Origin of the sequence: Micromonospora globosa, from assembly GCF_000717585.1 — a bacterium.
Lineage (GTDB): Bacteria > Actinomycetota > Actinomycetes > Mycobacteriales > Micromonosporaceae > Micromonospora > Micromonospora aurantiaca.
In genome coordinates this window covers 1-112,703 of the sequence record NZ_JNZR01000020.1, presented here as the reverse complement: position 1 = coordinate 112,703, position 112,703 = coordinate 1, and the positions used below count along the sequence as shown (strand labels likewise).

The window sequence follows — 112,703 nt, the reverse complement described above, 5'->3', positions numbered from 1 at the left end:
ACCCGCCGCTCGTGGACGTCTTCTCGCCGGTGCTGACCGAGGTCGAGCCGACCGAGCGTCTCTACGTGAAGCTCTCGGAGCTGACCAACCGGATGCCGATCGGCCGGCTCTACTGCGCCGACGACACGGTGTGGGCCTCGATCCCGGTGTTCGGCCGCAACTTCCAGCCCACCCATCTGATGCTCGCGGTGCAGGTGATGACCGGTCTCGCCGACGAGCTGGACGACCGCCTGCACGGCGAGTTCGGCGGCAAGCGCTTCTTCGGCGAGGGCGACAAGCCGGCCCGGGCCGAGGAGCACCGCACCGGCATGTACCTCTGAGCGCTGCTCAGCGTACGTCGAGCAGCGTCTTGCCCACCGTCCGACGGGCCTCGATCGCGGCGTGCGCGGCGGCGGCCCGGTCCAGCGGGAAGCGCTGCCCGATCAGCGGCCGCAGCCGCCCGGCCGCGCCCTCGGCGAGTGCCGCCTCGGTGAGGGCGCGCAGCTCGTCCGGGCCGGGCCGGGGGCTCAGCAGCGTCACCCCGCGTGCGGCTGCCGACTCGGCCGGGATGTCCGCCCAGGTGCCGCCGGCCAGCCCGAAGCTGAGCATCCGTCCGCCGGGGTCCAGCAGGTCGAACGCCTCCCGGGCGAGCGGCCCGCCGACGCCGTCGAACACCACGTCGACGGCGCCCACGGCGTCCCGGACCCGGTCGGTCCAGCCCGCCTGCCGGTAGTCGACCACGACGTCGAGCCCGGCGGCACGGAGCACGGCCACCTTGCGGGAGCCGCCGACGGCGGCCACCACCGTGGCGCCGGCCCGTGCGGCGAGTTGGACCAGCAGCGATCCGACCCCGCCGGCCGCCGCCTCCACCAGGACGCGGTCACCGCGCCGCAGCCCGGCCGCCCGGGCCAGCATCAGGGCGGTCCGGCCGTCGGCCATCAGCGCCACCGCCGCGTCCAGCGGCAACCCCGGGGGTACGGGGACAGGCGCGCCCTGGTCGACCACGACGCGCTCGGCGTACCCGCCGGTGCCGCCGGTGGCGGTGACCACGACGCGGCCGGCGAGCGCCGGGTCGGCGTCCGGTCCCAGCGCGGTGATCGTGCCGCCGACCCCGTTACCGGGGATCACCGGCAGTTCGGTGCCGAACGGCCCGAAGCCGCTGGCCCGGAACATCGTCTCGACGAACGTGATGTTCGCGTGTGCCACGTCGACGAGCACCTGGCCCGGTCCGGGTGCCGGGTCGGGCGCCGTCCCCGGCACGAGCACCTCCGGTCCGCCGAACTCCCGCAGCCACACCGCACGCATACCGCCCCCTCGCGTCCCGCCGGTCATCGGTGTCAGTGCACGACATGAAGCGAGGTTGAGGTCAAGGCGTGGACGGTCCGACGCCGGGGGACTCGACCAGCCGGGAGAGCACGATGGTGCTGCGGGACGACGTGACGAACGACTCGGCGCGCAGGCGTTCCAGTGCCTCCTCCAGGTGGGAGATGTCCGCGGCGCGCAGGTGCACGAGCGCGTCCGCCTCGCCGGAGACCGTGTACGCGCCGACCACCTCGGGGTGCCGGCGGGCGGCGGCGCCGATCTGCGCCGGCGTGGTCCGGCCCGCGCAGAACAGCTCGACGAACGCCTCGGTGGTCCAGCCGACCGCGGCCGGGTCGACGACGGCGGTGAATCCCCGGATCACCCCGGCGGATCGGAGGCGGTCGACGCGTCGCTTGACGGCGGGGGCGGAGAGTGACACCCGGCTGCCGATGTCCGCGTACGAGGCGCGAGCATCCGCGACGAGTAACGCAATGATTCGCTGGTCAACCGCGTCTATCTGCAACGTTCTGCTCCCGGGAAGCAATGCTTGTGGCTGTTACCAAAGTTGTACCGTACCTACTCTTGGTGACCGTGAACCAGCAGCGAGTCTCGCGAAAGCGGACATATCTCATGTGCTCGCCCGAGCACTTCACGGTCGAGTACGCGATCAACCCGTGGATGGACGTGACCACGCCGGTCGACGCCGACCTGGCGGTCAAGCAGTGGGACCGGCTGCGCGAGACGCTCGTCGGGCTGGGCCACGAGGTGCACCTGCTCACCCCCGAGGCGGGTCTGCCGGACATGGTCTACGCGGCCAACGGTGCCTTCGTGGTCGACGGCAGCGTCTACGGCGCCCGGTTCAAGCACGAGCAGCGGTCCGCCGAGGCCGCCGCGCACCGGGCGTTCTACGAGCAGCAGGGCTGGCGGTTCATCGCGCCGAGCGAGACGAACGAGGGTGAGGGCGACTTCGCGTACCTGCCGGAGGCGCACGGCGGCCTGATCCTGGCCGGGTACGGCTTCCGGACGGAGCCGGCCGCGCACGCCGAGGCGCAGGAGGCGCTCGGGCGGCCGGTGGTCTCGCTGCACCTGGTCGACCCGCGCTTCTACCACCTGGACGTCGCGCTGGCCTCGATCGACGACGAGAACGTCGTCTACTACCCGGGGGCCTTCTCGGCCGCGAGCCAGAAGGTGCTGGCCCAGCTCTTCCCGGACGCGATCGTCGCGGACGACGAGGACGCGCTGGCGTTCGGCCTGAACCTGGTCAGCGACGGACTCAACGTGGTGCTGAACAACGAGGCGACCCGGCTCGCCGGCAAGCTGAAGGCGGCCGGCTACCACCCGGTCCCGGTGGAGCTGGCCGAGCTGAAGAAGGGCGGTGGCAGCGTGAAGTGCTGCATCGCCGAGCTGCGGCACTGAGCCAAGGCTCGACGCCACGCCACGCCTCGGCGCGAAAGGGCGGCCTCCCGGTGGGGAGACCGCCCTTTCGCGTGTACGAGGGCTTGTCAGCCCAGCGTCGCCAGCTCGTTGATCACGACGTTGGAGAGCAGCCGGCCGTCGGTCTGCACCCGGCGCAGGTACCACTTCTGCTGCGGGGTACGGGTCTGGTTGAACTGCCAGGTGCCGCGCGGGCTGTCCACCTGGCCGACCTTGCCGAGCGCCAGGTTGACCTGCTGCGGCGAGGGGTTCGACCCGGCCAGCCGGATCGCCTTGTCCAGCACCAGCGCGGCGTCGTAGGAGGCCATCGCGTACGTGGTGGGCGCCGAGTTGAACGTCTTCCGGTACGCCGAGGCGAAGATCCGGTTCGCGGTGTTGTTGAGGTCGGCCGAGTAGTTGAGCGCGGTCTCGATGCCGTACGTCTGGATCAGCTTGCGCTCGCGGCCCTTCTCCCCGTCGTCGAGCTGGTCGAGCGCGGTGCCCTCGGTGAGGAAACCGGGGGCGTAGATCGGTCCCCGGTAGCCCTGGGCGTAGAGCTGCTTGACGAACTGCACGGCCTGCGCGCCGGAGTAGTGGCAGAAGACCGCGTCCGGGTTGCGCCCGAGCGCCTTGCGGATCGGCCCGGAGTAGAGCGACCGGGAGGGGTTGGGGTCGTCGTCGGTGAAGATCGGATCCTCGGTGAGCCGGCGGCCCCGCTCGTACGCGCGCCGCAGCCCTTCGATGACGTCCTGGCTGCCCGGGCCGCGGGTGCCGAAGATGGCGATCCGGCTCGACGCGTCCAGCTTCTGGCGCAGGTACTCGCCGAGCGCCTCACCGGGCTCGGTCAGCACGTACGACGTGCGCCAGATGTAGACGACGCCCTGGAGCGTCGACGGGGAGGCGTTGGAGCCCAGCAGGGGCACCCGGGCCTCCTCGACCGCGTCCTTGATGCCGGTCATCACGGTGGGGCTGACCACGCCGGTGAGCGCGAGCACGCCCTCCTTGAGCAGCCGGTCGACGGCGGCCTTTCCGGTGGCGGCGGTGTCGCCCTCCTCGGCGGTCACGACCGTGACCGGGTGACCGGCGATCTGCTGGCCGCGCATGCTGAGGAAGAGCTGGAAACCGTTGGTGATCTCGTCACCGATGGCCTTGTTCGCCCCGCTGCCGGGCACGATCAGCCCGACTTTGATCGGGCTGCCGGATCCGGCCTCGTCCCCGGTGTCGTCCCCGGATCCGCAACCCGCCGCCAGTCCGGTGGTACCCAGCGCGGCCAGCAGTTGCAGCGCCCGCCTGCGGTTCATCTGTGCCACCGAATTTCCTTCCCGACGGGGCGGCCATGGTGCACACCCCTTCGGCGTTCTACCTGGTCGACGACGCTGCGTCAATGCCCGGAAGATCATCGTGAAGCGACCGCAACGCCTCCACCACCTGGGGCCATGCGGTGGAGCCCGGTGCGATCAGCCCGAAATGCTCGCATTCGGGCAGCTCAACGAGCGTGGCGGAGCCTCCGGTGGCCCGATCTGCCGCCACCCAGGATCGGCTGATCGCGATCGGGACCTGGACATCTTGATCACCGTGGATGACTACTGTGCGTGTTCGGATGGGCACCAATGCCGATGGATCCGCTGCGGCGTACCGGTCCGGCACGTCGTCCGGGCCGCCGCCGAGCAGCGCGGCCACCGCACCCTCGTCCAGGTCCAGCCGGTACGCCTGCGCGAGGTCGGCCACCGGCGCCAGCGCGAGCACCCCGCCGACCGTCTCCGGGGCGTGCGCGGCCACGTACAGGGCCAGGTGCCCGCCCGCGGAGTGACCGACCAGGATCGGCGGCACGGGCGCCACCCGGCCGGGCAGCGCGGCGGCGGCGAGTTCCGGCAGCGCGGCGATCCCGGCGCGGACGTCGGTCAGCGTGTGCGGCCAGCCTCCGTCCGGCCGGCCGGTCCGGCGGTACTCGATCTGCGCGACCGGGTGGCCGAGCGCGGCGAGCGCCGCCGCCATCGGGCCGGTGTGGGCCCTGTCGTACTCCGCCCGCCAGAAGCCGCCGTGCACCACGACCACCAGCGGCCGGGGCGGCCCGTCGCCGGCCGGGAGGCGCAGGTCGGCGCACTGGTCCGGATGGTCGCCGTAGGAGACCGTGGCATCCGGGGGCGGGGACGGGCGGGTCAGCACCTCGCGCGGGTCGGAGAGCATGCGGCGACCGTAGCGTCCCCCGGACCGGCCGCGTGCACATGGTCGGCGTGGGTAAAGATGGGTGCCATGACCGAAGCGCACTCCGCCGGACACGACGACGAACAGGGCAACGATGGCATCCCCGGCACCGTGGTGGTGGTCGGGCCGGACGGCCGCCCGGTCGGCACGGTGCAGACCGACGAGGGCAAGGGCGAGGACCCGACCCGTCTGGTCGAGCAGCCGGCCAAGGTGATGCGGATCGGCAGCATGATCAAGCAGCTGCTGGAGGAGGTGAAGGCGGCGCCGCTCGACGACGCGAGCCGGCACCGGATGCGGGAGATCCACGAGCGCTCGATCGTCGAGTTGAAGGAGGGCCTCGCCCCCGAGCTGCGCGAGGAGCTGGAGCGGATCTCGCTGCCGTTCACCGAGCAGCAGGCGCCGAGCGAGAGCGAGCTGCGGATCGCGCACGCCCAGCTGGTGGGCTGGCTGGAAGGGCTGTTCCACGGCATCCAGGCCGCACTGGTGGCCCAGCAGATGGCCGCCCGCGTCCAGCTGGAGCAGATGCGTTCCGGCCGCCAGGCGCTGCCCAGCGGCCCGGGCGGCGTGATGCCGGGCATGCCCGGGATGCCCGGCGGCGGCGAGGGCCACGCGCCCGGCCAGTACCTGTGACCCGTCGGCCGGGGCGTGTCATGCGCCCCGGCCGGTCAGTCCAGCTCGAAGACCTTCTCCAGGTACGCGGCCACGCCGTCCTCGGTGTTCGGCCCGGTGACCTCGTGTGCGATCTCCCGTACGGCCGGATGGGCGTTGGCGACGGCCACCGCCCGTCCGGCCCAGGCCAGCATCGGCACGTCGTTGGGCATGTCGCCGAAGGCCACCACGTCCCGCTCGTCGACGCCCAGCCGCTCCGCGTACCAGGCCAGGCCCGCCGCCTTGGTCACACCGGCGGCCGAGATCTCGATCAGTCCGCTGTACGACGAGTGGGTCGCCTCGGCCAGCCCCTCCAGGGCGCCCGCCACCACCCGCACGAAGACGTCCGGATCCTGCTCACCGGCCCGTGCCAGCAGCTTCACCGCGGGCGCGGCCAGCAGTTCCTCCGGCGACTCGACGGCCCGGATGGCGTCGAGGTCGGCGTCCCAGCGCAGCGGGTAGTGCACCTCGTGCCGCATCTGGCGGCTGTCCACGATCTCCACGGCGAGGCTCACGCCGGGCACCTCGGCGCGCAGCCTCCGGGCCACCTCGGCCAGCAGTTCCGGGGCGAGCGGGTCGGCCCGGAGCACCTGGTCGGTGGCCGGGTCGTACACCACCGCGCCGTTGGCGCAGATGGCCGGCAGCGGCGCGGCGAGCTGCTCGTACACCATCGGGAGCCAGCGGATCGGACGGCCGGTGACCAGGACCACCGGGGTGCCGGCGGCGGCGATGCGGGCCAGCACCGCGGCGGTACGCGGGCTGAGCGACCGGTCGTCGCGCAGCAGCGTGCCGTCGATGTCGGAGGCGACGAGCCGAGGTGGATCTTCCATCACCGGGAGAGTAGCCGGTCCAGGTAGACCGCGACCCCGTCGTCGTCGTTGCGCAGGGTGATCTCGTCCGCCGCGGCGCGCACCTCCGGGTGGGCGTTCGCCACAGCCACCCGTGCCCATCCCGCCCAGTCGAACATCGGCAGGTCGTTCGGCTGGTCGCCGAAGACCAGCACGTCGGCCGGGTCCACACCGAGCCGCTCGGCGATGACGCTGAGCCCGCTGGCCTTGTCGGTGCGGGGCGGGCAGATCTCGATGAAGCCGAGCCCGGCCTGGGTGAGCGTGGCCACGTCCGGCGGCACGATCGCCCGCGCGGCCGTCAGCAGCTCGTCCACGTGGTGGTCGGCGGTCCGGGCGAACGCCTTGATCACGTCGCAGGACAGGCATTCGACCCGGCTGCGCGCCTCGAACCGGTCCGGGTAGGGCCAGCTCGGGTGGTAGTCGCCCCACAGCGGCGCGTCGTGCTCGTCCGACGCCTCGACCATCACGGTGAGCGGGCCGACCGCCGCCTCCAGGTCGGTGAGGATGCGGGCCAGCACCTCGCCGGGCAGCCGCTCGTCCCGCAACACCAGGGGCCCTTCCGGGTCGCTCTGGTCCACCACCCGGCCGCCGCCGGCCATCACCAGGAAGTCGGCGGCCCGGATGTCGTTACGGGTGAGTTCGGTGAGGCGCGGTCCACGACCGGTCGCGCCGACCACCGGGATCCCGGCGGACCGCACCCGGTCCAGCACCCGATGGGTGTACGCGGAGACGGTCTCGTCGCTGCGGACGAGCGTGCCGTCGAGGTCGGTGGCGATCAGCTTGGGCAGTCCCGGGCGGGTCATGGTTCCTCCTTCGCCCGCCGCCGTCACGCCGGCCGACCAGGTCCTCGGTGCCGCGACCATGGGACGGCGGGCAGCAACCGTATCTCGCGGAACGGGCGGCAACCACGGCTTTCCGGCGAATCGGCGGCGAAGCTCCGGTGGCCGCCGGAGGCGCTGCCGGACCTGGTTCAGTACGACCGTTCGGGGCCCGCGAACGGCACCGTGGGCTGCACCGTCAGATCCGCCGGGGCCGGGGGCACGTCGTCCTCGTCCGCCCGGCGGCGGCGCTCGGGCCGGTCTTCGTCCGGCTCCCCGTCGGTGGGCGTCCCGCCGGCCGCCCGGCCGGCCAGGTGCAGCGCGGCCGCCAGCAGTGCGACAGCGACGAACGCGCTGACCAGGCCGCGTCCGTGCTCGACCTGAAGGCGCTGCTCGCCGACGAAGAACAGGATGCGCCGGGCCAGCTGTTCGAGGGAGGAGGCGGTCGCGACGAGCACCCCGAGCACGCCCGCCGCGAGACCCAGCCCGGCCAGCCGGGCGTGCTGCCGCACCGCCGGGGCGCCGCGCAGCGCCAGCCCCACCGCGACCGACAGCCCGAGCAGGCCCACCAGGTACGCCGTACCGAACCCGCCGATCTCGGAGATGCCGCTGGTCAGCCGGGCGGGTGCGTCGTCGCCCCGGGTCTCGGCCGGCACCGTGATCGCCAGCCACTCGCCGATCAGCGAGGCGATCGCGGCCACCGCGCCGAGCCCGGTGAGCACGGGCGGCAGACGGCGGTCCCGGCCCAGCGCGGCGAGCGAGCGCGCGGCCCGGCCGGACGACTCCGGCTCGGTGTCGCCCCACTCGACGATCGTGGTGTCGTCGGACCTGTTGTCCTGCATGGGGATTCGCTTGTCCTGCCGGGGAACGGGGAGATCCTGCGACATGGCCACCCTTCCCGTGCGCGGGCCTGCGTCGAATCATGGCACAGCCCGCTTCCGCCGGCCGGGATCACGACCCGGGGTCCGGTGCGGGGCGGCGCGCTTTCGGTTAGCGTCGGTGCCATGCCTATCCGTACCGCATCCGCTCGCTGGCAGGGCAACCTCACCGAGGGGTCCGGCACCGTCCGCACCGGCAAGGGCGGCCTGTCCGGCAACTACTCCTTCAAGTCGCGCTTCGAGGAGGGCGAGGGCACCAACCCCGAGGAGCTGATCGGCGCCGCGCACGCCGGCTGCTTCTCGATGGCTCTCTCCAAGCAGCTCGCCGACGCCGGCGCCCAGGAGACGGCGGTGGAGACCACCGCCAAGGTGCACTTCGACAAGACCGACGCCGGCATGACCGTGACCCGCATCGACCTGGAGACCGTGGGCCAGGTTCCGGGCATCGACCAGGCCGAGTTCACCAAGCTCGCCGAGGCGGCCAAGGAGAACTGCCCGATCTCCCGGCTGCTGTCGCCGGGCGCGCAGATCACGCTGAACGCCCGTCTGGCCTGACATCGCGTACGGCACCGCGGGGGTGTCCTGCGGGACGCCCTCGCCGTGCGGTGTGCCCGATCCGGAGGGAGTGACCGGGCCGCGTGGCCGTGGAGATGAGCCGGGACCGGTTCGAGGAACTGGTCGGTGAGGCGCTCGACGAGGTACCCGAGGAACTGCTCGGGTTGATGAGCAACGTGGTCATTCTGGTGGAGGACGACCCGCCGCCGGGTGAGGACCTGCTCGGCCTGTACGAGGGGCACGCGCTCACCTCTCGCGGCTGGGACTACTCCGGCGTGCTGCCCGACCGCATCCTGATCTACCGCAACCCGATCCTGGCGATCTGCGACACCGACGACGACGTCGTCGACGAGGTGGCGGTGACAGTGGTGCACGAGATCGCCCACCACTTCGGCATCGACGACGAGCGCCTGCACGCCCTTGGCTGGGGCTGACCGGCCTCCGGCGCGTCCCCGCCCGGCTGATTCCGGCGGTTGCGCCGGTCCCCTAACCTGCGGGTCAGGCAGATCCTGATGCAGGAGGAAAACCCATGCGCAGCGCGCTGTTCTCCGCGGAGAACCTTGAGAAGGAGTCCCAGCAGCCCGGCATGCGGTTGCAGAACTCCAAGATGCTGAAGATCGAGCTGAACGGCGAGGCGATGGCCCGGGTCGGGTCGATGGTCGCCTACCAGGGGCAGGTGCAGTTCCAGGCCCTCGGTTCCGGCGGCATCGGCAAGTTCATCAAGCAGCGGCTCACCGGTGAGGGAGTGCCGCTGATGAAGCTCTCCGGCCGCGGCGACGTCTTCCTCGCCGACTTCGCCAAGGACGTGCACGTCATCGACCTGGAGCCGGGCGACGCGCTGTCCATCAACGGCTCCAGCGTGCTGGCGTTCGACTCGACGCTCCAGTACGACATCAAGATGGTCGGCGGCGCCGGTTTCGCGTCCTCGTCCGGCCTGTTCAACTGCGTCTTCACCGGCCACGGCCGGATCGCCGTCACCACCAAGGGCACCCCGGTGGTGCTCAACGTGGACGCGCCGACGTACGTCGACCCGCAGGCGGCGGTCTGCTGGTCGGCGAACCTCCAGACCGGCTACCACCGCGCCGAGCAGCTCGGCCTGGGCACGTTGCTCGGCCGCAGCACCGGTGAGGCGTTCACGATGAGCTTCGCCGGTCAGGGCTTCGTCGTGGTCCAGCCCTCGGAGGAACCTCCGGTGGCCGGCAGCGGCTCCCAGCAGCAGGGCGGCGTGCTCGGCGGCCTGCTTCAATGACGGCCGGTGCCCGGGGCGTCCGCCGAGGTCGCCCCGGGCCGGTCAGCTCAGCTCGCCGGCCCGCAGCCGGGACACCCAGGCCGCCGCGTCGGCGTAGTCGGCGTCGGTGAGCCCGGCCGGCACCGGCGTCTGCTGGTCACCCGCCGCCGTGCTCCAGCGGTGCCGGGGGTACGACCCCAGGAAGCGCACGTCGGCGCAGACCCGGCGCAGCCCCTGCAACGCCTCGCCGAGGCGTACGTCGGCGACGTGTCCGGCGCAGTCCAGGAAGAACACGTAGCGGCCGAGCGCCTCGCCGGTCGGGCGGGACTCGATCCGGGTCATGTTCACGCCGCGCACCGCCAGCTCCATCAGCACCGCCAGCAGCGCACCCACCCGGTCGTGCGCGAGGCACACCGCGAGCGAGGTCAGGTCGTCGCCGGTGGGCGGCGGGGGCGGACCGGGGCGGGACACCAGCGCGAAGCGGGTGACCGCGTCCGGGTGGTCGGCGATCTTGTCAGCCAGCACCGCCAGCCGGTGCCGGGTCGCGCCGATCGGGGCGCAGATGGCGGCGTCGTACTCGCCGCTCGCCGCACCGGCCGCCGCGGCGCCGTTGGAGAGCACGTCGACCACTGTGGCGTCGGGCAGGTGCTCCCGCAGCCACCCCCGGCACTGGGTGGACGCCTGCGGGTGGGCCGCGACGGAGCGGACGTCGGACAGCGTGGTGCCGGTGCGGGCGGCCAGCACGAACTCCACCGGCAGGACCACCTCGCGGGTGATCACCAGCGGGTCGCCCTCGACCAGTTCGTCGAGCGTCACCCCGACCGCGCCGCCGATGGAGTTCTCCAGCGGCACCAGCGCCGCGTCCGCCTCCCCGGCGCGTACCGCGTCGAGCGCCTCGCCGACGCTGCGGGCGGGTGTGCGGTCCCCGCGCTCGGCGGCGGGCACCGTTCGCAGGGCCTGCTCGGCGAAGGTGCCCTCGGGGCCCAGGTAGACGAAGCGGGTCGGCGGTGTTCCCGGCATGCCGACCAGCCTACGCACCCGGCGTGCCGTCGCAGGCCAGGGTACGGATGCCGGCCGGCGCCACGGTCCGTACCTCGACGCCGCACACGTCCGTGCCGGCGGTGACGAGGCGCGGCGTGCCGCTCTCGCCGCGCGTGACCACCTGCAACTCCTCGTGCCCGGTGACCGTCAGCACGGTGTACTGCCAGCCCTCGGCGCAGAGCGGACCGGTCGCCACGGTGACCCGGACGTCGCGGGGCAGTACGCCGGCGGATCCGCGCAGCAGCGCGACGATCCGGTCGCCGGAGGGCCGCCCCCGGCAGGGCGCCGCGGACGCCGGTACGGACGGGGAGAGCGTGGGCGGGAGGACGGGCGTCGGTGGGGCCGATGTCGCGCTCGGGCTGGGCGTGGCGGACGCCGACGGGACCGGGACGGGCGTGGCGGCGGCGGGTGGCGCACGCAGCTCGGGCGGGGTGCCGCAGGCAGCGAGGGCGAGCAGCGTCAGCAGCGCCAGCGGACGGTGGCGGCGTCGGGGGCGTGGGGTGCGGGGCACGGGGGCGTCCTCGGGCATCGAGGGATGTCGTCGTGTGGTGGGGCCGAGGCCATCGTAGGAGGATGACCGGCCCGGGGTGAAGGGCGCCGGGTCTCGTCGCGGGTCAGACCGCGGAGAGGAAGGTGAGCGAGCCGGCCACCGCGCCGTCGGTGAGCACCGGCGTGGAGATGGCGTCGACCGTCCGGCCGGCGTCGGAGCCGGGCCCCTGAACCCGCAGCAGGCCGCGGGCGAGCCGCCCGGAGTGCAGCGCGAGCAGCGGCGGGATCTTGTCGGTCTCCTGCTCGGTCAGCTCGCTCGGGCTCGCCGTGAAGTCGACCAGGCGCAGGCCGCCCTCCAGCAGCGGCAGACCGATCACGTCCTCCGGGGCGCCCAGGCAGAGCAGGTCGCAGCCGGACGAGGAGATCGCCACGACAGTGGTGCCGGCGTCGATCAGCAGGCACGGCTCGGCGGCCCGGGAGACCATGCCGGACCACTGCCCGAAGTTGTCGGACTCCTGCTCGGTGGATGCCGCGGGCGCGAACACTTCCGAGAGTGAGAGTTCGACGTGGGCCACCGCGCCTCCTATGTACACCGACGGTCTGTCCACGCTAGCCGGTCGGTGCGGCGGAAGCATCGGCTGCCGGGCGGCCGGCGACGGCGCGGACCGACGGAACCAGTCGGGGCGGTGCCGTGGGCCGCGTGGCGTCGCCGGAGACGTTACCGGCGGGCGGCCTGCTTGTCAGCGGCCGTTCGGCCCTCGTCATACCACCGGTAGTCGGCGGTTGGACGGTACGTGCCGTTGAACCACGTCGCCGGCGCCTGCGCGACGCGGGAGAGCTTCTCGGCGGTGGCCGGGCTGATCCGGTTCCCACCGGCCACGAGCAGGCGGTCCAGCTCGCGGTGGGTGGCCATGAGGCAGTCCTTCGGCAGGCCGTAGACGCTGATCACCCCGGAGCCGACGAACGTCAGCACCGGGGTCACCGGGATCGGCAGGCCGACCGCGTCGGAGAGGGCCTTGCTGGCCCGCTTGGCGTCCCGGCGCGCCTCCGCCACGTACGGCGGGCGCTTGCCGTTGATCTGGACCACGTCTCCGGCCACGAGCACGCGGGCCCGGCCGTGGTCGGCGATGGTGACAGCGAACAGACCGCTCGGACCGATGGCCAGGAACCCGGCCCGATCGTCGCGACCGCGGTCGAGCAGCATGTCCGCCGGGTCCGTCCGGGGCCACTCGATGACGTGCCACGCGGGACCGAGATGGTCGAGCTGGCCCAGGGCGCGGGCCCCTGCCGCTTCCAACCGGCGGGCCCCCCGCTCCGCCCGGCGACGCCGGGCCCACTCCAATGGAGTCGGTCGGGCCGGCTCGAGCACCGAGGTGGGCTCGACCCGGGAGTGCGGCACCGTGCGGGGCGGCAGTGCCCTGCTCGGTACGGCTCGACGAGCGGGAAAGACAGTCATCGCGACCTCCGGCAAAAGGTCTCTCGAAGTTATGTCTCCACTACCCTACGTTGCACACCCGGGGGCTCGGCAAGTTGGACCGCCGGAGTGAGTGCGGATGAATGCCATATTCATCCACACTTCTTTTCCGGATGGTGCGCAAGCCTGCCCTAGGCTGCGGGAGTGACCCACTATGTGGACAGCGAAGTCGCCCGCCTCGGGACGGTGCTGCTGCACCGCCCGGGACCGGAACTGGCCCGCCTCACCCCGCGGAACAACGACAGTCTCCTCTTCGACGCTATCCCATGGGTGGGACGCGCGCAGGAGGAGCACGACGCGTTCGCGGCGGCGCTGCGGTCCCGCGGGGTCGAGGTGCTCTACCTGGCCGACCTGCTGGTCGAGACGCTCGCCGTGGCGGACGCCCGGGCCGAGCTGACCGACCGGGTGCTGCGGTCCCGCCGGCTCGGCCACACGCTGCGACGCCGGGTCGCCGACCATCTGGCGTACCTCGACCCGGCCGGACTGGCCGACGTGCTCACCGCCGGGCTCGCCCACGAGGAACTGCGGATCGGCGCCGACCGCCCCGGCGGTCTGGTCTGGACGCTCATGGACCGGCACGACTTCGTCATCGATCCGCTGCCCAACCTGCTGTTCACCCGCGACTCGTCGGTCTGGATCGGCGACCGGGTCGGTGTGACCAGCCTGGCCATGCCGGCCCGGCGGCGGGAGACCACGCTCACCGACGCGATCTACCGCTACCACCCGCGTTTCGTCGGCACCGAGTTCGTCTACCACCCCCGGCTGGAGCACCTGGAGGGCGGCGACGTGCTGCTGCTCGCGCCGGGCGTGCTCGCCGTCGGCGTCGGCGAACGCACCACCCCGGCCGGCGCGGAACGGCTGGCCCGGCAGGTGTTCGCGGCCGGGCTGGCGCACACGATCCTGGTGGTGCCGATCGCGCAGGAACGCGCCACCATGCACCTGGACACGATCTGCACCATGGTCGACGTCGACGCCGTGCTGATGTACGCGAACGTCGCCGACCAGATGTCCGCGTACACGGTCATCGCCGGCGCGGACGGCGACGACCTGCGGGTCGACGGGCCGGCGCCGTTCCTGCGGGCCGCCGCCGACGCGATGGACCTCGACCAGCTCCGGGTGATCGACACCGGCCTCGACCCGGTCACCGCCGAACGCGAGCAGTGGGACGACGGCAACAACACGCTCGCGATCGCGCCCCGGCTGTGCGTCGGCTACGAGCGCAACGTGGAGACCAACGCGCAACTGGAACGGGCCGGCATCGAGGTGATCGCCATCGCCGGGTCGGAGCTGGGCTCCGGGCGGGGCGGCCCGCGCTGCATGTCCTGCCCGCTGGTGCGGGAGAAGGGCGGGGCCGCCTGACCCGGAGACGTCAGCGCAGCGTCAGCTGCCGGCCGAGCAGGCCCTGGCGGGCCCGGCGGCCGGCCGCGTCGAGCGGTTCCCGCTCCGCGACCGCCTCGGCGTAGCGCTTGGCGAACTCCGCCACCGGCGCCTCCCACTCGGCGGCCGGGGTGTCCTCCGGCAGGTCCCAGACCGGCGCGAGGCGCCCGTGCGCCCGGAACATGCCCGCGAACTTCGTGTCGTCGCCGAGCGTCAGCGCGCCCGCCGCGGCGAGCCGGGACAGCGCGTCCAGCGCGGCGTCCTCGTCCTCCGGCAGGACCAGGCGCACGTGGGCCTTCTCCGGCACCTGACACCAGTACGCGGCCGGCGCGGCGGCCAGCTTGACGGTCGGGTAGATCGCCGAGTTGGCCCGCTCCAGGGACGCCTGGACGTTCGGGTCGTCGGCGGCGCCCGGGTCGAGCCAGAAGTCGAACCCGTCGTGCATGGTGATCTCCAGCGGGCCGTCCACCAGGATGTCCTGGAGGCGGGGGCCCGGCCCGGGCAGCGGCGGCACGCTCACCTGGCCGCCCGGCTCGGTGCGCAGCGCGGAGATCAGCGCGTCGGCCAGGTCACGGGAGACGTCGCCGGACTGCTGGTGCCGTTGCAGGCCGATGAAGACCCGCCCGTCGGGCTTGGTCATCGCCGGGGCGGCCATCGGCAGCACGGTGGCCAGCGTGACCGGCCGGTCGCCGTACTCCTCGATCAGTTCCGGGGTCAGCCGCAGCGGCGCGGACGCGGCCGGGACCAGCTCGCGCAGGGCGATCCACTCCGGCTCGTCCGCCAGGCCCTCGAACGGCCGGGGCACGAAGACGTCGCGCACCTTCTCCCGCTTCGGGGTGGCCTCGCCGGCCCGCTGGTTCTTCCGACGCTTGCTCATGCGCCCGCTCCGCTCCGCTCGCTCATGGCGAGACAGCCTAGATGCCGGGTCTCGGCGGCGAGGGCCGGACCCGCCCGCCGCGTCGGTCAGCCGGCCGCGACCAGGTCGGTCCGCTGCGTCGGGACCGGGTCGAACCGCGCCCACACGCTCTGGCCCAGGCCGTCGCGCTCCACGCCCCAGCCGCTGGCGAGCCCGGCGACGATGTGCAGCCCTCGCCCGTCCGCCGCGTCCGGCGAGGCGGTACGCATGCACGGGCCGGCGCCTGATCCTCCGTCGGTGACCCGGAGTTCGACGCTCGGCCCCTGCTCGGTCGGGCGCAGCCGCCAGGCGACCCGCACGACGCCGCCGGGCAGCGCGTCGGCGTGCCGGACCGCGTTGCCGACCAGTTCGGCGAGGACCGCGACCAGGTCGGCCACCAGGACCGGGGGTACGACACCGGTCAGCTCGTCGGCGAGCCGGTGCCGGGCCAGGCGCGCGCCGGTGGGGTCGTGGGGCACCACCACGCACCACGACCGTTCGGCCGGACCAGTCGACACGTCGTTCCTTCCCCGCCCGTGAGCGCCCCGGTCAACCCCGGGGCAGCCGCACCTCTGCGACCGTACCGCCACCGGCTCTGGGCCGGAGGGATACCCATCCATTCTGCTGTTCAACGATCTGGCGGACGAGATAGAGACCGAGCCCGGCGCCGGGATACCGGCGGCGGTCGCCCGACTCCCCCTGCCAGAACCGGTCGAAGGCCCGCTCCACGTGTTCCGGCCGGATGCCGATGCCCCGGTCGGCCACCCGGAACGAGACGGTCCGCTCGTTCGCCTCGGCGGTGATCTCGATCGGCGTGTCCGGCAGCGAGTACTTCCCGGCGTTGGTGCCCAGTTCGGTGAGCACCGTGGCGAGGCTGTGCCGGTCGCCGAGCGCCTTGGGCAGGTCGGCGGGCAGGTCGAGCACGACCCGGTGCCGGACGTCCGCCGGCAGGTCCACCACCGCCGCGCGCAACGCGTCGACCAGGTCGAACGGCGCGGCCGGTTCGCCACCGGGACGGTTCTCGGTGGCGGCGGTCAGCAGCCGGTCGACCAGGCGGGCCAGTTCGTTGGCGCGCTGGCCGATGATCCGGGCGGCCTGCCTGCGGTCGCCGTCGCTCAGCGAGTCCCAGTGGTCGGTGAGCGTGTCCGCGTACCCCTTGATGACGGTGACCGGCGTCCGCAGCTCGTGGCTGGTCACCGCGACGAACAGGTCCCGGTCGTGGTCGCGCCGCTGCTGGTCGGTGGTGTCGCGGAAGCTGACCACGCGCAGCGCGTTCGGGCCGGGCAGTTCGCCGGAGGTGATCCGCAGCCAGCGGCCGTCCGGCAGCCGGTGGTCGAGCACCTGGCCGGGCGGCGGCAGCGGGAACGGCAGCGGCCGGCTCAACGCCTCGTCCGCCGGCCGGCCGGTCACCTCGACCGCGGCCGGGTTCCAGAGCCGGACACGTCCGTCCCGGTCCACCACCGCGAGGCCGTCGGCGAGCGCCGCCACGACCGGGCCGTCCCCGTGTACGGGCAGGCCGGTCTGGTCGCCGTACATGTGGGCGATGCACGCGGCGATGTAGCCGATGACGGCACGTTGCGAGGGTTGCAGCGGCTCGCCCAGCGGGTAGAGCGCGTGCAGGCTGCCGACTGTCAGCCCGCCGACCTCGGCACGTGCCACGATCATCCGGCAGAGGCCCCGGCCGGCGACCTCGACGGCGAGCGCGCCCGGGATCGCGTCGACCCGGACCTCCCGCACCGGCGGGCCGGCGAGCAGGCAGACGGTGGCGGGGTCGGTGGCGGGCAGCGGGCGGCCGAGGACGAACTCGGCGCTGCCGGTCGCCGCGATCACCCGTCCCCCGGCCGGGGTGAACTCCACGAAGACCAGTCCGGCGGCGCCGACCGCCGGTTCGACCTCGCGGAGCAGGCGGGTGAGCACGGCGAGACCTGACTCGCCCGAGTTGATCATGTTGATCACTGCGGTGTGGCCGGCGATGAAGGCGGGGTAGTCGGTTCGCTCCGGCATGTCCCGAGTGTGCCGCGCCGCCCGCGTCCGTGACACCCCCGGCCGGTCGACCGTCCCCGGTACCGATCGACGGGACTCACCGGCCCAACCGGGCCAGCGCGTGGGCCGGCCGGTCCGTGATCACCCCGTCCACGCCCGCTTCCAGCACGAGTTCCAGGTCCTCCGGCTCGTTGACGGTCCAGACGTACACCGAGTTGCCGGCGGCGCGCAGCGCGGGCACCAGCCGCGGGCGGGCCCGGACGAGGTCCACACCCGGGCCGGCGATCCGGCTGCCGAACGGCAGCCGGCCCAGCGGCAGCAGACGCGGCAGCATCTCCAGCAGCAGCACGGTGGGCAGCGCCGGGGCGAGTTCCCGGACCCGGCGTACGGCGAGCGGCGAGAACGACATCACCGTCACCTGGACGGGATGGTCCGGGCGGGGCTCGGCCAGCCCGTACCGGCGCAGCATCTCGACCAGGCGGCGCTCGACCTCGCCCCGGTAGCGGGACGGATGCTTGGTCTCGATCAGCAGCCGGACCGGCCGCCCGGCGGCCAGCACCGCGTCGAGCAGCCGCTCCAGCGTGAGCAGCCGGGTGTGCGACTCGTCCAGCGGCGCGTCGTCCTCGGCGAGCGTCGCGGCCCGGTGCCAGGAGCCGAAGTCCAGCGCCTCCAGTTCGGCGAGCGTCCGCGCGCTGACCAGCCCGCGGCCGTTGCTGGTGCGGTCCAGCCGGCGGTCGTGCACGCAGACCAGATGCCCGTCACGGGTCAGCCGGACGTCGCACTCCAGCCCGTCCGCGCCCTCGTCGAGAGCGCGCAGGTAGGCGGCGAGCGTGTGTTCCGGCAGGTCGTACGAGGCGCCGCGATGGGCGAAGACCAGGGGGACGGTCATGGCCGCGTCACCGACTCAGGCGACCCGGCCCGGCTGTCCGTCGTCGGTGACCACCGGACGGCCGGCGGCGGCCCAGTCGCCCATCCCGCCGTCGACGTTGCGCACCTGGTCCCAGCCGTTGCGCATGAGGTAGCCGACCACCTGGGCGGACCGGCCGCCCGAGCGGCAGATCACCGCCACGTCGCGGTCCTGCGGGATCTCGGCGATCCGGGCGGGCAGCTCGGTCATCGGCAGGTGGTGGGCGGCCGGCGCGTGGCCGGCGGCCCACTCGTCGTCCTCGCGGACGTCGAGCAGGTAGACGTCGTCGGGCACGGCCGACGCGGGCACGCTGGGTAGTGAGGCTCCGAACACGGTAACCAAGCCTAGTCGCCCACGGCGCTCACAGCCGGTTGACCCAGCGCGGGTTGGCGCCGGCCCATTCCGGTACGCGCGTGTCGCGCAGCGCGGTGAACAGCCCGCCGCCGCCGTTGTCCAGCACCACGTACGAGACGCCGTCGATGGTCTGCGGGTAGGAGGGCACCTGGACCCCGCGCAGGGCGTCCGCGGGCAGGCCGCGCAGCGCGAACAACAGCTCGTCCAGGGGTACGCCGTTGGTGTCCACGGTCAGCGCCCCGCCGGCCGCGCGCAGCACGCGGTCCAGCTTGACCGGGTCGCTGCGCAGCCGCGTCTCGCCCGCCCGGTCGAGCACCGCCCGCAGCATCTGCTGCTGGTGCCGCTGCCGGTCGTAGTCGCCGCCGGGCAGGTCGTAGCGCTGCCGCACGTAGTCGAGCGTCCGCGCGCCGTCCATCTGCTGGCAGCCGGCGTCGAACTGGTGCCGGGTGTGGATCGAGCGCACCGGCGTGTCCACGCACATCCGGATGCCGCCGAGCTGGTCGATCACCTGCTTGAAGCCGGAGAAGTCGACGAGTGCGGCGCCGTCGAAGCGGATCCCGGTGAGCCGGCTCAGGGTGGTGCTGAGCAGCCGCGCGCCGCCCTCACCGCCGCCGCCGTGCTCGTACGCGGCGTTGACCTTGTCCTGGCCGCCGGGGAAGCCTGGTGCCGCGGGGAGCGCCACCAGCAGGTCGCGCGGCACCGAGATCAGGTACGCCTGCCGCATCCCGGCCGGTACGTGCACGATCAGGATGCTGTCGGAGCGCTGGTCCTCCGGGTTCGCGCCGGGCCGGTGGTCGGAGCCGATCAGCAGGTAGTTGAGCGCGCCGTCCAGGTCCGTCCGCTTGTTGCGGGCGGCCGGGTCGAGCAGTTGCTCCTTGGCCACGGTGCGGTCGTAGCGCGAGGTGAGCCAGTGCAGCCCGGCGACGCCGAGCGTGGCGAGCAGGACCAGGACGAGTCCGGTGCCGAGCAGAAACCGGGCCCAGCGGGCGGGTCCACCCCGCCCGCGTCGGTTCCGTGCTGGCCTGGACGTGACGATCCCCCCGTAGCCGCGACATGAGACCCGCTCACGTCAGGCTACGGGGGGATCGGCCGACCGGTATCGCTTTCGCGCAGGTCAGCGGGTCATTTACGGGTGGAGAGGACGTCCGGGTTGTTCACCACGAAGTCGGCCAGCTTGTCGTTCTTGACCGCCTGGAACATGTCCATGGTCGCCTCGTTGAACGTCTCCCGGCCGTTGCCGTTGCCGGCGAAGGTGCCGCCGTTGGTCCGCAGGGTGACCAGGTCGTTCCCGTTGAGGTTCTTGAGCGTGAAGATGAAGTCGGCGATCGGCACGCCGCCGGTGTCCAGGACGAACGCCTTGCCGGCCGCCTTCATCAGCGAGTTCAGCTTGATCGGGTTGGTGAGCATGCCGCCCTCGGTGGCCTTCTTGGCCATCGCCTTGATCAGCTGCTGCTGGTTCTGCTGCCGGTCGTAATCGCTGTTCGGCAGGCCGTAGCGCTGGCGGGAGTAGTCGAGCGCCTCCCAGCCCTCCATCTCCCGGCAGCCCTTCTTGTGCACCACTGCCTTATACGGCTTGCCGGTCTTCTTCGCGTCGGCGTTCCACATCGGCTTGCCGTCGACGTACGACATGTGGTGCGACTTGACCTCGTGGCTGACGCAGATCCGCACCGAGCCGAGCGCGTCGATCACGCTCTTGAAGCCGCCGAAGTTGATGATCGCGGCGCCGTCGAAGCCGATGCCGGTCATCGACTTGATCGTCTTGGCCATCAACTGGGCGCCGCCCTCCCAGCCGCCGCCGTTCTGGGCGCCGTGGAAGAAGGCCGCGTTGATCTTGTCGGTGCCGCCCTTGTAGCCGCTCTTCTCGAAGGCCGGGATACGCGCCTCGGTGTCCCGGGGAATCGAGATCAGGTACGCCTGGTCGTGGCTGGCCGGGATGTGCAGGATGATGATCGTGTCCGACCGGACGTCGTCGGCGGCCCAGCGGGCCCGTGCGTCCACGCCGAGCAGCAGCATGTCGATCGGGCCTTCGAGGCTGCTGCCGCCCTCTGCGTCGGACTTGCCGGCCTCACCGAGCAGGTTGCGCTGGGCGATGTTGTTGGTGGCCTGACCGATGACCGCCTTGCTGCCGACGATCGCGACGCCGCTGGTCACCATCAGCACCGCGCCCAGCACCAGCGTGAGCTTCGCCCAGAGCGGGTCCTTGCGCTTGGTGCGCTTCTTCTTGCCACCGCCGGGACCGCGACCGCCGGAACCGGGCTGTGTGGGGATGACCGGAGGGACCCGCCCGGATGATCCGGGTGCCGGTGACTGCGGGCGACGGCTGGTCTGGACCGACATGCGTGCTCCAGCTCGGTGATCGGGGGCGGGACCACTTTACGTATCTGTTCCCGTTCTCGCGACCTCGTCGGGTCGCAATTCCCGTCAATACCGGCCGACATCTTCGGGTTGTGGCCGAACGGGCAGGGGTAAGGAGCCGGTCGGCGGTTGGCCTCCGTGGTGGCGAGGTCCTAACGCGCGAGACCGGTCATGTCGTGCCGGCGTCAGCCGCCCGCGTTGTCGCCCGAACCCTTCTGGTTGGCCTGCATCCACTCGGCCATCCGGTCGGCGGCGATGGCCTTGTACATCGCCAGCGCCTTCTCCCGGTCGGAGACCACCACCGACTGGCCGTCGATGGTCTGGCCGCCCAGGTGCGGGCTGGTGACGAACGTCAGGTTCTCGCCCCGCAGGCTGCGGAACTGCACTGCCATGTCGGTCAACGAGAATCCCTGGTCGACCGTGACGGCGGCGGTCACCGCCTTGAGGAAGTCGTTCAACTTCTTCGGGTTGGTGAGCGTCCCTGTGCTGGCCGCCTTGTCCATCAGCGCCTTCAGGAACTCCTGCTGGTGCCGCATCCGGGCGAAGTCGCCGTCCGGGAACTGCTTGCGCTGCCGGACCCAGTCCAGCGCCTCGGCGCCGTTCATGTGGTTCACACCCTTGGTGAACGTCCGGTACGGCTTGTGGATCGAGGTGATGGTCCGCTCCACCTTGAGGTCGACCCCGCCCAGGGCGTCGGTGACCTCCTTGAAACCGCCGAAGTCGATGGCCATCACGTGGTCGATCCGTACGTCGGTGAAGCACTCCACGGTCTTCACCGCGAGCGGCAGGCCGCCGAACGCGAACGCCGCGTTGATCTTGTTGCGCGAGCCGGAGTCGCAGGACGCGCCGGCGCTCTCCGGGATCGGCACGTACAGGTCACGCGGCACCGAGACCAGGTAGGCGCTCTTGTGGTCGGCGGGGATGTGCATGACGATCACGGTGTCCGCGCGCCACTTGCCGGAGCCGTCGACCGGGGCGTCCGGATCCCGCGAGTCGCTGCCCACGAGCAGGATGTTGAACGCGCCCTCGACCTGCTTGGCCGGCCGCCCGCCGGTGATCCCGGCGAACGGATCGGTGCGCGCCAGGTCGTCGTCAAGGTTGCGGGCGTAGAACCAGGCGCCGAGGCCGCCGAGCAGCGCCAGCACCAGCACCGCGACACCCGCCACCAGACCGATGCGCCCCCAGCGCGGCCGGGGACCACGCCGGCCGGACCCACCCGGACCGCCGCCGCCCGGACCACCGGGACCGGTCGGCCCGGCCGGGCCGCCGGGACCGCCGGAGCGGGGCGCCTCGTCGTGTGCGGGGTACCACGTGGCTTCCGAGGGGCGGGCGCGCCCGGTGGCGCCGCGGCCGGAGCCGGGAACCGCGGCGCGGCCCGCGCCCCGGTTCAGGTGTCGGGGGAGCGGGGCGCCGGCAGACGAGGTCGCTGACATGTAACCGAGGGTAGGTCGGCCCGGCCACCGACGCCCTCGTACGCGCCCCGATGTCAGCCGCGTCCCCGGCGGGTTCAGTACCCGAGACGCCCGCGGAAGTACTCGATCGTGCGTCGGAGGCCGTCTTCGGGCGTGACGCTCGGCTCGTATCCGAGCAGTTCGCGGGCGAGGGTCAGGTCCGGGCGGCGCATCTCCGGGTCGTCCGAGGCGCGAGTGATGTAGCTCACCTCGGACGTGCTTCCGGTGAGTGACACGATCGTCTCGGCCAGTTGCCGCATCGACATCTCGTGCTCGGTGCCGCAGTTGATCGGCCCGGTCTCGGTCGAGTCGAGCAGCAGCAGGATGCCGCGCACCAGGTCGTCGACGTAACAGATCGAACGGGTCTGGTTGCCGGTGCCGTGCACAGTGATCGGCTCGCCGCGCAGCGCCTGGGAGATGAACGTCGGGATGGCCCGGCCGTCGTCCGGGCGCATCCGCGGGCCGTACGTGTTGAAGATCCGCACGATCGCGGTGTCGGTGCCCCGGCTCCGGTGGTAGGCCATGGTGGCCGCCTCGGAGAAGCGCTTCGCCTCGTCGTAGACGCTCCGGATGCCGATCGGGTTGACGTTGCCCCAGTACGTCTCCCGCTGCGGGTGCTCCTTCGGGTCGCCGTACGCCTCGGAGGTGGAGGCCATCAGGAACCGCGCGCCGTCGTCGGTGGCCCGCTCCAGCAGAGCCAGCGTGGCCACCGAGCCGACCCGGAGGATCTCCACCGGCAGCTTCTCGAAGTCGGTGGGGCTGGCCGGGGACGCCATGTGCAGGATCGCGTCGAACCGCTCGGCCATCGCCGGGTGCTGCGGCAGGCCGTCGGAGATGTCCGCCTCGACGAGCGTGAAGGTCGGCTTGTCCAGCAGATGGGCCACGTTGTCCTTGGACCCGGTGACGAAGTTGTCCAGCACCACGACGTCGCAGCCGCGCTCGACGAGCCGGTCGACCAGGTGGGACGGGACGAAACCGGCGCCGCCGGTGACGAGGATGCGGTGTCCGGTACCGAAGCGGGGAGCGACCTTCATGGCGGTCAGCCTATACACGCGAGGCGGGGCCCCCGCGTAAGGCAGGGGCCCCGCTCGACCGTGGTGATCAGTGCGCGCCGGCTCCGGTGAGCGAGCGCACCTCCAGCTCCGCGTACTTCTCCTCGTCGCTCTCCTTGGACAGGATCGTGCCGAGCCAGCCGCACAGGAAGCCGAACGGGATCGAGATGATGCCCGGGTTCGACAGCGGGAACCACTGCCAGTCGTGGTCGGGGAACATCGCCGTCGGCGCGCCGGAGACGACCGGCGAGAAGAAGACGAGCACCACGGCGGCGAGCAGGCCGCCGTAGATGGCCCAGACCGCGCCCGAGGTGTTGAACCGCTTCCAGAACAGGCTGTAGAGGATCGCCGGCAGGTTGCCCGACGCGGCGACCGCGAACGCCAGCGCGACCAGGAACGCCACGTTCAGGTTCTGCGCGTAGATCGACAGGACGATCGAGACCGCGCCGATCACCAGCGCGGAGATGCGGGCGACGGTCACCTCCTGCCGTTCCGACGCCTGCCCGTTCTTCACCACGTTGGCGTAGAAGTCGTGCGCCAGGCTGGACGACGACGCCAGTGTGAGCCCGGCGACCACCGCGAGGATCGTGGCGAACGCGACCGCTGCGATGATCGCCAGCAGTGTCGCGCCGCCCAGGTCCCCGCCGAGGAACTGCTCCCCCAGCTTCTCGGCGAGCTGTGGCGCCGCGGTGTTGCCCGCCTTGTCCTGTGCGGTGATCTCCGACCCGCCGACGATCGCCGCCGCGCCGAAGCCGAGCGCCAGGGTGAGCAGGTAGAACGTGCCGATGATGCCGATCGCCCAGAGCACGCTCTTCCGGGCCGCCCGCGCGGTCGGCACGGTGTAGAAGCGGATCAGGATGTGCGGCAGGCCGGCCGTGCCGAGGACCAGCGCGATGCCCAGCGAGAGCAGGTCCATCTTGCTGTAGAACGTCTTCAGCGCGTCGCCGGGTGTCTCCACGCCGTAGCGCAACCCGGGTTCGAGGAACGCCGCTCCCTTGCCCGAGGCGCTGGCCGCGTCGCCGAGCAGCGAGGACAGGTTGAACTTGTACTTGGCGAGCACCAGCAGCGTCATCGCCAGCGCGCCGCCCATCAGCAGGAACGCCTTGACGATCTGGACGTACGTGGTGCCCTTCATGCCGCCGACGGTCACGTAGATGATCATCAGGGCGCCGACCATGATGATGGTGGCGACCTTGGCGGTGTCGGCGTCCATGCCGAGGAACGTGGTGCCCGGCTTGATGCCGAGCAGCAGGGCGACGAGCGCGCCGGCGCCGACCATCTGGGCCAGCAGGTAGAAGATCGACACCGTGATGGTGGAGACCGCCGCGGCGGTCCGGACCGGCCGCTGCCGCATCCGGAACGCCAGGACGTCCGCCATCGTGTACCGGCCGGAGTTGCGCAGCAGCTCGGCCACGAGCAGCAGCGCCACCAGCCAGGCGACCAGGAAGCCGATCGAGTAAAGGAAGCCGTCGTAGCCGTAGAGCGCGATGATTCCGGCGATGCCCAGGAAGGACGCCGCCGACATGTAGTCGCCGCCGATCGCCATGCCGTTCTGGAAGCCGGAGAACGACCGGCCGCCGGCGTAGAAGTCGGTGGCGGTCTTGGTCTGCCGGCTGGCCCAGACGGTGATCGCCAGCGTGATCGCCACGAAGACCAGGAACAGCGTGATGGTGAGGTTCCGGGCGGTGGTGCTGCCCGCCTCAGCCGCGAGGACCGTGTTCATGGGTCACCTCCCCCATCTCGTCGCGGATCCGGTCGGCGACCGGGTCGATCCGGCGGCTGGCGAACCGCGAGTAGAACCAGGCGATGAGGAACGTGGAGACGAACTGGAGCAGGCCGAAGACCAGGGCGACGTTGATGTTGCCGATCAGCTTCGTGCCCATGAATCCCCGCGCGTACGCGGAGAGGATGACGTAGAGCGCGTACCACAGGAAGAACGCGACGGTCATCGGGAAGACGAAGCCGCGCAGCGTGCGCCGCAACCCGGCGAACTCGTCCGACCGCTGGACGGCGAGGTACCGTTCCGCCGCCGACTCGGCGGGTGCGGACGCGGGTGTGTCCGTGGACATCTGTGGATCACCACCTTCGCAAGGCGTGGGGGAGTTTCGCGCACGGTAGAGAGCGCGCTCCCGGCCCGGGAAGGCTCCGCCGCCGGGCGGCGAACGGCTGCGCCGAACGGCACCCCCACTGCGCCCAGTGACCCACGTCACTCCGCTAACCGGTCACCCCCCACCCGGTCGATCATGAGGTTGACGGCGACAAATCGGACGCGGAGCGCGGCCAACCTCATGATCGACGGAGGAGAGGGGTCAGCCGGGGAGGTCGTGGTAGCGGCCCCGGTAGTGCAGCAACGGGGGTGTGTCCCGGGGCAGGTCCACGGACTCGATCGTGGCCTCGACCAGCAGGCCCCAGCCGTACTCGCGGGCGGTGTCCAGGCGGCAGCCCGCCCACCCGCCGGCGTCGGCGGGCACCGGGCCGTACGGCGTCTCGGTCCAGGCGTCGAGCGCGAACAGGCCGCCGGGCGACGGGAACAGCCCGGCGAAGCGGTCGGCGAGCTGCCGATGCTGCGGACCCAGCGGGGCCACCGCGAACCGTCCCGCCTCCTCGATCGCCGCCCACAGGTCCGACTCCGGGTCGACCAGGCCGAGCAGCCGGTCCGGTTCGCCCTCGGCCACCAGCGTGGAGGAGACGGTCAGCCCGGCCGGACCGGGCGCGGTCCAGAGCGTCACCGGGGCGGCCAGCCGCCCGCGCAGCCGGCGTACCGGCGAGCGTTGCGCGGCCGGCGCCGCGAACGGATCGGTGGAGTGGATCTGCGCGCCCGGCTCTGGATTCACGTGAAACATTGTGCCGCCCGCCACCGGGCGAGGCTCGACGGAACGCCCTACCCTGCCGGGCATGGCTCTCGTCCCACCGCAGAAGCTCGCCCAGGACCGGATGGTCAGCGCCGACGCCGTTCTCGGTGGTCAGGTCGATCTCCGTGCCTACCCGTACCGGCACCTGATGGTCATCGCCCGGCACAAGTGGGGCAGCAGTGGGTTCCCGCCGCTCATGGCGGCGGTCGAGCACCTGTCGAACTACGGCTGGGACCTGGTGAACGTGCTCAGCGTCGGCGACGGCCACCACGTCTACGCGGCGATGCGCCGCACCGCCTGACGGCAGCCCGAGACGCGCGGATCAGTCGTCGTCGAGCAACCGGCGGGCGGCGGCCAGCACCTCCGGGTCGGCGCAGCCGGCCGCGTACCCGGCGATCCGGCGCCGGATGTCGCGCCCGAGCAACCGCTCCCCGATCCGCTCGGCGACCGGGCGCAGGAACGCGGGCCGGCAGCGGAAGTTGTACCGCCACGTCGCGATCGTGGTGCCGGGATCCGGGCCGGGCGCGAACCGCCAGCCGCCGCCGAACCGCTCGAAGAACCACGGTCCGCGCACCATCTTCATGCCGACGTTCGTCGGCGGTGACCAGGACACGTACTCGCTGACCATCACCAGGCCGTGCCGGGAGCGGGTGAATGTCTGCACGCCCCGCCCGGGCCGCGTCGCGCCGTCGACGAAGTGCTGCTCGCGGACGAACGGATCCCAGCGGTACCGCACCGGGGCGGTGGTCTGGGAGACGGCGAACGCCAGCTCCGGAGGGACCGGGACGGTGACGACCGCTTCGACGACAGGCATCAGCGCCTCGGGGTGACATTCGCCAGCAGCTCCGGCTGCCGGTGATCGAGTGTGTCCCCGGCCATGTACGCGCCGAGCAGCGCCGCGCCCCCGCCGTACGCCAGCCCGACCGGCAGCGCGAGCCAGAGCCACACGTCGCCGAGCAGCGCGGCGGCCACCACGAACGGCACCGCCACCACCGCGGAGCCGACCATGGAGACCAGGGTGAGCAGGCCCTTTGTGAAGCCCGCGCCGCTGTTCAGGGCGAACGGGTTGCTCGACTCGGGCAACGAGTACGCGCCGAGCACTGAGACGAACGCGTTGATCGCGAGCCCGCAGCCGTACGCGGCGAACAACGCGCCACCCATCACGCCGAGCCATTCGGGCCGGCCGAGGACGACGGCCAGCGCGACCGCGATCACGAGGAGCATCGGCACCACGTAGATCGAGAACGCGGCCATCCGGGCCCGCAGCTCCACCCGCCCCGGCACACCGGCGACCACGTTCGCCGCGAACGAGCTGCCGTCGAAGCCGAACTGGTTGGCGAGCGTCAACGACGCGAGCGCCCCCACGAAGACCATGGTGAGGCTGACCATCGCCGGTGAGGAATCGGCTGTCGCCTGGTCGAACGCGGCGCCGCCCTCGGACAGGAACGCGGGGCCGCCCAGGTTGACCATCAGCGGCACGAACACGCCGACCACTGCGACGGTGATCAGGTTGGCCCGGCGGCGGGCGTCCCGCCACCAGTAGCGGCACTCCCGGGCGACGATCGCGCCGAACCGGTCCCGCCGGGCCCAGCCCACCGCGCGGGGGAAGAGCTGCGCGACCGCGCCGCCGGCCACAGCGCGCGGCGTCCGCGCGGGGCCGCTGCTCGCGGTGCCCACCATCGCCGACTCCAGCGACCGCGACCACCAGAACAGGAGTACGCCGAGCGTCGCGACCGCGATCAGCAGCTTCACCACCGCCGCACCGGTCCGCCCCTGGGCCACGTCCACGCCGGCGGTCCACGGTGCGCCGAACGGCGTCCAGCCGACCACCCGGGCCACACCGTCCAGCCGGTCCCAGTCGGTCTGCCGTACCGCCGCGAGCACCAGCAACTGCAACGGCCCGAGCAGCGCGGCCAGCACCGCGAGCAGCACGGCGGCCAGGTCGCGTACCCGGCGGGAGCGCAGCATCGTCGCGAACGCACTGGTCAGCGCGCGGGCACCGGCCAGGCAGACGAGCAGCCCGACGACCACGCCGAGCGCGCCGACCAGGGCGGCCGCCCATCCACCGAGCGCGCCGGCGGTGACCACCAGCCCGGCCGCCGTGATCGCCGTCGCCAGGGCCGGCACGCTGACCAGGGCGGCGGCGAGCAGACCGGTGACCAGGGTGCGGCGGGACAGCGGCAGCAGCGCGAACCGGGCCGGGTCGAGCGTCTCGTCCACGCCGAAGAAGACGAGCGGCAGGAGCAGCCAGCCCAGCGTCAGAACGCCACCGCCGAACGCGGCGATCATCAGCGCGTACCGGGACTCGCCGGCCAGCCCCGGCGCGGCGAGCAGGAAGAACCCGACGGCGGCGAACCAGAGCCCGAACAGCAGGCCGAGGACGAACAGCGCGACCCGCCAGGTCTGACCCCGGAAGTTGTTGCCGAGCACCCGCAGCTTGAGCCGGACGAAGTGCCAGGGCGACACGCGCCGGGCCGGACGCTCGGGGACGGTCACCGGGACAGCCACGACAGCTCCTCGCCGGTCGCGGTCCGGCCGCCGACCACCTCCACGAAGACGTCCTCCAGCGACCGGTCGCCGCGCACCTCGGCCAGCGTGCCCACCCGCTTGATCCGGCCCTCGGCCAGGATCGCCACGTGGGAGCAGAGCCGCTCGACCACCTCCATCACGTGGCTGGAGAAGATCACCGTTCCGCCGCCGCCGACGTACCGGTGCAGGATGTCGCGGATCAGCGCCGCCGAGACCGGGTCGACGGCCTCGAACGGCTCGTCCAGCACCAGCAGGCGCGGACCGTGCAGCAGCGCGCAGGCCAGCCCGATCTTCTTCTTCATGCCCGCCGAGTAGTCGACCACCAGCGTGCGGCCGGCGTCGGAGAGCGCCAGCACGTCGAGCAGCTCCGCCGCCCGCTGGTCGACCACCGCCGGGTCCATGCCGCGCAGCAGACCGTGGTACGCCAGCAGCTCCGCCCCGCTCAGCCGGTCGAAGAGGCGTACGCCGTCGGGCATCACACCGAGCAGGCTCTTGGCTCGGACCGGGTCGGCCCAGACGTCGTACCCGAGCACCCTCGCCTCACCGGCGTCGGGCCGCAGCAGGCCGACGGCCATGGAGAGGGTGGTGGTCTTGCCCGCTCCGTTCGGGCCGAGCAGGCCGTAGAACGAGCCGGTCGGCACGGCGAGGTCGACGCCCGCCACCGCGACCTTGGTGTCGAAGCGCTTGGCCAGACCACGAAGGGAGAGCGCGGGGTGCTGATCGGTCATGGTCCGACCGTATCGGGCTCCGGCCAGCGGCTGCTCGGGCGGCAGGGTGATCTTCTGCTCCTACCTGGGGAGTAGCGCCTACAGGCGCAGCGACTCCGGGGTGTGCAGGCGGAGCATGGTGGCGCCGACGTCGCGGGGAAGCCGACGCCGGCTCGCCATCGACACCACCACCATGACGGTGAACGCCAGCGGCACCGTCCACGCGGCCGGCTGCGTGGTGAGCGTCGCCGGCCACCCGGTCAGCGGCGGGCCGAGCACGGTGAGCAGCACCGCACCGACGGCCGCGCCGCCGCCGACCAGCACACCGGCGGCGGCGCCCAGGTCGGTCAGGCCGCGCCACCAGATGCCGAGCACCAGCAGCGGGCAGAAGCTCGACGCGGCCACCGCGAACGCCAGCCCCACCACCTGTGACACGTCCAGCCCGGAGACGTTCAGCGAGAGCACCGCCGGCACCCCGCCGGCGATCACCGTGGCGAGCCGGAAGCCGCGTACCGAGCCGCGCCCCAGCACGTCCGTGGAGATCACCCCGGCCACGCTGGTGAGCAGGCCGGACGAGGTGGACAGGAACGCCGCGAACGCGCCGGCCGCGACGAGCGCGGCGAGCAGCCGGCCGGTGGTGCCGTCGCCGAGCGCGGCACCGGGCAGCAGCACCACCACCGCGTCGGTCTGGCCGCTCACCAGCAGTTGCGGGGTGTAGATGCGGCCCAGCACGCCGTACACGGTGGGCAGCAGGTAGAAGACGCCGACGAGCGCCAGCACCACGAGCGTGGTGCGGCGGGCGGCGGCGCCGTCGGGGTTGGTGTAGAAGCGGACCAGCACGTGCGGCAGGCCCATGGTGCCGAGGAACGTGGCCAGGATCAGCGAGTACGTGGCGAACAGCCCTCGGTCGTCCTCGCCGGCGGTGTCCGGCAGCAGCCATTCGGTGGCGCCGGTCGCCGCGCCGGACACCTCCGGCACCGGGTCACCGGCGGCGAACTCCAGGCGGTCGCCGGGGCGTACCTCCCGGATGTCGCCGTCGGGCAGGGTGAGCGTCGCGCGGTGCTCGACCACGACTGTGGTCGCGGTCCGGAACGTCGGTCCGTCGGGCGGGGTCACCGCCGGGCGGGCGTCGGCCTGCCACTGCAACGCCAGGAAGATGGCGGGTACGGCGAGTGCGGTGAGCTTGAGCCAGTACTGGAACGCCTGCACGAAGGTGATCGCCCGCATGCCGCCCAGCGCCACGTTCGCGGTCACCACCACGGCGACGAGCAGCGCGCCGAGCGGGTACGGCGAGCCGGTGAGCGTGGCGAGCGTCAGCCCGGCGCCCTGCAACTGCGGCACCAGGTACAGCCAGCCGATGAAGATCACGAAGACGGTGGCGAGCGTCCGCAGCCGGCGGGAACCGAGCCGCACCTCGCAGAAGTCGGGCAGCGTGAACGCGCCGGAGCGGCGCAGCGGCGCGGCCACGAACAGCAGCAGCGCCAGGTATCCGGCGGCGAAGCCGACCGGGTACCAGAGCACGTCCACGCCGTACTTGAGGATCAGCCCGGCGACGCCGAGGAAGCTCGCCGCCGACAGGTACTCCCCGCCGATCGCGGCGGCGTTCCAGGTCGGGCTGACCGACCGGGACGCGACCAGGAAGTCCGAGGTGGTGCGGGCCAGCCGCAGCCCGTAGAAGCCGATGCCGACGGTGACCAGGGTGACGGCGACGATCGCCGGGACCACGTAGCCGTTGGACATCAGTGTTCCGGCCGTCGGATCAGGTCGACGAAGTCCTGCTCGTTGCGTTCGGCCAGGCGCACGTACGCCCAGCCGACGACGATCAGGAACGGGAAGGACACGACGCCGAGCAGCAGCCACGGCAGGTTGACCCCGAGCACCGTGACCCGGCCGACAGTGGGCGCGATGGCGAACAGCCAGGGCAGGCCGCCGAGCCCGACCAGCACCAGCAGGCTGAGCCGCAGCGCGAGGGAGAGCTGGGCGCGCATCAGCCCCTGCACGAGCGTCTCGCCGACAGGGGTCTGCTGGGTCAGCTCGGAACGGGTGCGGTCGGCCGGGTCGCCGGTCCGGGAGACCTCGGCCAGCACGATCCGGGTCCGCTTCGGCGCGGCGGCCGGCGCCGGCCCGCTGCCCGGCTCGCGGAGCGGTGTGGACGCGCGCGGGCCGGGAACCGGGGCGGCCTCGGCGGGCCGCCCCGAAGGATGCTGTTCCGCGGCTCCGGTCACCCCCGGCAGTCTCGCCCGCTCAGCGGGAATGTCAAGAGCACGGTTCCGAGCCCTGTGCACAACCTGTGGATAACGCTTCACGGTTGTGGATAACCCGGTGGATGGCGTGGAGTCGTTGTGGACAGCGTCAGCTCAGCCCCACCCGTACCGGGTTCGCGGTCGCCGAGCCGAGCCAGGTGTGCGGGTTGCCGAACCAGCACCACCCGAGCTTCGGCGCGCCCTGGCTGATCCACAGCGCCGGCACCCGCCGGTCGCCGCAGCGCGACCCCACGAGCGAGAAGCACCTGTTGCTCGCCAGCGCCTGCGGGTGCAACGTGACGAACGCCAGCCCTTCGTCGATCGTGATCGGCAGCCGGTCCTTCGCGGTCATGTCCTCGAGCGCGGCCGACGGCGGCACGTTGCGGTACTCCTCGCCCCGGTCCACGTCGAAGAGCAGGTACGCGGGACCGGACGGCACCTCCAGCTCCTTGATCGGGTGGAAGGTGGGCAGGTCGTCGGCGGGGAAGTTGCGGTCGAGGACGCCGGCCTTGCGCTTGCCGGCCAGCGTGGTGAGCGCGATGCGTTCCGGCACCGGCACCAGCTCCCGCGTGGTCACCAGCAGGAACGGCACCCGTGCGTCGGTGGGCCCGGCCAGTCCGGCGGCACCGGTGACCGCCGCGTCGCGCAGCGGGGTGAGCAGCGCCCGGAACTCATTCTCGGTCTGCCCGGCCAGCGCCGGGTAGCCGAGCTGCACGAGGCGGTCGAGCTGGCGGTCGAATTCGGTAGCGGCGTCGAAGCGGTCGTCGGACATGCGGTCCCCCACCCTGTCGTACGGTCTGCCGTACATTGTACGTCAGCGCTCCCGACGCCCCCGTCCCTCAGCGGCTCCAGTCCTGTTTCGCGGCGCGTACCAGCTTGTCCTTCAGCTCCCGGGTGTGCCGGCGGCTCACCGGCAGCTCGGATCCGTCGATCACCACCACGTAGCCGGAGTTGACCAGCCGCAGCTCGGCGATGAGCCGCAGCTGCACCAGATACGACCGGTGGATCCGGACGAACCCGGCATCGGCCCAGCGCTCGGCCAGCGTCGCCAGCGACACCCGGACCAGGTGCGACCCCTCCGCCGTGTGCAGCCGCGCGTAGTCGCCCTGCGCCTCCACCCACCGCACCGCCGAGCGGGGCAGCATCCGCGTGGTGCCGGCCAGCTCGATCGGGATGGTCGGATCCTCCTCCGCCCGGGCCAGCGCGGCCGGATGCGACGGCACCACCCGGGAGCCGATCACCCGGCGCAGCGACTCGGCCAGCCGCTCGGCGCGTACCGGCTTGCGCACGTAGTCGGTGGCGCCCAGGTCGAACGCGTCCACCGCGCCGTCGTCGTACGCGGTGACGAACACGATCGCCGGCGGCCGCGCGAACCGGCGCAGCACCCGGGCCAGCTCCATGCCGTCCAGCCCCGGCATCCGGATGTCGAGGAACACCACGTCCACGTCGTCGTCGCGCAGCACGCGCAGCGCCTCGGTCGCGTCCCCGGCCGTGTGCAGCCGGGCCACCCGGGGGTCGGCGCGCAGGTGGTACGCCAGCTCGTCGAGCGCGGGCGGCTCGTCGTCCACCGCCAGCACCCGGAGGAAACCGGTGCCGGTGACGGTCACGACGACGCCCGGACGCCGGGGTGGAACTTCGGCACACGCATGCTGACCTTCGTACCCGAACCCAGGCCGGTCTCCACCACCAGGCCGAAGCCGTCCCCGAAGACCGACCGGAGCCGTTCGTCGACGTTCGAGAGGCCGACGTGCTGCCCCGGGTCGTCGGCCGGGTCGCCGGCCGCGCCCGACACCTCGGCGATGCCGGCGGTAAGCGTCGTCGGATCCATCCCCACCCCGTCGTCCTCCACCGTGATGTGACACTCCGCGCCCGCGTCCCGGGCCTCGATGCTCACCATGCCGGTGCCCGGCTTGCGGGACAACCCGTGCCGGACCGCGTTCTCCACGAGCGGCTGGAGGCAGAGGAACGGCAGCGTCACCGGCAGCACCTCCGGCGCGATCTGGAGGCGCACCTGGAGCCGCTCGCCGAAACGCGCCCGCTCGATGGTCAGGTAGCGGTCGATCGAACGCAGCTCCTCGGCCAGCGTGGTGAACTCGCCGTGCGCCCGGAACGAGTAGCGGGTGAACTCGGCGAACTCCAGGATCAGCTCCCGCGCCCGCTCCGGGTCGGTGCGCACGAACGAGCCGATCGCGGTGAGCGCGTTGTAGATGAAGTGCGGGCTGATCTGAGCGCGCAGCGCGCGTACCTCGGCCCGCGCCAGCCGCTCCCGCGACGACTCCAGCTCGGCCAGCGCGAGCTGGTCACCCGCCCAGTGCGCGGTCTCCAGCGTCGCCTGCACCAGACCCGGGGCCGGGCGCTCGTCGGCCACCGCCACCAGCGCCCCGACCACCCGCCCGTCCGCGCGCAGCGGCGCGACCACCGCGCCGCGTACCGGGCAGTCGACCAGGTCGCAACGCAGCTCCGACTCGCCCAGCACTGTGGAGCGCCCGCTGTCGGCCGCCCGCCGGGCCGCCGCGACCAGCTGGTCGCCGTGGTGCGCGCCCTGCCCGTCGACCGCGAGCAACGCGTCGCGGTCCGTCAGCGCCAGCCCGGCCGCGCCCACGAGTGCCCGCAGATGGCGTACGGCCTTCGCCGCGTCCGCCGCGGTCAGGCCGGCGCGCAGCGGCTCGGCGGCGAGCCCCGCGGTGTGCAGCACCTCGTACGTGGCCCGCTGCGTGGCGGTGGCGATGCCCCGCCGGCCGCGCAGCCGCAGCACCGCCCAGAGCGCCGCGGCCAACGCGGTGACCAGCGAGACGACGGCGAAGACGGCGGAGAGGTTGCCACCCACGCAGCGATCCTGCCGGGTGCCGGCCCGGTAGCGCTAGTACGCGCCCTTGCGGGCCAGCACCACGCCCACGGTCCGCCACAGGATGCTCAGGTCGTACGCCAGCGACCAGTTGTCGACGTAGTAGAGGTCGAGCCGGACCGCCTCGTCCCAGGACAGGTCGGAGCGGCCGGAGACCTGCCACAGACCGGTCATGCCCGGCCGGACCAGCAGCCGGCGCCGGACGTCGCCGAGGAAGTCGCCGTCGTCGGCGGGCAGCGGGCGCGGGCCGACGAGCGACATCTCGCCCCAGAGCACGTTGATCAGCTGGGGCAGCTCGTCCAGCGACGTGGCACGCAGGAAGCGGCCCACCGGGAAGACCCGGGGGTCCTGCTTCATCTTGAACAGCATGCCGTCGGTCTCGTTCTGGTCGACCAGGCCGGCCAGCCGCTCCTCGGCGTCGACGTACATGGTCCGGAACTTCCAGACCCGGAACGTCCGCCCCTCGTGCCCCACCCGGGGCTGACGGAAGAAGACCGGCCCGGGGTCGGAGATCCGGATGGCGACGGCGATGGCGAGGAAGAGCGGGGCCAGCAGCAGCAGGCCCAGCCCGGCGGCGACCCGGTCCATCAGGTTCTTGACCAGCAGCGCCGGCCCGGACAGGGTCGGCTCCTCGACGTGCAGCAGCGGCAGGCCCTCGATCGGGCGGATGTGCACCCGGGGACCGGCGATGTCGGTGAGCTGGGGCGCAACCACCAGATCGACGCCGGAGCCCTCCAACTGCCAGGCCAGCCGGCGCAGCTCGCCCGGCTCGGCGCTGGCCGAGCCGCAGACCGCGATCGTGTCGCCGCCGACCTCACGCACCAGGGCCAGTACGTCCCGGCCCGCGTACACCGGCACCGGGGTCTCCAGGCCGCGCGCGGCGGCGTACCCGTCGGTGAGGTGGATGGCCACCGGCACGAGGCCGACGGACGGGTTCCGGGTGACTGTGGTGTAGACCTCCAGGCACTCCGGAAGCGTGCCGACGAGCACCATCCGGTGCCCGGCGTGGCCGGCGCGGCGGCGCAGAGCGTGCAGGCAGGCCCGGGCGATCATGCGGCCGAGCAGGATCAGCAGCAGGGCGCCGAGCAGCGCGAAGCCGACCGTCCAGCGGGACAGGGTGGTCTTCGTGGCGAAGGCGAGGAACGAGACCGTCGCGGCGACCGCGACGCCGCCGCGGATCACCCGCTTGAACTCGTCCGGGCCGAGGCCAAGGTAGCGCCGGTCGTAGGCCCGGTTGCCCCAGAGGATGAGCACCCAGCCGAGCGGCAGGAGCGCGAAGGCCACGGTGTAGAACCACGCCTCGGGCGCGTTCCGGAAGCCGGAGGCGGCCTGCTCGAAGATCTGCACGGCCAGGAAGCTGGCCAGGGCGGCCGCGCCGAAGTCGAGCAGCAGCAGGAATGCGATGTAGGGCCGGTGCCACCGGGACACCCGGCGCCGGGCTCGGGCCCACGCCGACCGGGGTACGCCGTTGTGCGACGGCGGAGTCGGCGGCTGGATCTCAAAGCTGTCGACGTGCCGCACGCTCTTGCTCCGGCCTCTGTCGGTTACCGGGCGCTGGAGGCTTGTCGTCACCTCAACCCATGTCCTCCCGCATGACCCGCGTCCTCACTCGGCGTGAGGGCCCGGGTCGCTCACCGTCCCAGTCTCCCACGCGGGCCCGGCCCGGACCGGCCCCCGCGAGGAAGCCGTTCCGCTGGTGCTCGGTGAGATCTGGCCGGCTCCGAATCAGTTGTGAAGCCGGGGACCGAGCCACTATACCGATGGATGACGGCTCGGGTAGAGGGGCGGACCGGGAGCATCGGCGATCCCGGGTCGATTCCACTCGGTAACCGGCGAATGCCATTACTCACCGTACGAGGCGGGACAACCTTCGGTCAGCCAGCGGCTTGCCACCGGTCTGACAGGTGGGGCAGTACTGGAGGCTCGAATCGGCGAACGAGACCTCCCGCACCGTGTCGCCGCAGACCGGACACGGCAGCCCCTTGCGGGCGTGCACCTTGAGGCCCGAACGTTTCTCGCCCTTCAGCTCCGCGGCCCGCTGCCCCATCGACCGGCGTACCGCGTCGCCGAGGACCGTCCGCGTCGCCGCGTGCAGACCGGCGAGCTGGTCGTCGGTGAGCCGGTCGGTGATCGCGAACGGGGAGAGCCGCGCCGCGTGCAGGATCTCGTCCGAGTACGCGTTCCCCACCCCGGCGAGCACCGACTGGTCGGTCAGCACGCCCTTCACCTGACCCCGGCGGCTGCGCAGCCGCTCGGCGAAGGTCGGCAGGTCCGCCTCCAGCGCGTCCGGCCCGAGCTTCGCCACGCCCGGTACCTGCGCCGGGTCGGTGACCAGGTAGGCGGCCAGCTTCTTCTGGGTGCCGGCCTCGGTCAGGTCGAAGCCGGAGCCGTCGTCGAGGCGTACCCGCACCGCGATCGGGCCCTTGCCGGGCCGCAGCGGGGTCGTCGCCGGGAACGCCTCCCGGTAGTGCAGCCAGCCCGCCCGGGCCAGGTGGACCACCAGGTGCAGACCCTCGTCGAACCGCACGTCCAGGAACTTGCCGTACCGGCCGGCGCCGGTGACCGCACGGCCGGCGACCGCGCTCGGCGGCGGATCGTACGTCTTCAGCGCGCTGATCGCGGCGACCTCGAACCGCTCGACGCGGCGGCCCACCGCACGCTCGCGCAGGTAACCGGCGAGCGCTTCCACCTCCGGAAGTTCGGGCACGGTACAACGGTAGCCTTCTTTCCCGTGAGCGCGAGGAATGAGCTTGCGAGTCTCATGCGCGAGCGCGAGGAGTGAGCTTGCGAGCCCCGCAGCCGCGAGCAGAGATCGGCACAGTCGCGAACGAAAGGCGAGCTCTGTGAGAATCGTGGTGGCGCACAACCGGTACCGGGAAGCCCAGCCCTCCGGCGAGAACACCATCGTCGACGCGGAGATCGCCCAGCTCGCCGCCGCCGGCGTGGAGGTGCTGCCGTTCCTGCGCAGCTCGGACGAGATCCCGTCGATGTCCAAGCCGGCCAAGGCGCTGCTGCCGATCTCGCCGATCTGGGCGCCGAAGGCCCAGCACGACCTCGACCGCCTGCTCACCGAGCACCGGCCGGACGTGTTGCACCTGCACAACCCGTACCCTCTGCTCTCGCCCTGGGTGGTGCGGACCGCGCACAAGCGCGGCGTGCCGGTGGTGCAGACGGTGCACAACTACCGGCAGGTCTGCTCCTCGGGCCTCTACTTCCGCGACGGCGTGATCTGCCAGGACTGCCGGGGGCGGACGCTGGGCGTACCGGCGATCGTGCACCGCTGCTACCGCAACTCCCGGGCGCAGAGCGCGCTGATGGCGACCACGCTCGCCGTGCACCGCCCCACCTGGAAGTCGGTGGACCGGTACATCGCGCTCACCACGGCGGTCGCTGATCATCTGCGCGACTACGGCATCCCGGACGAGCGGATCGTGGTCAAGCCGAACGCGGTGCCCGACCCGGGTGCCCCGGCGCCGTCCGGGAACGGCTTCCTCTTCATGGGCCGGCTCAGCCCCGAGAAGGGCCTCGATCTGCTGCTCGCGGCGTGGCGCCGGCACCCCGTGGGCGCGCTCGGCCCGCTGCGCATCGCCGGTGACGGCGAGCTGCGTCCGCTCGCCGAGGCGGCCGCCGCCGAGCGGCCCGACGTGCTCTACCTGGGCCAGCTCGACCGCTCCGGGGTACGCGCGGCGCTGGCCGACAGCTCCGTGGTGCTGGCCACCTCCACCTGGCACGACGTGCTGCCCACCGTGATCATCGAGGCGCTGGCGTCGGGGCGGCCGGTGCTCGGCACCGCGCTCGGCGGCATCCCGTACCTGGTGGGCGCGGACGGCCCGCGTGAGCCCGCCGGTACCGGCCCGGCCGAGGTGGCCACCGCGGCACCGGGCGACGGGCGGGTCGCGCTGCCGTCAGGGGTGCAGCGCGGCGAGGCCGGCTGGGTGGTGGCGCCCGAGGTGGACGTGCTCGCCGCCGCGCTGCCGCTGGCCGCCGCCGAGGCACGCATGCTCGCCGGCCCGGCCCGGTCCCGCTACGAGCGCACCTTCCACCCCGACGTGATCACGAAGCGCCTGATCGACATCTACGCCGGCCTGGCCGGAGGTCGTCCCGCGCGCTGACCGAGGTGTTAGGAAGGGCCCCTTTCAATGCACGAGGCGTTAAGAAGGGGCCCTTCCTTACCGCAGGGAGGCGCGGGCGGAGAAGGCGATGCTTGCCAGCAGGAATCCGCCGTTGACCACGGTGAACGCGACCATCAGCCAGAGCGCCAGCGCGGGGGCGAAGGCCAGCACCAGGCCGGCCAGGAAGATCACCGCGCCGTAGTCGCGGACCAGCTTGACCAGGCGTACCGGGAGCGAGGTCGAGGTCACCATGCTCGCCGCGTTCGGCCCCGACTGCATCACCGAGGTCACCAGGTTGACCATCCAGGTGCCCGCGAACACCGCCACCAGCCAGACCGGCGTGGACGGGCGCTGCGCCACGGCTGTCGCGCCGATGGCGGCCACCAGCGCGATCTGGGCGGCCACGTCGCAGAGCACGTCGATCCGGGCGCCGGCCGCGCTGCCCTGACCGGTCACCCGCGCGAGCTGCCCGTCGGCGCAGTCCAGCGCGTACGCGATCTGCCAGGCGACCAGGGCGACCAGCCCGACCACCCAGGCCGGTACGGTGCCGGCGGCCACGTCGTCGGCGAGCGCCACCACTGTGACCGAGGCGGCCAGCCCCAGCACCAGGTTGGCGAGCGTCAGCGCGGTCGGGCGCAACCCGAGGCGCTGCGCGGCCAGCGCGAAGGCCGCCCCGATCCACTGGCTGATCGACTCGCTGAACAGGCCGCCTCCCCGGTTGACCCGGTGGAAGTCGGCGACGGTGGGACGGGGCTCAGCCAATGTGGTCGCGGAGGGCACCGGCGTAGTCTGCCAGCCGCTCCCGCGTCTCGGTAGCGGACATCGCGAGGTGTTCGAGGATGGTGTAGCGGTCCGGCCGGGTGGCCGGCGCGAACTGCACCGCCTCGACGAACTGGTCGTCGGTCAGCTCGACCTCGGCCGGCAGCCGGGGCAGCCCGTGCCGGGTCAGGCAGGCCGCCATCTCGGCGAACCGGCGCTCGTCGCCGCGCAGGAACGTGCAGAACAGCGCGCCGAGCCCGGCCAGCTCGCCGTGCGAGGCGGTGCCGGGGAACAGCGCGTCGATCGCGTGCATGATCTCGTGGCAGCCGCCGCTGCACGGCCGGCTGGTGCCCTCGATCGCCATCGCCAGACCACTGGAGATCAGCGCGTCGGCGAGCACCGTGACGAAGCCGTCGTCGCTCATGTCGCCCGGGTGGTTGAGCACCGCCTCGGCGCCGGCGCGCGACAGCGAGGCGGCCAGCCCGTCGACCCGCTCACCGCGTACCCGCCGGGCCAGTTCCCAGTCCGCCAGTGCGCTGATGTTGCTCACCACGTCGCCGACGCCGGCCCGGTTGTGCCGCTCCGGCCCGGCCTCCACGAAGTCCAGGTCCACGATCACCGCGATCGGGATGTGCACACCGTAGGAGCCCTTCAGGCCCTCCGTGATCAGGCTCGCCACCGGAGAGGCGATGCCGTCGTTGGCGAGGCTCGTCGCCACCGACACCATCGGCAGCCCGCGCCGGGTCGCCGCGTACTTGGCCACGTCGATGGTCTTGCCGCCGCCGATGCCGACCACCGCGTCGTACGACCGGGTGCGCAGCTTCGCCCCCAGGTCGTCGGCGGCGTCGAGCGTCCCCCCGGCCACCGTGAACACGTCGGCCGAGCGCAGCGACGGCCGGATCAGCTCGGCGATCCGTTCGCCCTGCCCCGGCCCGACCACCACGGCGACGTCGCCACCGGCCGAGATCCGCCCGTCGGAGAGGATCGCCGCCAGATCGGCCACCGCGCCCCGCCGCACGTCGATGTGCAGCGGGGTGAGGACGCTGCGGGCTAGTAGCGGCACGCGATCTCCCGCGCCCGGGCCAGATCGGCGTGGTTGTCGACCTCGACCCAGGAGACGTCGCCGATCGGGGCCGCCCGCACCTCGCCGCCGCGCTCGGCGAACTCCTGGTAGCCGTCCTCGTAGTAGAGGTTCGGGTCGCGCCGCCAGGTCGCCTCCAGCGCGTCCGCGAGCGGCTCGGCCACCTGCGGCTCGATGAGCGTCGCGCCGATGTACTCGCCGTACGCCTCGCCCGGGTCCATCAGCTTGGTGATCCGGGTGAGCTGGCCGGCGGCGTCGAAGGTGGTCTTCATCTCCTCCTCGGCCAGCGGCTTGAGCGTGTCCACGGCGAGCAGGATGCCCGGGCCGCGCTCGGCCAGCAGCGTCTTCTCCACGCTCACCGGGTGCACGGTGTCGCCGTTTACGAGCAGCACCCCACGGGAGAAGTGCTCACGCGCCAGCCAGAGCGAGTACGCGTTGTTCCACTCCTCGGCCTTGTCGTTGTGGACCAGGGTGATCGTGACGCCGTACTTCTCCTCCAGGGCGGCCTGGCGCTGCCGCACCGCGTCGGCCGCGTAGCCGACCACGATCACGACTTCGTTCAGCCCCACCTCGGCGAGGTTGCGCAGCGCGATGTCGAGGATGGTGGTCTCCCCGTCGACCGGCACCAGGGCCTTGGGCAGGGTGTCGGTGTACGGCCGCAGCCGGCGCCCCGCACCTGCGGCGAGCACCATCCCGATCATGCCGACACGCTCCTCTTCTCGACCCGATTCCACCCGGCGAGGATATCGCCGGGCACCGACCGGCAGTGGTTCAGCCCGTCAGCCCGATCGAGCGCAGCGCCGCGAAGCCGTCCTCCGCGATCCGCCGGATCATTCCGTCGTTGACGTTCCGGTGCTCGTCGAGCAGCGCGATCTCCGACTCCGCAAGCCAGCGGAACTCGGTGTGCTTGCCGGCTTCCAGCCGGGGCCGGCTCAGGTCGCCGTCCACCCGGACCAGGAAGTCGGTCTCCACCCGGGTCAGCCCGTCGTCGGCGGTGTACCGGTATTCGCCGACCAGGCCGAGCACGTGCGACAGGGCCCAGCCGGTCTCCTCGGTGACCTCCCGGCGCAGCGCGTCGTCGATCTCCTCGCCCGGTTCGAGGTGGCCGCCGACGATGTCCCAGCAGTTCGGGAAGAGGCGTCGCTCGGGGGATCGGCGTTGGATGAAGATGCGGCCGTCGTCGTCGACGATCAGCGCGCCGGCGCAGCGGAGGGGCTCGGTGGGCACCCTCCGACAGTAGCCATCCGGGCCGTCTCCGGCGATGCCCGTTCTTGTCCCGGTACGCATCGATGGCCCACCATGTCCGTACTCAGTCGCCGTCCCACAGGGGTGATGTGTGATGCAGGTACGGGAAGCGATGTCCAGCGAGGTACTGGTGGTCGGGCCGGAGCACACGCTCCGGCAGGCGGCCCGGATGATGTCGGCCCGCGGTGTCGGGTCGGCGGTCGTGATCGACCCGGACTCCGAGGGAGTGGGGATCATGACCGAACGCGATGTGCTGAAGGCGATCGGCGCCGGGCTCGACCCGGATGTCGAGCGCACCGGGGCACACCTGACCTGGGACGTCGTCTACGCCGGCCCGGACTGGACGGTCGAGGAGGCAGCCGCGGCGATGGCCCGGGGCGGGTTCCGTCACCTGGTCGTGCTCGACGGCCGGGAGGTGGCGGGAGTGATCTCGGTACGGGACCTGATGCGGGTCTGGGCGGGTGAGCACGCGCCGACCCGTACCTGATCCGCCCGGCGCGTACGCGCCGGGGAAAGGGCGATGGCCCGGCCGATATCGGCCGGGCCATCGTCGTATCTGTTCCGTTCCGGTCGTGCCCGCCCGTCAGGGGCCGACGAAGACCGAGGTGCCGCGCCAGTCCACGTCGTCGACGCTCGGACCGCTGCGCACCGTGGCGGAGCCGGTCGGCACGCCGTCGGACCACGCCATCGAGGACAGGGTGCCGGTGCTCCGGGAGACGACGTAGAGCGTGTCGCCGTCCAGGAACAGGCCGCCCGCGTCGGCGAAGGCCGTGGTGCCGGTGACCGTGTTGCGCTCGGCGCCGACGGTGCCGGTGTCCGGCGCGAACCCGCGCCAGAACAGCGTGCTCTGACCGGCCAGCGAGTAGTAGATCCGGCCGCCCTTGTAGAACATGGCGGTCACGTTCGGCAGTTCGGCGGAGAAGTTGCCGGTCATGCCGGCGTACGTGGAGCCCTCCGGCGCGGAGCCGGTGACGACCAGGTCCCACTTGGCGTCGTGGTACGGGTCCAGCTTCTTCGGGGTGCCGAACTCGCTGCCGTCGAACGAGCGCTTGTAGAGGTCGCCGCCGACGCCGTAGAACAGGTCACCACCGACCCAGAAGGCGCCCTTGACGCCCGACCAGCCGGTGTTGTCCGCGTTCGGCACCGACATCGCGTTGCCGACCGAGGTCGCACCGTCGTACGTGCGCTTGGTGATGCTGTCGACGGTGGTGGCCGGCGGCACCGGGGGCAGCTTGACGATCTCGATGCCCTGCACCAGAGGGTTCTCCAGGACGCGACCGAAGTCGATGTCGATGTTGCCGTCGCTGGTGATCGGGAACGCGCGCATGGTGCCCCGGTTGGTGGCGCCGATCGCGGCGATCGGGTCGAAGTTGCTCAGCTTGACCACGCCGTCGATCGTCACGTTGAACTTGCGCTTGCCGGCGGTGGCGGTGCCGGCCCAGCGGTTCGCCAGGTAGAGCCGCACCTGCACCGGCGTGCCGGCCGGGACCGGGAAGTCCCACTGCATGTCCGGCGCGGGCGACTCGTCCCACCGCTCCGCGTTGAACAGCTCCACCGGGGTGCCCGACGGCACCGTGCCGTCGAGGGAGGCGTTCGTGGTGTAGCTGGTCACCTGGTTGCCGGCGTTGTGGTAGGTGCTCGGTGCGGCGGCGGTGTCCGCGGCCCAGGCCGGGCCGCTCGGCGCGGCCAGCTGGTCGCCGCCCGCGTTGACCCGGTAGAGCACGTCGGAGGCGTCCGGCGTGGGCGCGGTCTTGACGATCTCGATGCCGTGCAGCAGCGGGTTCTGGAGCACCCGGCCGAAGTCGATGTCGACCACGCCGTCGCTGACCACCGAGATGGACTGCATGGTGCCGCGGTCGGTCCCGCCGGCGGCGACGACCGGGTCGAAGTCGTTCAGCTTGAGCACGCCGTCGATGCTGACGTCGAACTTGCGGGCGCCCGGCTTGCTCGTGCCGGACCAGCGGTTGGCCATGTAGATCCGGACGTCGACCCGGGTGCCGGCCGCGACCGGGATGTCCCACTGCATGTCCGGCGCGGTCGCCTCGTCCCACCGCTCGGTGTTGAACAGCGTGGCCGGCGTGCTCGCCGGCACGGTGGGGTCGAACGTCGCGTTCGTGGTGTAGCTGGTGACCTGGTTGCCCGTGTTGTGGTACGGGCTGGGCTCGGTGGCGCTGTCGGCGGCCCAGTCCGGCCCGCCGTCGGTGGCCGGGATGGCGGGACCACCGGCGTTGACCCGGTAGAGCACCTCGGTCTGCGCCGCGCGACCGGCCTGGTAGACGTTGCCCGGCAGACCCTTGGTGCTGGTCGAGTGCGGGGCGTTGCCGCCGTCCAGCGGGAAGAAGGCGAGCCGCTTGCGCTGGTAGTCGAAGTTGCCGATGTACTCCTGGTCGCTGCCGAGCCAGAGGCCCTCCTGGGTCACCAGCATCTCGGTGACGCCGTAGCCGCGCGGGTGGCGGCCCGGGTTCCAGGACAGCGGCAGGCCGCTCACCGGGTCGAGCGCCGCGATGCTGGCCCGCGGCACCGCGCCCGGTCCGGCCTTGTCGCGGGCGAGCGGGTTGTTCGACCAGCGGAAGTGACCGCCGACGTAGACGGCCTTCTCGCTGATGCCGACCGAGAGGAAGGTGTCGCCGCCGCTGAAGTTCGTCCAGGTCGGCTTCTGGCCGTCGCCGCTGGCGGCGGTCTCCCAGCGGGCCGCGGAGTCGCAGAGCGTGCCCGGGTACGACGCGCCGGTGGTGACCACGACGAAGTACTTGCTGTCCGGGGAGAACTGGATGTCGCGCACCCACGAGTCGAACGCGGCGTACTTGCAGGCCGCGGAGTAGCCGTCGGTGTTCCAGTCGGCGACGGTCGTCGAGCTCTCGCCCAGGTTGATCCGCACGATCTGGTCGTGCACGACGTCGTCGGCCTTCTTGAAGTTGCCGATCACCACGAGGTGCTTGCCGTCGGGGGAGACGGCGAGCTTCTCCGTACCGACACCGGCCGAGGCGCCGTTGTTGGTCGGCGTCCAGTTGTGGTGCTCGGTGAGCGACACGGTGAGGTAGTCGTCCACCGCGCCGGTGGTCGGGTTCAGCGAGGCCAGCCCGTTGCGGTTGGTCGTCGCGGTCACAGTGGTGAAGATGCCGCCCACCAGCAGGTGGCCGTCGACGAGCGCGATGTCGTTCACGGTGCCGTTGAACGCCGGGCCCTTGAACCCGTCGACGGGGGTGCCGTCCGCGACGTTCAGCAGGGCCAGCTTGCGGAAGTTCTTGTCGCCGACCTTGTTGAACTTGCCGGCGACGTACACCGTGCCCGGGGTCGGGCCGGCGATGACGGCGGTGACGTCACCGTCGAGCACCGGCGCGAACGCGTTGTCGATCTTGCCGGTCGCCTTGTCGAAGGCGAGCAGTCCGCGGCGTTCGACCGGGGTGGGTGAGGAACCCCGGTTCTGCGCGTTGGTGAACGAGCCGCCGACGATCACCTTGCTGCCGGCGTCGTGGATGGCCACGACGTTGCCGTCGTTGATGTTCGGCGTCTTCTCCGAGGGCACCTCGCCGACCATCGTGCTGTGGTCGGGCGCGGGCGCCGCGGCCGGCGCGGCGAGCGCCGGTACCGGTGTGAACAAGGTGGCGATGCCGAGCACGGCAGCGCCGAAGGCGGACACCGAGCGGTGTCTCAGGATCGAGGAAGCCACAGGCTACTCCGGGGGGAAACGTCGGAGGCGCTGCGATCGTGGTCGGTGCCGACATGAGGCGGGGCGTCACCCGACCGACCGCAGACGTGAGAGCAATACCTTCTCGCATTCGGCCGTCGCCCGTCCACCCGGGTTGGGCCTTTTTGACCGAGGAAACGCACCGGGTCACACGAAAAGACGAACGACGATCACCTGGTGGACACGGAGGGTGTTCCTGAGGAAACACTCAGGTCGGGCATCGGCGGCTGGAAGTACGGATCGGTCGCCATCTCCCGGAATACCTGCTCGCTCTCCGGGTCGTCGCCGAAGGTGCTGTCGTAGATGGGCTTCTCCGTCTGCCGGGCCGCGAAGTAGACCGCCGCCTTGATCTGCGGGTGCTTCTTCAGGTACGGCCCGACCTCGCGCATCCATTCGGCCCGCTGGCCCGGCCGCCCGTCCTGGGTCAGGCCGTACTCGCCGATGATGACCGGTCGCGGGTGCTTCTTGGCGAACGCCATGAAGTGGTCCATCCGGTTGGAGAAGCTGTTCCACTCCGGACTGGGATAGACGTCCGCGCAGAGCCAGTCGACCTGGTCGTCGCCCGGGTAGTAGGCGGCGGCCCGGCGCTGCGGCTCGGCGAACCCGTCCGCGTGCGGGCACCACACCCACCCGGCGTTGGTGACGCCCATCTCGGCGAAGATGCCGCGGACGTGCTTCCAGGCGGCGACGTAGTCCTCCGGCGAGTGCATGCTCGCGGCCAGGTTCGGCCGGTCCATCTCCCACCGGTAACGCAGCAGCACCGGAACGCCGAACTCCTTGACGTCCTTCGCGCGTTCCCGGATCAGCGCGTCGTAGACGCCGCTGACCGTGGACCGGGTGTCGGTGCCCTGCCACGAGATCATCTGGAGCTTGCCCCGGGACTGGAACAACTTCTCGGTGGCGCTCGGGAACGGCTCGTTCCACTCGTGGAACATGTGCGCGATGGCGAGGTTGCCGCCGGCCGCCTGGTTGAACGCGTCGAACGCCGCGGCCCGCCCGCTGGCGTTGTGGTACTGCGGCTTGACCCAGGTGCCGAGCCAGGCCCCCTTCTCCGGCGGCTCCGGCCCCCACCCGGTGGTGCGGACCGGAGCGGTCCGCGGTGTCACAGTCGGCGGGGGCGGCACCGCCGTCGCCGTCTCGTCGGATCGCTCCGAGCCGATGTCACAGGCCGCCACGGCCGGGGCCAGGAATGCCAGGCCCAGCACGGCAGCCATCGTCAGTCGTAACCGTCGTACCACCGCAACCTCTCCCCAGGACGGTCGCCGGCCACGGTATGGGGGCCCTGACGGATCCGCGTGGGCGGAGAGGCACGCCGGGCCGGGCGGGCGACCCCTGGCACTCTACCTGTGACGCGGCGCTCAGGCGGGGTAGCCGAGTTGCGTCAGCAGCGGCCCGGCCTGAGCCATCACGTCGGCCAGATCCTTTTCGGTCAGTCGCTGCCGCCACCGGCCCACCGAGCCCGGCCGCGCCTTGGCGAAGCGGGCGTGCAGCGCCTCCCGCCCGGCCGGGTCACCGACCTCCAGGAAGTCGGCCACGACCTCGGCCGCCTCGGCCGGGCGGGTGACGATGTCCTCGTACCGCAGGTGCCGCACCCGTTCCGCGGGCAGCTCGGCGAGCTGCGTGAGCGCGCTGCTGGTGAACCGCCGCCACATCCAGGCCGACCGGCCCAGGTCGGAGACCTGCGTGAACTCCTCGCGCCGCTCCGGCTCCACCCAGAACCGGGGCGCGGCGCCCCACGGCGTACCGCCCCGGCCGCTGCGGCCGGTGCCGGTGGACGCGGCGTTCAGCCAGGGCTGCTCGGCGTGCGACACCGCCACATCCCGCCCGTCCCGGTAGACGTGCAGGAAGACCGCGTCCGGGAAGACCTCGGTCAGGAACGGCACGATGAAGCAGTTCTCCGGGTCCTTCTCGGCGAACCGCAGGCCGCCGTGCCCGGACGCGGCGAGCAGCGCGCCGTAGTAGCCGCGGAAGTAGCGGGCGGCCCGCTGCGGCGTCCAGCTTCCCTCGTAGACACAGCGGGCGACCGCCTTGGTCAGGCGCGGTTCGAAGTGGTACGACACGTCCGGCAGCGCGCCGACGCAACTGCCGAGGAACGTGGTGCCGGAACGCGGGGCGCCCAGGATGAAGATCGGACGCTCCACCTTCAGGGTGAGCCGGCGGCCGCCCCCCTCGACCGGCCGTTCCAGCTCGCGGCGTTCCTTGCGGTCCGCCAGGAGACCGACCGCGGCGAGCTTCGCGGCCTTCACGGTGGACAGGCCGGAGTGCGGGGCGGGGGAGTCGCTTGTCATCGAAGGTCCCATCGGTGCGCAGGATCGGTCAGGACTGGGCGGCCGGGTCCGCCCCGGCCCGGTTACGGCCGCGGCGGAGGGCGCGCAGCGCGTCGAGGTGCAGGGTGCGCCGCCAGCGCCAGACGCCCGTCGCGTACGCGACCAGCCCGGCGACCGTCACCAGCGCGAGTACCAGCGGACCGGCGCCGAGCAGCGTCGCCAGGCCGAGCGGCAGACCCAGCGTGACCACCGCCAGCGCCATCGCGGCCCGGGTACCGGCGCCGAACGGGTGCAGCCGCATCGACCACCAGAGCTGGGTCAGCGGCACCAGGTTGGTGACCAGGATGGAGACGGTCCAGGCCAGGGCCGCGCCGAGGATGCCGTACCGCGGGATGAGCACCAGGTTGCCGACCACGTTGAGCACGGTGCCGGTCATCGCGTTGTAGAACGTCCACGCGGTGCGCCCGGCCATGTTGAGCACCATGTCGACCATGCCGCAGCCGGTGGCCAGCAGCATGGTCAGCGCCAGCAGCACCACGACCCGACGTCCGTCGCCGTACCCGGATCCGAACAGTGCCAGCATCGGCGTGGCGAACGCCGCGAAGATCAGGTACGCGGGCCAGGAGAGCAGCACGAGCCAGCCGGTGGCGGCCTGGTAGAGCTGGCGCGCCTCGGCCCGGTCGTCGCGGGCGAACGCGGCGGCCAGCCGGTGCTGCACCGAGCTGGACAGCGCGACGCTGGAGAGCTGACCCAGCGCCAGGAACCGGGTCGCGGCCGTGTAGATCGCCGCGTCCGCCGGGCCGCGCAGCGCGCTGAGCAGCACGATGTCCAGCCGCTGCACCACAATCGCGGCCAGGCTGCTGACGGCGCGGGGCCCGGTGAACCGCCAGAACGGCCCGGCCAGCTCGCGCGCCGGCACCGGCCGGGTCACCTGCCTCCCGGCCCGGCCGACCAGCCGGCTCAGCCAGAACAGCGCGACCACCGCGGCGATCAGGTACGGCACCACCCAGGCCAGCGGCAGCGCGACGGTGGCGGACATGCCGAGCCAGGCGGCCACCGCCACACCCAGGAACTGCACCAGCGTGCGGCCGAGCCGCTCCACAGTCAGCAGCGGGCGCATCTGGCCGAAGCCGCGGCAGGCGGCGAGCGCGTAGTCGTTCAGTGCTGCCAGCGGCACGAACGCCAGCAGGATGCGCAGCGCGGTCACCGCCTCCGGCCCGGCCTCCGGCATGGTGGCCCGGGCCAGCGCCGGTGCGGCCAGCCAGCCGGCCAGCCCGAGCAGCGTGCCGACCACGAGCACCGGCAGCAACCCGACCAGGATGGTGCCCCGGATCTGGTCGCGGCGGTCGAGTGTGCGCTGGCGGCTGACGAAGTAGACGGTGCCGACGTCGGTGCCGAGCCGGGCCGCCGACGCGGCGATCATGAACGCGCTGGTGGCGGCGAAGAACATGCCCGCCTCGCGGACCGACCAGCCGCGGGCGATGACGATGTTCAGGCCGAAGCCGGCGACCGCGGCCAGCCCGACCCCGACCAGGTTGGCGAAGCCCTGCCGGGCTGCGCCGCCCAGCCCCGCGCCCGGCCCGGGGGGCGGTGCGGTGAGCGTCGGGGTGCCGCCGGCGTCCGCCCGCGTCACCGCCGCCACGACGGCACGCGTCCCCACCACGTCGCCAGCCGCTCGTCGTACGGCGCGAAGTGGTCCTCCAGCCGGGTCCGCAGCTCCGCCGACATGGGCGAACGGGAGCGCGAGTTGTGCTTGCCGAACGCGATGTCCGCCCAGCGGGGCAGCCCGAGGAAGTCGCAGACCGCGTCGAAGGAAGGGCGCGGGTCGGCGAAGAAGTCGTCGCTGTCGATGACGTGCATGCGGTCCCGGCCGACCAGCGCCTCCAGGCGCTCCAGCTGCTCGATGTAGCGGCCCCGGGCCAGGTACGCGTTGTGCTGGAGGTGCTCGCTGGCGTACGACGCGGAGCTGATCATCCGCTCCCGCTCGCCCGCCGTACGGGACTCCTCCAGCGCGAGCGCCCGCTCGAAGTCCGTCTCGGTCTCGTAGCCGCGGGCCAGCTCGTGCGAGTGCGCGGAGTAGGCGCGCTCCACCGGGTCACGCAGCAGCACCAGCAGCTTCACCGAGGGCAGGTCACGGGCGATCCGCTGCCCGGCCAGCGGGTGGAACATGTAGTACGGGCTGGACTCGCCGGTGATCCCGCGTACCCCGATCTGGGCCTTCACCGCCTCGGCCTTGCCGGTGGTGGGGAAGTGCCCGAGGTACCAGCTCATCCCCCGGTGGTAGTCCATGTCGAAGTAGTGCACGCCCTTGTGGTAGGCGGGCGGCAGCACACCGGGATGCTGCGACAGCGTCTTGAACAGCGAGGTGGTGCCGCAGCGCTGCGCCCCCACGATCAGGAATCCCGGCACCATCCGCGAACCGGCGGTCAGCCGGCCGACCGTCCGGCTCACCGACTTCACCGCGCGGAGCGCCTGCTCCTTGGCCAGCGTCACGTCCCCACTCCTCACTCTCACCCGGCCCGGCGGGCCAGGTGTTCCTCGACGGCGGGCAGCAGCCAGGTGTCGACGTGCCCCAGTCGCGCACCCGCCTCCGCCTGCCGGTCCCGCAGGTAGCGCGCCGCGAGCTCCACCAGGTAGAGCACGGCGACCAGATCGGCGCCCCCGCCGGTCTGGTCGAACGGCGCCAGGGTGGCCCCGGCGCCGGCGATCAGCGCTCGGGCCGCCTCGACCGGTTCCACCCCGTCGTGGCTCATCGCGCCCTGCACCGCCAGGTGCAGCGCGTCGTACCCGGCCGGCACGTCCGCCTCGAACCGCTCCCAGTCCCAGACCAGCACCCGGCCGTCGGCCAGCACGGCGCTGTTGCCGCCGTTCCAGTCACCGTGCCAGGCGCCGAAGGCCACCACCGGGTCGGCGTCCGCGACGGACTTCAGCGCCGCGCGCAGCCGCCCGGCCTCCGGCCGGGGTCCGAGCGCGTCCACCGCCTCGGTGAGCCGGGCCGCGTGTCCGCTGGCCGCCCACGACTGCCGGCGTACGCCGAGACAGCCGGCGACCGCCACCATCGCGTCGCGTTCGGCCGCCTCCGCGGCGGCCGGGGTGGCCCGGGGCAGCCGTACCGGCAGCGCCTCCTGCACGAGCAGCGCGTGGCCGTGCCAGTCGCCGTGGTGGCGTACCCCGGCCAGCACCACCGGGCCGAGCGGCACCTCGGCGAGGCGGCGCAGCGCGTCCGCCTCGGCGTGCACCAGCGCGCGGGTCAGCGGGTCGACGCCGAGCTTGGCGTACCCGAGGGCCCGGCCGTCCGGGGCGAGCAGTTGCAGCACCGGCTTGCGGTTCGCGCGGGCCGGCCCGATGTGCAGGCTCACCAGCGCCGGCTCGCCGAGCACCTCGGTCAGGTACGCGTCCAGCCCGCCGCCGTCGACCACCAGCCGGTCGCGGAACACCAGCGGGCCCAGCCCGAGCCGGAACGCCGTGGACAGACCCTGCCGGACCAGCTTGGCCTTGCGGCCGACCGCCTCGGTGGAGTGCCGGACCGCGCTCGCCGCCGCCCGGCCCGAGCCGGTCGGCACGAGCAGCCGGGGGCGGGACGCCGAGGGCACCACCACCCAGCCGGCGCCGCCGCGGCGCAGGCTGGGCTCGGCCGGCGCGGGCCAGATCAGCCCGGCCAGTTCACCGAGGTACGCGGCACGGCCGTCGCCGTCCGGGGGTACGCGGAACACCATCAGCTGTCACCGGTCTTTTCCAGTCGGGCCCGTAGCCCGGCGATCGTGCCCTGGGGTGGCGCCGGCGCGAGCGACCGGCGTATCCGGTCGTTGCGGGCCAGCAGGGCGACAGTGATCAGGGCGTAGGCGAGTGTCGCTTCCATCGCACCGTAGGTGAACTGGAAGAAGAGCATGAGGATGAGGATGAGCGTGCCGGCGATGCCGATCGCGCTGTGGTCGCGGCGGTAGCGCCAGATGCAGTAGATGAAGAAGGCGTTGTAGCAGATCGCGCCGACCCAGCCCTGCCCGACGAGCAGCGCCCAGACCTGGCCGTTGCTGCCCAGTTCCCGGTTGCCGCACTGCTTGCAGTCCTCGGACTTGCCGATGGCGATGGACCGGTTGCTGCCGATCAGCGCCCGGTTGCCGCCGTACCCGAGGATCGGCGAGTGGTTGGCCGCGGCGACCGCGCCCTGGGACAGCGTGGTCCGGATGTCGTCGCTGTGGCCGTTCTGGAGGCGTTCGTCGAAGGTGCGGCCGAGCGGTGTGGCGACGATCAGCACCCCGATCAGCCCGACCGCCAGGGCGAGCCCGCCGAGCACCACCATCCGGCCGCGCAGCGCGAGCCGCAGCGCGACGTACGCGGCGGCGATGCCGAGACCGATCCAGAGGCCCCGGTTCAGCGAGTAGACGATCGGGAAGATCGCGGCCAGGGCGATCGCCACGCCCGCGGTACGGCGCATCGGCTTGCCCAGCACGACCCAGCCGACGATCAGCCAGACCAGCAGGATGGCCGTGTTCTGGCCCCACGAGTTCGTGTAGGTGAACGGCGCGGACGGGCGGGGCGAGCTGGCCTCCCCCTCGATCACCTGCTGCACCTGGGCGAACTTGATCTCCATGAGCGAGGTGACGTACGGGTGACCGGCGATCGACTGGGGCAGGACGAATCGCAGCGGCGCGACGAACGTGAGGTTCGGGAAGAGCGAGCCGATCCAGCCGCCGAGCACCACGACCACGCCCATGAACCCGAACAGGCGGACCATCCGGCGCTGGGACAGCTCCCGCTCCCGCAGGTTGTAGACGTAGAGCATGGTCACGGTCATGGCGACGTAGTTGGCGAGCCGGATGCCCCAGCCGATGTACTTGCCGCTGCCGCCGGGGGGCAGCGTGTTCGGCGCGGTGAGGTCGAGGGTGAGCACGGACAGGAACACCCAGAGCAGCAGGACCATCCAGATCCCGAAGCCGGGCGGCACCCGGATCGGGCCCCGCTTGCGCATCTGCACCACCATCGGCACCGCGAAGATGACGAAGACGAAGCTCGACACGCCGAGCACCCACCACAGCGGGTACAGCAGGAAGACCGAGATCAGCGGCCACGCCGTCGGCAGCCGCCACGACCAGCTCTCCGGCCGTACCGTCACCGGCCGCAGGCGGTTCCCGTCCGGCGGCGACACCGCTCCGACCGGAACCGTCCCGCGCGCGGTGCGGGGCGGGGTGGCGGTGCTCATTTCACGGTGACCTTGGCGGTGGTCGGCGCGTAGATCACCCACGCGTTGCCGGGCTGGGGGTGCAGGAGATCGCCGCCGGTGTCGGCGAGCGTGCAGACCATGCCCAGGCCGGGCTTGCGCCACCGGCCCTTCGCGCTGTTCGGCCCGGACACCGCCAGCACCGCGCCCTCACCGAAGACGTTCGCCGAGGGCAGCGAGCGCGGGGACGGGTTGCGGACGTCCAGCGTGCGGTACTCCATCGTCAGCACGATGACGGAGGCGGCGGTCACGGCGACCTTGCCGACCTTGCCGACCCAGACGGACTTGGCCTGGTCGTACCGCCAGACCATCGGCGGGCCGCCGGAGACGGTGACGGTGAGTTCGGTGGCCGGCGCGAGGTCGCGGGCGGCGAGCGCGTCGCCCGCGCCGGCGTGGTCGATCGGCGGGGTGGGCGGCTGGCCGCCCTTCGGGGCGGCCTTGAGCAGCGCGGCGGTCGACGTGTAGTCGCCGGAGAAGACCTTGCTGTCGTCGTCGGGCGTCACGCCGTCGAGGTCGGAGTTCTCGAACTGGGTGAGGAAGCCGGTGGGGCCGCCGTCGTAGCCGACGAACGGGCGCAGCACCGCGAGCGACCGGATGTCGACCGGCCGGATCTCGGTGACCGGGCCGATCTTGGTGGCGTCCTTGGAGTGGAACACGGCGGTCAGGTGCAGCGTGTCGGACTCGGCGAACTCGGCGTAGACCAGGTCGGCGGCGTCCAGGCCGGCCGGGGTGGTCGCGGGGCTCACCCGCAGCGGCACAGCGACCGCCTGGCGGGTGGCGGCGGCCGGGGTGCTCACCGGCGCGCCGGTCAGCGGGCCGGTGGGCAGGGTCGGCGAGGCACTGGCCGATGACGGCGAGGCGGTGACGTCGCCCGGGTCCACCACCTGGACCTTGCCCGGCTTGGGCTCGGGCTCGCTGCACCCGGTCCCGACGCCGAGGACGACGGCGGGGGCGATGGCGGCGCGGAGCATCTGCCGGCGGTTCACCCCAGGTCCTCGCCGGAGTCGAGCGCGTAGCTGCGGCCGTCGCCGTCACCCCGGGAGCGGTACGTGCCGCCGGTGCCGTTGAGCGGCACCGGCTTACCCGGCATGCCCTGGTTGCCTGGGTTGCCGGGGTTCGGCGGTGGGGTGGCCTTGCCCGGTGCCGGCTTCGCCGGGGCGGGGCGGGACGACTGCATGCGCGGCAGCACCATCGTCGACTCGGCGGACGGGCCGGGGCTCGGCCGGGGCTTGGGCCGGTTGGCCGGTGCCACCGGGGTGCTCGGCGTGCCCGACGTGCCCGACGTGCTGCTCGCACCGCCCGAGGACGCCGGCCGGGCGGCGCCGGCCACCGGGGCGGGCAGGCGCGGGGCCAGCACGGCACCGATCACCGGCGCGTTCACCTGCTCGAACTGCTGCAGGGCGGCGGTGATCTCACCGCTGCGGGTCTTGCCCGCCTCGGCCACCATGATCACGGCGTCGACGTACCGGCCCAGGGCCTGGGCCTCCACGGCGAACGTGGGCTGCGCGGTCTCGATGATCACGTGGTCGAAGCGCGCGGACAGCTCGTGCATGATCTCCAGCAGACCGGCGACCGGCAGCTCGACCTCCGCGTCCAGGTCGCCCGGCACCAGCACCCGGAGCTGGCCCAGCCCCGGCACCGGCGCGAGCGCCTTGAGCGGGGGTACGTCGCGGCGCAGTACCGAGGCCAGGTTGTGCCGGCCCTCGGCCACGCCGGTGATGGCGCCCACCGTCGAGTCGGGCTTGGTGGTGATCAGCGCGACCTGCTGGCCGGTACGGGCGTACGCGGCGGCGAGGTTGGCGGCGACGAATCCGGCGGCGGTGCCGGCCGAGGCGTCGCAGATCAGCAACTGGCGACCGCGCCCGCCCTGCGCCGGTTCGGGCACGGCGGACAGCAGCACGTTGCGCAGCCGGCCCAGCTCGCGGGAGACCCGGTGGGTGGCCGGCAGGACGGCCAGCGACGGCGCGCGCACCGGCAGTTCCAGCAGCAGCGGCAGGCCGACCCGGTCGGAGATGTCACGACCACGCCGGATCCGGGTGTCGAGCCGGTCCAGCACGAGCGCCAGCACGATGCCGAGCAGCAGGCCCGCGCCCATGCCGCTGGCGAGGTTGAGCGTGCGGTTCGGTGAGCTGGGCGAGTCGGGGAGACGGGCGTCGGAGATGATCTCGCCGGGGTCGGAGCCGGCCGAGACCAGCGGGCTGAGCCGGTTGTTCAGACCGGTGATCTGGCTGGTGAGAAGGCTCCGTTCGGCCTCGGCCCGCTCCCGCTCGGGCGAGTTCGACGGCGACGCCGCGATCCGCCCGGCGACGGCACTGAGCTGCTTCTGCAGCTCGGCGATCTGCTGCTTGAGCGCGGTCGTCTCGTTCTCCAGCGCCTTCTGCGCGGTGGCCTTGCGCAGGTCCAGATACGCCTGGGCGAACGCGTGCGAGCCCGACTGGGCGCCCTCGGGGCTGTTCCCCTCGTACGCCACCTGGAGGATCTGGCTGTTCGGCGGCACCTTGACGGTCACCGACTTGACCAGCTGGTCGGCACCGGTGTCGACCTTCATCAGCGCCTTGGCCCGCTCGGCCACCACCAGCGAGCGGACCACCTGGGCCTCGGTGTCGAGGTTGACCTTGGCGTTGGGGTTGCTCTCCGCGCCCGAGCCGAGCGGGCGCACCAGCAGCGAGGTGGTCGAGGTGTAGCGCGCCTCCTGGATCTGGTTCAGCGCCAGCCCACCACCGAGACCGAGGGCCGCGGCGAGCAGCAGGATCCACCAGCGGCGGCGCAGCCAGCCCAGGTAGGCCATCAGGGCAAGACCGTCGGCGTCGCTCTCGGCCAAATGGGGTGAGGGCATCAGAGTCTGTCGCTCCCTTTCGACCGAGCCGGGCAGTCCACGGCACAGCTGGACCTGACCGTGGCCTTGAGTGTCCCCGATCCGAACGACGAGGGAAAGTCTGCTCACGTTCCGGTAAGCCTGCCCGGGTGTGGGCAGCCCGCGTAGAAATGGCCGATCGGCGCTGACCATTCGGCGGGTTTCCCGGTGTCGGGCCCGACCTGTCCCCGGATAAGCCGGCGTCGCCGACGGCTCTCGTGCGGAGCGGTGACGGAATCCTGACACATCTCACTTTCTTCCGGTGGCCCGCCCCGGCGGCGCGGGGCGAACCGGGCTGACCTGGACGGTGGCCGGCCGGTGGGCATCCCGGTGACGGGAATCGAGAGGTGAGCCGACCGGCGAGCCAGGATCCGTCCAATGGCCCCTTCAGTTGCCCATGGGCGCGCCAGTAGGTTGTCAGGACGCGTCCGAGGGGCATTCACAAAAATCCGGACGCGTCATCCGCGTACGGGAGGACTTTTGTGGTGAGCGGGTCAACCGAGGACTCGGGGCAGGTCCTGCTGGTGGGTTCCAGTGGCGGGCACCTGGCCCAGCTCCTGGCCCTGGAACCGTGGTACCGGGATCGGCGCCGCGCATGGGTAACCTTCGACACCCCGGACGCGCGCTCGCTGCTCGCCGGTGAGGACGTGGTCTGGGCGCACCACCCCACCACACGCAACGTCAAGAACCTGGTACGCAACGCGTTCCTCGCGCTGAAGGTGATCCGCCGGCGCCAGGTCGACGCCGTGGTCACCACCGGCGCCGGGGTCGCCCTGCCGTTCGTGGTGGCGGCCCGGATGCGCAAGATCCCGACGGTCTACATCGAGGTGTACGACCGGATCGACAGCGCGACGCTCACCGCCCGGCTCTGCCGCCCCTTCCTCTCCGCGATGCTCGTGCAGTGGGACGAGCAGCGCCGGATGTACCCGGAGGCCACCGTCGTGGGGAATCTGCTCTGATGGCGCACATTCCGCAGCAGCGGGACCGGCGTTCCGCGGCACCGTACGTGCTGGTCGTGGTCGGCACCGACGTGCACCGCTTCGACCGGCTGGTCGGCTGGCTGGAGCGCTGGCACGCGGCGCGGCCCGAGGTCCGGCTGGTCCTCCAGTACGGCCACAGCCGCACCCCGGCCCTGCCCGAGGCCACCCCGTTCCTCGGCCACGAGGAACTCCAGCGGGCGATGGCCGAGGCGACGCTCGTGGTCAGCCACGGCGGCCCGGCCACCATCACCGAGGCGCGCCGCAACGGCCACCTGCCGATCGTGGTGCCCCGCGACCCGTCGCACGACGAGCACGTCGACAACCACCAGCAGCTGTTCTCCCGTCGTCTCGGCGCGGCCGGCATGGTGCGGCTGTGCGAGTCCGAGGCCGAGCTGCTCGCCGCGCTCGACGAGGGCCTGGCCGACCCGAACCGGTTCGTGCTGGCCGCCGACCCGAACCGCCCGGACCCGCGCGCCGAGGCGGTCGCCCGGGTCGGCGCGGTGATCGACGAGCTGGTGGCCCGGCGGGTACGACAACGAGCCGTCGGGCGTCGCGGATGAGCGCCCCGGATCCGGCGACGCCGCGGGTCCTCTTCGTCGGCGGCCTCGGCCGCAGCGGCTCCACGCTGCTGGAGCTGCTGCTGGCGCAGAGCGCCGACGTGTGTGCCGTCGGCGAGGTGGTGCACCTGTGGGAGCGGGCGCTCGGCGCCGACGAGCGGTGCGGCTGCGGTGAGCGGTTCACCGCCTGCCCGTTCTGGCGGCAGGTCGGCGACCAGGCGTTCGGCGGCTGGGCCGCTGTCGACCGGGACGACGTGCTGGCGCTCAAGGACCGCGTCGACCGGACCCGGCACATCCCCCGGCTCGCCAAGGAGGCGCTCCCGCCGGAGCAGCTGGCCGACGTGCGCCGCTACGCCGACCTGTACACCCGGATCTACCGGGCCGCGCTGTCGGTGACCGGCGCCCGGGTGGTGGTGGACTCCAGCAAGCACGCCTCGCTCGCCTTCGCCCTGCGCTGGGCCGAAGGGCTGGACCTGCGGGTACTGCACCTGGTCCGGGACAGCCGGGCGGTGGCGTACTCGTGGGGCAAGCAGGTGCGCCGCCCCGAGGTCGTCGACGGCGAGGACTTCATGCCGACCTTCTCGCCGTTCGAGGTGAGCAAGCTGTGGACCGCGCAGAACGCCGCGTTCCACCTGCTCGCCTCCCGGGCGAAGGTGCTGCGGCTGCGCTACGAGGACTTCACCGCCGACCCGGCCGGCACCGTACGCCGGGTGCGGGACTTCGCCGGCCTGCCGGACGACCCGGCGGCGCTGCGCATCCTGTCCGGAGCCGACGAGACCGGCGCGGCGCCCGAGCCGGCCGCGCCGTTCCGTGCGCACAGCGTCGCCGGCAACCCGCTGCGGTTCAGCGGCGGGCCGTTGACGGTGCGCCGGGACGAGGCGTGGCGGGACCGCCTGCCGCGCCGCAGCCGTGCCGTGGTCAGCCTGGCCACGCTTCCCCTGCGGGTCCGCTACGGCTATCTGGGCCAGCGGGGATCCGACGAGTCCGTGGAGAGAGCATGAGTGGGCCGAGCATCTCGGTCGTCGTACCGACGCGGGACCGTCCGGAGCTGCTGCGTGCGGCGCTCGACGCCATCCTCAGCCAGGCCCACCCGGGCCTGATCGAGGCGATCGTCGTCTACGATCAGTCCGAGCCGGACCGGTCGCTGGAGACCGACCGGGGTGACCGCCGGATCCGGGTGATCACGAATACCCGTACCGCAGGGCTGGCCGGCGCGCGCAACACCGGCATCGAGGCCGCCACCGGCGACTGGGTGGCGTTCTGCGACGACGACGACGAGTGGCTGCCCGGCAAGCTGGCCGCCCAGTTCGGGGCGCTCGACGCGCACCCGGACGGCGCGCTGGTGAGCTGCGGCATCCGGGTCAGCTACGACGACCGTACGGTGGACCGTTCGCTGGACCGGGCCCGGATCTCGCTGGAGGCGCTGCTGCGCGACCGGCTCACCGAGCTGCACCCGTCCACGTTCCTGATCCGCCGCGCCGCGCTGCTCGACGCGATCGGCCTGGTGGACGAGCAGATCCCGGGCAGCTACGCGGAGGACTACGAGTTCCTGCTCCGCGCCGCCCGCTACGCCCCGCTGGTGAACGTGGAGAGCCCGTACGTGCTGGTCCGCTGGCACAAGCGGTCCTACTTCGCGCAGCGCTGGGAGACCATCTCGACCGCGTTGCAGTGGCTGCTGCGCCGCTACCCGGAGTTCGCCACGGTGCCGCACGGCGAGGCGCGGGTGGCCGGTCAGATCGCCTTCGCGCAGGCCGCGATGGGCAACCGGCGCGACGCGGTCCGCTGGGCCCGGCGCACGCTGGCCCGCAACCCGAAGGAGCCGCGCGCCTACCTGGCGCTGGCGGTGGCGAGCCGGGCCGTGCAGGCCGACCGGGTGCTGCGCACGCTGCACAAGCGCGGCCGGGGCATCTGAGCCGTACGCGAGACGGGCGGGCGACCTCGGTCGCCCGCCCGTTCCCGTTCCGCTGTGATCAGGCCGTGCAGAAGGACTTCCACGCCTGGATGCTCGGCTGGTCGAGCAGCCGGAAGTCGCCCTGGCTGACGGTCTGGTTGTAGTACGCCACGAACTCCGGCCGCTGACCGTTGAGGAAGCTGGTCATCGACCGGATCCAGGCCGCCCGGCCGGTGCCCCCGTCACCGGGAACCAGGTCGCTGCCGGTCTCCGCGACGCCCCACGGCTTGCCCAGCGCCTTCGACTTGCTGATCATGGGGCCGTAGATCTCCTGCGGCGAGGCGTACCGCTTCCACTTCTTGCCCCAGTTGTAGCAGTCCCAGCCGAGCGCCTCGATCACGTCGCCACCCGGGTAGAACGCGTCGAAGCTGCGCCCGGACTTCGAGTCGAGCGTCCAGCACATCAGGATCAGCGTGTTGATCAGCTTCGGGTTGCCCGTCCGGTCGGCCAGGCCGGCGATCCGTTTCCACGCCGTCCGGTACGCCGTCGTGCTGAACGCGCCGCGCTCGACGTCGTCCTCCGGCTCGTGGAAGTACGACCAATAGACGTTGTGCTCGCGCGGGATCGAGGAGAACCAGGAGGTCAGGCGGGAGTCGAACTTGCCGGTGTTCACCTCCTGCGGCGACGCCTTGAAGGACACCACGACGGTCCGGTCCACCACGTCGGCCCGGCTGCCGGACCACGCCGGCGGCAGGCCGGGGAAGAAGATCCGGGCCATCCGCAGCTTGCCGAAGGTCTGGTCGGACCGGGCCAGCGCCTGGCCGAACGTCTCCCCGCCCTGCACACCGATCGAGGCGCCGGGCAGCGTCAGTCGCGTACCGCTGAAGGCCGGCCCGGCGTCCGCGGAGGCCGACGGACGCGCCGAGGGCTTGCCGCCGAGACCCTGGTCGGCGCTCGGCGACGCACCCGGGGTGCCGGGCGTGCCGGGGCCCATCGAGGTGGCCGGCCCGACCGAGCCTGGCGTCCCGCCGGCCTGCCGTTCCGCCGCGTCGGGTCGCAGCGTGGCCACCGCGACCCCGCTGCCGGCCACGGCCAGGACCAGTGCCGCCGCGAGGGCGACCCGCCAGCGACGACGGGAGCCGCCGGACGACGGCACGGGGGCCGGGGCGAGCGGCGGCGCGGGCGGCCGGCCCGGCCCGCCGGTGGCCGGTCCGTGCGGAACGTCCACCGGGGGCGGTCCGGTCAGGGTGGCGGTCGCCGTGGTGCCCGCACCCCAGCCCGCCTCGCCCGCCGGGCCGCCCGGCCCGAAGTCGCCCGCCGGTCCCCGGCCGGGCTCGTCGTGCGGCGCCCAGCCGGTGTGGCCGTCCGCCGGACCGGCCTGAGTGGCCCAGGCGTCGTCGTGCGGCTCACCCTGCGGCCAGGCGGCGTCGCCGTGGCCCGCCGGCCCGTGCTGCGGCCAGGGGCCGTCCTGCTGCGGCGCCCAGCCGTTCGTCGTGCCGGGAGCAGCGTCCCAGCCGGCCGGGTCGTGCCCGGGCCCGTCGTGGTGACCGGCGTCGGGCCGGTCACGCTCGGGCCAGGGCAGGTCACCGCCCGGCCGGGCCGGTGGTGGCGGCGGCGCGCTCTCGGCCTCCGGCCAGGGCAGCGAAGGGCCGCCCACCTGACGCGGAATGTCCTGACCCGGCCACAGGCCGGTCGGCTGCCCGAAGGCATTGTGCGGCTCTCGGTCGGCCGGCATGACCCTCCCTGGCTGTCGGCGGCCCGTGGTCGGGGCTCAGATCGCCACGCATACCTGCCCGACGATAACCCTCATCCACCTGGCCGTACGTACCGTGACACTCAGCCGAACGCCTCACCCTGGTCACCGGTGACGGTCGAAGCGGGCATCTCGACCCCGGTCCGGGCGATCGCGTCGAGCAACTGGTCGGCCAGTTCGGGCCGGCAGACCAGCAGATCGGGCAGCCGCGGGTCGGCCCGGTTGTAGCGCAGCGGCGAACCGTCGATCCGGGACGCGTGCATGCCCGCACCGAGCGCCACGGCGACCGGGGCGGCACTGTCCCACTCGTACTGACCGCCCGCGTGGACGTACGCGTCGACCTCGCCGGTCACCACCGCGCAGACCTTCACACCGGCCGAGCCCATCGGCACGGCGGTGGCGCCGAGCATCTCGACCAGCTCGCCCACGAACGCCGGCGGGCGGCTGCGGCTCACCGCGATCCGGATCGGCCCGTCGGACGCCTTCGGCTGCGGGCAGGTGGTGCCGAGCACGAGCGGCGTACCGTCCACCGTGGTCCGGGCCGGCATGCCCACCGCGCCGGCGACCAGGGCGCCGTCCGGGGCGGCGGAGCGCTGCCAGAGCGCCACGTGCACCGCCCAGTCGTCCCGCCCCTCCTCGGAGAACTCACGCGTGCCGTCCAGCGGGTCGATGATCCAGACCCGGTCCGCCTCGTGCCGGGGCGCGCGCTCGCCGTCCGCCCACGCGCGGCGCGAGTCGGCCTCCTCCTCGGAGAGCACCGCGTCGGCCGGCCGCAGCCGGGCCAGCGCCGCCGTCATCAGCTCGTGCGACGCCCGGTCGCCGGCGTCCTTGAGCGCCTTCGGGTCGGCGAAGCCCTGCCGGTCCCGCAGCGCGGTGAGCGCCCTGCCGGCCTCGGTCGCCAGCCACTGCGCGAACCGCTGGTCGTCGAGCCGTCCCGCCTCGTCCTCGGTCACGAGCCCCATCCCTTGTTCTCCCGGGTCTGCCGCGACCCGTCATCCTTCGGCGTCCGGTCGGACCGGCGCCAGCGTCCGTCGGATCGTAGACAGTCGCGAGGCGGTCTCGGATCCCCCGGAGGCACCGGTGGTCCGGCCGGCCGCCCGCATGTTGAACTTCGCGTGTATCGCGGTCGGACCCGCCGGGCCAGGCCCTAGGCTCTGCGCATGACCGCCGAGCAGCTGATCTCGTTCGCCCGTGGCGCGCCTTCGCTGGACATCGTCGATGTCGAGGGGCTCAAGGCCGCCGCCGTCCGCGCCTTCGACGCCGACCCCGCCGGGGTCACCGCGTACGGCACCTCCGTCGGCTACCCGCCCTTGCGGAAGTGGATCGCCGAGAAGCACGGTGTCGAGGCCGACCAGGTGCTGATCACCAACGGCTCGCTGCAGGCCGACGCGTTCCTCTTCGACCACCTGGTCCGCCGGGGCGACGCGGTGGTGGTCGAGCGTCCGACGTACGACCGCACGCTGCTCAACCTCAAGCAGATGGGCGGCGAGGTGCACGGCGTGACGATCCAGCCGGACGGCCTGGACACCGCCGAGCTGCGCAAGCTGCTGGAGTCCGGGGTGCGGCCGCGGCTGGCGCACGTGATCCCCAACTACCAGAACCCGGCCGGCGTGACCCTCTCCCTGGAGAAGCGCCGTGAGCTGCTGGACCTTGCCGCCGAGTACGACTTCACGATCTTCGAGGACGACCCGTACGCGGACATCCGGTTCCGGGGCGAGCCGCTGCCCTCGATGCTGTCGATGGACACCCGGGGCGTGGTGGTGCACGCCTCCAGCTTCACCAAGACGGTCTGCCCGGGCGTACGGGTCGGCTACCTGGTCGGCCCGGCCGAGCTGATCGCGGCGATCGCCAAGCGGGCCACCAACCTCTACATCTCGCCCGGCATGGTGGCCCAGGCGATCGTGCACCAGTTCTGCGTCTCCGGCGCGATCGAGGAGTCGATCCGGACGGTCCGTTCGGCGCTCGGTGAGCGGTCGGCGGTGCTGGCCGAGTCGCTGCGCCGGCACATCCCGGAGGCCCGGTTCGTGGAGCCGGACGGCGGCTACTTCCTCTGGGTGGAGCTGCCCGAGGACGTCGAGGTCGACCGCCTCGCCCCGGCTGCCGCCGAGCGCGGCGTGGCGGTGGTGAAGGGCAGCGACTTCATGGTCGACGGCGGCCGGCACGCGCTGCGCCTGGCGTACTCGGCGGTCACAGCGGACCGGATCGACGAGGGTGTGCGGCGTCTCGCCGAGGCCATGGCCGCCGTTCGCGGCTGATTTTCTGTCGGGTTTCTGACAAAAAGGCCCCGCTGGCCGGTTCGGCACTCCCGCCGGACCGGCCGGCACCCCCACAATGCTGCGAGTGCCGCTCACCTTCTGCCGGTGACCAGCCCGCACGCCGGACGACCGGCCGGGCCGGCGGCACGCCCAGCATCACTCCCGCCCCCAAGGGGTGCCGGGTGGGCCGTGTCGCCCCTCACCCCCCTGACGCGGCCCGGCCCGCCCGGCGCCGCCGCGTGACGCCCGTCGCAACCGCCCGTCCCCCGCACCCGCGCCCGCGCTGCGCTTCCCGCCGGTCGGCGTAACCTGCAAGCCGCAGCTCTAGGGGAAGGGGGCGAGAGATGACGGACCGGGTGGCACGCGACCGAACCGCCGGCACCGACGGCAGCCGGGCACTGCGCCCCCGCGCCTGGTCGGCCCCGGTCCGCGCGATGTCCCGCATCCTCAACGCCGACGGCTCCCCGCGTACGGCCCAGCCGGCCGGCCCGGAGCGCAGCGGCATCGTCGACTGCGGGCTGTACGTCGACGGCGAGCGCCGCCCCGGCCACCCCCGGTACGCCGAGGCCCTGGCCGCCGCCCGGCAGGAGCGGGACGGCTTCGTCTGGCTCGGTCTGCACGAGCCGGACCTGGCCGAGATGACCGAGATCGCCGCCACCTTCGGCCTGCACGAGCTGGCGGTGGAGGACGCGGTCAAGGCCCAGCAGCGCCCGAAGCTGGAACACTTCGGCGAGATCGTCTTCCTGGTGCTGCGCACCGCCCGCTACTGCGAGCACGCCGAGCTGACCGAGAACTCCGAGGTGGTGGAGACCGGTCAGGTGATGCTCTTCATCGGGCCGCACTTCGTGATCAGCGTGCGGCACGGCGACGCCTGCCGGCTGGCGCCGGTGCGCGCCGACCTGGAGGCGAAGCGGGACCTGCTGCGGCACGGCCCGTGGGCGGTCGCGTACGCGATCACCGACCGCGTGGTGGACCTCTACCTGGAGGTGGCCGACCGGCTGGAGGACGACCTCGACGTGCTGGAGGCGGACGTCTTCGACCGGCAGAGCAGCGGCCGGATCCAGCGGATCTACCAGATGAAGCGGGAGCTGGTCGAGTTCAAGCGGGCGGTGGCGCCGTTGCAGCGCCCGCTGATGACGCTCACCTCGCAGGTCAACCGCGCGGTGCCGCAGGAGGTGCGGCGCTACTTCCGCGACGTGCAGGACCACCTCAGCCGCACGGTCGAGCAGGTGAACTCCTACGACGACCTGCTCAACTCGATCCTCCAGGCCCGGCTGGCCCAGGTCACCGTCGACCAGAACAACGACATGCGCAAGATCGCCGCCTGGGCCGCGATCGGTGCGGTGTGGACGGCGATCGCCGGCATCTACGGCATGAACTTCGACAACATGCCCGAGCTGAAATGGACGTACGGCTATCCGGGCGTCTGGGCGCTGATGCTCGCGGCGTCCTTCACGCTGTACCGCCTGTTCCGCCGCAACGGCTGGCTGTAGCCGCCCCGTACACGCGGAAGCGCCGGCCACGCGGGGTGTCCCGCGTGCCGGCGCTGATCCGACGGTACGAGGTCAGCGGCGACCGCCGGCCTTCGCGGCGTTCTTGCCGGCCTGCACGGCCTTGGTGATGTCGTCGGCCGGGCGGCCGGAGGCGTCCCGGGCGCCCTCGGCGACGGAGGGGACCTGGTCGTTCGGGTGGATCACCGGCTGGCTGCCGGAGGTGGCGGTCGACGCGCTGCTGCCGTTGGCCACCGCCGAGGAACCGGCGCCGGTCGGGCCGGCCTGCGTCACCTTCGCGCTCGCGTCCGGGGTCTCCACCACGATCGTGTCCACGTCCTCCCGCATCGGCTCCAGCTTGTCGTGACCGGTCGTGCCGAGCGTGCCCGTCGCGCCGAGCGTGCCGGTCGGGTCGTACTCGGCCCACTCCTGCTGCTCGCGGCGACGGCGCATGGCCATCGCACCGGCCAGGCCGGCGACGGTGCCGGCCACCAGCAGGCCCGCGGTCATGCCCCGCGACCTGCGCTGCTTCTTCTTTCCGGCCTTCATGTTCTTCGCCTTCTTCGTCATCGCGGACTGCTTCGCGGCCATCACCTTGCGGCCACTCGACGCCTTGCCGGCGGCCTCGACCCGGGCGTTGCGCACGGCCAGCAGCACCGGCGCGAGCGCCGCGGCGGTCGACGCGAACCCGCTGGACGCGCGGTCCCGGACCAGGACCGCGGTGGGCGCGACGGCGACCCGGGCTGCCTGGACCCGCGGGCCGACAGTGGCGCCGGCCCCCTTCGCCGCGTGCGTGGCGGCCTGCCTCAGGTGACCGATGCCCTGGTTCAGCTCGACCCTCGCGAGCTGGCCCTGGGTCTTTCGCCGCCCGATTCCAAACACGGTCCCACCTCCTGGGAGTTGTTCCTTCGTCATCCTCCACCTTCGAATGCCTCCGCATGGCCAGATCGGGCACATGGGAGGATCCGCAAGGAACTGAACTACGAGTGAGGAGTACCCGTGGCCGAGGCTGTCTACGCCACCTTGCACACCAACGCCGGCCCGATCCGGCTGGAGCTCTTCCCGAACCACGCACCGAAGACCGTCCGCAACTTCGTGGAGCTGGCCGAGGGCACCCGGGAGTACATCGACCCGCGTACCGGTCAGCCGGGCAGCGGGCCGTACTACGACGGCACCGTCTCGCACCGCGTGATCAGCGGTTTCATGATTCAGATGGGCGACCCGACCGGCACCGGCCGCGGTGGCCCGGGCTACAAGTTCGCCGACGAGTTCCACCCCGAGCTGCGCTTCGACCGGCCGTACCTGCTGGCGATGGCGAACGCCGGGCCTGGCACCAACGGCTCGCAGTTCTTCATCACGGTGTCGCCCACGCCACACCTGAACAACCGGCACACCATCTTCGGCCAGGTGGCCGACGAGCAGTCCGCGAAGGTGGTCGACTCGATCGCCAACACCCCGACCGGCCCGAGCGACCGGCCGATCCAGGACGTGGTGATCGAGCGCGTCGAGATCGAGCACAAGCAGTCCTGAGCGGCACGCGGGTACCTTTGCTCGCATGACTGAGCGCTCCGGCCAGCCAGGCGACGCCACCGGGGGTCCGGTGCCGACCACTCCGGTCTGCTACCGGCACCCCGGCCGGGAGACTTACATCCGGTGCACCCGGTGCGACCGGCCGATCTGCACCGAGTGCATGCGGGACGCCTCCGTCGGCCACCAGTGCCCGGAGTGCGTCGCCGAGGGCCGCCGCAGCGTGCGGCCGGCGCGTACCGCCTTCGGTGGCGGTGCCGCCGGCCGCCAGGGCAACGTCACGAAGGCGCTGATCGCGCTGAACGTGGTGATGATGCTGCTGTCCATCCTCTCGGCCCGCAGCGGGACCGCCGTGGCCGGCGGTGGCCTGGGCGGCCTGATGGGCAACGGGACGCCGCTCACCGAGTGGGGGGCGGTGCTGGGCCTGGCGCGCTTTTCCGACGGGCACGTCGGCGGGGTGGCCGACGGCGAGTGGTACCGCCTGGTCACCGCCATGTTCCTGCACTACGGCGTGCTGCACCTGCTGCTGAACATGTGGGCGCTCTGGGTGCTCGGCCGGACGCTGGAGGCGGTGCTCGGGCCGCTGCGCTTCCTGGCGCTCTACCTGCTCGCCGGGCTCGGCGGCAACGTCGCCGCGTACGTCTTCACCGAGCCGAACCGGTTCACGGCCGGCGCCTCGACCGCCGTGTTCGGCCTGTTCGCCGCCGTCTTCGTGATCATGCGGCGGCTCGGCCGGGACACCTCGGCGATCGTGCCGATCCTGGTGATCAACCTGATCTTCACGTTCACCGTGCCGAGCATCTCGGTGGCCGGGCACCTCGGCGGTCTGGTGGCCGGCGCGCTGGTGGCGCTGGTCCTGGCGTACGCCCCACGGTCGCGGCGCACCCTGTTCCAGGTCGCGGGCTGCGCGATCGTGCTGGTCGCGCTGATCGGCCTGACGCTCGTCCGGTCCGCCGCGCTGCTCGGCTGAGCCTCAGCGCGCGGGGCGGGCCTCGTCCAGTGCCGCGGCCACCTCGTCCAGCGGGGCGTCCAGGTCGCGGCGGCCGAACAGGTGCAGCGACTCCCCGGCGTCGATCTCCAGCGTCTCGGCGGTGATCCCGCGCCGGCTGCGCCGGTCCAGGCGGATCGCCTCCACGGCGTCCCACGGCAGCCGGCGCCGCCCGGCGAACCCCCGCAGCACGGTGAGCCCGTCCGGGTCGACGGCGAGGCGGACCGGCGCGACCACGTCGCGCAGCGCCCAGGCGAGCAGACCGGCGGCGGCCAGTCCGGCGAGCGCCGGACGGACCGGGTCACCGCCGGCGAACACCAGCCCCAGGGCGACGAGCGCGAGCGCGCCCACCGCCTTGAGCACCGGCACCTCGCGCGGCACCCGCCACTGCCGGACCGGCGGCGACTGTGGATCCATCCGCCCAGCATGCCAGCCGCACCTGCCGGACGCCGGGGGAGGACGACCGGTCGGATCAGCACGTAGGATCGGGGCAAGCGAGGTTACCGGGGAGTAGACATGAGTGACGCGGTCATCGTCGGCGCGGTACGGACCCCGGTCGGGCGGCGCAAGGGCAGCCTCGCCGGAGTGCACCCGGTCGACCTCTCGGCGCACGTGCTGCGCGCGCTCGCCGAGCGCACCGGCATCGACCCGGGCCAGGTCGACGACGTCGTGTGGGGCTGTGTGTCGCAGGTCGGCGAGCAGTCCTGGAACGTGGCCCGCAACGCCGTGCTCGCCGCCGGCTGGCCGGAGTCGGTACCGGGCACCACGCTCGACCGCCAGTGCGGCTCCAGCCAGCAGGCGCTGCACTTCGCCGCCGCGACGGTCCTCTCCGGCCAGGCCGACCTGGTCGTGGCCGGTGGCGTCGAGTCGATGACCCGGGTGCCGATGGGTTCCAGCGTCGCCGGCGGCATGCCGTTCAGCGCGGCGATCCTGGAGCGCTACCGCGGCGTCGAGGGCGTCGCGGAGGACTCCCCGCTGCCGTTCAACCAGGGCGTCGGGGCCGAGCTGATCGCGCAGCGGTGGCGCTTCTCGCGTACCCAGCTCGACGAGTTCGCGCTGGCTAGCCACGAGAAGGCCGCCGCCGCGCAGGACGCGGGCGCGTTCGAGGCCGAGCTGGCGCCGGTGGCGCTCGCCGACGGCGGCAAGTTCTCCGCCGACGAGGGCATCCGCCGCGACACCTCGCTGGCCAAGCTCGGCGAGCTGGCCACCCCGTTCCGCGCGGACGGCGTGGTCACCGCCGGGTCCGCGTCGCAGATCTCCGACGGCGCCGCCGCGCTCGCGGTCACCACCGCCGAGTGGGCCAGCCGGCACGGCCTGCGCCCGCTGGCCCGGGTGCACACCGCGGTGGTCGCCGCCGACGACCCGGTCACCATGCTCACCGCGCCGATCCCGGCCACCGCGAAGGCGCTGCGCCGCGCGGGGCTGGGCATCGAGGAGATCGGGGTGTACGAGGTGAACGAGGCGTTCGCCCCGGTGCCGCTGGCGTGGCTGGCCGAGACCGAGGCGGACCCGGAGCGGCTCAACCCGCGGGGCGGGGCGATCGCGCTCGGTCACCCGCTCGGCGGCTCCGGCGCGCGGATCATGACCACGATGCTCCAGCACATGCGGGACAACGGCATCCGCTACGGCCTCCAGACCATGTGCGAGGGCGGCGGCATGGCCAACGCCACGATCGTCGAGCTGCTCTGATCCGACCGGCCGCCGGTGTCGCACCGCTGGTGCGACTTGCACGTGTGGAAGTTCCAGAAATCGGGCGTGACCCATATCACCCCTGGTCATCGGCTCGTTGGACCGGGCATGGACGTGTTCTCGCGAACGTTCCTTCCGGCCGCCGCCGAGACCGGCCTGGCGACCCAGACCGTCACCCGGCACATGCCGGTGTTCCGCCGATGCGTCGGCTCCGGCGACGCGACCATCCTGGTCACCCGGTGCAGCCGCCCGGACGACCCGGTGGGCGGCGACTACCTGATGCTCCTCACCCACCGGCGGCTGGTGGTCACCCGGCAGACCCGGGTGCTGCACCGGCTGCGCCTGCACCTCAACACCGAACTGCGCGAGCTGAGCAACGTGACGTGGAGCCCCGACGCCCGCGCGCACAGCGTGGAGCTGGCGGCCACCGCGATCGACGGGGTACGCGAGCGTTTCGTCCTGCGTACCCACCACCCGAAGCAGGTGTGGCAGCTCGACGCGTTGCTCAACCACGCCTTCCGGACCCGCCTGCGTACGCCCGCCGAGCGGGTGGTGGCGACCATCGGCGAGTCGCCGGCGGGCGCCCGGCCGACGGTGCTGCGGCCCGCCCCGGCCCGCTGACGTCCTCCTTACCTGATCCGAACATTCCCTGACCGGCCGGGCGGTCGCGGGTCGGTCATCATGAGCCGGTGACCACCGCCGCCCCGCCCGGGCTCGTCCTCGTGGTGGAGGACGAGCCGGCCATCGCCGACCTGGTCCGGCTCTACCTGACCCGGGACGGGTTCGGCGTACACCTGGAACGTGACGGCGAGGCCGGGCTGGCCGCCGCGCGGCGCCTGCGCCCGGTGGCCTGCGTGCTCGACATCGCGTTGCCCGGCCTGGCCGGCACCGAGATCTGCCGCCGCCTGCGCGCGGCGGGTGACTGGACGCCTGTCATCTTCCTCACCGCCCGCGACGACGAGGTGGACCGCGTCGTCGGGCTGGAACTGGGCGCCGACGACTACGTCACCAAGCCGTTCAGCCCGCGCGAACTGCTCGCCCGGCTGCGGGCGGTGCTGCGCCGCACCGCCGGCGTGCCCGCCGAGCAGCCCCGCACGCTCGGCGCCGTCACACTCGACCCGGCCCGGCGGACCGTGACGGCCGGCGGTGCGCCGGTGCAGCTCACCTCCACCGAGTTCGACCTGCTGGCCCACCTGATGGCGCGGCCCGGCCGGGTGTTCACACGGGAGGAGCTGCTGGCGGGCGTGTGGGGGTACGCGGCGCACGCCGGCACCCGGACCGTCGACGTGCACGTGGCGCAGGTGCGGGCCAAGCTCGGCCCGGACAGCGTGATCCGCACCCATCGGGGCGTCGGGTACGCCGCCGATGCCTGAGCAGCCCACAGTGCCGATGCCGCCCACCGTGGCGATGCCGCCCACCGGTCCGCCCCGCAGCGGCCGCCGCCCCGGGCGGACGCTCACCGCGCGCGCCGTGCTCGCCACCTGCGCGGTGGCGCTGGTGTCGGTGCTCGTCACCGCGCTCGTCGCGGTGCCCCTCGCGGTACGCGGCGCGGAACGCCGGGACCAGGAGGCGCTCGCCGCCCAGGCCCGGCTCGCCGCCGACGTGCTCCGGGTGCGGCCGGTACGCCAGCGCGACGGCGCCGGGGACCGGCTCATCCGGCAACTGCGCCAGCAGCAGATCGACGTGTACGTGATCCGGGACGGCCGGGCCGACCGGCCGGGCCTGCCCCGGCCGCTGGTGACGCGGGTGGCCGGCGGCGAGAACGTCTCCGGCCGCCGGCTCGTCGAGGGGCAACGCCGGCTGGTCGAGGCGCGGTCGCTGCCCGGCGGGGACGGGGTGGTGCTGACCCGGGCCCGGAGCGCCGCGCCCTGGCGGCAGGTGTTGCGCGGACTCTGGCTGCCGCTGCTCGCCGGACTCGCCGCCGGGGCGGCCGCCGGACTGCTGCTCGCCCGCCGGCTGGCCCGGCCGATCCGTACCGCCGCCACCGCCGCCGCCCGGCTGCGCGCCGGGGACCGGGCGGTCCGGGTGCCGGTCGAGCCGCCCGATGAGGTGGCCGACCTGGCGCACGCGCTCAACGGCCTGGCCGCCGCGCTCGCCACGAGCGAGGGGCGGCAGCGCGAGTTCCTGCTCTCCGTCTCGCACGAGTTGCGGACCCCGCTGACCGCCATCCGCGGCTATGCCGAGGCGCTGGCCGACGGCGTGATCGAGGCCGACGCCGTGCCGGCGACCGGCCGGACCGTGCTCGCCGAGGCCGAACACCTGGACCGGCTGGTCCGCGACCTGCTGGCGCTGGCCCGGTTGGAGGCGGTCGACTTCCCCCTGGAACCGGTGCCGGTCGACCTGGCCGGGCTCGCCGCCGACGCGGAGCGCGCATGGTCCGGCCGGTGCGCGGCGCTCGGGGTGCCGTTCCGGCTGGAGACGCCGGGTGTGCCGGTGCCGGCGTACACCGATCCGGGCCGGATCCGGCAGGTGGTGGACGGGCTGCTGGAGAACGCGCTGCGGGTCGTGCCTCCGGGGGCGCCGGTCGTGCTCGCGGTCCGCACGGACGGTCCGGCGGGCGGCGGGGTGCTGGAGGTCCGCGACGGCGGACCCGGCTTCACCGACGACGACCTGCGGGTGGCGTTCGAGCGGGGCGCGCTGCACGAGCGGTACCGGGGGGTGCGCAAGGTGGGCAGCGGGCTGGGCCTGGCGCTCGCCGCCGGGCTGGTCCGCCGGCTCGGCGGGGACATCGCCGCGGGGCACGCCCCGGAGGGCGGAGCCGCCTTCACCGTCCGGGTGCCGGCGGATCCTTACGCGGCTCGAACATCGGCTTGACCGTCCCCTCGCGTCGGTGCGGAACGCTCGGGTCGTCACCGCGAGGAGAGGACCACAGATGAGACGTCAGCGAATCGTCACCGGCGCCACCGCACTGCTCGCCGCCGCGGCGCTCGGGCTCGCCGGGTGCGGCGTGAGCAGCCCCGGCGCGGCGCCGGACGACGCGGTCGAGGTGAGCGCCGCCCTGGGCGTGGACGGCCAGGCGCTCGCCGCGCTCGGCGTCGACGCCGACGAACTGGACGTGGATCCGGTCGCCGCCCCGGCACCCTCCGGCACGCCGCAGGCCGGGCCGGACGGCAAGGGCGAGCGGGCGAAGGACGGGCACAAGCGGCACCGCGCCCGGGTGCTGCTGCGGCGCAACACGCTGCACGGCGAGGCGGTGGTGCGGACCAGGGACGGCGGTACGAAGACCGTCGCGGTCCAGCGCGGCGAGGTGACCGCGATCGACGGCAGGTCGATGACCGTGAAGTCCACCGACGGCTTCACCGCGACGTGGACGTTCGGCGAGAAACTGCGGGTGGTCGAGCGGCGGACCACGATCCGATCGACCGACATCAAGATCGGTACGACGGTCGGGGTGGCCGGCGCGAAGGACGGCGACAAGAGCGTGGCCCGGCTCGTGGTGGTGCCACTTCGCCAGGAATAGGGTGCCTGGGCTGTCGTGACCTGAGCAATGTGCCAGGCTACGCTATGCCCCGACCTGCCATCGCCTCCGTGGAGATTCCGTGAAGCTCTCGATCCTCATGCCGGTCTACAACGAGGAAGAACGTATCGCGGATGCCCTGAAGCAGGCATTGGCAGTTGACTACCCCTGCGAGATCGAGCTCGTCGTCGTGGACGACGGCAGCCGGGACGGCACCGGTGAGATCCTCGGCCGCGTGGACGACGCCCGACTGCGGGTGATCACCCACCAGCGCAACGCCGGTAAGGGCGCGGCCATCAAGACGGCTGTCGACAGCGCCGAGGGCGAGTACATGGTCATCCTCGACGCCGACCTGGAGTACGACCCGCAGGACATCCCGCGCCTGCTGGAGCCGGTGCTCGACGGCCGGGCGACTGTCGTCTACGGCAATCGGACCTTCGGGAGCCACAGCTCGTACAGCTTCTGGTACGTGATGGGCAACAAGGGCGTCACGCTCGCCGCGAACGTGCTCTACAACTCCTACATCGGCGACCTGGAGACCTGCTTCAAGCTGATGCCGCTGGAGCTGTACCGCTCGCTCCAGGTCCGCTCCCGGGGCTTCGGCATGGAGGCGGAGGTCACCGGCAAGCTGCTGCGCCGCCGCATCCGCCCGTACGAGGTGCCGATCAGCTACCGCGCCCGGGGTCGCGAGGAGGGCAAGAAGATCACCTGGAAGGACGGCGTCGAGGCGATCTGGATCCTGGCCCGCGAGCGCGCCCGCCGCCGCCCGGCCGGTCCCGCCGCCGCGCACTGAGCCTGAATCGACGGAACCCCGCGACCCCGGCACGAACCGAGGTCGCGGGGTTCCGCCGTGTCCAGCCCGCTCAGGTGAGGAACGCGTCGACCGAGCGGCGCAGCCCGGCGGCGTCCAGGCCGTGCCAGCGTTCGTGGTCCTCGGCGCTGCCGTAGCGGCGCAGGTCCTTGCGGCCCACCCCGAGCGCGAGCAGCCGGTGCGGCCGGTCGGCCAGCGCCTCCGACACCACCCGCGCCGACGTGCCCGCCAGGTACGGCTCGACCAGGATCACCTCGGTCCCGGCGAGCGCCCGCAGCCCGGCCGTGTCGAACGGTCGCGGCCGGTGGGTGTAGGCCACAGTGACCGGCCGGTCGGCCGTCGCCGCCACCGCCGCGTCCAGCACCGGACCGACCGCGACGAGCAGCGGAGCGCCCGGCCCGGCGTCGCGCACCACGTGCAGGTCACCCGCCTGCGGGTACGCCTGCACGTTGGTCCGGACGGACAACCGCAGGTACGCCGAGTCCTGCCCGCACACCACGTCGCGCAGCAGCGGCCGGACCTCGTCCGGGTGCCCCGGCACGTGCACTGTCCAGCCGTCCAGCGTGTCCAGCAGTGCCACGTCCGCCGGCCCGAGGTGGGTGCGTCCCGCCGCCGCCCGGTCGTACGAGCCGCCGATGCCGACGAGCACCGCGCCGACGTCCTGGTGGTCGAGGTCCAGCTTGATCTGCTCGTACGCCCGCTCGACCAGGAACGGGGCGTAGCTGTGCACGACCGGCCGCTGCCCGGTCAGCGCCAGCCCACCGGCCACCCCGATCATCAACTGTTCCCGGATGCCCACGTTGATCACCCGGTCCGGGTACCGGGCGGCGGCCGGCTCGAACGCGGCGGCGGAGATGTCGGCGAGCACGACTGTCGTCCGCGGATCGGCGAGCACCTCCTCGGTGCTGGTGACGAACGCGTCCCGCATGGTGCTGGTCATGCTCACTCCCCGTCCGTGACGACCGCGACGACGACGTGCGGCCGGTGATCGTCGTGCCCGGTGAGGGCGGCGTGCAGGGCGTCGTGGTCGCGCCCGTCGACTGCGGCGGCGCTCCACCCGTTCACCGTGAACCGGCTCGCCGCGCCGCCCGGCCAGCCGTATGTGGCCGAGCGGTTGTCCAGCACGATCGCTGTCAGGTTGCCCAGCCCGGTCGCGCCCGCGTACGCGATCGCCTCGTGGTTGGAGCCCTCGTCCAGTTCGGCGTCGCCGAGCAGCACGTACACACGGGGACCGGTGCGGCCCTGGGCCCGCAGCCCGAGCGCGGTGCCCACGCCCAGCCCGAGCCCGTGGCCCAGCGAACCGGAACCGATCTCCACCCCCGGCACCAGCGTCCGGTCCGGGTGGTCGCCGAGCCGGCTCGCCGGGCCGCCCTGGTCGTCCAGCCACTCGGCCGGCAGGAAACCGCGGGCGGCGAGCAGCGCGTAGTACCCGGCGACCGCGTGGCCCTTGGAGAGCAGGAAGCGGTCCCGGTCCGGGTCGGCAACGGTGGCCGGGGTGATCCGGAGCACCCGGTCGTAGAGCACCTGGAGCACGTCGAGCGTCGAGTACACGTTGGCGCCGAACTCGCGGCCGGCGCGCACCCGGTCCAGGAGCGCGCCCAGGTCGGTGGCGGTGGTCGTCGTCATACCGATAGCCTCGGACTTGAAGCGAACTTCAACTCAAGGCCGTGTGATGCACGAAGCAACACTGACCATCGGGCAGCTCGCCGACCGCAGTGGTGTCGCCCCTTCGGCGCTGCGCTACTACGAGCGGCTCGGCCTGATCCACGCCGCCCGCACCGGCGGGAACCAGCGCCGCTACGCCCGTACCGAGCTGCGCCGGGTCGCGTTCATCCGGATCTCCCAGCAGGTGGGTGTGTCGCTGGAGGAGATCCGGGCGGCGCTCGACTCGCTGCCGTCGGGGCGTACCCCCACGCCCGACGACTGGGCCGCGCTGTCCCGCGCCTGGCGGGACCGGCTGGACGAGCGGATCCGGCTGCTCGGCAAGCTCCGCGACGACCTGGACGGCTGCATCGGCTGCGGCTGCCTGTCCTTGCAGCGCTGCACGCTCTACAACCCGGAGGACTCGCTCGCCGCCGAAGGCCCCGGCCCGCGCCTCATGCTCCCCCGTCCCGGCCAGGGCTGACCCCTACCGGACCAGCAGCACCTTGCCCAGGTGGTCGTTGGTCTCCACCAGGCGGTGCGCGGCGGCGGCGTCGGCCATGTCCACCCGGGCGTGCACGACGGGCCGGATCCGGCCCGCCTCCACCAGGGGCCACACCTGCTCGCGTACGCCCCGGACGATCGCCGCCTTCCCCTCCACCGGGCGGGACCGCAGCGCGGTCGCGTGCACCGCCGCCCGCTTCGCCAGCAGCATCCCCAGGTCGAGTTCGCCCTTGCGCCCGCCCTGCATGCCGATCACCACGAGCCGCCCGCCGGTCGCCAGCGCCGCCACGTTCCGGGGCAGGTAGGACGCGCCCATGATGTCCAGGATCACGTCGGCGCCCCGGCCGTCGGTGACCCGGCGTACCTCGTCGACGAAGTCCTGCTCGCGGTAGTCGATCGTGTGCGCGGCGCCCAGCTCACGCAGCCGGTCGTGCTTGGCCGGGCGCGCGGTCACCACCACAGTCGCGCCGAGCGCCACGCCGAGCTGGATCGCGAACGTGCCGATCCCGCTGCCGCCGCCGTGCACCAGCAGCGTGTCCCCCTCGGTCAGCCGGGCCAGGTCCACCACGTTCGACCAGACCGTGCACGCCACCTCCGGCAGCGCAGCCGCGTCGACCAGGTCCACTCCGGCCGGCACCGGCAGCAACTGCCCGGCCGGCACCGCGACCTGCTCGGCGTAGCCGCCGCCGGCGAGCAGCGCGCAGACCTCCTGGCCCACCGACCAGCCGGTCACGCCGGGACCGAGCGCACGCACCGTCCCCGAACACTCCAGACCGGGGTACGCGGACGCGCCCGGCGGCGGCGGGTAGTGCCCCTGCCGCTGCAACAGGTCGGCCCGGTTCACAGCGCTCGCCCGCACCTCCACGATCACCTCGCCGGGACCGGGCTCCGGATCCGGCACGTGGGTCCAGACGAGCGCCTCGGGTCCGCCGGGTTCGCTGATCGTGATCGCGCGCATGACTCAGTCTTACCCGATCTGCCCGTCGGTCCACGCGCGGGCGAGGATCTCCGTCACCGTCTCCTCCGGGGTCTGGCCGGAGGTGTCCAGCCAGAGCCTGATCCGGGGGTGTCGGCGCGGAACCCGGCGTCGGGTCCGCCACCGGCCAGTCGCCGTACCCCTTCTTCGACCGGTCCCGCTCGCGGGCGGCGACCACCTCGGGGCGCGGCGCGAGCACCACCACGGCCAGCGGCCGGTGCCGGATCCGGCCGATCATGGCCGGCAGGTCCGTTGACGATCATGCGGCGGAACACGTCGCCGCGCAGGTGCACCGCACGGGGCAGCCGCCGCGCCAGCCCTTCGGCCACTGTGGACCTGCCGGCTGCCATGATTCCGCTGATCAGCACCACTGCCGGGCTCTCCCACACGCACACATTCGCGCAAGGGAGGTGGGACGGCGGCTTGCCCGGTACGGGGTTCGTGGCAGACTGGTCCCCGGTCGCGCACCCCTCGGGGGCGTGCCGGGAGGGTTCGCCTAGTGGCCGATGGCGCTGGTCTTGAAAACCGGTAAGGCAGCGATGTCTTCGTGGGTTCGAATCCCACACCCTCCGCCAGTAGCTGATCTCCCTTCACGCAGCTCAGCCCATCCTCCAAGGCGGGCGTTTTCCGCTGGCGGGGCATCGTGGGGGGAGAAGCCGTAACAGGAGATGCTCCTTCTCCTGGGGCGCCGAGCACCAGACCGTCGATCTGCAACCGCGAACGGCACGGCAGGGCGGCCGAGGAGGAACGGCGGGGCGGCGGCACAGCGGGAGCGTCGGGCCGGTCGTAGGCTGCGGGGTGCGGCGACGGCGGGAGGCCCTGGTGGCGGAGACGACGACTGTGGCTGAGGTGACGGCCGAGCTGGCCGCGCTCGACGATCCGAAGATCCGTGCGGTGAACGAGCGCCACGGTGACGATCACGGGGTCAACCTGGGCAAGCTGCGGGCGGTCGCAAAGCGGCTGAAGACGCAGCAGGAGTTGGCCCGCGAGCTGTGGGCGACCGGCGACAGCGCGGCCCGGCTGCTCGCGATGCTGATCTGCCGGCCGAAGGCATACGGGCGGGACGAGCTGGACGCCATGCTGCGCGAGGCGCGTACGCCGAAGGTGCACGACTGGCTCGTGAACTACGTGGTGAAGAAGAGCCCGCACGCCGAGCCACTGCGCCTGGCCTGGCCGGCCGACAGGGATCCGGTGGTGGCGAGCGCCGGCTGGGCGCTGACCACCGAGCGGGTGGCGCGGAATCCGGACGGGCTGGACCTGGCCGGTCTGCTCGACGTGATCGAGGCGGAGATGGCGGGCGCGCCGGAGCGCCTCCAGTGGGCGATGAACCACTGCCTGGCGCAGATCGGGATCGAGCACCCTGCGTACCGGGACCGCGCGCTCGGGATCGGCGAGCGGCTCGGGGTGTTCAAGGACTATCCGACGCCGCCTGGATGCACGTCGCCGTACGCGCCGGTCTGGATCAACGAGATGGTGCGCCGACAGCACGGTGGCGCGGACAACGGGGTATGAAGGGGCGCAGGACATTCGCGTACCCGGAAGGACCGTTTCGATGACCCTGGAACGACCGATCGCCCCGGACCCGTACGAGCTGCTGCCGACGGTGCCGTCGTTCGACCTGACCAGCGACGACGTGCACAACGGCGAGCCGATGGACGCGCGGTACGCGCACGGCAGCACCGGCGGCGAGAACGTCTCACCGCAGCTGTCCTGGTCGGGCTTCCCGGCCGAGACCAAGAGCTTCGTGGTCACGTGCTTCGACCCGGACGCCCCGACCGGCAGCGGCTTCTGGCACTGGGTGCTGGTGAACGTGCCGGTCTCCGTCACCGAGCTGCCCACCGGCGTGCGTGAGGCCGACCTGGGTGGCGCGTTCAGCGTCCGCAACGACTACGGCGACACCGGCTACGGCGGTGCGGCGCCGCCGGCCGGGGACCGCCCGCACCGGTACGTGTTCGCGGTGCACGCGGTGGACGTGGACCGCCTCGACATCCCGGCCGGGGCCAGCCCGGCCTTCGTCGGCTTCAACCTGGCGTTCCACACCCTGGCCCGGGCGGTCATCCGCCCGACGTACCAGATCAAGGAGTGAGGTGTAAGGAAGGGCCCCTTGTTAACAGACGTCTGTTAACAAGGGGCCCTTCCTTACACGCGGGCGACGGCGAAGACGGACTGGCCGAACGGCGGCCGGACGCGCTGCTCGGCGGCCTTGGTGACTGGCAGCACGAGCGTGTCGTAGACCTTCACCATCGGGCCCTCCTTCGGCATCAGCCGGAAGACCTTGGTGGCCATGAAGTAGCCGATCAGGCCGAGCGCGTTGGCGTAGTGGATCCGCTCGACGGTGAGGCCCGCCTCGGTCATCGCCGCGGCGAGCGTCTTCTTCGTGTAGCGGCGGACGTGGCCGGTGGCGATGTCGGCGGGGCTCATGGCGAACTGGAACGCCGGCACGATGATGACCACGGCGCCGCCGGGGCGGACCAGGTCCCGCATGCTGCGCAGCGCGCCCACGTGGTCGTCGATGTGCTCCAGCACGTTGTAGGAGACGGCCGCGCTGTAGTCGCCGCGCTCGTGGTGCGGGAGCAGCATCTGCCGGACCTCGACGCCCGGGTGGTCGGACAGCCGCTCCTTGAGCTGGATCAGCCGGTCCGGGTCGGCCTCGGTGGCGGTGATCCGGGGTGCGTACGCGGCCCAGGCGGAGGCGTAGTCGCCGAGGCCGCTGCCGATCTCGATCGGGTTGTCACCGAGGTAGGGCACCGCCAGCTCGACGAACCACTGCCGGTGGTTGACAGCCGTCGCCAGGCCTTCGAGCACCTCGGACTGGATGCGCTGATCCCCAGTGATTTCTGCCATGCGTCGATTCCTCACGATATGACTGACCCGCGCCTGGACCGTCAGAGTCAACCATCTGGATGGCTGAGGGGGAAATCGGGGGACGGAGGGGGGCCGAATTGTGATCCGGAGGGGTGCCTGTTCGGCGGTCGGCGAACTCGGCACATAGTACGTGATTCCCCGGAACATTGCACGTGCCCGTCATGCCCTGACTACGCTCTGAAATGTCATGACTACTCCGGAAAGCGACGCGAGTGCGGCCAAATCGGGGCGGGGCGGGCGGATCGACGCGCTCGCCGTGCTCAGCTTCGTGCTGCTCGCGTTCTGGGTCACCGCCCGGCTCTGGGTCGATCCGCGCAATGGCGTCCGGGACAATCGGACAGATCAGGCGCAATTCGAATGGATGATGGCGCATGGTGCTCGCGTCGTCACTGACTTCGCCTATCCGTTCACCTCGGACCGGATGAATGTGCCGGATGTCGTCAATCTCATGGCTAATACGTCCGTATTATCCGTTTCATTGCCGCTGACCCCGATAACGCTCTGGGCAGGCCCGCGCTGGTCCTTTCTGATTTTCCTCACTCTCGGGCTCGCCGCCACCGGCGTGTCCTGGTATTTCCTGCTCTCCCGAGTTGTCGTGAGGTCCCGCGGTCCGGCCTGGCTGGGTGCCGCCTTCTGCGCGTTCGCGCCGGCGATGATCTCGCACGCCAACTCGCACCCCAACATCGTCAGCCAGTACGTGGTGCCGCTGATCATCTGGCGGACGCTGCGCCTGGCCGAACCCGGCCGGTGGCTGCGCAACGGCGTCCTGCTCGGCCTGGTGATCGTCTGGCAGGCGTTCCTCAACCTGGAGATCCTGCTGATGACCGCCATCGGGCTCGGCGTGGTGGTGCTCGCGCTGGCGCTCGGCCGTCCCGCGCTGCGCTCGGCGGCCCGCCCGTTCGCCGCCGGGCTCGGGGTCGCCGCGACGGTCGCCGGGGCGCTGCTCGCGTACCCGCTCTGGGTGCAGTTCTTCGGCCCCGGCGCGTACAGCGGGCTCTCCACGCTGATCCGGGGCTACTCCACCGACCTCGCCGCGTACGTGGCCTGGTCGCGGGAGTCGGTGGCGGGCGACGCCCGGGGCAGCGAACCGCTCGTGAAGAACGCCACCGAGGAGAACGCGTTCTTCGGCTGGCCGCTGGTGATTCTGGTGATCGCGCTGGTCTGGTGGCTGCGCCGCAACGCCGTGGTGCTCGGGCTGGCAGCGGTCGGGCTCGTGTTCGTGCTCTTCTCGCTCGGCCGGGAGATCCGCTACGACGGGCGGGACACCGGCATCCCCGGCCCCTGGGCCGCGCTGGAGAACCTGCCGGTCCTGCACTCGGTGGTGCCCACCCGCTGGTCGCTCGCGCTCACCCCGATCATCGGCGTGCTGCTCGCGTTCGGTGCCGACCGGGCCCGGCGGCTCGCCGTACGGCACCCGGACGCGCGCGACCAGATCCGGTTCGCCACCGTCACAGTGCTCGCCATGGCGCTGCTGCCGATCCTGCCCACCCCGCTGCCCGCGAAGCGCCTCGACCCGACTCCGACGTTCGTCACCTCCGGCGCCTGGCGTCCCTACGTCGCCGGCGGGCGGAGCATCGTCACGCTGCCGCTGCCCGACACCACGTACGCGGTCCCGCTGCGCTGGTCCGCCGAGACCCGGCTGGACATGCCGCTGGCCCGCGGCTACTTCCTCTATCCGGACACCCGCCCAGGCGGGGACCGGATCGCCCTCTTCACCGCGCCGCCGCGTCCCACCAGCACGTTCTTCGAGACGGTACGGCGCACCGACGCGGTCCCGCCGATCACGCCGCAGGACCGGGTGGCCGCCGTGGACGACCTGCGCTACTGGCGGGCCGGCGCGGTGATCCTCGACCCCCGGCTGCCGCAGGCCGACGCGCTGCGCCGGGCGATGACGGAGCTGAGCGGGATCACGCCGAGGCGTACCGGCGGGGTGTGGTTGTGGGACGTCCGGCCGCTGGTCGAGTGAGCGGTCAGCCCTGGCGGACGCAGCAGCCCTGGCACACCTTGGGCCGGGGCAGCGTGAACGCCAGGCAGCAGGTGCGCCGCTGCACAGTCGGCTCGCCGGCCGGGCCGGGCACCAGTTCGACCAGGTCGCTCAGGTCGAGCGCGTCGAGCAGCGTGCCGACGGCCGCCGTGGCCGAGCCGGGCAGCGCGTCCGACGCGCGCAGGATGCCGTGGGCGATGCCGGAGGCCACCGAGCCGAGCAGCGTACGGGTGCCGATCCGGACCTCGCCCTGGATGGCGCCGATCAGCGGGGCGAAGTGGGCGTCGAGCAGGGACGCGCGCAGCGCGCCGAGCAGCGCCGCCTCGTCCGTCACAACCAGTACGCCCGGAGCGCCGGCGAGGGCCAGCGGGTCGCTCGGCAGCACCGCCACCGGGGTGGAGGCACGCAGTCCCAAGGTGAGGAGCTGGTGGTGGTCCTCGAAGTGCACGAGCACGTCGGCCGGGTCGAGCAGCGGCACCCGGCGGGCGGACGCCCAGCCGAGCACCGCGGGTAGCGCGGTCCAGTAGCTGTAGGACTTCCAGGCCAGCGCGGCGCACGCGTGCGGGGTGCCGCCCCAGCGGCGGCCGGCGGCGGTCAGGAACTCGGACAGCAGCGTGCCGTCGATCAGCCGGGTGGCCGGGGACCAGCGGTCCAGCTCGTCGTGGACCAGCAGGCCGGGTGCGAGCCCGGGCAGGTCGTCGGTGCCGAACATGGCGCGCAGGGTCGCTGTCACAGGGGCGAGCGGGGTGGCGGCGTCGCGCCCCGGCATCACCGCAGTCACCTGGCCGTCCCCTGTCCTGTCGCCCTGCGGTCGGCGCGTGCCGTCGACCCAAGCTAAGGCTAGCCTAACCACCCTCCCGGCGGGAGGGGAAGTGGTGCCGCGGTATCGCGGGGAGGTCCCCGTCACTCCACGGCCGTCGCGTACTACCCGGCCTCGGAGACGGAAAACGCCGCCGGAGAACCGGCGGCAGACGGCGTAAGGATCGACGTACGCCGCTGAAAAGTCAAGGTGAGTGTCGAATACGAGGCAGTTTCCGTACACGTTCGGCCACTCAACGTGAAAATGGTCTTCCCGCGTACGAGGAAGCTGATGACGACCTCACCGATCGAGCGTGCCGCGGACTCGTTCGCGGCCGAACTCGCCCGGCACCGGACCGGCCGAGGGCTGTCCAAGAAGCAACTGGCCACGATGATGGGCTTCGACCCGTCCTACGTCAGCCACGTCGAAGGGCGCCGGCACCGGCCCACCGAGGACTTCGCCCGCCGGGCCGAGGCCGTCCTGGAGGCCAGCGGCGCGATCTGGCAGCGCTTCCGGGAGTACGACGAGCTGCGGCACGGCCGGACCGGTGCCGCGCACCGTGACCCACCCGTGCCCGGCCAGTGGCTGCCCCCCGGGACCGGCCTCGTGGTGGAACGGGAGATGGCCACGCTCACCCACACCGGGGACGGCTACCACTGCGCGATCCGGCGGGAGCTGTACAACGCGGGCACCGAACCGGTCACCCGCTACCTGGTCCGGGTCGCCGTCGACCGCTACCCCAACGACCCGGGCCGCTCCAACCGGCACCACCGGGAACACCCGCTGACCTTCGCCGAGCTGCAGCTCACCGCGTACCGGGACGACGGCAACGGACGCGAGCCGATGCACTGGCGGGCCAAACACGACCGGGACGCGTTCAAGGAGATCTGGCTGCTGTTCGAGAACGACGAGGGACGCTTCCCGCTCTACCCCGGCGACCGGGTCACCATCGAGTACGCGTACCGCGTCGGCCGGGACAAGTGGGGCCCCTGGTTCCAACGGGCCGTACGCCTGCCCACCCGGCACCTGGCGGTGCGGCTCGACCTGCCCGCGGACCTCGACCCCAAGGTGTGGGGTGCGGAGACCTCGCTGTCGGCGGAGGAGGGGCCGCTGCGTACCCCGATCCAGCGTTCGGCGGACGGCGGCCGGGTGGTCTTCGACTGGGGGACCGACGACCCGCCGCTGAACGCCCGCTACCGGATGCAGTGGCGGTTCCGCAGCCCCGAGCCGGACGCCGAACCGGACAGCGCGCCCACCGGCGGCGCCCGGGTACGGGCCAGCGACCGGATGCGCGCAGTGGGCATCGTGCAGCGCGGCGACGACCTGCTGCGGCAGCGGGCCCGCCAGTTCGACCTGCCGGCCGACGAGCAGCACGCCCGGCAGGTGATCGACCGGCTCGCCGCGATGCTGGTCCGCCTGGACGAGCTGCACCCGTTCAGCAAGGGCGTCGGCCTCGCCGCGCCCCAGCTCGGCATCGGCTGGTCCGCGGCGCTCGTGCGCCCGGCCGACCGGGCGGCCGACCCGGTGGTGCTGCTCAACCCCCGGGTGGTGGACGCCGCCACCGAGACCGACGAGCAGTACGAGGGCTGCCTGTCCTTCTTCGACCACCGCGGCCTGGTGCCCCGGCCGCTGCGCATCGACGTGGAACACGCCCTGTGGGACGGCAGCCGGGTGATCACGTCCTACGAGTACGCGATGGCGCGGCTGGTCGCACACGAGATCGACCACCTGGAGGGGCGGCTCTACGTCGACCGGATGGCACCCGGCGTGCCGCTCGTGCCCGTGGAGGAGTACCGCGAGACCGGCACCCCCTGGCGTTACTGAGAAACGGGGGGCCGGGTCGCGTGCCCCAGGGGGCGGGGGCACGCGACCCGGCTCGGGGGGAGCAAGGTTCAGAGGTTGCCGAACGTGTCGTACCGGATGTGGTCGGGCGGGACGTCGTCGGCGGCGAGCGCCCGCAGGGTGGCCCGGACCATGGCGGCCGAGCCGGAGACGTAGCAGTCGTGCGTGGTCCACGGGCCGTACCGGGTGACCACCTCGGAGACGTCACCGAGTTCGCCGCCGAAGTCCGGGTCCTCGCTGCACGCCGGCGTCACCGACAACCACGGGTGGGACGCGACGAGGTCCTCCAGGCCGGGCAGCCCGTACAGCTCGTCCGGGCGGCGCGCGCCGTAGAAGACGTGCACCCAGCGGGTCCGGTTGACCCGGGTCAGCTCCTCCACCAGCGCCTTGATCGGCGCCAGGCCGACCCCGCCGGCCACGCAGAGGACGTCCCGGGTGGACTCCGGGTCCAGCGTCATCGAACCCATCGGCGCGGCCACCCGCAGCAGGTCACCCGGCTTGGTACGGCGCACCAGCGCGCCGGACACCCAGCCGGCCGCACCCGGTGGCGTCCGGACGTGGAACTCCAGCACGTTCTCCTCGTTCGGCGCGTTCGCCACCGAGTACGTCCGCCACACCCGCGGGTGGTAGCGCGGCACCTCCACGCTCACGTACTGGCCGGCCCGCCACGGCAGCGGATCCTGGAGCGCGCGGACGGTCAGCACCGCCGTGTCCGGGCCGTGCCGCTCGTGGGTCAGCACCTCGGCGTGCCAGTACGGCGGGTTCTCGTCCGCCTCCGCGCCGGCCAGCATCCGCTCGCTGATGCCCGCGTACGCCTCCCGCCACGCCTGGTCGTACTCCAGATTCCAGCCGTCCCCGGCGGTGCTGCGCAGCGCGTCGAGCAGCGCGACGCCCATCGTCGCGTAGTGCTCGGCCGACACGTGGTACTTGCGGTGGTCGCGGCCCAGCGCGCGCAGGTACTCGTCGAAGCTCTCCGGGTCGCCCACCGTCTGGGTGGCCGTGACGATGGCCTCCAGGATGCGGTCCCCCTGGCCGTTCATCTGCACCGGGAAGAGCTTGCGCAGCTCCGGGTCGAGGAGGAACAGCCGGGCGTAGAAGTGACCGCTGAGCCGCTCCCGGTGCTCCTCGACCAGGGTCCAGCTCTCCTTCAGCAGCCGCGCGAAGTTCTCCACAGGGGCACGCTCCTTCTCCGTACGGGCGGATCGGCCCGCATAGAATGTCCACGGAGCGTGTACGCCGGTCGCACAGGCTGTGCGACCGTCCGGCCCGGTCGCCGAAGTGCTTTCATGGTCCGGTGACGGTTGACGAGCTGGCCCGTCCGGTCTCCCGCCGGATGCTGGGCACCGAGACGCTGCTCGTGCTCGGTCTGTCCCTCGGCCAGTCGGCCGTGTACGCGCTCGTCTCGCTCATCGCGAAGCTGACCGCGACCGGCGGACTGTCCAAGCAGACCGCAGCGCTGAACACCTCCGCGTCGGCCCGGCCATACCTCGACCTCACGTACCAGCTGCTCGGGATCGTCTTCGCGCTGCTGCCGGTACTGCTCGCCGTACACCTGCTGGCGCGCGACCCCGGCGACCCGGCACGGACGCTCGGCGTCGACTTCCGTCGGCCCGCCTCCGACCTGGCCCGGGGCGCGGGCCTGACCGCGCTCATCGGCCTGCCCGGGCTGGCGCTGTTCTGGGCGGCGGCGCAGCTCGGGCTCAACGCCACGCTGGTCCCGGCCGCGCTGCCGGACCTCTGGTGGACGGTGCCGGTGCTGATCCTCGCCGCCGTGCAGAACGCCGTGCTGGAGGAGGTGATCGTGGTCGGCTACCTGATCACCCGGCTGCGGCAGCTCAACTGGCGGATCGGCGCGGTGCTCGCCACGAGCGCGCTGCTGCGCGGCTCGTACCACCTCTACCAGGGCTTCGGCGCGTTCGTCGGCAACGCCGTCATGGGCGTGATCTTCGGGCTGTTCTACCTGCGTACCCGCCGGGTCGCCCCGCTGATCGTCGCGCACACGCTGCTCGACATCTTCGCGTTCGTCGGCTACGCGATGCTGCCGAAGTCCTGGTTCGACTGGCTCTGACCGCACGCGTTCCGTCCGCCGCCAGGTCGGGGAAGTGGCGGCATCGGGCCCGCCTGACCGCGCCGGCTCGCCGAACTGGTGTCGATCACGCCCGATACCGGGCGACCGCCCGCGCGGCCACCCGCCCGGCCGTCGCCGTACCGCCGGTCGCGGCCGCCAGCGCCGCCGCGCCCGGCAGCAACCGGGCGGCCAACCGCAGCCCGAGCCAGCCACCCGCCTGCGCGGCCACCGGCGTCGCCAGCCGCCAGGCCGCCTCCGCCACGCGCCCCCACGGACCCTCCGCCGGAGCATCAGCCGCCCGAGCCGCCGCCAGCGCCGCCCGCGCGGTGCCGTCGTCCGGGTGCACCAACGTGAGCACCAGCAGCTCGGCCGCCCGATCCGGATGCGCCGGATCCCGCCCGTACGCCGCCGCCAGATGCAGCACCAGGTTCGCCTGCGTCCACAGCACAGTCGCCAGCTCCGCGACCGGCGCGAACAGCCCGGCGCCCGCCGCGAGCGCCCCACCCGTACCGGCCATCCGGACGAACCGCCGGGTCGCCAGCCGGGCCACCCCGTCGGCGTCCGCCTCGGGGTAGGCCCGCCGGACCTGCTCCACCCAGGCAGCGGCCCGCGGCCCGAGCGCGTCGACCGCCGCCAGGGCCAGCAGCTCCGGCGCGAACCCGGGGTGGTCGCGCAGCTGCGGCCCCACCGCCCGCCAGCCCTCCACCGGGGTACGCGCGACGTCGGGTTGTGCGGGTGCCCGCTCGACGACCGTGCCGTGCGTCGGCTCGTCGGACTGCTCGGCGCGGGGTGTCGTGGTGTCGGCGGCGGCTGGACTCGCCGTTGCCGGGATCGCCATCGCCGCCGACGGGGTGGCCTTCGTGGTCCGGCGGGTCCGTCCGGGCGAAGGTGCGGTGACGGGACGCTCCGCCGTGACCGGCTCGGTGCCGTCGGGCTGCCGTTCGGTGGGTGTGGGCTCCGTCGTGCTGATCGCCGTCTCCTGCTTCGGAGGCGACGCCTTCCGAGTGGCCTTCTTGACCGCCGGCGCAGCCTTCTTCACAACTGGGGCCGCTTTCTTCGCGACCGGGGCGGCCTTCTTGGCGGCGGGAGCGCGGCGCGCCCGTTTCGGTGTTTCCTCCCCGGCCGGTGGGGAGACCGGCCCGGCCGGAGGCTCGGTGGCTTGCTGCTGCCTTGCTGTGACGGGCCTCTCATCGGCCGGGAGCGTGCCCTCCCCGGCGCTCGGCGAAGGGTCGGCGGCCGGGCGCGGGCGCGGCGCCGGCGGTGCGTCGGCGGCCGGCGTCGGCGGCTGGAAGACGACAGTGGGCGCCGCCCGGCGCGGACGCCGGGGCGGCGGTGTGTCGCTCGTCGCGTTCTCCGCGGCGGGCTCCGGTGTCGGTGGGTTGAACGTCGGTCGTGGGGAGCGGCTCCGCCGGGCCTTGGGGGCGGGCTCGCGACGGGGCGGATAGCTCGGCGGCTGCTCCTGCATATCGATGGAGCGTAGCCGTGGGCGTGATCTGGCACACGACGAAAACGCGGTCGGAGCGGCCGGTCCGATAGTCGCTTTGCCCCGGGCGGGTACGGACCTGTATCCTCGGGCGCGGTGACCTCGTGGGTCACCAGGGAGACTTCGCCTAGTCTGGTCTATGGCGCCGCACTGCTAATGCGGTTGGGGTCTTAAAGCCCCTCCCGGGTTCGAATCCCGGAGTCTCCGCGCGAAAGCCGGTTGTGTAGACTGGCTGAGCACCAGGCGCCCGTAGCTCAACGGATAGAGCATCTGACTACGGATCAGAAGGTTAGGGGTTCGAGTCCCTTCGGGCGCACAGTACAGGGAGAAGCCCCCGACCAGCCGAAATGGCGAGGTCGGGGGCTTTCTCGTATCCGTCTTCGGCGAGTTCGGCGCGGCTGTGGGAGCCACGGTGGGATCTACTGGCCCCTCGCTGATGCGCGACGGTGAACAGCCGGGCACGGGCCTCGTCGAGGGATTCCGGCACGTCGTCTAGGTACGTACTTCCGGAAAACTTCCGGAAAATCGTTGACGTGTTCGAAACGCCGCTGCGATACTCCGAGCGCCGGCAACATCAATCTCTGTCGATTAAAGCCATGCGTCGTCAGGTGTCACCCGTCCCGAGGAGGACCTGCGCATGTACGCCAGCATCGGCGGCTTCCGCCGCCCGTCCACCCCCCGAACATCGCGTCTCACCGTCCGGTTGGCAGTGCTCGCCTCCACCGTGGCGCTGATTGCCGCCGGTCTCGCGGTCGCCGCCACTCCGTCCAGCGCCGCCGTCTGCAACGGGTACGTCGGCCTCACCTTCGACGACGGGCCGACCGGCAGCACCAGCGCACTGCTGTCCGTGCTGCGCGCGAACGGCGTACGGGCGACCATGTTCAACGTCGGGCAGAACGTGCAGAGCAACCCGTCCGCCGCGCGGGCCCAGGTCGACGCGGGCATGTGGGTGGCCAACCACAGTTGGAACCACGCGCACATGACCTCGATGAGCCAGAGCCAGATGCAGTCGGACCTCTCCCAGACCAACTCGGCGATCCAGTCGGCGACCGGCGTGCGGCCGCAGTTGTTCCGCCCGCCCTACGGGGAGACCAACTCGACCCTCCAGTCGGTCGCCTCGTCGCTCGGCCTGCGCCAGGTGATCTGGGACGTCGACTCCCAGGACTGGAACGGCGCCAGCGTCGGCCAGATCGTCTCCAACGCCGGCCGCCTCCAGGCCGGCCAGGTGATCCTGATGCACGACGGCATTCAGAACACCCGCGACGCGATTCCGCAGATCATGGCCAACCTGAGCAGCCGCAACCTCTGTCCGGGCATGATCTCACCGAGCACCGGCCGAGCGGTGGCCCCGGACGGCACTCCGCCGCCGACCACTCCGCCGCCGACCGGCACGCCGACCACTCCGCCTCCCAGCGGCGGGTGCACAGCGACGGCGACGACCCCCAACGTCTGGGGTGACCGGTACAACACCTCGGTGACGGTTCAGGGGGCCGGCAACTGGACCGTGGTCGTGGCTCTGACGCCGCCGCAGCGGGTCTCCACCACCTGGAACGGCTCCCCCAGTTGGGACAGCACCGGTTACGTGATGACGATGCGGTCCAACGGCAGCGGCAACACCTTCGGCTTCACCACGATGATGAACGGCAACAGCAGCGCCAGACCCCAGATCCGATCCTGCACCACGGGCTGATCCCGGTGGCCTGCCCAGGCCACCGAAAACGGCTCAGGTGGGTGTGGCCGACCAGGTGCCCCTACGGTGAACTCCAGCTGACCCTGGACCGTAGGGGCACCCCGGCGCTCACTGCGCGATCGCTGTCGCCTCCAACTCCACCAGCACGTCGGGCTCGAAGAGGTGATCGACGCCGATCAGCGACGCCGGCGGAAGCGGCTGCGGGAGCCCGAGCTCCTCGGCGACCGACTCGATCCCGGCCATGAACGGCCCGATCTTCTCGGGCGTCCAGTCGGTGACGTAGAAGGTCAACCGGACCACGTCCTCGAACGACGAGTCAGCGCCGGCGAGGGCGCGGCCGGTGTTGCGCAGTACCTGCGCGACCTGACCGGCCAGGTCTCCGGTGGCGACGGGTGAGCCGTCGTCCAGTCGTGCCACCTGGCCGCTGACGTGGATGTGGCGCGACCCGGTGGCGACTGCCACGTGGTGGTACGGCGTGTTCGGCTGAAGACCGGCAGGGCTGAGACGGGTGACTGACATGTGGGCTCCTCCACTGGGCAACTGAGGTTTACCATTGATACCTAGTTGACGGAGGACACTTCAAGGAGACCTGGTTTCATGAGCGATACCGCCACCCCCGGTGCCGCCGAGCTGCGCATCGACGCACCGCACCGCGAGCTGCTCGATCAGGTGCTGGACAAGTGGTCGCTGAGCGTCCTGAACGAGCTGTGCGAGCGTCCGTGCCGCTTCAACGAGCTGCGCCGCGCGATCCCGGCGGTGACGCAGAAGTCTCTGACGGCGACCCTGCGACGACTGGAACGCAACGGCATCGTGGAACGGCACGTCGTGGCGACGCGCCCGGTCGCTGTCGAGTATCGGATCACCCCGCTGGGCAAGACGCTGCGTGCGCCGGTCGACGTGCTGCTCGAATGGGCCGACGCCCACATGGCGCAGATCGAGGACGCCCGACGGGCATTCGACGACGAGGTGGAGTGACCACCGGGGCGGCACCGCACGGTCCGCCCCGGCGTCGCGTGTCACTCGCAGACAGTGCCGTCGTTGTCCCGGTCGATGTACCAGTAGTACTCAGGATCCTTGCCCTGCCTGTACGGGCCGTACCCGTTCGCGTTCGCCTCCTTGCAGGTGCCGAAGCGCGGGTCGTTGCCGCCGCCCGAACTGCCGCCGCCGGTGCTTCCGCCGCCGGAGTCGCCGTTGCCGCCATCCGGCTCACAGGCCTCGCCGTCGAGGTCACGATCCAGCCCGGTCCGGTACCCCGGCTGGCCGCGCAGCAGCGGCGCCTTGCCGGCTGCGCGTACGGCATCGCAGTTCTTGTAGTAGACGGCGGGCTTCGTGGTCTTGCGCGGGGTCGGCTTCGACGCGGGCTTCGCGGTGGTCGGCGCGGCCGTGGTGGGTGACGGCGACGGCTCGGGCGACACGGTGCTGACCTCGGGCGCGGGGGCCGTGGTGGTGGGTGCCGCCACGGTCGGCACCTCCTGGGCGACAGCCTTCTCCGGTGCCTTGTCCGGTTCGGTGGCGGGGCCGGCGGCGATGCCGATGCCGAGCAGCCCGCCGCAGCAGGTGAGGACCGCGACGCCGCTGACGAGGAGCAGCTTGATCGCCGCGGGCTGGCGGCTCCACCACGACGGCCGTGGCGGTGGCGCGAACGGCATGCCGGGCTGATGAGGCGGTGGAGGCGGCGGGCCCTGCCCGTGCCACGGGTTCGGGGGAGGGATTTCGGTCACAGCGGGCAGTGTGGAGCGATGTGTCCGCACGGGAGTGTCGCTGAGCCGACAGACCGGCCCTTACCGGCGCGATAAGCGACGAAGTGGTGGGCAGCTGCCGGAATACCGGCATCGATGCTGCGGATGATCGGACTCGGCCCCTCGCCGAACGGCCGACGGCGAGGGGCACAGTGGATCAGGCGTACGGCCGGGCCGTGAGCCGTCCCGCCGCCGCCAGCCGCTCGACGGCGGCCCGGTGGGGAACCGCGTGACTCGTTCGACCGCCCACACCGGTGGTGGTGACGGCGGTGAACAGCGAGTTGAGCAGCGCCTCCTCCACCGCGTCCAGCACGGCGGCGAAGACCGGATCGATCGCGCCGTCCGGGATCGGCGGCTGGTCCGACGTGGTGAACGCGATCGCGTAGTCGCCGCTCGTGGTGCTGAAGGACGCACCCACCCGGGCCATCGCGAACACCGCCCGGCGGGCGAGCCGCCGGAGCTGGCGTGCGTCCAGCGGTACGTCGGTCGCCACCACGATCATGCACGAGTTGCCGGGTGGTTCGGTCCGGTCGGAGGCCGGGACCAGCTCGTCGACCGGTAGCGGCACGCCGAGTGCGGTGAGGACGCCGCCGAAGTTGGACTGGACCAGCGCGCCGACCGTCCGCGTGCCGCCGTCGGTCCGGACCGTGCGGGACGAGGTGCCGATGCCCGCCTTGTAACCCAGGGCGGTGGTGCCCGCGCCGGCCCCGACACAGCCCTCGGCGGGAAGCCCGTCGGTCGCCCCCGCGACGGCCGCCAGGACGTGTTCCTCGGTGATCGGGCGGCGGCGGATGTCCGACAGGTGCCCGTCGTTGGTCTCACCGACCAGCGGGTTGAACGACAGCCCGTCCGGCCGGCGCTCCATCAGGTGCCCGAGCAGCGCGTCCGCCGCCCGGAACACCGACAGCGTGGCGGTCAGCACGACCGGGGACTCCAGTACGCCGAGCTCGTCCACCTGGGTCGAGCCGACGAGCTTTCCGTGGCCGTTGCCGGTGTACACCGCCGCGGGCAGCGTCCACCGTCCGGGGCCGAGCCCGCTCGGCACGATTGCTGTCACGCCGGTGTGCAGGTCGGCGTCGTCGTCGACGGTGGTGTGACCCACCAGGACGCCGGGGACATCGGTGATCGCGTTGTGCGGCCCGGTGGGCAGCGACCCGACGACGATCCCCAGGTCGCGGGCGCGCCGGCCAGGCCGGCTCAGGAGGCCGCCGCCCGGATCGCCTGCACGATGCCGGTCGGGGAGTAGTCGTCGGGGACGCCCTCGACCAGGATGATGTCGCCCTCGATATGCCGCGAGCGCAGCGGCGCGATCTCCTGGTAGGCGGGCGAGTCCCACCACGCCCGCGCCTCTGCGATGCCCGGGAAGCCGAGCATCACGACGGCTCCGGGCCAGTTGCCCTCCTTCACCTCGTGCGGCGTGGCGTGCACGAGGAAGCGGCCGCCGTGCGGGGCGAGGGTGCCGGGGAGCCGCTCGATGTATTCGGCGATGTCCGGGTGAGGGGCGGCGTCCTGGAGGTGAGCGATGGCGTACGCGGGCATGGTGTCCTTCCGGCCGTCGAACTCCGAACGCCGATCCTGACACAGCGGTCAGCACGCTTTCTCGCCCATTTCGGTGAACTCGTCGAGCGGGACCGTTCGCAGCACCTCCCCGCTGTCGTCGAAGTCGGTGACCAGGACCGAACCCGGCCGCAGCTCGGCCAGTTCGGCGATCCGGAAGTCCACGCCCTCGGTGCGGAAGCTGTTGTCGTGGGTGGCGCCGGAGACCCGGAACGCCGCCTGCCCGTCGGCCACCGGCCCGGGCGGGAAACCCTCAAGGGGTACGAGGGCAGGCGCTGCGGCGTCGCGAGGCACGTCGTACTTCCGCCTCGGCCAGTACGGCCGCTCCGGTGTGGGCGCACCGGGCGAGGCGGACTCCGCCACGGAGGTGAGCACCACGAGGTCGGGCGGCCGGTCCGCGCACCAGGCGAGCGCCGCGTGCGGCCGGCCGTGGGCGTCCACTGTGAGGCCGGTGACGCCCTTCACCTCCGGCGTACAGGAGGTCAGTCCGGCCAGCACGATCAGGGCGGCGGCCGGTGCCGCGACGGCCCGGCGTGTCCTCGTACCCCTTCGTGCGGCCATGCTCCGACGGTGACAGTGCCGTGTCACCCCGCGATCCGCGTTCGGTTGCGGCCTGGTGACGATGGTGCGCGCTCAGGCCCCGGAAGCCACGGCCGCGACGGCGGCGTGCGGGCGGTGGGCGTCGTCCAGGCGCGTCAGACGCTCGACCTCCGCGAACCCCGCCTGCCGCAGCCGCGCGGAGAACTCGTCCACCGGCCAGCGGTACGCGGTGGCGACCTTGTGCTCGAAGGCACCCACCTCGTCACCGACGAAGATGCCGGCCACGAGCGGTCCACCCGGCACGATCGCGCGGCGGAACTCCGCCAGCACGCCGTCGAGGTCCGGTGGCGGGAGGTGGATCAGTGAGTACCAGGCGAGGATGCCGGCGACGGAGTGGTCGGGGACGGCGAGGTCGTCCAGTGACCCGAGCCGGTATGCGCAGTCCGGATGCGTCGCCCGCGCGTGCGCGACGAACTCGGGAACCATGTCGATCCCGGTGGCGTCGACGCCCAGCGAACGGAGATGGTCGGTGATGTGACCGGGCCCGCATCCCAGGTCGAGCACCGGGCCGGTCCGGACGGTCAGGTGACGGCCGATGAGGGCGAGGTCGTCCGCGTGGACGTGGCCGGTGGTGCCGAACAGTTCGATGTAGAGCGGCGCGACCGCCCCGTACGCCTGCCGTACCCGTGTGTGGTCCACCCGTCGATCATAGAGGTCGGTACGCCTTGGCCGCATTTACCAGATGAATGAGATGAATGAATGGAAAAGTCGTCGCAAAGCCGCCGCCCGGTGAGGAATCGATAGCTTTCCGTCACTGAAGTTTCTATCCTTGAAGAATCCGATCGCCAGCAGCGGAAGGGGCGGCATGCCGCGCCGTTCGAGCCTCAGCTATCGAGATGCGTTACGACTGCTGGCCCCGGGCAGCGCGCGCATCACCGAGACCGACAAGGTCGTCAGCGCGGGGATCCTGGGCGCTGGGGCCCTCTCCCACGGTACGGCGCTCGCGCTGCTCGGCCCGAAGAACGCGCTCATGCAGCTCGTCCGGGACGCCACCGGAAACCAGGCCGGGCGCATCCGGGCAACCGGCGGTAAATCGTATTACGAGCTGCTGGAGGCCAGCCATACCGTGCTGGCCCTCTCCGCGTTCTTCGACGGTTTCCGCGACGAGGTCGGGCCGGGTTTCGACAGGCTGGAACTGACCGACGAGGAGAAGGTCGGCATGGTGCCGGCCGAGCGGCGGCACCACACGCTTCCGCAGGAGATCGACGGCGGCTACTTCCCGCTGCCCTCCTCCGTGCACGGCATGGACGACACCCGGCGGGACGTCGAGGCCGCGTACGTCAAGCTCTACGACGCCACCATCGCCTTCTGCGAGGGTCTCGCCGCCTGGCCGTCGGTGCGGCGCGGGCTCGACCTCACGTCGATGCGCTCCCGCGTGGTGGGCCGGGCCATGTGGCACTACGAGGACCGCTTCGACCGGCTCGCCGCGGACCTCCCCGAGTTCGGGTTCCGGATGATCCGGCAGGCGATCGAGCACAACCTGATCGACAACCGGAAGCTCACCACCGAGGTCTCGGCCCGGCTGGACGCGCTGGCGCAGCTCTACCGCAACCTGGACGAGCTGTCCGGTCCGGTGGCCGCCGACCGGCCCGACCTGCTCCGCGAGTCGCTCGACCGGCTCACCGGGTCGCTGGCGGCGGTGTTCCGGCAGCCGCTGCTGCGGATCAAGGACGTCGACTTCCACCTGCGGCTGCCGAACGTGGACAGCGGGTTCATCAGCCCCGACTTCCGGGCCGCCGAGTACGGCAAGCACACGTCACCGGAGCGGGAGCACTGGTGGGAGGACCAGCCGCGCCGGGGTGACCTCGTCGGGTTCCTCTCCGAGTATCTGACCGACCCGGCGAGCCTGCACCGTCCGCTGCTGCTCCTCGGCCAGCCGGGCGCCGGCAAGACGCTGCTGACCCGGGTGATCGCGGCCCGGCTGCCGGCGAGCCGGTTCACGGCGATAGTGGTGCCGCTGCGCCGGATGTCCGGAGACACGTCGCCGACCGAGCAGATCGAGGCCGCGATCGAGCAGGTGATGGACGAGCGCATCCGCTGGGCGGACCTGCGCCGGGCCACCCAGCACACCACCGTCGTGGTGATCTTCGACGGGTTCGACGAACTCGTCCAGGTCACCGGCACGGCCCACTCCCAGTACATCGACCGGGTGGCCGAGTTCCAGGAGACCCAGTGGGACCTGGGCTACTCGGTCATCCCGATCATCACGTCGCGGATCCTGGTGATGGACCGCGCCAGCGTGCCGCAGGGCACAGTGCTGGTCCGGCTGGAGGACCTGACCGACGCCCAGGTGACGGCCTGGCTGACCGCCGTGAACGCGGCGAACGAGGACCGGCCCGGCTACCGCCGGCTGTCCGCCCGGGAGCTGCTGTCCCACGGCGAGCTGGCCCGTCAGCCGTTGCTGCTCACGCTGCTGGCGATCTACTACAACGAGCACTGGGCGGACCGCCGTCCCGGCGCCGCCATCTCCCGATCCGACCTGTTCACCGGCCTGCTCACCGCGTTCATCAGGCGGCAGGTGAGCGAGAAGGCGCCGACCGCCCTCGCGAACCACGAGCGGGAGGCCCGCGAACACCAGCTCCGGCGCGACCTGGCGATCACCGCGTTCGCCATGTTCAACCGCAACCGGGAACTGGTGAACCGGGCCGCGCTCCGTCTCGACCTGGACTGCTTCGGCTCCGGGCCCGGAGACGGCTCGCGCTTCGAACTCGGCGACGTGCTCGGCCCGGAACAGCTGGTCACCGCCGCGTTCTTCGTGGTGTACGGCCCGGACGACGTGCAGGGCGAGGACGCCCGGCGCACGTACGAGTTCCTGCACACCACGATCGGCGACTTCCTGATCGCCGAGTACGTCATCGGGGCTCTGCGGAGCCTGGCCGTGCTGCGCCGGCACACCCGCAGCCCGGCCGGCTTCGGCTACCAGCTGGACACCGGCCAGTTCCGGGCGCTGCTCTCCCACCAGCCGCTGGTGAAGCGCGAGGCGGTGGTGGGCTTCGCCCGCGAGCTCGCCTCCCGCCACCCGGAGGAGCTGGACGGGATCGTGGAGACCATCGCCGGCCTGCTGGCCGAGGCCCGGCAGCGGACCAACCTGGCCGGCGTGGACGGCTACCGGCCCGCGCCGTACGACCCGGTGCGGCTGCTGGCCGCGTACACCGCCAACCTGGTCGCCCTCGCCGCGCTGGTGTCACCGGACGGCGTACGCCACACCGACCTGATGGACGAGGCGACCTGGGTGTCGACAGTCCGGCTGTGGCGGGCGGGACTGGACGAGAAGGGCCAGCTCGCGATGATCAGCTGGCTCGGCCGGGACGCCGACGGCCGGATCATCGCCGAGCGGCGGCGCGAAGGCCGGGGCGAGACGGTGAACGTGGCGGCCGAGGAGGCGCGGCTGCTCGGCGACATCACCACCTACGGCCAGTTGCAGGCGGGCGCGCGGACGTGGCGCGGCCAGCAGCCGGACAGCTTCGAGGCCGGCCGGTTCCACGCCGACCTGGTGTCGCTGGCCACCCGCCGCTGGCCGGTGCCGTCCCTGCACCAGCTCATCCTGTACGACGAGCGCAGCTACCGGCGGCTGTGGGCGCGTGCCGTCGAGTCACCGGAGGCGGTGTCCAGCACGAGCGCCACTGTCCTGCTGGAGTGCCTCGCCGAGGACGGCGCGCAGTTGCCCCGCGAGGTGGTGTGCGGGCTGACCCGGGTGGCGCTGAGTCGCCTGCCCGACTCGCCGACCGCGCCGCCCGAGCTGATCATCTCGTGCCCGTACCTGATCGACGAGTTCCCGGAACTGGTCGACTCGCTCGGTACGACCGACGACCACGCGGTGCTGCACGCGCTCATCCTGCGGCACGGGCTCCACCGGCTGCCGCAGCGGTACGTGCCCCGGGTCCGCCGGGTGCTCACCGACATCGAGGACCGGCTCGCGGAGCTGCCGCTGGAGGACGGCGTGGTGTCGGCCGAGATGGCCGAGCAGTTCGCCGCCGCCCGGGTCGACAACCGCACCGCGCTGTGGCTGCTGATGGCGTTGAGCGAGTACGCCGAACTGGCCTGGCCGAAGATCCCGCCGAAGACGATGCACGCCCTGCTCGCGCACCGGCTGCCGGACGAGTTCCTCGACGAGGCGAGCCTGTGCCGGCTGCTCCTGGACTACCTGCGGGCCTACGACCGGGTGCCGGCCGAGGTCTCGCTGGCATCAGCCCTCGACACGCTGCGCGTCCTCGCAGCATCCGACCAGTCCGATCACACCGGGCGGACCGGCCAGATCCCGGCCGCCGGGGCGGTCTGACCACGCCACCCGTACCGCCACCACCCGTCCGGAGGCCCCGATTGGCACACTCGCCCAGGCACCGAGAGCACATCGTCCGGACGGGAAGGAGGAACCTGGCGGTCGACATCGCCGGGGCGGAACGCGGCTGGCCCGTGTTCCTGATGCACGGCACACCCGGCAGCCGCAACGGTCCACGACCACGCTCCATCGTGCTGCACCGGCTCGGCGTACGGCTGATCTCGTACGACCGGCCGGGTTACGGCGGCTCCAGCCGGCTGCCCGGCCGCCGCGTCGCGGACGCCGCGGCGGACGTCGCGGCCATCGCCGACGACCTGGGCCTGGACGGGTTCTCGGTGGTGGGGCGCTCCGGCGGCGGCCCGCACGCCCTGGCCTGCGCCGCGCTGCTGCCGGACCGGGTACGGCGGACCGCCGTCCTGGTCGGTCTCGCCCCGGCCGGCGCGGCAGGGCTGGACTGGTTCGGCGGCATGACCGACGCCAACGTCCGGGACTACGGCGCCGCCGAGCACGACGTGCCGGTGCTCGCCGAGCAGTTGCGGCTGCGGGCCGAGCGGACCATGGACGACCCGGGCTCGCTGCTGGCGCTGCTTGTCGAGCAGATGACCGAGGCCGACCGCCGGGTGGTGGCCGGCGTGCCGATCCGCCGGCAGCTCACCGACGCCTACGCCGAGGCGCTGCGCCAGGGGCCGCACGGCTGGATCGACGACGTGCTGGCGCTACGCGCCGACTGGGGGATCACGCTGGCGGACATCCGGATGCCGGTCCGGCTGTGGCACGGCGCCGACGACAACTTCGCCCCGGCCAGCCACACCCGCTGGCTGGCCGAGCAGATCCCCGGCGCGCAGTTGCAGGTGCAGCCGCGCAGCGCGCACTTCGGCGCGGTGGAGGTGCTGCCGGAGATCCTCGCGTGGCTGGCCGACCCGGTGGAGCGGACCGCTGTCAGATCGGATGCGGGTCGATGATGCGCCGCTGCAACCGGCTCTCCCGGACGGCCTCGACCGCCGGGTGGTTCTCGCCCAGCCGGTAGGTCAGCTCGCGGGTGACCGCCTCCAGTTCCGCCCGCCGGCCGCTCTCCACCCGCTCCTGCATCACCACCAGGTTCGCCCGGCAGCGCAACGTGTTCGTGTGGTCGCGGCCGAGGGTCCGGACCAGCCCGTCGTGGGCGCGCCGCAGCAGGCTCAGCGCCTCCAGGTCCGCCGCCTCCCGGCCTTCCGGCGGGTCGGGCTGTTCGGCGATGCAGATGCCCTGGTTCATCCAGCCGGAGAGCGGGTACGGGTGCCCGCTGCCCAGCACGCCGGCGAGCGCGTCGGCGGACCGGCCGGCGAGCTGCCGCGCCTCGGCGAAGTCTCCGGCGCGGCGGGCCACCATGGCGAGGTTGACCATGCAGACCAGGGTCAGCGGGTGCGCCGGGCCGAGGTTGCGCTGGTAGATGCGGTGCACCTCGGTGAGTTCCCGGCTGGCGCGCTGGAACAGGTCGACCGTGAGCAGGTTGATCGACAGGCTCAGCCGGCAGGTCAGCGTCTCCGGGTTGTCCGGCCCGAACCGCTCGTTCAGCAGCTCGTACGCGGCTTCGAGGAGCTTGCCCGCCTCGACCGCGTGCCCGGCCGCGCGCAGCGACACCGCCAGGTTCGTCTGCGTCCGCAGGGTGATGAGGTGTTCGGGCCCGGCCGTGTGCAGCAGATCCCGGTGGACGCTGCGCAGGCGGGTGACCGACTGCTCGAAGTCGCCCGCGTCGCGCATGTCGATGCCGACGTACGCGGAGGAGGCGAGCGTGTCCGGGTGGTTCTCCCCGAGGATCGCGCGGCGCCCGGCCAGCACCATCTCGTCGTTCTTGCGGGCCTCCCGGAAGTCGCCCATCAGGCGCTGGGTGCTGGCGAGGTTGTTGAGCGCGGCGAGGGTACGCGGGTGCTCCTCGGTGAAGTTCCGCTTCCACGCGTTGAACGTGATCTCGTCCAGGCGCAGCGCCTCGTTGTACATGCCCATGCCGCGCAGGTCGCGGGCGAGCCCGCCGGCGGTCATCAGCGTGTGCGGGTGGTCCTCGCCGAGCAGTTCCCGCTGGGCGGCGAGCACCTCCTCGTCCAGCGCCCGCGACTCGGTGAACTGCCCGAGGAAGGCGAGGATGTTGGCGAGGTTGAACTGGAGGTGCAGCAACTGCCGGCGCAGGTCGTCGCGCGCCCGCGCGTCGTCCTCCTCCGCGAGCATCTGCTCCCAGGTCTGCGCGACCTCCTGCCCGAGCCGCCGGCCGGTCTCCAGGTCGCCGCGCAACTGGAGGTAGCGGACCCGGTCGATCATCAGCGCCCGCACCTCCACCTTGCGGCTCAGCGGCGCCTTCGACGCCTCCAGGTGCGGCCAGATGACCCGGAACCGGGGCCAGCCGTCGGGGTCGTCGACCTCGCCCTCGGGCCGGGCCGCGGCGAGCACGAGGTGGACCTGCTGGCGCGCCTCGTCGAGTTGCGCCTCCGTCATCCGGGACCGGACGGCGTGCTGGAGCAGGCGGTGCATGAGCACCAGGCCGCCCCGGCCCCGCTCGCCGCCGGACGGGTTCTCGGCCCGCAGGTCGACGCGGACCAGCGCGAGCCGGTTGGCCTGCTGCACCAGCTGCTGGCGGACCAGCCGCTCCTTCGCCTGCGGGTGGAACGGCACCAGCGCCTCGGCGAACTCGTCGCTGTAGACCAGGTCGGCGGAGATCTCGGGCGCGAACACCGAGCAGAGTTGCAGCACCCGGTAGGCGGCCGGGTTGCGGGTCCGCAGGTGGTTGAGCGACAGCTCCCAGGTGGCCTCCACGGAGACGTTGCTGTTCGGCTCCATCACCGCGCCCGGTCCGAACCTGGCGATCTCGTTGAGGTAGCTGTCGACCGAGTGGCCGGTGTCGGCGAGCCAGGCCGCGGCGGCGGTGACAGCGATCGGCAGGTCGCCGAGCAGGGCGGCGATCCGGTCGGCCTGGTCGACGCGCATGGTCGGCACCCGCTCGGTGAGGTGCTGGATGCTCTCCGCGCGCTTGAACACGTCGACCTGAACGGTGGTGGCCCGCTCGACCCACTGCAGGTTCCGGGACGTGATCAGGACGTGGCCCTTGCCGTCCGGCACGTACGGCAGGACGCCCTCGACCTCGTCCGCGTTGTCCATGATCAGCAGCCAGCGGAGGTCGGTGCGGCGCAGCGCCTGGAGCACCAGCCGGGCGTTCTCCCGGTTCGAGTCCGACGACGGTACGCCCAGGTAGGGCGCCAGGTCACCGATGGCCGACTCGATGAACGGCACCTGGTCGGCGTCGATCCACCACACCATGTCGTACGCGGCGCGGTAGCGGTGGGCGTACTCCAGCGCGAGCTGGCTCTTGCCGATGCCGCCCATGCCCTGCAACGCCACCGGCCCGGTGCCGGAGAGCACCACCTTCGGGCTGCTGCGCAGCAGCGTCCGCAGCTCGCGCAGGTCCGCCTCCCGGCCGGTGAAGCGCTTGTTGCGGCCCGGCACCTCGAACACCGTGTTGTCCCGGCCGGGGAACCGGGGACCGGTCGGCAGTTCCAGGTCGGCCGGCACGCCCTCGCGGCCGACCAGGCGCAGGATCCGCGCGGCGGCGGTCCGCGCCTCCAGCCCGGCGACCGAGACGGTGTGCGCCGCGGGTACGTTCGCCAGGCGCCGCACGTCGGCCACGTAGACGACGAGCGGCGCCTGGTCGGGCGAGCGGTCCGGCGCGGCGAGCACCGCCTCCTCGGTGGCGTTCGCCTCGGAGACGATGATCAGCTCCCGGGCGCTCCGGGGCGTCTCGTCCTCGGCGAACCACGGGTCGGTCACCCGGACGTCGGCCGAGACCAGCAGGTGACCGATCCACTCCGCCCACACCCGGTCGTACGGGGCGTGCCGGAGCAGGATCTCGTTCTCCACCGAGTTGGAGGTGCGGGTGAACCGGGCGTTGACCCGCTCGCGTACCGCGCTGCTCATCGGCGGCAGCGACTCCACCTCGCCCCGGGTGATCTCCCGGGCCAGCACCTCGTACGCGGACAGCAGCGACCCGTTGACGCCGGGCTGGTCGGCGAACGTGGCGAGCAGTTCCTCGTACGCGTAGAACGCCTGGTAGGGCACCTGCATCCGGGCCCAGTACCGGTCCCGGTCGGCCTCGCTCATCCCGCTCGGCAGACCGCTGAAGCGCTGCCGCGCCACCGCCCGCCCGGTGTCCGCCTTGACCTTCTCCGCCGGGTCGATCCGCATCGGCACGGGCAGCACCCGGATCCGCCGCGACCCGTAGCGGTGCTCGACCAGCCGCGCCACCTTGGCCGCGCCGGTGATGCCCTGCTCGCTGAGGGTGAAGCAGGTGACCAGCACGTCCGGCAGCTGGATGGTGCAGATGTCGGCCACGTCGGAGAAACCGGTGCGGCTGTCGATCAGCACGTAGTCGTAGTTGCGCTTCATGTCGGCGCGCAGCGCGTCGAAGAAGTAGCCGCCGCCCTGCCGCTCGTAGAACTCGTCCCAGTTCATCCCGGCGAGCGCGCCGGCGTAGTCGTTGTTCTGCTGGCCCGCGCCGAGGAAGTCCAGCGTCCCGTCACCGGGGAAGTTCGACCAGTTCAGCGAGAACGAGTACTTGTGCACGCGGGCGTACTGCTCGTGCCAGCGGTCGTCGCCCTTGTCCTGCTTGGTGGTGGTCGCCCACTCGTACTCCCGGATCAGGTCGATCACCCCGCCGGTGCTCTCCAGGGCGTCCCGGTCGATGAACGGCGCGAAGAAGCGCGACAGGCCGGGGGACTCCAGGTCCCAGTCGACTGCGAGCACCCGCTTGCCGTTGGCGGCGAGGATCCAGGCGACGTTCGCCAGCGCCATCGTCCGGCCGGTGCCGCCCTTGTAGGAGTAGAAGGTGACGACCTGTCCCTCGCGTCGGGTCATGTGTCCACTCCCTCGTCGGGCGGCGGGTTCTCCCAGAGCCGGGGTTTGCTGATCGGCCGTCCCGGCGGCGGGTAGGCCGGTCTCGCCTCCAGGTAGCGGCGGCGCATCCGGTCGACCAGGCCGTGGATCCCGGCCCGCCAGTCGTCGTAAGTGGTGATCGCCAGTGGGCGTGCCGCGGCCGGGAAGATCTCGATGGCCCGGTCGAGCAGCACCGCCGCGTGGGAGCGGCGACCGGGTGCCGAGTCCTCGATGATCACCACGACGCCCACCCAGCGGTGCAGCGAGGCGACGGCCGCGCGGACGGCCTCCGCACCGTCCGGCGTCTCGACCACCCGAGGATCGATCATGAGTACGCCCGGGCAGCCCCGGAACAGCCCGGCGTCCGGTACGAAGTCGCGGACGTCGATCGGCATCCGCAGCCGCTGCACCGCGTCGGTCACGTCGTCGACCACCGGCGGCCGGTCGCGGAACGGGCGCCACCGGCCGGCGTGCGTGTCGGACCGCCCGTTGAGCCGTCCCGGGTCGGCCGGTTCCTCGGGCGCGATCACCACCGCCCGGAACGGCACCTCGCTGGTCGGGGACGACGGCAGATCGGTCGGGCCGGTCGGCGGCTCGGCCGGTTGCAGCGGCGTCTGCTCGGCGGTGTCGACGATGTGCTGGGCGAGCCGGCCCAGCACCTCCTTGTAGGCGTGCTGGAACTTCTGGAGCCGGCAGAGCGCGCTCATGCCGTTCGCCGCGTACGCATCCACGTCGGCGGCCATCGCCACCGCCCGGGCCTGGTCCGGCGCGTGCACCGCGGCGGGCGACGGGATCCACAGGACCGGCAGGATGTTGTCGCCGTCGGCCGGCCGGCCGGCCCGGATCAGCCGTTGCCGGAACCACTCCCGTTCCCGGCGCGAGTCGTCCCGGTTGAGGTAGTCCGGCGAGTACAACGGCACGAACACCTCGGCCTCGGCCAGCGCGGTGCGTTTTCGTTCCGTCCGGTCCTCCGGCGGCCGCACCATGAAGTCGGCGAAGCCCTGCCGGCGTAACCGGTCGCCGGGCCGGCCGTCGATCGCCAGGTTGAGATCGTGGTAGAAGCGGCGGACCCAGTGGTCGCCCGGGGTGCGGTCGTTGTGTGTCGGCGGGGGGACGTAGCTGAGGAAGAAATAGGGCGGGCCCGGCAGCGCGGGCCGCTCAGAGGTCACGACGACACGACCGTTCCACGGGAAGTGCGCCTGACCCCCAACCGGTAATGATCACGCGCTGCTCCCCAGTCGACACGATACGGCGTCTATCGATCAGGGTAGAGAGGTTGCGCTCGGGTTACCAGGCTCACCGTCCGATGTGGGCGTCCATCCAGGCGACCGCGACGCGTACCGCACCGGATATCGGCAGCAGCCGGGCCGGTGCGTCCCCTACCGTCCCGTGCCGGGTGAACGCCGCCCGGTCGAGTTCCGCGCCGATCGCGGGAAAAGGGCCCGCATCCAGGTGCGGAGCCTCGAATTCCAGCCGTTCCCGGCGGCCGTCGCGCAGCACGTAGCAGCGGTACGGACGACGCGGCGCCGGGCGGCGTGACCGGTACTCGGCGAGGTGCAGCGCGGTGCATGTCGCATAGCCGACACCGAGCAGCAGCGTCCGGGCGCCGACCGCCTCCAGGGCGGCGAGCGGGGACCGCTCCCCGAGGTGGGAGTCCAGGTCGTGGACGCGCATCAGCTCCTCCGCCCGCGGCCCCCACGCGCTGAACGACGTCTGCGGGTGCCGGCTGCGGACCGCGCCGGGCAGCCGCCGTACGTGCTCGGCGAACGCGCCGACCCCGAACGACGGCGTGACGGCCGGGTCGAAGCCGGGCATCCGGTCCTCGTACGCCAGGCGTTCCTCGTCGGTCAGCCCGGCGGTCGCGGCGCGGTACGCGGCGCTGCTCACCGAGTTGTCAGGGGTCTGCGCCGGGACCACGACGGTGCCGGACGGACCGACGGCGGCCCGCAGCGCTGCAGCCAGGGTGCCCGACCCGCCGTCCACCGGCCCGAGCGCCCGCAGGGAGCAGTGCACGAGCACCACGTCACCGGGGCCGAGCCCGAGCGCGCGCAGGTCGGCGGCGAGCGTGCCGGCCCGGTACGCGGTCCGGGCGGCGGTCACGACGGCCACCCGGACATCGAACGCGCGACCTGCCGGACCAGCCGTGAGCCCGCCGGCGTGAGCGCGTCCGCCCGTTGCAGCGCGCCGATCGCCTCGGCCGTCCAGTCGCGGTACCGGCGGTAGACCGCCTGCGCGCCGTCGACCTGACGGTCGGCCCGGATCCGCCAGATGTCGGCCACCGCCGCGTGCGCGTAGATGCCGTGCAGGACGGCCTCGGCGGGCCGCGGGTCGGGCCGCCAGCCCACTGTGATGTCGATCGGCCGCGTGCCGTCGACCAGGTCGCAGATGTCCAGCAGCGCGTTCATCTTGCTGTGCTGGAACTCGTGCACGAGCAGCACCGCGAGCGATCCGGCGTCGGTCTCCGTGGCCGCGACACCGCCGAACGCCTGCCGCGCGGTCGACGCCTCGCTGACACCCGCGCCGCTGCGCCGCAGCGGCACCACGGCCCGCAGCCCGGCGCGCAACTCCTCGGCGTGGCCCGGCACCTCGTCCCGGATCACCTGCCACGCCGCCGCGAACGTCTCGGCCCAGCGCGCGGCGCCCGCGTCGTCGAGCCGGTCACCGGCGGGCAGCCGGTGGCAGTCGCGGTGCGGGTCGCCGTCCTCCAGCAGGACGCTCACGTCCGGCGCGGCGAGTACGCGGGTCGGCCACCACCGGGGCGCGTCCCCGGGTGTTCCGGGACGGATCGCCACTGTCACGTCCCCGGCGGCCACCCGTAGCGAACCCGGGCCGGTCTCGACCCGTGCGGCGCCGTCGCCCACCTCGGGCAGCAGCACGGTGCCCACTGTCGGCAGGTGCAGGCGGCCGGACCGCACCGGCACGTCGAGGCGTACCGGGGTGCCGGCGTCGAGCGCGGCGGCGACGGCGAGCGCGCTCAGGTAGTCAGGCCCCTGCCGGGCGCCGGTGCCGCTGCCGGCGAGGCAGTCGACAGCCCACGCCCGCACGTACGGGTGGGCCGCGATCCGGGCGACGGACTCCGGCGCGCTGCGGTCGAGGGCGGTCAGCGCCTCCCAGCCGTCGGCTCCGGCCCCGCCGGCCGGCAGGCGGTCGGCCACTTCGGCGAGCAGCGCGCGGACGATGGCGATCTGTGCCTCCACGAGCCGGCCGATGGCGACCCGGTCGCCGGTCAGTGCCGCGAGGCGGTCGATGAAGTCGTCGGGCAGGCCGGCGTCGAGCCGGACGGGTGCTGGTGGGTTCTCGTTCACGTGCACGATCAGCTCTTTCAGATCGGCGCAGTAGACACTCGGATGATCGAAGTGCCCGGCGCCGTACCGGTGGGCGAAGAGTCCGCCGCCGCACTGGTCGACCACCGGGCACCGCCGGCACTCGTCGCTGAGCCCGGCCCGGCCGGAGCGGCGGCGGGCCAGGAGCGGGCTGGCCGCCACGTCGTCGGCCGCGTGCGAGAAGACGGTCATGCCGGTGGCCGGCGCGCCGTCGTACGCGGTCTTGAGCGAGTCCGCCTGCTCCCACTCGCCGTCCGTCTCGACGACCGCCAGGTCGACCGGGTCGAGACCGAGCCACTCGGTGCGGCTGGGTCCGCCCGCGGCGGTGGACAGCAGCGAGTCGAAGAGGCGGACGGAGACCGGTCGGCCGTCCGCCAGCCAGCGGTCGTAGACGGCGCGCAGCCAGCCCGCGTACGCGGTGCCGCCGCCGGCCGGCCGCCACGGCGGGTCGTCCCAGGTGGCGTGCGGGAGCAGGAAGTCGATCCGGGGTGGCTCCTGGGCGAGCAGCGATTCGTACACCGCGATCGGGTCGTTGCGCACGTCCACCGTGCACAGCAGGCCCGAGTAGATCCGCCGGTACGCCGGGCGGCGCAGCAGGCCGAGGGCGCGGAGCACCTGGTCGTAGCTGCCGGCGCCGGACCGGAAGCGCCGGTGCCTGTCGTTGGCGGCACGGTCGCCGTCGAGCGAGACGCCGACCGCGACATCGTGTTCGGCGAGCAGGTCGCAGAGCTGCTCGGAGAGCAGTACGCCGTTTGTCTGCATGCCGAGCCGGAGCCGGGTGACCGGGGCGATGACCCGCCGGAGGTCCGCGAGCACCTCGCCGAGCCGTTCGGCGCCGAGCAGCAGTGGTTCCCCGCCGTGCAGGATCACCGTGACGTCCGGCAGGTCGTGGGCCGCGGCGTGTTCGGCGATCCGCCCGGCCGCGGTCCGGAGCACCTCCGGCGTCATCCGTACCGGGCGGCGCCGCCAGCTCTGGTCGGCGTGTTCGTAGACGTAGCAGTGGTCGCACGCCAGGTCACACCTGGCGTGCACCTTGAGGACGAACTCGGTGAGCGCCGCGCGGGCGGGCCCCGGGGCCATCGCGGATCAGATGAACGACGAGAACTTCGCCGCCGGGATCCGGGCCTGATCGAGGTGAGCCGCCATCACCCGGCGCACGATGGGGGAGATGTCCGCGGCGGAGAGCCGGTCGAGCGGCTCCGCGCGGACCCTGCCCAGCGACACCGGGGGCTCATCCTGGCGCATGGGTACGGTTTTCATGAGTCTTCCTTAGGTTCGTGTACGCGCCAGCCGAGCACAGCGGCGACGGCCAACCTAGTGGCTTTGGAGATCAAGCGCCATCGACCCACCGGTGGGGAGACGGTTCTTTTTGGACGGTGCGCCGACCGGCATCGTCGTCGTCGGGGGAGCGACCGTAAGGGATCAATTATGCGCCTTTTTGCCCATCTAGGCCACGTATCGAAAGTCCAGATTTTTGCAGAAACCGTCCACCCCGATCCCCTGGTCAGCTGAGGGACCGGGGTGGACGAGCGGCAGCGTCCGGCGGCTCAGACGGCCGGGCCGCTCCCGGACGGCGTGCCGAGGCGGATGTCGACGTCGGCCGGCTCGGTCATCTGGTCGTACGCCTTGGTCCGGAGCCGGTTGGTCTGCACCTCGCCGTCGAGCAGCGCGGCCCGCAGCGCCTCCGCGTCGCTGATCTCCTTGGCGGTCACCGCGTCGGCCGCTGTCGTGGCGCCCTGCACCACCTCCAGGTGGGTGCCGTCGGTGGGCATCAACTCGGTCCACTTCGCCAGGCAGTACACCCGCTCCGGCACGTCCTGGCACTCGGTGGTCAGCTCGGGCATCTCGTCGCCGGTGCCGAGGTGGCCGGTCCGGTACGTCGTCAGCTCGTCCACGAACGCCGCCAGCTCGTGCTCCACCTGGGGCGCCAGGCTGGTCGCCACCACCTTGCCGAAGATCCACCGCAGCGCGGTCAGCTCCATGCCGGCCCGTACCGGCAGGTAGAGCTTCGCCCAGCTCGCGTTGACGAAGTCGCCGGGGTCGCGCTCCGGGGCGCGGGCGTCGCCGCCGGACCACCAGCCGGGGTACGCCACGAACGACGCGCGCTCCCAGTCGAAGACGCGGTGCCAGAAGTCGATCTCCCACGCCTCGTCCCGCACGCTGGCCGGGAAGTGCGTCTCCACGATCTGCGAGACCATCTCGTTGACCGGCGAGAAGCCGGCCCGCAGGCGCGCCTCGAACTCGTCCCCGGCCGTCTCCGCCGCGGCCAGCACCTCGTCGCGCCGGTCCTGCCACTCCTGGAGATCGGTCAGGTAGCCCGCGACGAGCGCGTTGTACGCCGCGTCGTCGGCGGTCTGGTCCACCACCGTCGGGGTACGCCGGAATCCGGCGGCGAGCTGCACGTCGGCACCCGGACCCGCCAGCCAGCTCCGGGCGCCAACGTGCACGCGTACGCGCAGCACGGGCCGGCCGTCCGCCTCGGTGACCACCGGCACGCCCACCACCCGGGCGGCGATCGCGTCCGGCGGACGGCGGGTGATCAGCGTGAGGTTCTGCCGGATCGTGTCGATGTCGCCGTCCCACTCCCAGCCGGCGTCGAACGCGACGTCGACGTCGTAGTCGGCGCTCATGTCGCCGGTGAATCCCCACTTGTCGAGCGTGACCACGGGGGAGTACACGACGCGCGTCTCCACCGCGGCGGGCGCGCCACGCGGCGGGCGCTCCGGCTTCACCGGCGCCGGGGGCAGCGCGGCGACCGCGTTGTCGCGGATCCGCTGCCGTCCGCCGATGATCTTCTGGGCGAAGGCGAACGCCGGATCCTTGATCGTGGGGGCCCAGCAGACCCGTGCCCCGTACCGCTCGTGGGCCAGCTCCAGCCGTTGCAGCACCTTGAAGTAGTGCAGCGTGATCGGCGTGGCCCGGTTCGGGTTGCGGACGGTGCGCTTCGAGGAGGACTCCGTACCGGTCTCGCTGACCAGCTTGAAATCGGTCCTGTGCTGGGTGCGGTAGCGCGCCGCGACCTTCGAGGTGGCGGTCCGGCTGTCCTTCACGGCGCGGCGGCTCGTCTCCTGGCTCGCCGCGGTGACGCTGCTGGCGAAGCCGATGGTGTGGCTGGCGTTGAAGGTGCCCCAGACGCCGGTCGGGCTGGTGTACTGGCCGGTGTGGCTCGCGTTGAGCCCCCAGGTGTCGGTGAGCGACTTCTGCCGCTCGAAGCCCTCCTGGAGTTCGGTGGTGAGGGCGCTGGTCAGCTCGACGTCGGTCTGCTGTTCCGACTCGTTCTGCTCCTCCAGGGTCAGCTCGCGCTTGGTGTAGGTGCGCTGCTCCAGCACCGCCTCCTCGCCGGGGGCGAGCGCCAGCGCGTAGACGTGCTCGCCGAGCGCGAAGCCCACCGGCCGGATCCGGGTGCGGTCGAGGAACGCGATGCCCACGTCGGACTGGAGCAGGCCGGCGAGGAACTCCGCCTGCTGGTCGCCGAGGAGCGTCTGGCGTCGCGCCGGCGGCTCCCGGTACGACATGCCCGAGTCGGCGCCGGGCAGCGCCTCGGTGGCGACGTCCATCTCGTTGGCCTTCCACAGGTCGTAGAGGCCGAGTTCCTTGAGCAGGTGCGGCAGCCGGTCGCCGTCGAGCCCGCCGTAGCGGATCGCCTCGATCAGCGCCTGCTTGACGTAGAACGGCAGGATGGGCGTCTCGCCACCGCCGAAGGTGAGCCGGACCGGTACGAAGTAGTTGGAGTAGACGTACCGGTCGGAATGCGCGGTGCTGAAACCAAGCGTCGCCGGATCGGCGTCGGCGACGACGACTCTGCCCATCGGTGCTCCTCTACAGCGGCAGTTCGAACAGGGATTGCAGCCCTCGGTACGTCATCTCGTGCGAGGTGACGAAGAATCCGGGGAACAACTGGCTGAGGGCGGCCTGACGGAGGACCGTCTCGCGTACGGCGTGCGTGGTCAGCTCTTCGAGGCCGGCGACGACCTCCGCCGGGACGCCGCCCTTCGCGGCTCGCTGGTACGCCTCCGCGATCGCCTCCCAGCGACCGTCGAACGTCTCCCCGAGGTCGTCGGCGACGGTTCCCCAGGTCTTCTCGAAGCGCTCCAGCTTCGTCGAGGACGTCCAGTCGACGTTCGTGACGCGGGCCGCCTCGGGGTCGACGAGCAGCAGGTCGGAGCGGAGGTCACCGACCGTGGTGGACGCCTTCCACCGGAACCGTTCGGCGAGGTGGGTGGCGAGCGCCTTCTCCGCGCCGGTCGCGGCCGGGTTGCCGGTGAACCCGACGAGCCGCAGCAGCAGATCCCGGTCCGGGTGGCCGAGCAGCATCTGCGCGACCGTCTGGCGCAGCACCGCCTCGGAGCCGCGCAGCGCGGGCGTCAGCTCCGGGTGGGCCGCGCGGACCGCCTCGACCACCGTCGCCAGCGACTTCTCCGCGAACGGCTCCAGGCCGGGCGACCGGCCGACGAGCTGCGTGACCTCGGCCGCCATCCGCCGGTGCACCTGCTGACCGAGCCGCCACGGTTGCGCCTGCCCGGCCTTGCGCAGCGCGCGGAACTCCTCGTACGCGACGGTCTGGAGCGCCCTGTTGAACGCGGTGGTCAGCCGTTGCTCCAGTTGCCGGGCGATGGCGGCGCGCACGGCGGCGGCCCGGATGTCCCGGGGTGTCTTCGGCGGTTTCAGCTCGCGCAGGTCCTCGACCCGCTTGATGATCTCGTCGAGCGCCTCGGTCAGCTCGGCGCGGGTCGCGGCGCGGCCGGCCGACGAAACCGTCTCCGACATGCTCGCCATCAGCACGGGCCGGCCGTCGAGGCTCACCAGCGCGCCGAGCCGGGTGCCCGCACCGGCGCCTGCGAACGCCTCGGCGTGCGCCGCCTGGTTGAACACGGTCAGTGTGAGTTCGGCGTCGACGAGCAGCGCCCGGCCCTGGCGGAACAGCGCGTCGAGCACCTTCGGGGGGAAGAGCGTCCGCAGCATCGCGAGGCCCACCTGAGGCGTGGCGACGATCGCCGCCCGGCCGATCGCCACCAGCAGCGCGGCCGTCTGCGCGGTCAGCAGGCGCGCCTCCCGGGCGCCCGCGAGCAGCAGCGGTACATACCGGACGGCGGCGCGCACCGCGACGCCGCCGAGCAGCCGGGCGAGATGCACCAGGCCGGTGAGCACCTGGTAGAGGTCGCCGGCGACGCGGCCGAGCAGGCGGCCGGCGGCGAACGGGTCGAGGTCGTCCAGGTGCCGGGCGAACTGGGCGGCCCAGCCGCGCCACAGCGCCAGCAGCCGTTCCGGAACCGTCGTCGGGTCCAGCGCGGCGACGATGCCGGCCAGCGCCTGGCGTACGACTGTGGCCTGGTCGGCGAGGCGCTGCACACCGGCGCGCGGGTCGACTGTGAGCACGATGAGCGTGATGAACTGCTCCTGCTGGAGACGGCCGATCAACTGCACGAGCTTGCCGAGGTCGACCACCACCGTCGCGACGGACTCCCCGACGCCGACGGCGAAGCCGTCCAGGAACAGCTTCGGGTTGATCCCGTTCCAGGCCGCGTAGTGCCGCATCGCGTCGAGCAGCGCGGGGTCGAGGCCGAGCAGGTAGCGACGGAACGTGCCGTCGGAGTCGACGTCGGAGGCGGCCAGGTCGAAGAACGCCTCGGCCAGCCGGAGCTTCGCGAGCATCGAGACCAGGTCCCAGACGTTGTCCGGGGTGATGCGGCCGGTCATCGCGGCCAGCACCCGCTCGCGGGTCATCGACCGCGTGGCGTGTGCGTCCATCCAGTACTTGACCGTCAGCGCGACGAACTCCACCCGTGGATCCTGGGTGCGTGCGCCGAAGACCGCGGCCCGGTCCTCGGCGGACACCCGCGGCACGCTGAACCAGTCCCGGATCATGACGGATTCGTTCGCCGGCTGTCCCAACTCCCCCACCACCCCTCCAGCCGTGTGCACTGTCGGGCCGCGCTGAGGGCGGCGGTAGTGCTGGGTCGAGAAGCTGACATGGCCCCACGGCGTCACGCGCCCGTCGTCCATCGACTGTTACGACTTGACGAACGACGTGTTATCGCTCACAGTCGATGGCACAGGGCGGCGCCTTCGGCGGCTCACCGGGCGGGCGCGGATGGCCACGTGGCAGGCCGGGTGTGGGATCAGTGCGCTTCGACGAATTGTTAGCGCTCACAACATGTCTGATCTGAAGGAGGAACATGTTCGCTTTCGGTAGGTCCCCATCGACTGTGTCGCCGCCACGACGGCGCGGATGGCTGCCGCGCGTCGTCGCGACGGGTGCGGCCGCGGTACTCGTCGGCGCCGGCGCCGTGGCGGTCGTGTCCGCGCCCGCCGCCGCCGCGAGCGTCGACACGAACGCCTGGTACGTCCTTGTGAACCGCAACAGCGGCAAGGCGCTCGACGTCTACAACCTGGCCACCAACGACGGCGCGCGGATCGTGCAGTGGTCGCGCAACAACGGCAACCAGCAGCAGTGGCAGTTCGTCGACTCCGGTGGCGGCTACTACCGGCTGAAGTCCCGGCTGTCCGGCAAGGTGCTCGACGTCTACAACTGGTCGACAGCAAACGGCGGCAGCATCGTGCAGTGGTCCGACCTCAACGGGACCAACCAGCAGTTCCGGCTGGCCGACTCCGACAGCGGCTACGTCCGGCTGATCAGCCGCCACAGCAACAAGGTGGTGGAGGTGCAGGGCGCCTCGACCGCCGACGGCGGAAACATCGTCCAGTACGACGACTGGAACGGCGCCAACCAGCAGTGGCAGCTCGTACGGGTGGACGGTGGCGGCGGCAACCCCACCACGCCGCCTCCGACGACCCCGCCGCCGGGTGGCACGTGCAACCTGCCGTCGTCGTACCGGTGGTCCTCGACGGGCGCACTGGCGCAGCCGCGCTCGGGCTGGGTGTCGTTGAAGGACTTCACTGTGGTGCCGTACAACGGGCAGCATCTGGTGTACGCGACGACGCACGACACCGGCTCGTCGTGGGGGTCGATGAACTTCGGCCTGTTCTCGAACTGGTCGCAGATGGCCTCGGCCAGCCGGCACCGGCCCGATCGACCAGACCCTGATCGCCGACGACCAGAACATGTACCTGTTCTTCGCCGGTGACAACGGCAAGATCTACCGCTCCAGCATGCCCCTGGGCAACTTCCCCGGCAGCTTCGGCTCCACCTACACCACCATCATGTCGGACTCGACGAACAACCTGTTCGAAGCCGTGCAGGTCTACAAGCTCCAGGGCCAGACCCGCTACCTGATGATCGTCGAGGCGATCGGCTCCCAGGGCCGCTACTTCCGCTCCTTCACCGCCACCAGCCTCAACGGATCCTGGACGCCGCAGGCCGCCACCGAGTCCAACCCGTTCGCCGGCAAGGCCAACAGCGGCGCCACCTGGACCAACGACATCAGCCACGGCGAACTCATCCGCACCACC

Annotated in this window: 104 protein-coding genes, 3 tRNA genes and 1 pseudogene (1 of these 108 running past the window's edge); 38 read left to right on the top strand and 70 right to left on the bottom strand. The window is 72.5% G+C overall.

The genetic code is table 11. From position 1 onward, the window contains the following. Positions 1–320: the end of a T3SS (YopN, CesT) and YbjN peptide-binding chaperone 1 gene (locus IF06_RS0119570; protein WP_030272695.1), read on the top strand. 835 nt of this gene lie to the left of the window's left edge; the window shows 320 of its 1,155 coding nt (coding positions 836–1,155); the start codon falls outside the window, past its left edge; the stop codon is at positions 318–320. Between the two features lie 7 nt (positions 321–327). On the opposite strand, the gene IF06_RS0119565 is transcribed toward IF06_RS0119570, so the two are convergent. After that, positions 328–1,284, bottom strand: coding sequence for a zinc-binding dehydrogenase (locus tag IF06_RS0119565; protein ID WP_030272689.1), 957 nt, complete (start codon positions 1,282–1,284; stop codon positions 328–330). A 61-nt stretch (positions 1,285–1,345) separates the two neighbouring features. Beyond that, the gene (locus IF06_RS0119560; RefSeq protein WP_013289323.1) at positions 1,346–1,804 is read right to left on the bottom strand and encodes an Lrp/AsnC family transcriptional regulator; all 459 of its coding nucleotides are present in this window, start codon (positions 1,802–1,804) and stop codon (positions 1,346–1,348) included. Positions 1,805–1,863: 59 nt separating this feature from the next. Between IF06_RS0119560 and ddaH the strand changes: the two genes are divergently transcribed. After that, complete coding sequence (gene ddaH / locus IF06_RS0119555; RefSeq protein ID WP_176739752.1) at positions 1,864–2,697, top strand: dimethylargininase; 834 nt, start codon at positions 1,864–1,866, stop codon at positions 2,695–2,697. Positions 2,698–2,783: 86 nt separating this feature from the next. Here the strand turns inward: ddaH and IF06_RS0119550 are convergent, their stop codons facing one another. Beyond that, positions 2,784–4,004 (bottom strand): ABC transporter substrate-binding protein, encoded by a 1,221-nt coding sequence (locus IF06_RS0119550; protein ID WP_013477498.1) that lies wholly within the window; start codon positions 4,002–4,004, stop codon positions 2,784–2,786. 49 nt (positions 4,005–4,053) lie between these two features. Continuing rightward, positions 4,054–4,881 carry an alpha/beta hydrolase family protein gene (locus tag IF06_RS0119545; protein ID WP_013289320.1) on the bottom strand — a complete coding sequence of 276 codons (828 nt, stop codon included), beginning with the start codon at positions 4,879–4,881 and terminating at the stop codon, positions 4,054–4,056. Between the two features lie 57 nt (positions 4,882–4,938). On the opposite strand from IF06_RS0119545, the gene IF06_RS0119540 reads away from it, so the two are divergent. Next, positions 4,939–5,529, top strand: a complete 591-nt coding sequence (locus tag IF06_RS0119540) for a bacterial proteasome activator family protein (RefSeq protein ID WP_013289319.1) — start codon at positions 4,939–4,941, stop codon at positions 5,527–5,529. A gap of 35 nt (positions 5,530–5,564) precedes the next feature. On the opposite strand, the gene IF06_RS0119535 is transcribed toward IF06_RS0119540, so the two are convergent. From IF06_RS0119535 to IF06_RS0119525, 3 genes are all read right to left on the bottom strand, one after another. Next, positions 5,565–6,377: an HAD family hydrolase gene (locus IF06_RS0119535; RefSeq protein WP_030272685.1), complete on the bottom strand. Its 813-nt coding sequence runs from the start codon at positions 6,375–6,377 to the stop codon at positions 5,565–5,567. Continuing rightward, a complete protein-coding gene (locus IF06_RS0119530) occupies positions 6,377–7,198 on the bottom strand; it encodes an HAD family hydrolase (protein WP_013289317.1) in 822 nt (273 codons plus the stop codon). Before IF06_RS0119530 ends, IF06_RS0119535 begins: the two co-directional genes overlap by 1 nt. Positions 7,199–7,365: 167 nt before the next feature. After that, positions 7,366–8,055: a hypothetical protein gene (locus tag IF06_RS0119525; RefSeq protein ID WP_232236717.1), complete on the bottom strand. Its 690-nt coding sequence runs from the start codon at positions 8,053–8,055 to the stop codon at positions 7,366–7,368. 162 nt (positions 8,056–8,217) lie between these two features. On the opposite strand from IF06_RS0119525, the gene IF06_RS0119520 reads away from it, so the two are divergent. The 3 genes from IF06_RS0119520 (at position 8,218) to IF06_RS0119510 (ending at position 9,895) form a co-directional block, all read left to right on the top strand. Beyond that, positions 8,218–8,646, top strand: a complete 429-nt coding sequence (locus IF06_RS0119520; protein WP_013289315.1) for an OsmC family protein — start codon at positions 8,218–8,220, stop codon at positions 8,644–8,646. Between the two features lie 89 nt (positions 8,647–8,735). After that, positions 8,736–9,080 (top strand): metallopeptidase family protein, encoded by a 345-nt coding sequence (locus IF06_RS0119515; protein WP_026268384.1) that lies wholly within the window; start codon positions 8,736–8,738, stop codon positions 9,078–9,080. A 95-nt stretch (positions 9,081–9,175) separates the two neighbouring features. Then, on the top strand, positions 9,176–9,895 hold the full coding sequence (locus IF06_RS0119510; protein ID WP_013289313.1) for an AIM24 family protein: 720 nt from the start codon (positions 9,176–9,178) through the stop codon (positions 9,893–9,895). 42 nt (positions 9,896–9,937) lie between these two features. Here the strand turns inward: IF06_RS0119510 and pheA are convergent, their stop codons facing one another. The 4 genes from pheA to IF06_RS0119490 form a co-directional block, all read right to left on the bottom strand. Beyond that, positions 9,938–10,894: a prephenate dehydratase gene (gene pheA / locus IF06_RS0119505; protein WP_013289312.1), complete on the bottom strand. Its 957-nt coding sequence runs from the start codon at positions 10,892–10,894 to the stop codon at positions 9,938–9,940. A 10-nt stretch (positions 10,895–10,904) separates the two neighbouring features. After that, complete coding sequence (locus IF06_RS0119500) at positions 10,905–11,444, bottom strand: hypothetical protein (RefSeq protein ID WP_036311149.1); 540 nt, start codon at positions 11,442–11,444, stop codon at positions 10,905–10,907. A gap of 85 nt (positions 11,445–11,529) precedes the next feature. Beyond that, complete coding sequence (locus IF06_RS0119495; protein ID WP_013289310.1) at positions 11,530–11,979, bottom strand: hypothetical protein; 450 nt, start codon at positions 11,977–11,979, stop codon at positions 11,530–11,532. Positions 11,980–12,122: 143 nt separating this feature from the next. Continuing rightward, on the bottom strand, positions 12,123–12,860 hold the full coding sequence (locus tag IF06_RS0119490) for a hypothetical protein (protein WP_013289309.1): 738 nt from the start codon (positions 12,858–12,860) through the stop codon (positions 12,123–12,125). Positions 12,861–13,022: 162 nt separating this feature from the next. Between IF06_RS0119490 and IF06_RS0119485 the strand changes: the two genes are divergently transcribed. Next, the gene (locus tag IF06_RS0119485) at positions 13,023–14,237 is read left to right on the top strand and encodes an arginine deiminase (RefSeq protein ID WP_013289308.1); all 1,215 of its coding nucleotides are present in this window, start codon (positions 13,023–13,025) and stop codon (positions 14,235–14,237) included. Positions 14,238–14,247: 10 nt separating this feature from the next. Here the strand turns inward: IF06_RS0119485 and IF06_RS0119480 are convergent, their stop codons facing one another. The 12 genes from IF06_RS0119480 to IF06_RS0119420 form a co-directional block, all read right to left on the bottom strand. Beyond that, on the bottom strand, positions 14,248–15,132 hold the full coding sequence (locus tag IF06_RS0119480; RefSeq protein ID WP_013477492.1) for a DUF5926 family protein: 885 nt from the start codon (positions 15,130–15,132) through the stop codon (positions 14,248–14,250). A gap of 86 nt (positions 15,133–15,218) precedes the next feature. Continuing rightward, positions 15,219–15,635 (bottom strand): ATP-binding protein, encoded by a 417-nt coding sequence (locus IF06_RS0119475; RefSeq protein ID WP_404803126.1) that lies wholly within the window; start codon positions 15,633–15,635, stop codon positions 15,219–15,221. Positions 15,636–15,699: 64 nt separating this feature from the next. Beyond that, on the bottom strand, positions 15,700–17,154 hold the full coding sequence (locus IF06_RS0119470) for an ATP-binding protein (protein ID WP_030272676.1): 1,455 nt from the start codon (positions 17,152–17,154) through the stop codon (positions 15,700–15,702). Positions 17,155–17,230: 76 nt separating this feature from the next. After that, on the bottom strand, positions 17,231–18,022 hold the full coding sequence (locus IF06_RS0119465) for a glycerophosphodiester phosphodiesterase (protein ID WP_013289304.1): 792 nt from the start codon (positions 18,020–18,022) through the stop codon (positions 17,231–17,233). A gap of 15 nt (positions 18,023–18,037) precedes the next feature. Continuing rightward, positions 18,038–18,373, bottom strand: a complete 336-nt coding sequence (locus IF06_RS0119460; RefSeq protein ID WP_013289303.1) for a rhodanese-like domain-containing protein — start codon at positions 18,371–18,373, stop codon at positions 18,038–18,040. 28 nt (positions 18,374–18,401) lie between these two features. Beyond that, the gene (locus IF06_RS0119455; protein ID WP_052166194.1) at positions 18,402–19,337 is read right to left on the bottom strand and encodes an LCP family protein; all 936 of its coding nucleotides are present in this window, start codon (positions 19,335–19,337) and stop codon (positions 18,402–18,404) included. Between the two features lie 179 nt (positions 19,338–19,516). Then, entirely contained in the window at positions 19,517–20,731 is a 1,215-nt protein-coding gene (locus IF06_RS0119450) for an LCP family protein (RefSeq protein ID WP_013289301.1), read from the bottom strand. Between the two features lie 203 nt (positions 20,732–20,934). Next, positions 20,935–22,182, bottom strand: a complete 1,248-nt coding sequence (locus IF06_RS32230; protein WP_013289300.1) for an LCP family protein — start codon at positions 22,180–22,182, stop codon at positions 20,935–20,937. 74 nt (positions 22,183–22,256) lie between these two features. Next, complete coding sequence (locus IF06_RS0119440; protein ID WP_030272669.1) at positions 22,257–23,234, bottom strand: NAD-dependent epimerase/dehydratase family protein; 978 nt, start codon at positions 23,232–23,234, stop codon at positions 22,257–22,259. 67 nt (positions 23,235–23,301) lie between these two features. Beyond that, positions 23,302–24,975, bottom strand: a complete 1,674-nt coding sequence (locus IF06_RS0119435) for a cation acetate symporter (protein WP_013477486.1) — start codon at positions 24,973–24,975, stop codon at positions 23,302–23,304. After that, entirely contained in the window at positions 24,953–25,321 is a 369-nt protein-coding gene (locus IF06_RS0119430; protein WP_013289297.1) for a DUF485 domain-containing protein, read from the bottom strand. The genes IF06_RS0119435 and IF06_RS0119430 overlap by 23 nt, the downstream gene beginning before the upstream one ends. Before the next feature lie 240 nt (positions 25,322–25,561). Then, positions 25,562–26,149 carry a flavin reductase family protein gene (locus IF06_RS0119420; protein WP_318528075.1) on the bottom strand — a complete coding sequence of 196 codons (588 nt, stop codon included), beginning with the start codon at positions 26,147–26,149 and terminating at the stop codon, positions 25,562–25,564. Between IF06_RS0119420 and IF06_RS0119415 the strand changes: the two genes are divergently transcribed. After that, entirely contained in the window at positions 26,148–26,405 is a 258-nt protein-coding gene (locus tag IF06_RS0119415) for a hypothetical protein (protein WP_013289295.1), read from the top strand. The genes IF06_RS0119420 and IF06_RS0119415 overlap by 2 nt on opposite strands. A gap of 21 nt (positions 26,406–26,426) precedes the next feature. Here IF06_RS0119415 and IF06_RS0119410 read toward each other — a convergent pair whose 3' ends face one another. The 10 genes from IF06_RS0119410 to IF06_RS0119365 form a co-directional block, all read right to left on the bottom strand. Further along, the gene (locus IF06_RS0119410) at positions 26,427–26,918 is read right to left on the bottom strand and encodes an SRPBCC family protein (RefSeq protein WP_030272668.1); all 492 of its coding nucleotides are present in this window, start codon (positions 26,916–26,918) and stop codon (positions 26,427–26,429) included. Next, positions 26,918–28,612: a hypothetical protein gene (locus IF06_RS0119405; protein WP_030272667.1), complete on the bottom strand. Its 1,695-nt coding sequence runs from the start codon at positions 28,610–28,612 to the stop codon at positions 26,918–26,920. Before IF06_RS0119405 ends, IF06_RS0119410 begins: the two co-directional genes overlap by 1 nt. After that, positions 28,597–29,361, bottom strand: a complete 765-nt coding sequence (locus IF06_RS0119400; protein WP_013289292.1) for an ABC transporter ATP-binding protein — start codon at positions 29,359–29,361, stop codon at positions 28,597–28,599. The genes IF06_RS0119405 and IF06_RS0119400 overlap by 16 nt, the downstream gene beginning before the upstream one ends. Positions 29,362–29,439: 78 nt before the next feature. Beyond that, positions 29,440–31,080, bottom strand: a complete 1,641-nt coding sequence (locus IF06_RS0119395; RefSeq protein WP_013289291.1) for a cation acetate symporter — start codon at positions 31,078–31,080, stop codon at positions 29,440–29,442. Further along, a complete protein-coding gene (locus IF06_RS0119390) occupies positions 31,080–31,430 on the bottom strand; it encodes a hypothetical protein (protein WP_174361831.1) in 351 nt (116 codons plus the stop codon). The genes IF06_RS0119395 and IF06_RS0119390 overlap by 1 nt, the downstream gene beginning before the upstream one ends. A gap of 262 nt (positions 31,431–31,692) precedes the next feature. Then, positions 31,693–32,355, bottom strand: a complete 663-nt coding sequence (locus IF06_RS0119385; protein WP_030272666.1) for a DUF5701 family protein — start codon at positions 32,353–32,355, stop codon at positions 31,693–31,695. 67 nt (positions 32,356–32,422) lie between these two features. After that, positions 32,423–33,190 (bottom strand): LytR/AlgR family response regulator transcription factor, encoded by a 768-nt coding sequence (locus tag IF06_RS0119380; RefSeq protein ID WP_013289288.1) that lies wholly within the window; start codon positions 33,188–33,190, stop codon positions 32,423–32,425. Further along, entirely contained in the window at positions 33,187–34,410 is a 1,224-nt protein-coding gene (locus IF06_RS0119375) for a histidine kinase (RefSeq protein ID WP_013289287.1), read from the bottom strand. The genes IF06_RS0119380 and IF06_RS0119375 overlap by 4 nt, the downstream gene beginning before the upstream one ends. Before the next feature lie 33 nt (positions 34,411–34,443). Next, the gene (locus IF06_RS0119370) at positions 34,444–35,949 is read right to left on the bottom strand and encodes a sugar transferase (RefSeq protein WP_013289286.1); all 1,506 of its coding nucleotides are present in this window, start codon (positions 35,947–35,949) and stop codon (positions 34,444–34,446) included. A 325-nt stretch (positions 35,950–36,274) separates the two neighbouring features. Further along, on the bottom strand, positions 36,275–37,135 hold the full coding sequence (locus tag IF06_RS0119365) for an Fpg/Nei family DNA glycosylase (RefSeq protein ID WP_013289285.1): 861 nt from the start codon (positions 37,133–37,135) through the stop codon (positions 36,275–36,277). Positions 37,136–37,271: 136 nt separating this feature from the next. On the opposite strand from IF06_RS0119365, the gene IF06_RS0119360 reads away from it, so the two are divergent. Beyond that, the gene (locus IF06_RS0119360) at positions 37,272–38,540 is read left to right on the top strand and encodes a glycosyltransferase family 4 protein (RefSeq protein WP_030272663.1); all 1,269 of its coding nucleotides are present in this window, start codon (positions 37,272–37,274) and stop codon (positions 38,538–38,540) included. A gap of 57 nt (positions 38,541–38,597) precedes the next feature. Here the strand turns inward: IF06_RS0119360 and IF06_RS0119355 are convergent, their stop codons facing one another. The 4 genes from IF06_RS0119355 to IF06_RS0119340 form a co-directional block, all read right to left on the bottom strand. Continuing rightward, on the bottom strand, positions 38,598–39,320 hold the full coding sequence (locus tag IF06_RS0119355; protein ID WP_013289283.1) for a CDP-alcohol phosphatidyltransferase family protein: 723 nt from the start codon (positions 39,318–39,320) through the stop codon (positions 38,598–38,600). Then, positions 39,295–40,362, bottom strand: coding sequence for an iron-containing alcohol dehydrogenase family protein (locus IF06_RS0119350; RefSeq protein ID WP_013289282.1), 1,068 nt, complete (start codon positions 40,360–40,362; stop codon positions 39,295–39,297). Before IF06_RS0119350 ends, IF06_RS0119355 begins: the two co-directional genes overlap by 26 nt. Next, positions 40,350–41,081, bottom strand: coding sequence for a sugar phosphate nucleotidyltransferase (locus IF06_RS0119345; protein ID WP_013289281.1), 732 nt, complete (start codon positions 41,079–41,081; stop codon positions 40,350–40,352). The genes IF06_RS0119350 and IF06_RS0119345 overlap by 13 nt, the downstream gene beginning before the upstream one ends. A gap of 70 nt (positions 41,082–41,151) precedes the next feature. Continuing rightward, positions 41,152–41,607, bottom strand: a complete 456-nt coding sequence (locus IF06_RS0119340) for an NUDIX domain-containing protein (RefSeq protein ID WP_030272661.1) — start codon at positions 41,605–41,607, stop codon at positions 41,152–41,154. A gap of 112 nt (positions 41,608–41,719) precedes the next feature. On the opposite strand from IF06_RS0119340, the gene IF06_RS0119335 reads away from it, so the two are divergent. Continuing rightward, complete coding sequence (locus IF06_RS0119335; RefSeq protein ID WP_013289279.1) at positions 41,720–42,112, top strand: cyclic nucleotide-binding/CBS domain-containing protein; 393 nt, start codon at positions 41,720–41,722, stop codon at positions 42,110–42,112. A 96-nt stretch (positions 42,113–42,208) separates the two neighbouring features. Here the strand turns inward: IF06_RS0119335 and IF06_RS0119330 are convergent, their stop codons facing one another. From IF06_RS0119330 to IF06_RS0119290, 9 genes are all read right to left on the bottom strand, one after another. Next, positions 42,209–45,265, bottom strand: coding sequence for a malectin domain-containing carbohydrate-binding protein (locus IF06_RS0119330; RefSeq protein WP_225319561.1), 3,057 nt, complete (start codon positions 45,263–45,265; stop codon positions 42,209–42,211). 218 nt (positions 45,266–45,483) lie between these two features. Then, a complete protein-coding gene (locus tag IF06_RS0119325; protein WP_030272657.1) occupies positions 45,484–46,527 on the bottom strand; it encodes a glycoside hydrolase family 26 protein in 1,044 nt (347 codons plus the stop codon). A gap of 144 nt (positions 46,528–46,671) precedes the next feature. After that, positions 46,672–47,601, bottom strand: a complete 930-nt coding sequence (locus IF06_RS0119320) for a sulfotransferase family protein (protein ID WP_030272655.1) — start codon at positions 47,599–47,601, stop codon at positions 46,672–46,674. Between the two features lie 28 nt (positions 47,602–47,629). Next, positions 47,630–49,243, bottom strand: a complete 1,614-nt coding sequence (locus tag IF06_RS0119315; protein WP_013289275.1) for an oligosaccharide flippase family protein — start codon at positions 49,241–49,243, stop codon at positions 47,630–47,632. Then, a complete protein-coding gene (locus IF06_RS0119310) occupies positions 49,210–50,073 on the bottom strand; it encodes a sulfotransferase family protein (protein ID WP_013289274.1) in 864 nt (287 codons plus the stop codon). The genes IF06_RS0119315 and IF06_RS0119310 overlap by 34 nt, the downstream gene beginning before the upstream one ends. 17 nt (positions 50,074–50,090) lie before the next feature. Continuing rightward, the gene (locus IF06_RS0119305) at positions 50,091–51,296 is read right to left on the bottom strand and encodes a hypothetical protein (protein WP_030272652.1); all 1,206 of its coding nucleotides are present in this window, start codon (positions 51,294–51,296) and stop codon (positions 50,091–50,093) included. Further along, on the bottom strand, positions 51,296–52,780 hold the full coding sequence (locus IF06_RS0119300; RefSeq protein ID WP_013289272.1) for an O-antigen ligase family protein: 1,485 nt from the start codon (positions 52,778–52,780) through the stop codon (positions 51,296–51,298). The genes IF06_RS0119305 and IF06_RS0119300 overlap by 1 nt, the downstream gene beginning before the upstream one ends. Beyond that, positions 52,777–53,784 (bottom strand): DUF3048 domain-containing protein, encoded by a 1,008-nt coding sequence (locus IF06_RS0119295; RefSeq protein WP_030272650.1) that lies wholly within the window; start codon positions 53,782–53,784, stop codon positions 52,777–52,779. Before IF06_RS0119295 ends, IF06_RS0119300 begins: the two co-directional genes overlap by 4 nt. Beyond that, positions 53,781–55,634 carry a Wzz/FepE/Etk N-terminal domain-containing protein gene (locus tag IF06_RS0119290; RefSeq protein ID WP_030272649.1) on the bottom strand — a complete coding sequence of 618 codons (1,854 nt, stop codon included), beginning with the start codon at positions 55,632–55,634 and terminating at the stop codon, positions 53,781–53,783. The genes IF06_RS0119295 and IF06_RS0119290 overlap by 4 nt, the downstream gene beginning before the upstream one ends. Before the next feature lie 500 nt (positions 55,635–56,134). Between IF06_RS0119290 and IF06_RS0119285 the strand changes: the two genes are divergently transcribed. From IF06_RS0119285 to IF06_RS0119270, 4 genes are read left to right on the top strand one after another with little or no spacing between them, the layout of a single operon-like run. After that, positions 56,135–56,611 (top strand): polysaccharide biosynthesis protein, encoded by a 477-nt coding sequence (locus IF06_RS0119285; RefSeq protein WP_013289269.1) that lies wholly within the window; start codon positions 56,135–56,137, stop codon positions 56,609–56,611. Further along, positions 56,611–57,192 (top strand): glycosyltransferase, encoded by a 582-nt coding sequence (locus tag IF06_RS0119280; RefSeq protein WP_013289268.1) that lies wholly within the window; start codon positions 56,611–56,613, stop codon positions 57,190–57,192. Before IF06_RS0119285 ends, IF06_RS0119280 begins: the two co-directional genes overlap by 1 nt. Beyond that, positions 57,189–58,190 carry a sulfotransferase family protein gene (locus IF06_RS0119275; protein ID WP_013477470.1) on the top strand — a complete coding sequence of 334 codons (1,002 nt, stop codon included), beginning with the start codon at positions 57,189–57,191 and terminating at the stop codon, positions 58,188–58,190. Before IF06_RS0119280 ends, IF06_RS0119275 begins: the two co-directional genes overlap by 4 nt. Beyond that, positions 58,187–59,101, top strand: a complete 915-nt coding sequence (locus IF06_RS0119270) for a glycosyltransferase family 2 protein (protein ID WP_013289266.1) — start codon at positions 58,187–58,189, stop codon at positions 59,099–59,101. The genes IF06_RS0119275 and IF06_RS0119270 overlap by 4 nt, the downstream gene beginning before the upstream one ends. A gap of 58 nt (positions 59,102–59,159) precedes the next feature. Here the strand turns inward: IF06_RS0119270 and IF06_RS0119265 are convergent, their stop codons facing one another. Both IF06_RS0119265 and IF06_RS0119260 read right to left on the bottom strand, forming a co-directional pair. Then, complete coding sequence (locus tag IF06_RS0119265) at positions 59,160–60,815, bottom strand: hypothetical protein (RefSeq protein ID WP_030272647.1); 1,656 nt, start codon at positions 60,813–60,815, stop codon at positions 59,160–59,162. A 101-nt stretch (positions 60,816–60,916) separates the two neighbouring features. After that, positions 60,917–61,795 carry a 3'(2'),5'-bisphosphate nucleotidase CysQ gene (locus IF06_RS0119260; RefSeq protein ID WP_013289264.1) on the bottom strand — a complete coding sequence of 293 codons (879 nt, stop codon included), beginning with the start codon at positions 61,793–61,795 and terminating at the stop codon, positions 60,917–60,919. 198 nt (positions 61,796–61,993) lie between these two features. On the opposite strand from IF06_RS0119260, the gene IF06_RS0119255 reads away from it, so the two are divergent. Continuing rightward, positions 61,994–63,088 carry a PLP-dependent aminotransferase family protein gene (locus tag IF06_RS0119255; RefSeq protein WP_013289263.1) on the top strand — a complete coding sequence of 365 codons (1,095 nt, stop codon included), beginning with the start codon at positions 61,994–61,996 and terminating at the stop codon, positions 63,086–63,088. Positions 63,089–63,432: 344 nt separating this feature from the next. Next, positions 63,433–64,581, top strand: a complete 1,149-nt coding sequence (corA, locus tag IF06_RS0119250; protein WP_013289262.1) for a magnesium/cobalt transporter CorA — start codon at positions 63,433–63,435, stop codon at positions 64,579–64,581. A gap of 72 nt (positions 64,582–64,653) precedes the next feature. Here corA and IF06_RS0119245 read toward each other — a convergent pair whose 3' ends face one another. Next, positions 64,654–65,493, bottom strand: a complete 840-nt coding sequence (locus tag IF06_RS0119245) for a hypothetical protein (RefSeq protein ID WP_030272645.1) — start codon at positions 65,491–65,493, stop codon at positions 64,654–64,656. A gap of 84 nt (positions 65,494–65,577) precedes the next feature. Here IF06_RS0119245 and IF06_RS0119240 point away from each other — a divergent pair, with 84 nt between their 5' ends. After that, on the top strand, positions 65,578–66,108 hold the full coding sequence (locus IF06_RS0119240; RefSeq protein ID WP_013289260.1) for a peptidylprolyl isomerase: 531 nt from the start codon (positions 65,578–65,580) through the stop codon (positions 66,106–66,108). A gap of 25 nt (positions 66,109–66,133) precedes the next feature. Beyond that, the gene (locus IF06_RS0119235; protein WP_052166193.1) at positions 66,134–67,075 is read left to right on the top strand and encodes a rhomboid family intramembrane serine protease; all 942 of its coding nucleotides are present in this window, start codon (positions 66,134–66,136) and stop codon (positions 67,073–67,075) included. A gap of 3 nt (positions 67,076–67,078) precedes the next feature. On the opposite strand, the gene IF06_RS0119230 is transcribed toward IF06_RS0119235, so the two are convergent. Further along, positions 67,079–67,510 carry a PH domain-containing protein gene (locus tag IF06_RS0119230; protein ID WP_030272641.1) on the bottom strand — a complete coding sequence of 144 codons (432 nt, stop codon included), beginning with the start codon at positions 67,508–67,510 and terminating at the stop codon, positions 67,079–67,081. Positions 67,511–67,609: 99 nt separating this feature from the next. Between IF06_RS0119230 and IF06_RS0119225 the strand changes: the two genes are divergently transcribed. From IF06_RS0119225 to IF06_RS0119200, 6 genes are all read left to right on the top strand, one after another. Next, positions 67,610–68,782, top strand: coding sequence for a thiolase family protein (locus IF06_RS0119225; RefSeq protein WP_013289257.1), 1,173 nt, complete (start codon positions 67,610–67,612; stop codon positions 68,780–68,782). 108 nt (positions 68,783–68,890) lie between these two features. Then, a complete protein-coding gene (locus IF06_RS0119220) occupies positions 68,891–69,403 on the top strand; it encodes a hypothetical protein (protein ID WP_013289256.1) in 513 nt (170 codons plus the stop codon). Positions 69,404–69,471: 68 nt separating this feature from the next. Beyond that, complete coding sequence (locus IF06_RS0119215; protein ID WP_030272639.1) at positions 69,472–70,155, top strand: response regulator transcription factor; 684 nt, start codon at positions 69,472–69,474, stop codon at positions 70,153–70,155. Further along, the gene (locus tag IF06_RS0119210; RefSeq protein WP_052166192.1) at positions 70,148–71,596 is read left to right on the top strand and encodes a sensor histidine kinase; all 1,449 of its coding nucleotides are present in this window, start codon (positions 70,148–70,150) and stop codon (positions 71,594–71,596) included. Before IF06_RS0119215 ends, IF06_RS0119210 begins: the two co-directional genes overlap by 8 nt. 58 nt (positions 71,597–71,654) lie before the next feature. Continuing rightward, positions 71,655–72,242 (top strand): hypothetical protein, encoded by a 588-nt coding sequence (locus IF06_RS0119205; protein ID WP_013477462.1) that lies wholly within the window; start codon positions 71,655–71,657, stop codon positions 72,240–72,242. 79 nt (positions 72,243–72,321) lie between these two features. Beyond that, on the top strand, positions 72,322–73,032 hold the full coding sequence (locus IF06_RS0119200) for a glycosyltransferase family 2 protein (RefSeq protein ID WP_013477461.1): 711 nt from the start codon (positions 72,322–72,324) through the stop codon (positions 73,030–73,032). A 70-nt stretch (positions 73,033–73,102) separates the two neighbouring features. On the opposite strand, the gene IF06_RS0119195 is transcribed toward IF06_RS0119200, so the two are convergent. Further along, positions 73,103–73,978: a transketolase family protein gene (locus tag IF06_RS0119195; RefSeq protein WP_030272636.1), complete on the bottom strand. Its 876-nt coding sequence runs from the start codon at positions 73,976–73,978 to the stop codon at positions 73,103–73,105. 14 nt (positions 73,979–73,992) lie between these two features. Next, complete coding sequence (locus IF06_RS0119190; protein WP_030272634.1) at positions 73,993–74,676, bottom strand: hypothetical protein; 684 nt, start codon at positions 74,674–74,676, stop codon at positions 73,993–73,995. Positions 74,677–74,722: 46 nt separating this feature from the next. On the opposite strand from IF06_RS0119190, the gene soxR reads away from it, so the two are divergent. Then, entirely contained in the window at positions 74,723–75,175 is a 453-nt protein-coding gene (gene soxR, locus IF06_RS0119185; protein ID WP_013289249.1) for a redox-sensitive transcriptional activator SoxR, read from the top strand. 3 nt (positions 75,176–75,178) lie between these two features. On the opposite strand, the gene IF06_RS0119180 is transcribed toward soxR, so the two are convergent. Then, positions 75,179–76,153, bottom strand: a complete 975-nt coding sequence (locus tag IF06_RS0119180; protein WP_030272633.1) for an NAD(P)H-quinone oxidoreductase — start codon at positions 76,151–76,153, stop codon at positions 75,179–75,181. A 503-nt stretch (positions 76,154–76,656) separates the two neighbouring features. On the opposite strand from IF06_RS0119180, the gene IF06_RS0119175 reads away from it, so the two are divergent. The 3 genes from IF06_RS0119175 to IF06_RS0119165 all read left to right on the top strand — a co-directional run bounded on the left by IF06_RS0119175 (position 76,657) and on the right by IF06_RS0119165 (position 78,257). Then, positions 76,657–76,746: transfer RNA gene (locus IF06_RS0119175), tRNA-Ser, on the top strand. A 247-nt stretch (positions 76,747–76,993) separates the two neighbouring features. Further along, the gene (locus tag IF06_RS0119170; protein ID WP_030272632.1) at positions 76,994–77,683 is read left to right on the top strand and encodes a DNA alkylation repair protein; all 690 of its coding nucleotides are present in this window, start codon (positions 76,994–76,996) and stop codon (positions 77,681–77,683) included. A 40-nt stretch (positions 77,684–77,723) separates the two neighbouring features. Beyond that, positions 77,724–78,257: a YbhB/YbcL family Raf kinase inhibitor-like protein gene (locus tag IF06_RS0119165; protein WP_013477456.1), complete on the top strand. Its 534-nt coding sequence runs from the start codon at positions 77,724–77,726 to the stop codon at positions 78,255–78,257. A 53-nt stretch (positions 78,258–78,310) separates the two neighbouring features. Here the strand turns inward: IF06_RS0119165 and IF06_RS0119160 are convergent, their stop codons facing one another. Beyond that, complete coding sequence (locus IF06_RS0119160; RefSeq protein ID WP_030272629.1) at positions 78,311–79,015, bottom strand: class I SAM-dependent methyltransferase; 705 nt, start codon at positions 79,013–79,015, stop codon at positions 78,311–78,313. A gap of 208 nt (positions 79,016–79,223) precedes the next feature. Between IF06_RS0119160 and IF06_RS0119155 the strand changes: the two genes are divergently transcribed. Continuing rightward, positions 79,224–81,002, top strand: coding sequence for a hypothetical protein (locus IF06_RS0119155; RefSeq protein WP_030272628.1), 1,779 nt, complete (start codon positions 79,224–79,226; stop codon positions 81,000–81,002). A 4-nt stretch (positions 81,003–81,006) separates the two neighbouring features. Here IF06_RS0119155 and IF06_RS0119150 read toward each other — a convergent pair whose 3' ends face one another. Beyond that, positions 81,007–81,789: a hypothetical protein gene (locus tag IF06_RS0119150; protein WP_030272627.1), complete on the bottom strand. Its 783-nt coding sequence runs from the start codon at positions 81,787–81,789 to the stop codon at positions 81,007–81,009. Positions 81,790–82,110: 321 nt separating this feature from the next. Here IF06_RS0119150 and IF06_RS0119145 point away from each other — a divergent pair, with 321 nt between their 5' ends. Beyond that, on the top strand, positions 82,111–83,643 hold the full coding sequence (locus IF06_RS0119145) for a peptide deformylase (protein ID WP_030272626.1): 1,533 nt from the start codon (positions 82,111–82,113) through the stop codon (positions 83,641–83,643). A gap of 68 nt (positions 83,644–83,711) precedes the next feature. Here the strand turns inward: IF06_RS0119145 and IF06_RS0119140 are convergent, their stop codons facing one another. After that, complete coding sequence (locus IF06_RS0119140) at positions 83,712–84,833, bottom strand: globin domain-containing protein (protein ID WP_013289241.1); 1,122 nt, start codon at positions 84,831–84,833, stop codon at positions 83,712–83,714. 122 nt (positions 84,834–84,955) lie between these two features. Between IF06_RS0119140 and IF06_RS0119135 the strand changes: the two genes are divergently transcribed. Beyond that, the gene (locus tag IF06_RS0119135; RefSeq protein ID WP_013477452.1) at positions 84,956–85,729 is read left to right on the top strand and encodes a CPBP family intramembrane glutamic endopeptidase; all 774 of its coding nucleotides are present in this window, start codon (positions 84,956–84,958) and stop codon (positions 85,727–85,729) included. An 85-nt stretch (positions 85,730–85,814) separates the two neighbouring features. Here IF06_RS0119135 and IF06_RS0119130 read toward each other — a convergent pair whose 3' ends face one another. After that, the gene (locus IF06_RS0119130) at positions 85,815–86,768 is read right to left on the bottom strand and encodes a hypothetical protein (protein ID WP_030272624.1); all 954 of its coding nucleotides are present in this window, start codon (positions 86,766–86,768) and stop codon (positions 85,815–85,817) included. A 560-nt stretch (positions 86,769–87,328) separates the two neighbouring features. Here IF06_RS0119130 and IF06_RS0119125 point away from each other — a divergent pair. From IF06_RS0119125 to IF06_RS0119115, 3 genes are all read left to right on the top strand, one after another. Continuing rightward, a tRNA-Ser gene (locus IF06_RS0119125) sits at positions 87,329–87,419 on the top strand. 36 nt (positions 87,420–87,455) lie between these two features. After that, a tRNA-Arg gene (locus tag IF06_RS0119120) sits at positions 87,456–87,528 on the top strand. Positions 87,529–87,849: 321 nt separating this feature from the next. Further along, positions 87,850–88,902: a polysaccharide deacetylase family protein gene (locus IF06_RS0119115; protein ID WP_030272623.1), complete on the top strand. Its 1,053-nt coding sequence runs from the start codon at positions 87,850–87,852 to the stop codon at positions 88,900–88,902. Between the two features lie 108 nt (positions 88,903–89,010). Here the strand turns inward: IF06_RS0119115 and IF06_RS0119110 are convergent, their stop codons facing one another. Then, complete coding sequence (locus IF06_RS0119110; RefSeq protein WP_030272622.1) at positions 89,011–89,421, bottom strand: RidA family protein; 411 nt, start codon at positions 89,419–89,421, stop codon at positions 89,011–89,013. 78 nt (positions 89,422–89,499) lie between these two features. On the opposite strand from IF06_RS0119110, the gene IF06_RS0119105 reads away from it, so the two are divergent. Next, complete coding sequence (locus tag IF06_RS0119105) at positions 89,500–89,877, top strand: winged helix-turn-helix transcriptional regulator (RefSeq protein ID WP_030272621.1); 378 nt, start codon at positions 89,500–89,502, stop codon at positions 89,875–89,877. Positions 89,878–89,918: 41 nt separating this feature from the next. Here the strand turns inward: IF06_RS0119105 and IF06_RS0119100 are convergent, their stop codons facing one another. From IF06_RS0119100 to IF06_RS0119080, 5 genes are all read right to left on the bottom strand, one after another. Further along, entirely contained in the window at positions 89,919–90,551 is a 633-nt protein-coding gene (locus IF06_RS0119100; RefSeq protein WP_030272620.1) for an excalibur calcium-binding domain-containing protein, read from the bottom strand. Positions 90,552–90,798: 247 nt separating this feature from the next. Next, positions 90,799–91,791 carry a P1 family peptidase gene (locus IF06_RS0119095; protein WP_198039671.1) on the bottom strand — a complete coding sequence of 331 codons (993 nt, stop codon included), beginning with the start codon at positions 91,789–91,791 and terminating at the stop codon, positions 90,799–90,801. A 47-nt stretch (positions 91,792–91,838) separates the two neighbouring features. Next, complete coding sequence (locus IF06_RS0119090) at positions 91,839–92,180, bottom strand: DUF1330 domain-containing protein (RefSeq protein WP_013289101.1); 342 nt, start codon at positions 92,178–92,180, stop codon at positions 91,839–91,841. A gap of 48 nt (positions 92,181–92,228) precedes the next feature. Continuing rightward, positions 92,229–92,759 (bottom strand): hypothetical protein, encoded by a 531-nt coding sequence (locus IF06_RS0119085; RefSeq protein ID WP_013289100.1) that lies wholly within the window; start codon positions 92,757–92,759, stop codon positions 92,229–92,231. Positions 92,760–92,831: 72 nt separating this feature from the next. Continuing rightward, positions 92,832–93,473, bottom strand: a complete 642-nt coding sequence (locus tag IF06_RS0119080) for a class I SAM-dependent DNA methyltransferase (RefSeq protein WP_036311128.1) — start codon at positions 93,471–93,473, stop codon at positions 92,832–92,834. A 130-nt stretch (positions 93,474–93,603) separates the two neighbouring features. Between IF06_RS0119080 and IF06_RS0119075 the strand changes: the two genes are divergently transcribed. Together IF06_RS0119075 and IF06_RS0119070 are read left to right on the top strand one after the other, a co-directional pair. Beyond that, positions 93,604–97,077, top strand: a complete 3,474-nt coding sequence (locus IF06_RS0119075) for an NACHT domain-containing protein (protein WP_030272615.1) — start codon at positions 93,604–93,606, stop codon at positions 97,075–97,077. Between the two features lie 41 nt (positions 97,078–97,118). After that, a complete protein-coding gene (locus tag IF06_RS0119070; protein WP_030272613.1) occupies positions 97,119–98,039 on the top strand; it encodes an alpha/beta fold hydrolase in 921 nt (306 codons plus the stop codon). Here IF06_RS0119070 and fxsT read toward each other — a convergent pair. From fxsT to IF06_RS0119035, 7 genes are all read right to left on the bottom strand, one after another. Then, entirely contained in the window at positions 98,017–101,952 is a 3,936-nt protein-coding gene (gene fxsT, locus IF06_RS0119065) for an FxSxx-COOH system tetratricopeptide repeat protein (RefSeq protein ID WP_013289096.1), read from the bottom strand. The genes IF06_RS0119070 and fxsT overlap by 23 nt on opposite strands. Beyond that, positions 101,949–103,139 carry a TIR-like protein FxsC gene (locus IF06_RS0119060; RefSeq protein WP_013289095.1) on the bottom strand — a complete coding sequence of 397 codons (1,191 nt, stop codon included), beginning with the start codon at positions 103,137–103,139 and terminating at the stop codon, positions 101,949–101,951. Before IF06_RS0119060 ends, fxsT begins: the two co-directional genes overlap by 4 nt. A 127-nt stretch (positions 103,140–103,266) precedes the next feature. Continuing rightward, positions 103,267–104,079, bottom strand: coding sequence for an aminoglycoside N(3)-acetyltransferase (locus IF06_RS0119055; protein ID WP_232236716.1), 813 nt, complete (start codon positions 104,077–104,079; stop codon positions 103,267–103,269). Continuing rightward, positions 104,067–106,373, bottom strand: coding sequence for an FxsB family cyclophane-forming radical SAM/SPASM peptide maturase (locus IF06_RS0119050; protein WP_030272609.1), 2,307 nt, complete (start codon positions 106,371–106,373; stop codon positions 104,067–104,069). The genes IF06_RS0119055 and IF06_RS0119050 overlap by 13 nt, the downstream gene beginning before the upstream one ends. 6 nt (positions 106,374–106,379) lie before the next feature. Then, positions 106,380–106,553: a hypothetical protein gene (locus IF06_RS33975; RefSeq protein ID WP_198039670.1), complete on the bottom strand. Its 174-nt coding sequence runs from the start codon at positions 106,551–106,553 to the stop codon at positions 106,380–106,382. A gap of 287 nt (positions 106,554–106,840) precedes the next feature. Next, positions 106,841–109,102: a hypothetical protein gene (locus IF06_RS0119040; RefSeq protein ID WP_030272607.1), complete on the bottom strand. Its 2,262-nt coding sequence runs from the start codon at positions 109,100–109,102 to the stop codon at positions 106,841–106,843. A gap of 10 nt (positions 109,103–109,112) precedes the next feature. Continuing rightward, positions 109,113–111,158: a hypothetical protein gene (locus tag IF06_RS0119035; protein ID WP_232236715.1), complete on the bottom strand. Its 2,046-nt coding sequence runs from the start codon at positions 111,156–111,158 to the stop codon at positions 109,113–109,115. Positions 111,159–111,469: 311 nt separating this feature from the next. Here IF06_RS0119035 and IF06_RS32220 point away from each other — a divergent pair. Beyond that, positions 111,470–112,703, top strand: a pseudogene (locus tag IF06_RS32220) (non-reducing end alpha-L-arabinofuranosidase family hydrolase); the annotation flags it as partial.

Excerpts from the sequence above, each read along its gene's own strand:
- IF06_RS0119565 (WP_030272689.1), bottom strand. The coding sequence starts at position 1,284 with ATGCGTGCGGTGTGGCTGCGGGAGTTCGGCGGACCGGAGGTGCTCGTG.
- IF06_RS0119545 (WP_013289320.1), bottom strand. The coding sequence starts at position 4,881 with ATGCTCTCCGACCCGCGCGAGGTGCTGACCCGCCCGTCCCCGCCCCCG.
- IF06_RS0119540 (WP_013289319.1), top strand. The coding sequence starts at position 4,939 with ATGGGTGCCATGACCGAAGCGCACTCCGCCGGACACGACGACGAACAG.
- IF06_RS0119535 (WP_030272685.1), bottom strand. The coding sequence starts at position 6,377 with ATGGAAGATCCACCTCGGCTCGTCGCCTCCGACATCGACGGCACGCTG.
- IF06_RS0119530 (WP_013289317.1), bottom strand. The coding sequence starts at position 7,198 with ATGACCCGCCCGGGACTGCCCAAGCTGATCGCCACCGACCTCGACGGC.
- IF06_RS0119525 (WP_232236717.1), bottom strand. The coding sequence starts at position 8,055 with ATGCAGGACAACAGGTCCGACGACACCACGATCGTCGAGTGGGGCGAC.
- IF06_RS0119520 (WP_013289315.1), top strand. The coding sequence starts at position 8,218 with ATGCCTATCCGTACCGCATCCGCTCGCTGGCAGGGCAACCTCACCGAG.
- IF06_RS0119510 (WP_013289313.1), top strand. The coding sequence starts at position 9,176 with ATGCGCAGCGCGCTGTTCTCCGCGGAGAACCTTGAGAAGGAGTCCCAG.
- pheA (WP_013289312.1), bottom strand. The coding sequence starts at position 10,894 with ATGCCGGGAACACCGCCGACCCGCTTCGTCTACCTGGGCCCCGAGGGC.
- IF06_RS0119500 (WP_036311149.1), bottom strand. The coding sequence starts at position 11,444 with ATGCCCGAGGACGCCCCCGTGCCCCGCACCCCACGCCCCCGACGCCGC.
- IF06_RS0119490 (WP_013289309.1), bottom strand. The coding sequence starts at position 12,860 with ATGACTGTCTTTCCCGCTCGTCGAGCCGTACCGAGCAGGGCACTGCCG.
- IF06_RS0119480 (WP_013477492.1), bottom strand. The coding sequence starts at position 15,132 with ATGAGCAAGCGTCGGAAGAACCAGCGGGCCGGCGAGGCCACCCCGAAG.
- IF06_RS0119470 (WP_030272676.1), bottom strand. The coding sequence starts at position 17,154 with ATGCCGGAGCGAACCGACTACCCCGCCTTCATCGCCGGCCACACCGCA.
- IF06_RS0119465 (WP_013289304.1), bottom strand. The coding sequence starts at position 18,022 with ATGACCGTCCCCCTGGTCTTCGCCCATCGCGGCGCCTCGTACGACCTG.
- IF06_RS0119450 (WP_013289301.1), bottom strand. The coding sequence starts at position 20,731 with ATGTCGGTCCAGACCAGCCGTCGCCCGCAGTCACCGGCACCCGGATCA.
- IF06_RS32230 (WP_013289300.1), bottom strand. The coding sequence starts at position 22,182 with ATGTCAGCGACCTCGTCTGCCGGCGCCCCGCTCCCCCGACACCTGAAC.
- IF06_RS0119440 (WP_030272669.1), bottom strand. The coding sequence starts at position 23,234 with ATGAAGGTCGCTCCCCGCTTCGGTACCGGACACCGCATCCTCGTCACC.
- IF06_RS0119435 (WP_013477486.1), bottom strand. The coding sequence starts at position 24,975 with ATGAACACGGTCCTCGCGGCTGAGGCGGGCAGCACCACCGCCCGGAAC.
- IF06_RS0119430 (WP_013289297.1), bottom strand. The coding sequence starts at position 25,321 with ATGTCCACGGACACACCCGCGTCCGCACCCGCCGAGTCGGCGGCGGAA.
- IF06_RS0119415 (WP_013289295.1), top strand. The coding sequence starts at position 26,148 with ATGGCTCTCGTCCCACCGCAGAAGCTCGCCCAGGACCGGATGGTCAGC.
- IF06_RS0119420 (WP_318528075.1), bottom strand. The coding sequence starts at position 26,149 with ATGCCCGGCAGGGTAGGGCGTTCCGTCGAGCCTCGCCCGGTGGCGGGC.
- IF06_RS0119410 (WP_030272668.1), bottom strand. The coding sequence starts at position 26,918 with ATGCCTGTCGTCGAAGCGGTCGTCACCGTCCCGGTCCCTCCGGAGCTG.
- IF06_RS0119400 (WP_013289292.1), bottom strand. The coding sequence starts at position 29,361 with ATGACCGATCAGCACCCCGCGCTCTCCCTTCGTGGTCTGGCCAAGCGC.
- IF06_RS0119395 (WP_013289291.1), bottom strand. The coding sequence starts at position 31,080 with ATGTCCAACGGCTACGTGGTCCCGGCGATCGTCGCCGTCACCCTGGTC.
- IF06_RS0119385 (WP_030272666.1), bottom strand. The coding sequence starts at position 32,355 with ATGTCCGACGACCGCTTCGACGCCGCTACCGAATTCGACCGCCAGCTC.
- IF06_RS0119345 (WP_013289281.1), bottom strand. The coding sequence starts at position 41,081 with ATGATCGGGATGGTGCTCGCCGCAGGTGCGGGGCGCCGGCTGCGGCCG.
- IF06_RS0119335 (WP_013289279.1), top strand. The coding sequence starts at position 41,720 with ATGCAGGTACGGGAAGCGATGTCCAGCGAGGTACTGGTGGTCGGGCCG.
- IF06_RS0119325 (WP_030272657.1), bottom strand. The coding sequence starts at position 46,527 with ATGGCTGCCGTGCTGGGCCTGGCATTCCTGGCCCCGGCCGTGGCGGCC.
- IF06_RS0119320 (WP_030272655.1), bottom strand. The coding sequence starts at position 47,601 with ATGACAAGCGACTCCCCCGCCCCGCACTCCGGCCTGTCCACCGTGAAG.
- IF06_RS0119305 (WP_030272652.1), bottom strand. The coding sequence starts at position 51,296 with ATGGTGTTCCGCGTACCCCCGGACGGCGACGGCCGTGCCGCGTACCTC.
- IF06_RS0119300 (WP_013289272.1), bottom strand. The coding sequence starts at position 52,780 with ATGAGCACCGCCACCCCGCCCCGCACCGCGCGCGGGACGGTTCCGGTC.
- IF06_RS0119290 (WP_030272649.1), bottom strand. The coding sequence starts at position 55,634 with ATGCCCTCACCCCATTTGGCCGAGAGCGACGCCGACGGTCTTGCCCTG.
- IF06_RS0119280 (WP_013289268.1), top strand. The coding sequence starts at position 56,611 with ATGGCGCACATTCCGCAGCAGCGGGACCGGCGTTCCGCGGCACCGTAC.
- IF06_RS0119275 (WP_013477470.1), top strand. The coding sequence starts at position 57,189 with ATGAGCGCCCCGGATCCGGCGACGCCGCGGGTCCTCTTCGTCGGCGGC.
- IF06_RS0119270 (WP_013289266.1), top strand. The coding sequence starts at position 58,187 with ATGAGTGGGCCGAGCATCTCGGTCGTCGTACCGACGCGGGACCGTCCG.
- IF06_RS0119265 (WP_030272647.1), bottom strand. The coding sequence starts at position 60,815 with ATGCCGGCCGACCGAGAGCCGCACAATGCCTTCGGGCAGCCGACCGGC.
- IF06_RS0119260 (WP_013289264.1), bottom strand. The coding sequence starts at position 61,795 with ATGGGGCTCGTGACCGAGGACGAGGCGGGACGGCTCGACGACCAGCGG.
- IF06_RS0119255 (WP_013289263.1), top strand. The coding sequence starts at position 61,994 with ATGACCGCCGAGCAGCTGATCTCGTTCGCCCGTGGCGCGCCTTCGCTG.
- corA (WP_013289262.1), top strand. The coding sequence starts at position 63,433 with ATGACGGACCGGGTGGCACGCGACCGAACCGCCGGCACCGACGGCAGC.
- IF06_RS0119245 (WP_030272645.1), bottom strand. The coding sequence starts at position 65,493 with ATGACGAAGGAACAACTCCCAGGAGGTGGGACCGTGTTTGGAATCGGG.
- IF06_RS0119235 (WP_052166193.1), top strand. The coding sequence starts at position 66,134 with ATGACTGAGCGCTCCGGCCAGCCAGGCGACGCCACCGGGGGTCCGGTG.
- IF06_RS0119230 (WP_030272641.1), bottom strand. The coding sequence starts at position 67,510 with ATGGATCCACAGTCGCCGCCGGTCCGGCAGTGGCGGGTGCCGCGCGAG.
- IF06_RS0119225 (WP_013289257.1), top strand. The coding sequence starts at position 67,610 with ATGAGTGACGCGGTCATCGTCGGCGCGGTACGGACCCCGGTCGGGCGG.
- IF06_RS0119220 (WP_013289256.1), top strand. The coding sequence starts at position 68,891 with ATGGACGTGTTCTCGCGAACGTTCCTTCCGGCCGCCGCCGAGACCGGC.
- IF06_RS0119210 (WP_052166192.1), top strand. The coding sequence starts at position 70,148 with ATGCCTGAGCAGCCCACAGTGCCGATGCCGCCCACCGTGGCGATGCCG.
- IF06_RS0119205 (WP_013477462.1), top strand. The coding sequence starts at position 71,655 with ATGAGACGTCAGCGAATCGTCACCGGCGCCACCGCACTGCTCGCCGCC.
- IF06_RS0119195 (WP_030272636.1), bottom strand. The coding sequence starts at position 73,978 with ATGCGGGACGCGTTCGTCACCAGCACCGAGGAGGTGCTCGCCGATCCG.
- IF06_RS0119190 (WP_030272634.1), bottom strand. The coding sequence starts at position 74,676 with ATGACGACGACCACCGCCACCGACCTGGGCGCGCTCCTGGACCGGGTG.
- soxR (WP_013289249.1), top strand. The coding sequence starts at position 74,723 with ATGCACGAAGCAACACTGACCATCGGGCAGCTCGCCGACCGCAGTGGT.
- IF06_RS0119180 (WP_030272633.1), bottom strand. The coding sequence starts at position 76,153 with ATGCGCGCGATCACGATCAGCGAACCCGGCGGACCCGAGGCGCTCGTC.
- IF06_RS0119165 (WP_013477456.1), top strand. The coding sequence starts at position 77,724 with ATGACCCTGGAACGACCGATCGCCCCGGACCCGTACGAGCTGCTGCCG.
- IF06_RS0119160 (WP_030272629.1), bottom strand. The coding sequence starts at position 79,015 with ATGGCAGAAATCACTGGGGATCAGCGCATCCAGTCCGAGGTGCTCGAA.
- IF06_RS0119155 (WP_030272628.1), top strand. The coding sequence starts at position 79,224 with ATGACTACTCCGGAAAGCGACGCGAGTGCGGCCAAATCGGGGCGGGGC.
- IF06_RS0119150 (WP_030272627.1), bottom strand. The coding sequence starts at position 81,789 with ATGCCGGGGCGCGACGCCGCCACCCCGCTCGCCCCTGTGACAGCGACC.
- IF06_RS0119145 (WP_030272626.1), top strand. The coding sequence starts at position 82,111 with ATGACGACCTCACCGATCGAGCGTGCCGCGGACTCGTTCGCGGCCGAA.
- IF06_RS0119115 (WP_030272623.1), top strand. The coding sequence starts at position 87,850 with ATGTACGCCAGCATCGGCGGCTTCCGCCGCCCGTCCACCCCCCGAACA.
- IF06_RS0119110 (WP_030272622.1), bottom strand. The coding sequence starts at position 89,421 with ATGTCAGTCACCCGTCTCAGCCCTGCCGGTCTTCAGCCGAACACGCCG.
- IF06_RS0119105 (WP_030272621.1), top strand. The coding sequence starts at position 89,500 with ATGAGCGATACCGCCACCCCCGGTGCCGCCGAGCTGCGCATCGACGCA.
- IF06_RS0119100 (WP_030272620.1), bottom strand. The coding sequence starts at position 90,551 with ATGCCGTTCGCGCCACCGCCACGGCCGTCGTGGTGGAGCCGCCAGCCC.
- IF06_RS0119090 (WP_013289101.1), bottom strand. The coding sequence starts at position 92,180 with ATGCCCGCGTACGCCATCGCTCACCTCCAGGACGCCGCCCCTCACCCG.
- IF06_RS0119085 (WP_013289100.1), bottom strand. The coding sequence starts at position 92,759 with ATGGCCGCACGAAGGGGTACGAGGACACGCCGGGCCGTCGCGGCACCG.
- IF06_RS0119080 (WP_036311128.1), bottom strand. The coding sequence starts at position 93,473 with ATGCGGCCAAGGCGTACCGACCTCTATGATCGACGGGTGGACCACACA.
- IF06_RS0119075 (WP_030272615.1), top strand. The coding sequence starts at position 93,604 with ATGCCGCGCCGTTCGAGCCTCAGCTATCGAGATGCGTTACGACTGCTG.
- fxsT (WP_013289096.1), bottom strand. The coding sequence starts at position 101,952 with ATGACCCGACGCGAGGGACAGGTCGTCACCTTCTACTCCTACAAGGGC.
- IF06_RS0119050 (WP_030272609.1), bottom strand. The coding sequence starts at position 106,373 with ATGGCCCCGGGGCCCGCCCGCGCGGCGCTCACCGAGTTCGTCCTCAAG.
- IF06_RS33975 (WP_198039670.1), bottom strand. The coding sequence starts at position 106,553 with ATGAAAACCGTACCCATGCGCCAGGATGAGCCCCCGGTGTCGCTGGGC.
- IF06_RS0119040 (WP_030272607.1), bottom strand. The coding sequence starts at position 109,102 with ATGGGCAGAGTCGTCGTCGCCGACGCCGATCCGGCGACGCTTGGTTTC.
- IF06_RS0119035 (WP_232236715.1), bottom strand. The coding sequence starts at position 111,158 with ATGATCCGGGACTGGTTCAGCGTGCCGCGGGTGTCCGCCGAGGACCGG.